Origin of the sequence: Marinobacter psychrophilus (assembly GCF_001043175.1) — a bacterium.
GTDB lineage: Bacteria > Pseudomonadota > Gammaproteobacteria > Pseudomonadales > Oleiphilaceae > Marinobacter > Marinobacter psychrophilus.
On record NZ_CP011494.1, the window covers coordinates 3,281,545 to 3,396,887 of the forward strand.

Sequence of the window (115,343 nt, forward strand, 5' to 3'; positions counted from 1 at the left end):
CCGGATCTTGAAGTGGCGGGCGAGGCCAGCAACGCGACGGACGGCGTGCGCATTGCCCTTGAACTGGAACCAGACCTGATCCTGATGGATCTGAATATGCCGGACGTGAGTGGTGTTGAAGCCTTGCGGCAGTTACGAGCCCACAACATCAGCTCACGCATTATTATGTTCACGGTGTCAGATCAGCAAGATGATGTGGTTGAAGCATTACGCGCTGGTGCCGACGGCTATCTGCTGAAGGATATGGAACCGGAGGATATGATTAAACAGCTGCACCAGGCAGCCGTAGGAAAGCTGGTCATCAGCGAACGCCTTACCTCCCTGCTGGCAGAAGCACTGCGCAGTAACAAATCGCAACAGCCTGCGCGACCAGACTTCGACAGCCTGACACCCAGGGAAAAAGACATTCTGAAGCTCATCGCCGAAGGTCTGTCTAACAAGATGATCGGCCGAAAACTGGACATCAGCGACGGCACTGTGAAAGTCCACGTAAAGCACCTGCTGAAAAAGCTCAACCTGCGCTCACGGGTAGAAGTCGCGGTGTGGGCTGTGGGAGAGGGTCTGCACAAAATCTGAGCTATATCAACGCGGCGTGGGCCGGCCCTGGTTAAGATAAGTGTTTCCAGACATACCCTCAGCGGCGTGTTTGATCAACAACGGAGACGCCCATGGCCCTGCACATGCCAACCTTTTTACCAAGGCCCACTCTACCCGCATTTCGTTCGCTGCCAGGCGTGTCACGCGCGCAAGCTTTGAGCCAAAAACTGGCTGCTAACCCGCTACTGACCGATTCACTGGCGTTGCTGACCGAGTATCTTCCCGCGCCGTCAACACTGCTGGCGGCTATTGACCAGCGCATACCGTTGGCATTAAAGCAGCTGGTCGTCGAAGCCCCGCTGAACCGATTGTTTGCCGAGGCCATTGCTGACGGTGAGTTTGATGATTTTGAAGGGCGCACAATTCGCCTGGAACTGAATGGCGGGCAGCCGGGTGTCACCTTTGGATTCTGGACCGGTCGGCTGCGCATTGTGGACGCCCCGGGTGAAACGACCATTCGGGGCTCTCTGAGCGCTTTCAAAACCCTGGCCGAACGGAATCACGACCCAGACCAGCTATTTTTCCAGCGCCGCCTGGTGATTGAGGGCGACACCGAACTGGGTTTGGCACTGAAAAACCTATTGGATAGCCTGGAGTGGCACATCCGCATCAGCGGCTAAGCCCGCTGATCCATCCCCGGTTGACCATACCAGTAGCCGTTGCACGGCGGCGCTTCCCTCACGGTTAACGGATCGCTGTAGGGTATTTCACCTCTACGTACCTGATCAAAACGCTGCACCACCTCGGCCATACCTTGGTGCTCCGGACTCAAACGCACGGTATCAACACCCATAGCGAGCATGTCCGGAAGCTCCCGCAATAAATCATAACGGGCGCCAGACAATGTCGAGGTGCCATTCAGGCGAAACAGCTCCTGGGCTTCACGGGACCGCAGTTCCAAACCATCCGGATGCTGCAGGCAGCGGAATTCACAGTTGTCTTTTGGCAGGTTGTAATGGCGTGCGGTAAAGCAGCGCGACGACCAGGCCAGCGGCAAAAAACCCCAAGCGAAGACTTCCGCAGGCAAATCCAGGCCTTCGGCTTTTAGCTCTGCAATCATCTCGATCAGGGTTTCACGGCCCAGCTCCACGGGCAGGCTCCACCCCTTCAAACCCAACTTTGCGAGCACCTTCAGCGTCGCGACGTTGTAAATGTTCAGGCCCGGCCCCGTTACGAAAGGCAGACTGTTGGTGCTGGCCAGCTGCAGCGCACTCTGGTCATTGGCTTCAATCAGGTAATCCTGTTGGCTGCAGATGCGGCGCAGCAGGCGCAGGTCGGCTTCGGATTCAATCAGGGTTTGGGTGGACAGCACTACCTGCTTGCCGGCGTCTTTCAATACGCCTGCGATTTCTAGCCAGTCGGCGAGTTTCAGTTCGCGACGGCGTGCGCACACGGTTTCGCCCAGGTACACCGTATCTACCGGCCAGTCCGCAGCGTTGGCGTAAAAATCCAACACGGTTTGCCGTGACCAAAACCAAAGCACAGGACCTAATGAGAGTTTGAGCATAGGATATTTCACCTTATTTCCATTTGCGATGATAGGCGCCAAGGGTGGTCAAGCCGCCTTCTGACAAACCTGCCAGAGTGGCATTCCAGGCTGGGTCTACAGCAAATTCATCGGCGCTATTTTCAAGCAGGTCGAGGGCCTGACGCCAGGTGCGGGCCACGTCGGCAATATAAGCAGGACTGCGCTGGCGGCCTTCTATTTTTACCGCGCTGATGCCCAGTTCCTGCAACTGCGGAAGCAGGTCTATGGTATTCAGGCTGACCGGTTCTTCAATCGCATGGTAAACGCTGCCTTCCACTTCAAAGCGGCCTTTGCACAAAGTTGGATAACCGGCGGATTCGCCCTTGCCGTAGCGGTCAATCAAGATGCCATTAAGCCGCGACTCCAAACCTTGGGGAGTTTCCTGCCAGCGCACGGCTTTGGCCGGCGAGCAGGCACCACGAGTGTTAGGAGATTCATCGGTGATATAGGAAGACAAGTAACAGCGGCCTTCGGCCATAATACACAGGCTACCAAAGGCGAACACTTCAAGCTCAACCGGGCTGTGCTTTGCCAGGCCACGAATCTGGTCTAGCGATAGCACCCGTGGCAAAACTGCACGACGAATGCCAAAGTTATCTTTATAAAAGCGTAACGCTTCGTAGCTGGTGGCGGATCCCTGTACAGATAAATGCCTGTCTATTTGGGGGTAGCGACTGGTGGCATAATCCAACAACCCCATGTCGGCCAGTATCATCGCGTCTATGCCCAGAGTTGCGGCTCGGTCTACCGCGGAGGTCCAGGTTTTCCAGCCCTGGGGCTGAGGAAATGTATTGATTGCACAGAACACCCGCGCGCCGTTTTTATGGGCGTACTCAATGCCCTCTGCCGCACGTTTGTCGTTAAAATTCAGACCTTTAAACTGACGAGCATTGGTGCTGTCTTTAAAGCCAAGGTAAACCGCGTTAGCGCCGTTATCCACCGCTGCTTTCAGCGCCGGCAAACTGCCAGCCGGACATACAAGTTCCATAAACGTTTTCCATACAGAGAGTTACGAAACCATACGCCGTGCAATCTGCAGTGCATTGACCTTCATCAGGGGTTCAGCCAATACTTCTAAATAGATACTCTGCATACTATTATGAAACTAGAGTGTTCCAGAAAGCTTTAACAGGAATCAAAACGGGCCTACCAGAGCAGCGTTGCCCTAATAGACATCAGATAATTCGCGAAAACCGCTGAGTAGCGCCTTCTTTCCGATAGACATCAAAAATCTGGCAAATAGCCCGAATCAGCAGCCGTCCAGCGGGCTGCACTTGCAGCACGCGGCCGTTATCTGCAATCAACTGGTCTGCCATCATCGGCTTCAGGCGTGACAGCTCATCGGCAAAATACTGGTCAAAATCTTCGTTCCATTCGGCCGTAAATTGCTGACGATCCAGACGGAACTGGCAAATCAGCTGGCCAATCACCCAACGCCGCAGGCGATCATCACGGGTCAGGTTCACGCCTTTTGTGATCGCCAGTTGTCCTGAATCTATCGCAGCCTCCCAGGATGGCAAATCGTGGTTGTTCTGGAAGTATGCGTCATCGGTCTGGCCAATGGCCGACACCCCCAGCGACACCAGATCGCAGTCCGAATGGGTGGTGTAACCCTGGAAATTGCGATGCAGGCGACCCGCGCGCTGAGCCACCGCCAGGCTGTCATCCGGTTTGGCAAAGTGGTCCATACCGATGTATTCGTAACCGGCATCCAGCAATCGATTAATGGTGTTATGCAAAATGGTCAGCTTTTGCTGCGGCGAGGGCATGGTATCGCCTTTAAGCCGTGTTTGCGGATAGAAACGCTCTGGCAAATGGGCGTAACTGAACACCGACAGCCGATCTGGTGACATGTCGATGACTTCTTCCAATGTTTCAGCAAAGCTGTCCGGGGTCTGGTACGGCAGGCCGTAAATTAGATCCAGATTAATGGAACCGAAGCCCAAACGGCGTGCTTCATTCAGCACGCCGCGGGTCATTTCTTTGGATTGCACCCGGTTGACCGCTTTTTGAACCTGAGGATTCACGTCCTGCACGCCCAGGCTGATGCGGTTAAAGCCCAGCTCCCACAGGGTAGACAATGTGTCTTGATCTACTTCACGCGGGTCGATTTCAATGCTGTAGTCTTGACTGCCATCGGTCTGCAGATTGAACAGTTCGCCGTAGCCGTGCATCAATTCACGCATGACATCGCGGGGCAAAAACGTTGGCGTTCCGCCGCCCAGGTGCAATTGCTTCACCGGCCGGTCAGCACCGAATAATTCGGCTTGCATGGCCGCTTCTTTCAGCAGGCGCTGCACATAAGGCTGAGCATTATTACGTTTTTTGGTGATTACTTTGTTGCACGCGCAGTAGTAGCACAGGTGCGCGCAAAACGGGATGTGGGTGTACAGCGACAGCGGTCGGCCGATGGCTTTGCTGCGTGCAGCCGCCTGTACCATATCGCCAATCGGATACGTCTGATTGAATTCCACCGCCGTAGGATATGAGGTATAGCGCGGGCCGCTCAGATCGTAACGGCGAATCAAGGCATCGTCCCAGGTAAACTCGGGCAGAATAATAGTATCAGAAGACTGAACTGCGATTTTGGAAGCCATAAATAGAAACTCTGGGCGCCTTGAATATGAAGCAGGCTGTAAACTGGCATCGTAACCGTGTTTCAGCACCGCCATCTTGATTCGAATCATCTGTGAACACGGCGACAGCATATCAAGTCAGAAATGACACAGATGTTGCGCTTGTTGAGTATGTTGCCTACCTCTTTTGGAACACACACTGTCTGGATAAAGCACTATGGCTAATCTGATTTTGATTCTCGCCGACCAGCTAACACAAAGCCTGAGCGCTCTGGAAGGCGCCGATCGCGATACCGACCGCATCGTTATGGCGGAAGTTCACAGCGAAGCCAGCTACACCAATCACCACAAGAAAAAACTGATACTGCTGTACAGCGCCATGCGTCATTTTGCCAGTCAGTTGAAAGCCGACGGCTACAGCGTGCATTACCAGCGTTATCATCCCGACAACGCTGCGCAAAGCCTGGAACAGGTGATGGCCGAGCAAATAGCTGCCCACCAACCCGAGCGCATTATTACCACCGAGTGCGGCGAATGGCGCCTGCACAACATTATCAGCCAGTGGCAGAAAGCCTTGGGGGTGACCACAGAAATTCGCGTGGACACCCGTTTTATTGCCACTAAACAAGAATTTGCCGACTGGGCCGAAGGCCGTAAACAGCTGCGCATGGAGTATTTCTACCGGGAAATGCGGCGTAAAACGGGGCTACTGATGACCCCAGAGCAAAAGCCCGAAGGTGGCGAGTGGAATTACGACGCTGAAAACCGCCGCAAATGGACGGGCAAACCGCCGGCGCCCGCGCCGTTTCGGATCGAGCCGGATGCCGTCACCCAAGACGTCATCAACATGGTTGAGCAACACTTCAGCGACCATTTTGGCGCCAGCGAAGACTTCCATTTTGCGGTAACGGCCGCCGATGCCGAGCGCGCTCTGGAACACTTCATAGACTACGCCTTGCCGTGCTTTGGTGACTACCAGGACGCGATATCTGACCACGAAGACTGGCTGTTTCACTCGATTCTGTCGCCTTACATAAACTGCGGTTTGCTGGACCCCCTTGCCGTGTGCGAACGCGCCGCGCAAGCCTGGTACGCCGGGCGGGCGCCCATCAACGCGGTGGAAGGGTTTATTCGTCAAATCGTCGGCTGGCGCGAATTTGTGCGCGGTATTTACTGGCTGCACATGCCCGAGTACGCCCGCAACAACCAGCTTGGCAATGACCGCGCCCTGCCCGGGTTCTACTGGAGCGGCGACACCCGCATGCGCTGTATGCACAAAGCCATTGATGCCACTCGCCGTAATGGCTACGCCCACCATATTCAGCGCTTAATGGTGACCGGCAACTTCGCCTTGCTGGCCGGCATTACGCCGGATGAAATTTGCGACTGGTATCTGGCGGTGTATGTCGATGCCTACGATTGGGTGGAACTGCCCAACGTGCTGGGCATGGTGATGCACGCCGACGGCGGTTATTTAGGATCAAAACCCTACGCCGCCAGCGGCAAATACATTCAGCGCCAGTCTGACCATTGCAGCAACTGCCACTACAAAGTGGCCAAAGCCACCGAAGACGACGCCTGCCCCTTCAACTCGCTGTATTGGCACTTTATCGACCGCCACCGCGACCAGTTCGCTAAAAATCCGCGCATGACGATGATGTATCGCAACTGGGAAAAACAAAAACCGGAGCGCCGCGAAGCTCTGCTGAAACGCGCTAATTATTTGCTGGACAACCTGGACAGCCTGTAAAATTCCCGGGCAAAGCCAACCATCAGGAAACCCGATGCGATGAAAATTGGTGAGGTATCCGGGCACGCATCCGTTCCCGTCGAAACGATTCGCTACTATGAAAAAATCGGTTTACTACTCAAACCGGATCGGGACGCCAGCGATTACCGTGTTTATGGCAATGCACACTTGAACCGTCTTTTGTTCATCAAGCGCTGCCGTAACCTTGATATGACCCAGGACGAAATCCGCGAGTTGATTCGGCTGTCCGAAAACCCCGAAGCAGACTGCCATGAAGTGGATGCACTTCTGGCCCGTCACCTGATCCACGTGCGCGACCGGTTGAGTGAGCTCGCAAATCTTGAAACGGCCCTGCAGCAATTGCAACAGGCCTGTTCAAAGACAGGCACCGTTGAGCAGTGCGGCATCATGGGGGCCTGAGTTCAGAGCTGGGCGGCCTGTCCGGCAAAGACACAGACCAGCGCAATCACGTGCCCGGAACTCACAAACCAGGTAGCCACTAAACCATGTGACTACTAAACCGAGCAACCACTAAAAAGTTTCCCAAACAGCTTGCCGGACATTGACCCTGTAGCAACTACAGGGTTTTTAATACACACCTACCAAATAAAAGGAGGTGTTTATGGCGTGCGGTTGCTCTGGTCCAGTACTAAAGTCCCCGGCTCCGGGTTTTCGCCGCGCACTGTGGATCGCCCTTTGGGTTAATCTGGCCATGTTTTTCGTGGAAGGTGCTGCCAGTTTGCAATCTGGTTCGGTTTCCCTGATGGCAGACGCCATCGACTTCTTTGGCGATAGCGCCAACTACATTCTGTCACTTTCCGTTCTGTCTCTCGGCATGCTCTGGCGCGGGCGCGCGGCCATGATTAAAGGCATTACCATGACGCTGTTCGGCATTGTGGTTTGGGCCCGTGCGCTTTGGGTGATAGAACAGGGCGTTACTCCCGAACCCTTTACCATGGGCACGATTGGTCTGCTGGCTCTGATTGCCAACGTGAGTGTTGCCTTTGTGCTATTTCGTTTTCGGGATGGCGACTCTGATATGCGCTCGGTCTGGCTGTGCACCCGGAATGACGCCATCGGCAACCTGGCCGTGATGGCAGCCGCTCTGGGCGTGTTCGGAACAGGAAGCGCCTGGCCGGACCTTAGCGTTGCCGCCATTATGGGCACCCTCGCAATATCGGCCGGCATCAGTGTTGTGCGCCATGCTCGAATGGATATTTCTGAAGCCAAAAGCCTGGTTAGCAACGAAGTAAAGACGGTGTTCCGCTAACCGAAAAACCCGCCAATCCTGCCGCATGCCTCTTTAGAGGTAACCCCCTTGCCTTCTGGCATGAACTGTCTTAACGGCTGATAATATTCATTACTGATACATCTTCTGGGCTCGATCGCGGGTTCGTCAGGTATTACACATCAACCAAGGGGCAGTCTAATGGCCGAACGCTTTACCAAAAGCATGGCCAGAAACATCTATCTGGGAGGAAGCACGTTCTTCATCCTGCTGTTTCTGGCTCTAACTTTTGACACTCAATCGCGGGCGATGCCCGAGCGGGATAACCGGGACCAGCTCATCGAGCAGGTTGTTAATGGCAAGCACCTTTGGGAAAACAACAACTGTATTGGCTGTCATTCGCTTATGGGTGAAGGCGCCTACTTTGCGCCGGAGCTGGGCAACGTATTCGACCGCCGCGGCGCCGGCAACAGCGACGTGTTCAAGGCGTACATGAATGCCTGGATGAACGCCATGCCGACCAAAGCACCCGGCCGCCGGCAAATGCCGCAATTCAACCTGACAGACCAGGAAATCGAAGATCTGGCATCGTTCCTCGAGTGGACGTCCAAGATTGACGATAACGGCTGGCCACCCAACATCGAAGGCTAAGGAAAAAATATGAAATACGAGTCTCAACGGGTCGCCATGCCCTACTTCATCTTTGCCTTGATTCTGTTTGCCGGCCAGATCCTGTTTGGTCTGATTTTAGGCCTGCAGTACGTGGTGGGTGATTTTCTGTTCCCGGAAATACCCTTCAACGTTGCCCGGATGGTTCACACCAATCTGCTGATCGTTTGGCTGTTGTTCGGCTTTATGGGTGCAACCTACTACCTGGTTCCGGAAGAAGCGCAAACCGAGCTTTACAGCCCATTGCTTGCGTGGATCCTGTTCTGGGTGTTTGCCGTTGCCGGCACGCTGACCATTCTGGGTTACCTGTTTGTGGATTACGCCACTCTGGCTGACGTCACCATGAACAAACTGTTGCCCACCATGGGCCGGGAGTTTCTGGAACAACCCACTATTACCAAAATAGGCTTGGCCCTGGTGTTCGTCGGGTTTCTGTTCAACATCTTGATGACCGCCCTCAAAGGCCGAAAAACCGTGGTCAATATTATATTGATCACCGGCCTGATTGGCCTGACCGTGCTCTGGATGTTCTCCTTCTACAACCCCGAAAACCTAACCACAGACAAGTACTATTGGTGGTTCGTAATACACATGTGGGTTGAAGGTGTATGGGAACTGATCATGGGCGCCATCTTGGCCTTCGTGCTGATCAAAATTACTGGCGTAGATCGGGAAGTCATCGAGAAGTGGCTATACATCATCATTGCCATGGCGCTGATTACCGGCATCATCGGCACCGGTCACCACTTCTTCTGGATCGGGCCATCCGAGTACTGGCTATGGCTGGGCTCTGTGTTCGGGGCACTGGAACCCCTGCCATTTTTCATGATGGTGTTATTTGCCTTCACTATGATCAACCGGCGCAAGCGCAACCACCCCAATAAGGCCGCGACTCTGTGGGCTATGGGCACCGCTGTGATGGCGTTTCTGGGCGCAGGCGTGTGGGGCTTTCTGCATACGCTGGCACCGGTAAACTACTACACCCACGGCAGTCAGATTACTGCGGCCCATGCCCATATGGCGTTTTACGGCGCCTATGTGATGATCGTGCTCACCATCATTTCCTACGCCATGCCGATCATGCGTGGCCGGCCTTACGGCAACAGCAACAAGGCCCAAGTGGTGGAAATGTGGGGATTCTGGTTGATGACCATCTCCATGGTGTTTATCACCCTGTTCCTGACGGGTGCGGGCATCCTGCAAATCTGGCTGCAACGTATGCCAGAAAGCGGTGAAGCACTGTCGTTTATGGTCACCCAGGACAAGATTGCGATGTTTTACTGGGCGCGCCTGACCGCTGGCTGCTTCTTTTCAGTCGGGTTGGTGGTGTACCTCTGCAGCTTCTTCATTAAAGGACAAGCGTCCTTTGACGACGAAGTTCGTGGCCCGGCACTTCAGGACGCGTAAGCCCGCCACCCTCACAATCACAGGACCGGAATCTGCTTCTGGCCCTGTGATTCGCATTCACCAGCTTGCCGGCAAACCCGACAAACAACGGGCGTAACAGGAGTTCAAGATGGAAGAGTGGGTCGGCTACAAGTGGCACGAATACATTACCCGCCAGGCTCTCGGGGAATTCCCCGAGCACGCCGTTTATCTAAAAGACGAAGCTCGCAGCCTTGGCATTGTGTTCCGCGCCTTCGGGGGTGATCCGGCACTCAGCCTGGTGACGGCAGAGCCCAGGCACTTTCGCCTGCGCCGACGGTTTTTGCACAAAATTGCCGGAACACACCGTAAATTTGAGCTGGCCTGGCGGGATGAGCAAAATCTGCGCCTGCCAGAAAAAGTGGCTAAATTCCCATCCAAACGCCTGAACCGGGAACTCTATATATGGCTGGCCGCACTCGCGGCTAACCCGGCTCCGGCTGATAGTGACTGGTTTACCGGCAATCAGGCACTGGTTCAGGATGTGATCGCCCGTTGGCCGGGGCTGGAGCGTGTTTACCAGCGCCTGGTGAAACAAGTTCTGCGCAGGCGTCCCGATCCAGAGGGCCTATCGGCCGAGGAAGCCGTCCGTGAACAGGCGATCCGCCAAGCGCTTATCCATCCGGGCAGCGTTGCTGCCCTGCCCGCGGCTGGAACCGATCCCTGGCCGGTCATTCTTTGGTTGTACCCGGCTCTGGAACAAGGAAAAGCTAACGGACCGGTAACCGGCGACGAGGACACTCAATCGAGCCCCGGGGGACTGACCAAGAAAAACAAGCGCCACCAGGCAGAGCGCGTAGAGGCCTTCGACCGCGATCAGGGGCTGATGATCTTTCGCCTGGAAAGTCTGTTTTCCTGGACCGAATTCATTCCGGTTGACCGTGCAGGCGACGACACTAAAGAAGAAGATGCCGAGGCGGTTGCGGACGATATGGACATGATCTCTGTGTCCAATGACCGCAAGGAGACGTCGTCGTCGATCAAGTTTGACCTGGATCTGCCCTCGGAAGAACACGACGACCTGCGCCTTGGCCCGGGTATTCATTTGCCGGAGTGGGACTGGCGCAGCCAGAGCTACCGGGAAGCCTTCTGCTGCGTGCAACCTATGCTGGCAAAAAACGCTGAGCCTGCGGAGCTTCCGGAAGCACTGCGCCGACCCGCCAAACGTCTGCAGCGCCAATTCAGCGCGCTCAAGCCCCTCAAACAGTGGCACAAACGACAGCTGGACGGCGACGAGCTGGACCTGGACGCCTGCCTGGAAAGGGAAGTTCAGAACCGGCGCGGTCAGGGCGCGATTGATCAGAAGCTGTTTCGCCGCTGCCAGCAGAGCCAGCGCGACCTCGCCTGTCTGGTGCTGGCGGATGTGTCGCTCTCAACCGAGACCTATATAAACAACCAGCAGCGAGTCATCGACATTGCCCGGGACGGCTTGCAACTGCTCAGCGAAGCCTTACAGGCCAGCCGCGACCCCTTCGCCCTGTTTGCGTTTTCATCACGACGGCGTGACTACGTGCGATTCCATCATCTAAAAGGTTTTGATGAAACTTATACCAGCACCATTCGGGGCCGAATTCAGGCGCTGGAACCGGGCTTCTATACCCGCATGGGCGCCGCGATCCGTCAGGCCACCAAGCTTTTAGGAGCGCGCCACGAACAACAGAAGGTCCTGTTGTTGCTGACCGATGGCAAGCCCAACGACTTGGATTTGTATGAAGGCCGCTACGGTATAGAAGACACACGCATGGCAGTGCAGGAAGCCATCAAAGCTGGCCTGACCCCGTTTTGTGTCACCATTGATGACGAGGCCAGCGAGTACCTGCCCTATGTCTTCGGCAGTCATAATTACGTGGTGATTCGCGACCCGGCGCAGCTGCCGTTGCAGCTCCCCAAACTCTACCTGAACCTGACTCAGTGATATGACAGGTCTAATTCTTGAGCCGGAGTTAGACCGCCATCAGCTTCCCGGAGACGTCGCTGTGTGGATATTCATTTTCGCCGAGCTAACGGTATTCGGAATCATGCTCATCGGTTTTGCCGTGGCCCGCAGCCTCGACCCAGCCACCTTCCACGCCGGCCGTGATCTTCTGCACACTTGGATAGGGCTGCTGAACACCGCTGCGCTAATCACCTCCAGCTATCTGGTCGCGACTGCTGTCCACCAGTCCCGTGACAAGCTCTCCGGCGCGCAGTGGCGCCTTTGGCTTGCGGTTGCTGTCTCCTGCATTTACACCGTTGGCAAACTTTATGAATACGTGAATCTGTACAGCCAGGGCTATAACCTCGGCACAGATACTTTCTTCATGTTTTATTTCTTCCTGACCTTCTTCCACCTTATGCACGTGACACTGGGGCAGATTGTTTTGATGGTGCTTGCCGTAAGAATAGGCAACAGAGACTGCGGGGGCTCCGACATGAACAGCATGGAATCTGGTGCCTCTTATTGGCACATGGTGGATCTGGTATGGCTGGCACTGTTTCCGGTGCTCTACGTACTCGCTTAAAAAGGGCTGACAATGTTGACGGTTTATTTTGCCCTGATGATTTGCACGGCTTTACCGGTCATTGCGCTTAAGTCCGGTATAAGCCCTGATTTTCTGGCCTGGCTGGTTTTTGGAATGGTGATCGTAAAATCTTTGCTGCTGGTGGATCACTTCATGGAGATGAAGAATGCACCCCCTGGGTGGCGGTTAGCGGCTCAACTATGGGCGCCGGTAGTGATTGTTGCGGTTGCGGGGTTTCATGCAATTACGTGAGGGTATCGTTTTCTGGTCACACTAAAATTCTGCGTTTGGCATCAGGGAAGGTGTCTTCAACTCCTCATTTAGAGCCACTTCGCGGGAAATAAAGGCCTCTTATCAGACATGGCTTGCGCCAAAGAAACCATTCCCCAGAGCACAAAGCCCGTGTGCAACGCGATGGCCCACACCAAGGCAAAGGTTCCGAAATGCCTTACATCGGCGAAGAACATCCAGCTGATGGCAACACCCGAACTGATCAAAGTGAAGCCAATGAGCGACATATAAAGGGCAGCTCGCGTGTGGGCACGGCGTAGTTCGTTGACCCCGGAACTTCCGACATACATCCAGAGCAAGATCACAAAGCCGATTACCGGCATTACCAATAGATTCAGCAGGTACCAGATAACCGGTAAAACCGCTCCGCTAACGGGTTTCGTCTGGGCGCCCGAATACTGCATATGCCACCTCCATCAATGAACTAACGGTCGCTTCGTCGTCTGACAGCGGCTCGATCATACCCGCGCGGCAAGCGACCGCTGCGGGCAAACCTGCGCCTATCAGCAGAGCTGTGTGAATCAGCAACCGCGTGGATGCGGCTTCTTCCAGATCGTGATCTTTCAGGTTGCGCAGCGCTGTCGCCAGGCTAACCAGTTGCTTTGCAAGGTCACGGTCGCAACCGGATTCTTCCAGCACGATGGTTTGCTCTATTTCCTCCGAGGGGTAATCAAACCGAAGCGATACAAATCTTTGGCGGGTGCTTGGTTTCATGCCTTTCAACAGACTCTGATAACCCGGGTTGTAGGAAACCACCAGCATAAAACCCGGTGCTGCCGTCAGCAGCTCACCAGTGCGCTCAATCGGCAGTTCGCGGCGGTCATCCGCCAGCGGATGCAGGACAACCGTGGTGTCTTTACGCGCTTCTACCACTTCATCCAGGTAACAAATGCCGCCTTCACGAACCGCGCGGGCCAAGGGCCCATCTTGCCAGTAGGTGCCTTGCGGGCCGATCAGGTGCCGCCCTACCAGGTCTGCTGCCGTCAGGTCGTCGTGGCAGGCGACGGTATAAACCGGCCGCTTCAGTTGTTCGGCCATGTAACGAACAAAGCGGGTTTTGCCGCAGCCTGTCGGGCCTTTGATCAGAACCGGCAGGCCGTTGTTCGCGGCGGCATGGAAGAGTTCAATTTCATTACCGACAGGCTGGTAAAACGTCATCTGTAGAAATCCTTTGCGACTAGCGCAATCTATAAAATTTATATTGAATATTGGTTTAAAAACCCGTTCTTCACAACCTTTTTTTGGTGATACCCCAGGTTAGGTAGGCTCTAAACTTGAAATAAAGGCAATGGAGGTCAACACTCTAGTGAAGAAAACAACACATCTGCGCCAGCGCTTGCAACAGAGCAATTTCGAGTAGCACCTATGAACGGCGTCAATGCCCTGCTGCCCTACGATTTTTCACCTTTGACCATCACCAGCTATATGCTGGTCATGGTGTTTTATGGCGTGGCGCTTCTACGCATGCCCGCTAGCGAGCGGCCCGGCCCCGGGCGCATTGTCACCTTCGTGGTGGGCGTGGTGATGTGTTACGCAGTGATGCAAACCGCCTTCGATTACTATTCCCAATACATGTTTTTTGTTCACCGAGGCCAGCACCTGGTCCTGCATCACGTGGGCCCGGTTTTGATCGCGTTGTCCAATCCTTTACCGATAATGCGTTTCTGGGGCCGTAAAATCCCCCAGGGTGCACGACCCTGGCTGGCGCCCGTGCAGCTGAGTTACCGCGTTTTACAAAATCCGGTAGTAGCGCCGGTGTTGTTCGTGGGCCTGGTTTATTTCTGGCTGTCGCCCGGCATCCACTTCGACGCCATGCTCAGCCGCCAGCTTTACTGGATAATGAACTGGAGCATGCTGTTAGACGGTCTGCTGTTCTGGTGGCTGATATTCGATCCCCGTTCCCCTTATATAACCAACGCTCTGGGCTACGGCAAACGGATGCTGCTGCTGGCGTTGGTGGCGGTTCCGCAAATGCTGCTAGGCGCCTGGATCGTGTTTTCACGGGGCATGGTGTACGACGTTTACGAGGTGTGCGGCCGCGCCTGGCCGCTGGCGCCAGAGACTGATCAGTTGCTTGGCGGCTTGCTGACCTGGATTCCACCGGCGATGATGAGCGTGCTGGGTATTTTGATTATTTTGCGCCGGGCCATGCACGAAGATGGCCGTTATCCAAAACAGCCCGCAGCGCTGATCAAATCGTCTGGACACATGAACACCTGAGAGGAGTACACCGTTATGCCGACTTTCGTTTCAGGCAAAAGAATCGCCGGTCTAATGGCGCTATTGCTGGCTGCCTTTGCGCTGGTGGGCTGTGATCAGAGTAACCGTGAATGGCACGGCAAAGACATCAGCGGGCTGATGCCGCCTTTGGAATTCGAACTTATAGACACCCAAGGCGAAGCGGTAAACGCCAGCGACTCTGAGGGCCAGGTGCGATTGGTGTTTTTTGGTTTCACCCACTGCCCGGACATTTGCCCCACCACGCTGGCACGGCTATCCCAAGCCGTAGGTAAACTACCCGACAACGAGCGTGAACGGGTGACCATTATGTTTGTCAGCGTGGACCCGAACCGGGACACACCTGAACAGATTGCTGCCTACACCCATTTTTACGGTGACCGAATTGCCGGCGTGACCGGCAGCGAGCCCCAGCTTCGACAGCTGGCAAAGCGCTACCGCACCACCTTCGGTTACGACGAGCCGGATGAGAACAACAACTATAATGTGTCTCACAGCGCCGGTGTGTATGTGTTTGATACTCTCGGCAAAGCGCGGCTGTTGCTAAGGCCTGACCTGACCGTGGCGCAAATTCGTGACGACATCAGCGCACTGGCACAGGAGCGCCGGTCCTGAAGCGGCTTTTAACACCGGCCCTGAAACAGGTGCTCAGCGGTTTTCTTCAGCCTCTTCATTGCCAGACGGGGCAATGGCCCCTGCGTTTTCCGCCACAGCAACAACCGGCATAACCAGCACAGCGCAGGGCGCATTCACGGTAACGTATTCTACCGTCGCCCGACGCAACGGCCAGAGCCCCCCCGGACCGCGAGACACCAGTAGCAACAAATCGACCTCAGCCTGTGCCGCCAGAGCCACCAGCTTTTCCGAGGGTGTACCGCACATCACGTGTAAATGCGCGGCCTGGTTCATCGGCAGGTATTTGCGCGCCAGCAGGTTCAGTTTGTCCCGCACCACCTTCTCGCGGTCTTGCGGAGTATCGTCACTCACGTGAGGAAAAAATCCTGCTCCGCCCGGGCTGAATACACTCGCCAGGTGCAGCTCGCCGCCCTCAGCCAGCAAGCGAACGCCTTCGGCCAGGGTGTGTTTGGCTTCGTCGTCGTCTTCGGTGTCAATCGCCAACAGTATTCTATGAAACATCGTGATGCTCCTGTTTAACGTCTTTGGTAGATGACACTGTGTCATAGGCACGGCCTTGAACTAATTCATCAACCGAATAACCTCGGCTGTCTGCGCGCAACGCCCTGAACAGCGACACCGCCATAAAAATCAGCAAAATACAGAACGGCAACCCCAGCGCCGTAATCACATTCTGCAACGCATCTAACCCGCCTGCCAGCAGTAGGCTTGCCGCCACCACGCCTTGGGCTGCAGCCCAGAATATGCGCTGGCGCACCAGCGATGGCTGATCGTCACGGCGAGTCAGCATGTCAATCACCAGCGACGCGGAATCTGACGAGGTGGTGAAAAAGATCACGATAATGATGAGGCTCAGCGATGATGAAAACTGCGCAAAGGGCAAGGCCTGCAAAAAAGCAAAAATGGCGACGGCAGGGTTTTGCTCAACCTGCGCGGCCAGCGCAACCTGACCGTTCATCTCTATGTGTATGGCCGACAGACCAAACACTCCAAACCACACCAGGGTGAACACCGTGGGCGCAAACAGCACGCCCGCAATAAATTCGCGGATGGTACGACCGCGGGAAATACGCGCAATAAAAATGCCCACATAGGGCGCCCAGGAAATGGTCCAGGCCCAGTAAAACAGAGTCCACTTGCGCTGCCAGTTGGTTTCACTGAAGGTTTGGGTCCAGAACGCTAACCATGGCAAAGCGTCTAAATAGTCACCTATGCCTTGCACCATACCTTCGGCGATAAACACCGTTGGGCCGACTAACGCTACAAACGCAACCAGAACACCCGCCAATATGATGTTCAACTGAGACAGGCGACGAACGCCCTTATCCAGCCCTAAGGCCACCGACACCGCGGCAATACTGGCAATCACCGCAATCAACATCACTTGCACAGAACCGGATACGGGCACGCCCAGCAAATAATTCAAGCCGCTATTGAGCTGCAGCGTGCCCAGGCCTAACGACGTCGCCACCCCGAACAAAGTGCCCAGCACCGCAATCACGTCCACCGCCCAGCCCAAAGGCCCGTTTATTCGATCACCTAAGACCGGATAGAACAGACTGCTGATGCGCATGGGTAGGTGATGGCGGTAGGCAAAATAGGCGATGGCAAGGCCGGGCATGGCGAAAATTGTCCAGGTGTGAAGCCCGAAATGGTACAAAGATATTGTCATCGCATCACGGGCGGCACGGGCACTGCCCGGGAGTACGTCCGAAAATGGTGGGTTGGCAAAATGTGACACCGGCTCGGCCACGCCCCAGAACATCAAGATGGTGCCGATGCCAGCGGCAAACAGCATGGTGAACCAGGTGAGGTTGGAGTAATCCGGCCGCGAATCGTCTGCACCCAGGCGAATCGAGCCGAAGCGGCTAAACGCCAAACCCAGCAGAAACACCAGCAAAAAACTGACGGTGACGATGTAAAACCAACCAAGATTGCGCGCAACCCAGGCCGTCAGGCCGCCAAAGAAACCGGCCACCGCCTCATCAAAGGGAATAGCCAAAGCCACAAACAACACGGCAATACCTGCCGAGGTAAAGAACACCCCCGGAATGGTCTGCAATCCCAGCAGACGCTGCAGCCGGTTTAACACGATATTTCTCCTTATGGCATGTGCGACGCTTTGTTAGCTACCTTACCATAGGCTTGTCGATGAAAAACTCAGGCGCTGTCCCAACGAAATTGACATAACGGGTGGCGGCGCCAGTAGCGTAAACGTTAGCGCCAGCGCTTAAAACGCCAGCGCCACCATTAAGGGAATGGTCACCAGTGCTAGTACCGTCGATAACAACACTGTGCCAGCGGCCTGTTTTACCGATGTGTCCAGCATGGTGGCAATCACCACCGTATTGGCTGCAATCGGGGTAATGGAAATCAGGAAAATAGCCTTGTACACGGCGTCTGAATAGACTCCCATATAGGTCGCATCCAGCCACCAGAATGCACTGGCCAGCAACGGCCAAGATACAAACTTGCCGAAAAAGGCCAGGGCCGTAAAACGTAGATTGCCTGCCAGCCCGCGAAAGCTGGATATGCTCATGCCAATAATCATCATGCCCAAAATACTGTAGGTGCCGCGTAAATTATCAAACAGCGGTTCGAACACCTGCGGGATGCCAACGCCCGACAGGTTCAGCGTTACTGCCAGCGCAAAAGCATACATAGACGGCAACCGCGCCACCCGTTTGAGCGCGTCGGGCACGCTGTAATTGCCGCGGGCCGCCAGATAAAAGCCAACTGAGCTTTCGTACAGCGATGTACCCAGCATGCACACAATATAGATTGCCAGCCCTTCCTCGCCGAATAACAGCAGTGCCACCGGCACGCCAAAATAGCCGGCGTTGGGGCTGCCCACACACAACGGTATAAGCGCGGCGCTGCTATCGCCAATCCAGCGCCGGGCCAATGCCTGGTGGGTAATACCCAGAAAACTGCAAAAACCGAACACCAGAAACGGCAACAAAATGATTTCAGTGGTCAAGGGTGCCGCCATCACGCCGGAAAACACGATAGAGGGCGTTACGATATACAACATGATGCCAGCAATGTGGCGACCACTGGCTTGTAAATAACGTCCAGCCAGCCAGCCTAGCACCACTGTGACGTAGAGCGGTGTCAATTTAAAGAGAAGCGCCAACGCCGCTGCCATGGAAGTTCTATCCCGATTCGTAAAGCGCGCAAGTCTAGCACTGCATGAACCTCAAGACAGCTCGGAAAAGCAATACATAGCTGAACTATTAGCGGAATTTTACGTATTTAAAACATCGACACTATTAGCAGAATGGGACCACGGAACGTTAATGATCGGAGTCATTTTGAGTACTCGTTATCTGTTAAACTGGATAACCAACTTTATCCATGAGGAGAAGGCAACGCCATGAACAGTATTTTTCGGCCTGATCTGTCCTCATCGTCTCATCTGTTGTCGGAGCAACATCCGGATATGGCTAAGTTGCCGCACGCGCCCCCTGAAACGCTTTTGCTTAACAGTTTGAGCCGAGTTTTTGGTATACGTTTGAGTGACAACAAGACGGCGCCAGAAAACCTGCTTCTGAGTGATTTGGCCCAGTTATTCAGCGTGCGAAAAATAGACGCTGAAACGGTTATGGAAAAACAAGACCAGCCCTGGGCCAATGTGTACCTGATTCAGCATGGCGTGATGCGTATGTTCCGCGAAACAGCGAGCGGTAAGGTGGCCATCCATCACTTTTTTTCGGAAGGCGATATTATTTGGCCGGTGTTCGGTCGCAGCCGTACCGTGCGGAATACTTTATGCCTGAACAGCAGTATGCCGGTCACCGCGTGGGTGGCAGATTTCACTGCATTTCGCTCGGAAGTGCAAAGCCACGGTGAGGGCCAGTGGCCCAAATTTGCGCTGGCACTGACAGAAGAACTGGCCGAATTAGCCAGTATGCGCGAGTTTCGAAAACACACCATGCCCGCAATCGAGCGCTATGCGCTGATGCAGGAAGAGTACCCAGAGCTCACAAAACGGGTGCCAGACAATCAATTGGCTGCCTGGCTCGGGGTTGTGCCCGCTACCTTTTCACGCCTGAAAAGTGCGGCATCAGGTCACTCTAAAAATAGCTAGAGACGGCGCCAGTGAACCCTTAAACCACCTGCCGCACAGGCTTCCCGGAACGAAACGCTGCCGCATTTTCTGCCACCTGACCCACGATTCTCTGCCGCGCCTCCTGGCTACCCCAGGCGGTGTGTGGTGTCACAATCAGCCGTGGAATATCCTGCGCCAGTAACACGTTGCCATCCACCGGAGGTTCTTGAACCAGCACATCCGTTGCCGCTCCACCCAAGTGACCCCGGCGCAGCGCGGCAGCCAAGGCTTGCTCGTCAATCAAACCGCCGCGAGCGGTGTTCACAATGAATGCGCGAGGCTTCATTTTCGCCAATTCTGCCTCGCCGATCAGGTGCCGGGTATTTTCATTCAACGGGCAATGCAGCGTAATGGCGTCGGCCTGCTGCAGTACCTCGTCCAAGCTTAGCCGTCCTGCTTTTGGCAAACGGCCCGGTAGATTGGCGGCAATCACCCGCATGCCCAAAGCTTCGCCCAGGCGCGCTACCGCGCTGCCAATCTCACCATTGCCGAGAACACCCAAGGTTTTTCCATCCAGCTCCACAATCGGAAAGTCCAGAAAGCAGAAGTGGGTAGACGCTTCCCAACGTCCCTCTCGAACCGCACTTTGATAGTCCGGCAGGCGTGTCGCCATCGCAAGTAGCAACATCAGGGTGTGCTGAGCAACAGTGGCGGTGCCATAACCCTGGCAATTACACACCGAAACGCCGGCTTCTTTTGCGGCTTGCAAGTCCACATTATTCAAACCCGTAGCCGACACCAGAATCAATTTCAAATCCGGGCAAGCCTTCAGCACATCGGCACTGAGCATCACTTTATTCACAATCGCTACTTGCGCGCCTTGCAAACGCGGAACAATCTCGGCGGAAGATGTGTGCTCGTAACAGTCTAGTTTTGAGAACACGTTGCGCAACGGTTCCAAGTCAAGATCGTTCTGGTTCAAAGATGTGACATCCAGAAAAACAGCGTTAAATGCAGACATGGTTGAACACCTGAAAAGTTAGAGCGTGAATTATCGGCCGCGGAGCTTGGGGCTGCAACATTACGCCTATCCTACTCACTGGTAGCAACCTGGCGGATATGTCGACTACAACGGCTCAATTTTAGTAACCTTAGCACTTGCGACCAAACACTTTGTGGATGTTCTAATGCCGACCTTTCGCCCCCAGGCTTTCTGGCTGTTTTTCCCCGCCGCAGCAATTCTGGCGGCCGTCGCGGTACCGCTGTCGGTATGGGCGGTGCTAGGCGGCGGAGGCTGGCCTTCGGGGCTTCTGAATACCGGTCATGGCCACGAAATGATTTTCGGCTTTGCCCTGGCATTGATTGCCGGCTATACCCTGGGGCGGCAATCGCCAGAGCGCCTGTACCTGCTATTTGCTTTGTGGCTGGCGGCAAGAATCAGCTGGTGGTTTATGCCCGACACGGTGTTGGCCAATGCGCTCAGCCCGGCGTTTGCTCTGGTTTTGGCAGCGGTGGTGTTGCCGCGATTTCATGCCGCCAAAAAATGGCGCAACAAAATGGTAGGGCCACTTATCGGCACGTTGGCAGTCATGGCGGTTGCATTCAGCCTGAGCCGCACCGCCATCTGGCAAAGTGACCTCGCGGAATTAGGCCCATTTCGCATCATGCACGCCGCGATTATTGGCCTGTTGTTGCTGATGACGTTTATGGGCGGGCGCATATTGGCGCCTTCGGTGGCCAACACGCTGGATAAAAAGGGCGTTGCCCTGAATGCTCGCCTGCAACCTCGGATGGAGGGTACGCTGATTGTTCTGTTGGCCGCAGCCTTGCCTTTTTCCCTGATACCTCCGCTGCGACACGCGTCCGGCGCCTTGTTGGTTGCAGCGGCCCTGGTCACCGCCGTAAGGCTTGCACGCTGGAAGCTCTGGCGCTGCCTGGAACGGCCCGATCTGATGGTGTTCGCAGTCGGTTACAGCTGGCTGGTGGTCGGCGGCCTGCTCTCCGGTATTGCGCTTTTGAGCGGGCGTTCGATGAGTGCCAGCCTGCACATGATTACCATTGGCGCACTGGGTACACTGGCCGGCAGCGTAATGCTGAAGCTGGCCTGGCAGCGTGCCTGCCGCCAATGGCCGCCAGCGAAACGCACAGTGCCATTGGCTATTGCCATCGGCGCGGCCACCTTACTTCGTTTTGCGGCGGGCACCGAACCCTTCAGTCATCCACAGATGCTGTGGTGTTCCGCTGCGTTGTGGGCCGGAGCGTGGCTGCTGATGGCACTAGAGCTGCTGCGACTGAGCAAAATGGCCCGGCAACGAGTGGCTACCTCTACTGCGTCAGCCTGACCCAGCAACTACCAAACACTAGGTATTACTTTTTTAAGACTATGATTTATATGTATAAAAATGCCCTCCTACAAGCTGGAACTGTCTTTTCAAAACACTCTTCAGAATACCGCTCCTCGTCCTTGATTTTGCTCAAATCTGATTGCCCACCGCTCTCTGCACAATGATGCCAAGTAGCCTGCTAGCGCTTTCGTGCGCCGTCAGGTCGGGTATCATAAGGAGCACAATTATGGGCAAACTCAACGGCGACATTGAACACTGGGATGTCGAAAACGAAACCTTCTGGGAACAGACTGGCAAGAGCGTTGCTTCGCGCAACCTGTGGATCTCTATCCCCAGCTTGATAATGGGTTTTGCGGTATGGCTGATGTGGGGCATGATCACCACCCAGATGAAAAATCTGGGTTTCCCCTTTACCATCGACCAGCTCTTTACCCTGTCGGCCATTGCTGGTCTGGCCGGCGCGACGCTGCGCATTCCCGCCTCGTTCATGATCAAGATTGCCGGTGGCCGAAACACCGTGTTTCTGACCACCGCGCTGCTGCTGATTCCGGCGGCCGGCACCGGGCTTGCACTGATGAACCCGGATACGCCGTTCATTGTGTTTCAGGCATTGGCGCTGCTATCCGGTATTGGCGGCGGTAACTTCGCCTGCTCGATGAGCAACATCAGTACCTTCTACCCCAAAAGCAAACAGGGCTACGGCCTGGGCATGAACGCCGGGCTGGGTAACTTTGGTGTAACCACCATGCAGGTGGTGATTCCGCTAGTCATGACTGTGGGCATTTTTGGCGCCTTGGCCGGCGACCCTTTGGCGCTGCAGAACCCCAGCGGCACGCTGATTGGCCGCATTGAGGCCGGCACCGATACCTGGATTCAGAACGCCGGCTTTATCTGGCTGGTGTTTCTGGTTCCGCTGGCGTTTTTGGGCTGGTTCGGCATGAACAACCTGAAGGTGGTTACCCCAAACCCGGGCTCGCCACTGTCTGCCTTTGGCAAAATTCTGGGCCTGTATGGCGTAGGTTTGGCCACCTCCGTGGCGGGCGTATGGGCGTTGAGCGTAATGAATATGTGGCTGGCACTGCCGCTGACTATTGTGCTTACCGTTGTGCTGCTGCGATTGATTCCAGGCGACATCAAACCCAACATCAAAAATCAGTTTGCGATTTTTAGTAACAAGCACACCTGGTCAATGACTGTTCTATACATTCTGACTTTCGGCACTTTTATCGGCTTTTCCGCTGCGCTGCCGCTGTCTATCAGCGTGATATTCGGCAATATGATGGATGTGGCTGCAGACGGCACCATTACCCGTATTGTGAATCCTGATGCACCAAGTGCCCTTACCTGGGCGTGGATTGGCCCACTGGTAGGCGCGTTAATTCGCCCACTGGGCGGCTGGATTTCCGATAAGGTTGGAGGTTCGATTGTTACCCAAGTCATCTCGGTGATTATGGTGATTGCATCCGTGGCCACCGGTTACGTGATGATGCTGGCCTACAACTCCACCGATCCCAACAGCCTGTTCGCAATTTTTATGATTCTGTTCGTGGTGATATTCGCCTCCAGCGGCATCGGCAACGGCTCTACCTTCCGCAGCATCGGCTACATTTTCGACCAGCAGCAGAAGGGCCCGGTACTGGGTTGGACCAGCGCGATCGCCGCCTACGGTGCCTTCATTGCGCCTAAACTATTGGGCCAGCAGATTCAGGCTGGCACCCCAGAGTACGCCATGTACGGCTTCGCGGTGTTCTATACTCTTTGCCTGGTGGTGAACTGGTGGTTCTACTTGCGCAAGGGTGCTTATATCAAGAACCCTTAAATGTGATTTTTAGCAAAAACGGATGCTGCCTCCACGGGTCGAAGCGCTTGTTTAACAATAAGGCGAACTTCCTGGACTGGGGGCAAACCTCTTTACTCTTCAGAGTTAAAACTCCGTCTTCGGGGGTATCGGCTGTTTTCACCAAGTCACTCACATTCAATTGTCCAGGAACCGGGCTAGCCGCTGACGCACGATTGACTCTGTTTCTGCCATGATGCGTTGAATCAGCTCATCACAGCTCGGAACATCGTGAATAAGCCCCGCAACCATACCGCAGCTCCATGCCGCCTCATCCATTTTGCCCTCCTGAAGAACCAAGCGACCTTTAGCTCCTGTCACCAAATGACGGATATCATCAATGGTTTCAGACTCGCCCTTTTCTTTTTCAATCCGCTCAATTTCCTGCACAGCGGCATTGTTCATGACCCTTTCCGTATTGCGCAGATTACGCATAATCAGGCGGGTTTGAAGCTCATCAGCTTCAACAATCGCTCGCTTGACGTTATCGTGGATTGGGGCTTCTTTGGTCGCCAAAAAGCGAGTACCCATATTCATGCCTTCCGCCCCCAGAGCCATCGCAGCTACCAGGCTGCGCCCGTCGGCCATGCCGCCCGAAGCGACAAACGGAATGGTCAGTTCGTCGGCTGCCCGGGGTAACAGGATAAAGTTCGGTATATCGTCCTCTCCAGGATGCCCACCGCATTCAAAACCATCGACACTGACAGCATCGCAGCCTATTTTTTCTGCTTTCAGTGAATGCCGCACAGAGGTACATTTGTGAATAACCTTAATCCCGGCAGCCTTTAGCTGAGGCATATACTGTTCTGGGCTCCGCCCCGCTGTTTCAACGGCGGTTACACCACCTTGAATAATAGCGTCGATATACTCCGAATAAGGAGGAGCGTTGAATGAGGGTAGAAAAGTCAGGTTTACGCCAAAAGGCATATCCGTCATCTGATGGCAGCGCGCAATCTCTCGCGCTAAATCTTCCGGCGTAGGCTGCGTCAATCCCGTAATGATACCCAGGCCACCAGCATTCGAGACAGCCGAGGCCAGCTCGGCATAGCCTACATGGTGCATACCACCCTGGATGATGGGGTAGCGAATACCAAACAATTCAGTGATTCGGGTCTTCATAGCGAGTTTCCTCTTTTGTCGTTAGAGTGGATGTAAACTCCGGCCCGATGTTCTCTCTAGCGGCCATTTTTTCGACCTATCTCGACCGGCAAAACACAGTTTCTGCTTTTTCCCATTATCCCGCTCAGGTGTCTAGAACTGATCTTCAAGAATCTCCAGCGCAGTGGTATCAACAGCTTTCAGCAGTTCTGCGGTGCTCAGTACACCGGATAGTTCGTAGCGGGCGAAGTACTCGCAGGTTTTGATTTTACCTTCGTAAAACGCAGCGGTTTGCTCACCTTGGCCAGCCAACCCTGCAATGGCTGCGAGCCCTTGTCGAAGCCAGAGCCAGCCAACCACAACTTGGCCAAAGGCATCGAGATACAGCGTGGCATTCGCCAGAGCCTTCTCTTTGTCACCCTTGATTTTCTCGCCGTTAATCGCCTCTGTAGCGTCCGTTATTGCTTTCATCGCCTGTTCAAGACGCTCAGCAGATTCTGCAAGCCGTGATTCCTGGCAGGCTGCCGCAATGGTTGCGTCGAGGCGCAGCATCAGTTCCTTATAAAACCGGCCGCCAGCCATGGAAACCTTTCTGCCCAACAGATCAATGCCCTGAATACCGTGAGTCCCTTCGTGGATTTGGTTCAGGCGGTTATCCCGGTAAAATTGTTCCACAGGGTATTCCCGGGTGTAGCCAAAACCACCGTGTACCTGAATCGCCAGGCTGTTGGCCTCCAGGCAATAGCGTGAAGGCCAGGACTTGATCACCGGAGTCAGTAAGTCGAGCAGACCTGCAGCCAAGTTACGCTGATCATCAGTGGCGGCTAATTTTTTCTCATCCACCAGCATCGCACCCTGCAGGCATAAGGCCAACCCGCCTTCCACGTAAGCTTTCTGGGCCAGCAGCATGCGGCGAATATCCGGGTGACGAATCAATGGCACCTGCTGAGCGCTCGGGTCTTTTTCACCAAGGGGCCTACCCTGACGACGCTCCCGAGCGTATTCCAACGCGTGCAGATAACCGGTGTAGCCGAGCATAACAGAGCCTAAGCCAACACCAATGCGGGCCTCATTCATCATATGGAACATAGCCGCCAGGCCTTTGTTAGCCTCGCCCACCAGGTAGCCGACTGCACCGTCCTTTTCACCAAAGTTGAGCATGGTGGAGGTGGTGCCCCGGTACCCCATCTTGTGAATCAGACCCGCCAGCGCAACATCATTCCGCTCACCGAGGCTGCCGTCTTCATTAACCAGAATCTTCGGCACCAAAAACAGGGAAATGCCCTTAACACCCAAGGGCGCGCCCGGCAAACGAGCGAGCACCATGTGAATGATGTTCTCGCTTAATTCGTGGTCACCACCGGAGATGTAGATCTTGTTGCCGAACAGGCGGTAGGTTCCGTCCAGCTGAGGCTCCGCACGGGTGCACAGGTCTCCGAGAGAAGAGCCCGCTTGAGGTTCTGTCAGGCACATAGTGCCAAAGAACCGACCGGCCATCATCGGCTCAGCGAAACGGGCCTGCTGTTCCGGCGAGCCCTGCACCATAATCAGATTAGCCGCAGCAATTGTCAGGCCGGCATAGCCTTGAGTACCAACATTAGCGCCTTTCAGCATACCCACACACATCTGAGCCACGGCCGCCGGCAGCTGCATGCCACCACGGTGATAATCCTGGCCAGCCGCCATCAACCCGGTGTCTTTTAACACGCCCAACGCTTTTTTCACTTCCGGGCGCATCTTCACCCGGCCGTTTTCAAAGCGCGGTTCTTCCTCGTCAACCAGCCGCGCATGGGGAGCAAACTCCTCTGCGGCAACTTTTAATGCCAGCTCAAGCGCGGCCTGAAGGGTTTCACGGCTGTGATCAGAATAGCGAGTAAAAACGAGAAACTGCTCTACGTTATGAAGTTCGTAGAGCTGAAACGCCAAGTCCTGTGGGTTGATGATCTTTTGCTGCACGTTTTGACACCCTCGTAATGCTTATTGTTTTGACGGTTGGTTAGCGGGCGCTGTTTGCCGTCAAACCACTTCAAACAAACCTGCAGCACCCTGGCCACCACCAATGCACATGGTCACCACAACGTATTTGGCGCCGCGACGTTTGCCTTCAATCAAGGCGTGACCGGCAAGGCGAGAACCAGTGACACCGTAAGGGTGACCGATAGAAATAGAGCCACCGTTAACATTCAGTTTTTCCATCGGAATGCCTAAACGATCACGGCAGTACACCACCTGAGACGCGAATGCTTCGTTCAGCTCCCAAAGGTCGATGTCATCCATGGTCAGGCCGTTACGCTCCAGCAGACGCGGAATGGCAAACACCGGGCCAATACCCATCTCGTCCGGCTCACACCCTGCGACTGCAAAACCACGGAAAATCCCCATAGGCTCGATATTGTTTTTCTCGGCATAGGTGCTGTTCATTACCGTGCACACAGACGCACCGTCAGACAACTGGCTGGCATTACCTGCCGTGATAAAATTGCCCTCACCACGCACCGCCTTCAAGCCCTGCAGCGCGTCAAGCGTCGTACTCGGGCGGTTGCACTCGTCGCGCGTGAGAGTGACGTCTTTATTACTCACTTCGCCAGTTTCCTTATCTTTCACCAGCATCGTGGCTTCAAACGGCACAATCTCATCGTCAAACCTGCCGGCTTCCTGCGCCGCAGCCGTACGCTGCTGGGAGATCAGGGCGTATTCGTCCTGAGATTCACGGCTGACGTTATAGCGCTGAGCGACAATGTCCGCTGTTTCAATCATCGCCATGTACAGCTCGGGCTTATGCTTCATCAGCCATTCGTTGGTCGCATGAAAGCTGTTGAACTTGTCGTTCTGAACCAAAGAAATAGACTCCACACCACCAGCCACCATTGCCGGCACCTTCTCCGAAACCACACGTTGCGCCGCAATAGCGATAGCCTGAAGGCCAGAGCTGCAGAAACGGTTGATCGACAACCCTGCAGTTGTCACCGGTAAGCCACCACGAATAGCCGCCAGGCGAGCCATATTTCTGCCCTGTGCGCCTTCTTGAAAACTTGCGCCGAGAATCACATCCTCAACGATAGCGGGGTCAATACCTGCACGCGCAACGGCGTGTTTGATCACATGCCCGGCAAGATCCACACTGTGAGTGTTGTTCAAAGCGCCCCGATAAGACTTCCCAAGACCGGTCCGTGCGGTAGATACAATAACGGCGTCTGACATAAAAATTGCCTCGAAATAAAGATGGAGTACTTACCTCTCACCGCAATAGGGCAAGAAGAAAATTCGGTCGCTATCGGGCCAGCCCCCTATACATCAGACAAAAGAGGCCAGCCAATAACGGCCTTATAAGTCGCCGAACTTCTTCCCATCAGCAACCAACTGTTTCAGCAAATCAGCGGGTTTCCACTGCTCTCCACCCACATCAGCGTGATACTTCTCTACAGCGGCCAGAATCACGTCCAGACCCACCTGATCCGCCCAGAACATAGGGCCACCACGATAAGCCGGGAAGCCGTAGCCATAAATCCAGACCACGTCGATATCCAGAGCCCGGTCAGCGATGCCCTCTTCCAGAATCTTGGCTGCCTCATTAACCATCACATACATGCAGCGTTCAAGAATTTCCTGGTCCGTAATCTCACGGGAGCTGATGTCCTGCTCCTTGCGGAAACCCTCAATGATCCGCTCCACCTCAGCATCCGGAACAGGATTGCGGCTGCCCTCCTCGTACTTGTAAACACCCGCCATGGTTTTCTGACCAAGGCGATTCTGCTCGGCAAGCTTATCCATCCAGCTCGGCGCTACCTGTTCACCAGCGTTGCGACGTTCTTCGCGGATCCGATAACCCACATCGATACCCGCCAGATCAGACATCGCAAACTGCCCCATGGGATAGCCCAGATCCGTCAGCACCTTGTCTACCTGTTGCGGTGTGGCGCCTTCATTGACCAGCGTCATGGCTTCAGCACCACGCCGGTGCAGCATGCGGTTGCCAACAAAGCCGTGGCAATTGCCAACCAGCACACCGACCTTCTTTATCTTCTTGGCGACCGCCATCACCGTGGCTTTCACCTCATCAGAGGTTTTACTGCCGCGAACGTTCTCCAGCAGTTTCATCACGTTAGCCGGACTGAAGAAATGCATACCCACAACGTCTTCCGGGCGACGAGTGGCCGAGCCAATTTCGTCGATATCCAGAGTAGAGGTGTTAGACGCCAGAATAGTGCCCGGCTTACAAATAGCGTCTAGCTTTGCGAAGATCTCTTTTTTGACCGCCATGTTTTCAAACACGGCCTCAATCACCAGATCCACGCTTTTGAAATCGTCGTAACTCAGGCTACCGGTGATCAGCGCTATCCGGTCTTCAACTTGCTGCTGGGTAAGGCGTCCCTTTTTCGCTGAGTTTTCGTAGTTCTTGCGGATAATGCCCAGCCCTTTATCCAGAGCTTCCTGCTTCATTTCCACAATAATGACGGGAATACCAACGTTGGCAAAGTTCATGGCAATACCACCGCCCATGGTACCCGCGCCAATAATACCGACACTGTTTACATCGCGTACCGGCGTATCTTTTGACAGCCCTTTAACTTTAGAGACTTCGCGCTCGGCGAAGAACGAATGAATCTGGCCAGCACGCTGGGGTGAGTCCATGCATTCCGTAAACAGCTCGCGCTCACGCTTCATACCCTCAGCAAACGGCAGGTTAAACGCCGCTTCAATCGCGTCTACACACTTGAATGGCGAAAACTGACCGCGAGCCTTCTTTTGCAGTACGGCGCGGAACTGATCAAATACATCGCTGCCCTTATCGGACGCGATCTTATCCTTTAGATCACGGACCCGACGCACAGGTTTGCCCTCATCCGCAATCTGCTGCGCATAAGCAAGGCCTGCGGCTTTAACATCCTCACCGTCATCAACGACATCCAAAATGCCCAGTGCCAGGGCGTCTTTAGCTCCGACAAACTCACCAGACGTAATTATTTCAAGCGCTTTCTGTGCACCGGTCAGGCGTGGTAGACGCTGAGTGCCGCCGGCTCCCGGCAACAAGCCGAGCTTGACCTCCGGTAGACCAATTTTTGCACTATTCAGTGCAACCCGATAATGGCAACCAAGAGCCATTTCTAGCCCGCCACCGAGCGCGGTGCCGTGAATAGCCGCAACCAGAGGCTTTTCACTGTTTTCATAGGTCTCGACGAGCTCGGCAAGGCCCGGCTTCTGCATAGGTTTGCCAAACTCACGGATATCCGCACCCGCGATAAAGGTTCGGCCTTCACACACCAGCAAAAGCACCTTGGCTTCGGAGTCTTCCTGGCCTTGCTCCAACGCGGCGATCAAGCCTGAGCGCACTGCATGGCTGAGGGCATTAACTGGCGGATAGTTCACTGTAATAACGCCAACATTGCCTTCACGACTGTAAGTTACGACCTCAGACATACACCCTCCATCAATTTATATGGAATTTAGTTTTAACAAGCGAAACACAACTCCGATTTAATACGCATTTTCTCCGGGTTTCAACCACCATTTAAAATTGGACAAAAAAAACCGCAGAACAAATCCTGCGGTTTCAATGAAATGCCAATGAAGCTGGCTATTGCAGCTCCTCGGAACGAGCCTAAACGCCCAGAGACTCAATATCGCTTGCCAGCATTGCCAGTTGGTGAGCAATGGATTCTCGAAGTCTTTCGGCGGGCACCAAATAAGAAGGCGCTGCACAGGTCAATGCCATGATCGTGCCATCCTGCAAGTGAACAGGCACACCAGCAGAGTTAATATTGCGATCCCATTCGCCGATGGAAAGGCAAAAGCCATACTTTTTATAATCCTCCATGGCACGGTCTAACCCTTCCTTTTTCTGGGGCCAGGAATCGTCGCCGTACTTTACTTCCATGGCATCTTCAACAACCTTGCGCCCTTTATCCGATATGGCGCAATAGTAAGCGCGACCAGCAGACGTTGTTGCCATCGGTAGCTTGAGGCCAATATCCATACGCAGTAAAGACGCTTCAGGAGGCAACCGGTTTTCGACATAAATCATGTGCAAACGATCACGGCAAGTAAGTCCGACCGACATATTAGTCTGACGCGCAAACTCGTCCAGATAAGGTCTGGCTAACTGACGGACCTTTAAATTGGATACATAAGCATAACCCAGCGCCAGAACACCGGAACTGAGCTGATATTTTTCCAGCTGAGTATTGTAGCTAAGGTATCCCAGTTGGGTCAGAGTGTAAGTCATGCGAGATATCGTTGGCTTAGGCAGGCCTGTAAGACGTGCAATATCCTGATTGCCAAGAATCACAGAGCCTTGGCTAAAAGCACGCAACACGTCCAGACCCCGAGACAACGCCTCGACGAACTTACGATCTTTCTCCGGCTTCACCGGTCCGTCGCCACCGGAGGCAGCTAAGAGCTCCGGTAACGCAGCTTTTTCTTTTGACATAATTTCGCGTCCTCCAACAGCGTCGCTCGCTGCAGTGTTTCGAGCTTTAAATTCTATATACAACGTGTACGATATTTTAAACGTTGATGAATACGAGTACCACATACTCAGATCAAAACTTGCATCAAAAATGAAACACTTGCCTGTCACGCAGTATTATAAACTCGGGGAATGGCCAGCTATGAAGAATAATGGGTATAGCGTTCTACCTGACAGAATAAGCAACGATCGAAAGCTTCGCTCACAGAATGGCTGGCAAAACGATAATCTCTAATGCCAGAAGCGCCAACAATAGGGGCACGACTATTAAGACAAAAACGCCATTCCAGCGAAATGCCACTACCCGACGCGGCACCTGACCAAAGCGCGACAGCAGCATGACAGCTGGCCCAAACGGCGAAAGCATCATCGCCAGGGAAAAGCCGATAACCAAAGCAACAGATATCAGTAGCGGATCCATGCCTTCCGCAATGAGCTGCGGCAGAAGACCCGCTTGAACGCTAAGCACTGTAATCGGGATAACCCCAATGGCTGATAGCAGCGGCAAGCTCAGCATACCGACAACAGCGAGTACCCACATTCCACCAGCGGAGGTTGCAAGACCACTTAAGGCATCCGCTGGAATAACGCTGGAAATGGACACACCCAGAATCGCCGATGCGGCAAAAATTGCCATTTCATTATTCATGGATGAAACCTGAGTCATGCTCTCCTTGAGCACCACCCCGACCGATCGTTCCCGCCACGTCATATAAAGAACAGTAACAGAGGGCACAGCCATCATGGCGGCGACCGACACTTTGAAGTCGGTCAAGGCGACGATAACAGCCATGACGGCAAATACGATTGAGATCAGCCCAAGCAACTGCAAAGAGCCCGACGGCCATTGTTCAAGAACGACACGTTCGCTGCTGACCTGCCGAAATCGATGCTGTTCCAGTATCCAGCCAACCACAACCAGAACCACAGACGCCGCAAGGCCGTAAGGCAGAAGCATAGACCAGCTTAACTGGGGCAGCTCCCGGGTCAGTATGGCCACGGCGACACTGGTGGGTGCCACCAGAGGAACAAGAGCGAAACCGCGAAGCGTACTGATCAGAACACTGCGCAGCCACTGCAGGCGGGACTCGCCGGAAATTCCACGTTCGCGCAGAGTTTCTGAAAGACTGCCACAGAGCAGGCTCATCATGCCGAAGCTCAGCACAGAGGCTATGCTACAGCTAACCAGGGCATACTTGGGATACAGCCAGATGGCACGACCACCCAACAGGACATCGTGAATCCGACGCAGCACCTCAAAACGCCTGACCAGGCACTGCATCATCCCGAGGCTTGCCAGGAATGCGGCGTAAAATGCAGCATCAGCAGAAGCTTTGATTAACCGGTCCGTGCCCAGTTCGCCGCGGATAGAAAACCACGCAACAACCGCCAGAGAAACCAGCAGCAAAGTGCGGGCGTACGTCTGAAGAGAATGGCCCACACACAGAAAGCAAAAAATAAATAACACGCCCGAGATTGCACTGAGCTGAGTGCTGGACATACAAATAGCAATCAGCTCAAGCAAAACCGCCAAAGGTAATAGCCAGCGACCTGCAGCACTCATACCTGCTTTGTCCTTGTTAGAGTCACGCTGGCAGAGACGGTCTCTGCTTGCATTTCACACACACCCCGATTAGTCTTTTCGAACCCAATACAAAACACAGTTTCGCTTGATGAAACTATATTAGCACAAATGACAAGATAGACCGGGGTCTTTTACACTCGAGTCCGCAAGCTGATTCGAGAGCCTCGGCATGTCCCAGAGGAAGAACAATGAGTGCATTTATCTACGATGGTCTCAGGACTGCTTTTGGCCGCCATGCGGGCTCTCTTTCCCGGGTTCGGCCCGATGACTTGCTGGCAAGCGTGATCAGGGCACTGGTTGAGCGCAATGCGTTCGCTCCGGAAGCCTATGAAGACGTTATTGCAGGCTGTACCAACCAAGCAGGCGAAGATGCGCGCAACGTGGCACGTCACGCTGGATTGCTGGCCGGCCTTCCAGTCGAGACAGGCGGGCTGACCGTTAACCGACTTTGTGGCTCCGGACTGGCGGCCATCATTGACGCTGCCAGGGCGGTTCGCTGCGGCGAAGGTGAGTTGTTTATAGCCGGCGGCACCGAGAGCATGAGCCGCGCCCCTTTCGTGATCGCCAAGGGAGAGACTCCTTTCAGCAGGGATTTCCGTGCCTTCGACAGCACCATTGGCGCACGTTTCCCGAACCCGCTTATCGAGAGCGTTTTCGGCGCGGACACCATGCCTGAAACAGCCAATAACATTGCCCGCGATCTCGGCCTGAGCCGCGAACTGACAGATCAGTTTGCGGCTCAGAGCCAGGCCCGTTATGAAGAGGCCCGCCGCATAGGTTTCTTTAAAGACGAGATCTTGAGTATTGATGTGCCTAATGGCCGCAAAAACCCCCCGATTACAGTCCGCGAAGACGAACACCCGCGCCCCCAGTCAACCGCCGAGTTGCTTGCAGGGCTTCGCCCCCTGGTTGAAGGCGGCGTAGTGACGGCAGGCAATGCTTCCGGCATTAACGACGGTGCAGCTGCCCTGATCATCGGCTCCCGAGAAGCCGGCGAACGCGCTGGAATAAAGCCCCGCGCGCGCATTGTGTCAGCCGCCATTGCAGGTGTTTCGCCACGAGTAATGGGCCTGGGCCCGGTTCTGGCCTGCGAAAAAGCCTTGGCTCGCGCTGGCCTTGGGCTTAACGATATGGATGTCATCGAGATTAATGAGGCGTTTGCAGCCCAGGTTCTCGGTTGTACTACTAAACTGGGTATAGACCCCACTGACTCCCGGCTGAACCCGAACGGAGGGGCCATTGCAATTGGCCACCCGCTTGGCGCATCCGGCGCAAGGATTGCACTTACCGCTACCCGTCAGCTGGAATGCAGCGGCGGGCGCTACGCCCTTATCAGCCTGTGCATTGGCGTTGGTCAAGGCATTGCAGCTGTGATTGAACGAGTTCGTAACTGATTTTCACTGAGGAGAAACAACATGGCTTCCGCACCGTGGGATGACTTGCTGCAATTTGACAAGCAACTGGATGAAACCGAACGGCAGGTTCGGGACAGCATCCGTAGTTTCTGTGACCAACGCCTGATGCCCGGAATTATTGAGGCCAACCGACACGAAAAATTCGATCGTTCCATATTCACCGATATGGGAGAGCTGGGCATGCTCGGTGCCACCTTGCCGGAAGAATACGGCGGTCCTGGCTTGAATCATGTTTGCTATGGTTTGATTGCCCGCGAAGTCGAGCGGGTAGACTCTGCCTACCGATCGGCTTTGAGTGTTCAGTCTTCGTTGGTTATGTACCCGATTTACTCGTTTGGCCAGGAAGCACTAAAAAAACGCGTGCTACCAAAACTCGCCTCCGGTGTGTTGGTTGGCTGTTTCGGTCTGACCGAGCCCAACCATGGTTCTGACCCCAGCGGTATGGAAACCCGCGCCAAGAAAGTCGACGGCGGCTATCTGGTCAGCGGCTCCAAGACCTGGATTACCAACTCCCCCATTGCGGATGTCTTCGTGATTTGGGCCAAACTTGACGGTAGGGTCACCGGTTTTGTACTGGAACGTGGCGCCAAGGGTCTGCACACCCCTAAAATTGAAGGTAAATTCTCTCTGCGCGCCTCCGAAACGGGTTCCATTTTTATGGACGAGGTGTTCTGCCCTGACGAGAACAAACTGGATGTAGACGGTCTGAAAGGGCCGTTCAGCTGCCTCAACAAAGCCCGCTATGGCATAAGTTGGGGCTCTCTCGGCGCGGCGGAATTCTGCTGGCATGCGGCCCGCAATTACACCCTGGAGCGCAAGCAGTTTGGTAAGCCACTAGCCGCGAACCAGCTTATTCAGAAAAAGCTGGTAGACATGCAGACCGACATTGCCCTTGGCCTGCAAGGTGCGCTGCAACTTGGCCGCCTGATGGACGCCGGTGAAGCGTCTCCGGATGCAATTTCCTTGATGAAGCGTAACAACTGCGGCAAGTCCCTGGACATAGCCCGAGTTGCCCGTGACATGCACGGCGGCAACGGTATTTCAGACGAATACCATGTCATTCGCCACGTAATGAACCTGGAAGCCGTTAATACCTATGAGGGCACTCACGATATCCACGCCCTGATCCTCGGCCGTGGACAGACCGGCATTCCCGCCTTCGGTTAACACCGACGTTTATGCTAAAAAAAAAAAGGCAGGCTGTATGGCCCTGCCTTTTTTTATATTCGCTGTCTATAGAAGCTTCCTTTACACCAACACTGTCTCAACCCGGTTAGACCACCACACCAGCGCAAGAGCTGGCAAAATCAGCATCGCGCTGATCATCGTCAACTCCAGATTGGTGAAGGGTACCGGGCCGCCTCCGGGAATCGCCAACAGCATCCCGCCGGCAATCAACGCCAGGCGGATGGGCCACTGGAGCACCCGATAAAGCGAAAGATTGCCAATGCCCAGCAGGTAACCCTGCATACCGCCTGCAATTAACGCCACACCCACAATGGCCTGAGGCAGCACGATCAGGATTTCATCCCAGGAGCCCTGGAGTATCAACGCCGGGTTCAACACGAACAGGAACGGAATAAAGTAAATCACGCTACCCAGTTTCATGGCCTGGAAGCCGGTTTCCATTGGCCGGGCACCCGCCACCGTGGCAGCAGCAAAGGCACCCAGTGCCACCGGTGGTGTGATGAAGCTCAGCATGCCCCAATACAAGATGAACAGGTGAACCGCCAACGGGTCCATACCACCGCCGTTAATCAACGCCGGAGCCAGGGCCACTGCCAGGAAAATATAGGCCGCCGTGACGGTCATTCCAATGCCCAGGATAAAACTGGTCGCTGCCCCCATAAATAGCAGTACAAGGGTATTGCCACCGGCCAGAAAAATCAGATCATTGGCGATGGTGCCAGACATGCCGGTTACCGACAGCGCCCCCACCAGCAAACCCACGCCCGCCAGAATGGCAATCAGTTCCGCAAATAGCTTTCCGGCGCTGGAGAAAAAGCCTTTCACATCCTCCCAGCCCCAACGTTGGTATGGCAACACCTGATTGATCACCAACAACAAAGCCGTAGCGTAGAAAGGCGCAATCGCCTCCCGTCGCAGGAAAAACAACAGCCAGATCAGCAGCACAAAGACAAAGATGAAGTACCAGCCTTCTTTTAAAGTCTGGCGTAGGGAAGGCAGCTCATTCGCTGGCAATCCTTTGAGTTCGTGGCGCGCAGCGTAAGCGTCAATTTGAATAAACAGACCCATGAAATACAGGAATGACGGAACCGCTGCCGCCAGCGCAATCGTACCGTAAGAAATATTCAGAAAGCTGGCCATAATAAACGCCGTCGCGCCCATCACCGGCGGCATCAGTACGCCACCCGTAGACGCACAGGCTTCGACACCGGCGGCGTAAGACCGCCCAAAACCCACCTTCCGCATAGCCGGGATAGACAGCACACCGGTGGTGAGCACGTTGGTAATCACGCTGCCGCTCATAGACCCCATCAGGCCGCTGGAGAATACCGCAACCTTGGCCGGGCCACCCCGGACATGACCGAGCAGGGCAAACGCCAGATTGATAAAGAACTTACCACCTCCGGTTTGTTGTAGCGCAACGCCGAACAACAAAAAGCCGATCACCAGGTTAGCGAACGCCTGTAGCGGAATACCCATGACGCTCTCACGGCTCATGGCATGGTAAATAGCAGTCTGGGAAGGTGATGACGGAAAGCCCTGAATCGGCCCCGGTACAACATCTGCGAAAATCGGATACAAACTTGCAACCGCGACAATGAGACCGATCGGCCAACCGCCGGCCCGTCGCGCCGCCTCGATCACCACGCCCCAAAAAAGGAAGCTCATTACAATGGCGTAGTCCGGCGCGTCGTACTCCCAGCCACTGTCGAGAATCTGTTCCGCGTTTAGCACGAAAAAGCCGCATACCGAGACCGCAAACAAGAACAGCACCACGTCGTACCAAGGTACTTTTGTGCGCGAAGCCTTACCAAAAGCGGGCCAAAGCACGAAAACCAACGGCAGCATCAATGCTACCACTGTATAAAAGAACTGGCTTTCCACCGACGTCACCGCAGTGAATAACCGAAGGTTAAACAGGTAATCAATGGCCAGCAGGGTCAGCGCCAGAGTCGCCACTCGGGGTACCCAAAGCCAGAACCCGGATAACTGGCGGATACCCGATATTTCGCCCGCATTAACGGGTTGTTTCTGAGGCAAGCTCATAAGATCAGAGGCTCCGATGCGATGATGATAAAACGGAAACCCCCGGCGTATCGTCGCCAAGACAGCGGCGATACGCCGGAGCAATGGGGCAGGTCCTAACGGAAAACCGCTTCCATACCTTCTGCTTCAAGTGCTTTAGCTCGTGCTTCCATCCAGCCGCTACGGAACGCGTCTTCGCCTTCCGGCGGGTTGGAACCCATGAAGCTTTCCCAGGTGGTTTTCAGGAGTCCCTGACGTTTAACCAACCCATCCTGATGCGCTTGCATGGCATCGGTCCAATGTCCAATTTCCTTGTAATACTCAACAACCGCATCGTGATAAGGAATCACCCACTGCATGTTCTGATTTTCTAGCGAGTAACCCGCATTGCCAGGAGCAGCGTCTTTGTACTTGTCATGGTCCTCGATCAGCACACGGACCAGATTTCTGGCGGTTTTATCGTCCAGGCTCTCATTGCCGACCAATATGGGATACGGGTAGGTGGCGCCGATCCACGGGCTGTCCTTGCCATAGTTCTCACCAGCAGCAGACGTTACTTTGTGGGGCTGAAAATACGGCGCCACGGTCTGAAGCCGCTGCCAGCCTTTTTTATTCTCTGGGTCCAGTTCCGGCCACACGATACCCCTTGGGCTGGCGGACAGTTGCTGAGCGGGCGGTGCCACGCTCATGGTAAACGCGGCGTCAACCTGGTTGGCCACAATGCCTTCAAAAGAACGGCCGTAGCCCGGGAATTCGACCCGTTCAACGTCATCCCAAGTCAGGCCCCCAAATGCCAAAAAGGCTTCAGTGCCAATATTCAGGGCGTCATCACCACGGATGTAAGCCACCCGCTTGCCTTTCAAATCCGCCGGCGTTTTCACATTAATGTCACCTGCAACCGCGACACCCAGACCGAAACTGGCGGTAGAGGTGCTAATCAGGCGAATGGACTGCGGCCCCCACTGCGGATCGGCAAACAGCAATACGCCTTCGGAGCCGTAGTAACTGGCAATGCCACAGGCACAGAGCGGCACCCGCCCCATACGTAGGGGTGTCATTCGGGACACATCATTTTCACCGGGCAGAATGCGCACCGAGGTGCCGTATTCATTTTTTAGCAGGTTACCGATGGATACCATCTGGGTATAACCTGCTGACCCGGTGCCGTAGGCCGTCATGGCCAATGTGGAGGGCAATTCAATATTCTCAGCACTGTGGGCGAAAAATGAGACTGTACTCAAAACACCAATGAGCAAACGTTTTGTGAAAATTGTTGTTTTTATCACTGAAAACCTCGCGTTATGATTGTTAATTAACGGCAACTTCTGTTTCGCACTGCGGTATTGATACTTTTTACATTTCGCATCGCAATATTAGTTTCCGTAGAATGAATATAGGCAATGTCACTCAATACAACAACCTTATAAAACTAAATTCTGCCAAACGTCGTAAAAACGAGTGATTTAACCGAATTACAAGGAATTGACAGAAAAGGATAGATCATTCACTCTTACTCAATTCTGCTATGCGGTATGCGCTTTCGCTAGAACGAACAGAGAGGTTGTTCCATGAACATAAACTACACGCCGGAGGAGCTCGCCTTCCGGGATGACGTCCGGGCTTTTCTGGACCAGGCGCTACCGGCAGACATTTCCGCCAAAGTGAAGGGTTTCCGCCACCTGACGAAAGAGGATCACCAGCGCTGGCAGCAAATCCTCTGCAAACAAGGCTGGTACGCCACGCACTGGCCAGAAGAGTACGGCGGTGTGAAATGGACACCGGTTCAAAAGCATATCTGGGATGAAGAATCCTGCCAGTACGGTGTGCCCCGCTCTGTTCCGTTCGGCGTGAACATGGTGGCGCCCGTTATCATCAAGTTTGGCAACGAAAAGCAGAAGCAGACTTACCTGCCGCGCATCCTTAGCGGAGAAGATTGGTGGTGCCAAGGCTATTCGGAGCCCGGCGCAGGTTCCGATCTCGCATCGCTGAAAGCCCGCGCTGTGCGCGAAGGCGACCACTACATTGTGAACGGCCAGAAAACCTGGACCACGCTTGGCCAGCACGCCAACATGATTTTTTGCCTGGTGCGCACCAATACCGAGGTGAAAGCACAGGAAGGCATTTCCTTCCTGCTGATCGACATGAACACGCCAGGTATCACCGTGCGCCCGATCATCACCCTTGACGGCGAGCACGAAGTGAACGAAGTCTTCTTTCAAGACGTCAAAGTGCCGGTTGAAAATCGGGTAGGAGAGGAAGACAAAGGCTGGACTTACGCCAAGTTCCTGCTGACTTATGAGCGCACCGGCCTGGCCGGCATCGGCTTGTCCAAAGCCGCGCTGTCTCACCTGAAGCAACTGGCATCTCGTTGCATCAAGAATGGCCGCCCGCTGATTGAAGATACGTCGTTCAGCCAGCGCATTGCCCGGGTTGAAATTGACCTGACTGCGGCGACCATCAGCAACTTGCGCATTATTGCTGCGGTTGAGGGCGGCGGCATGCCCGGGGCTGAAAGCTCCATGCTAAAGGTAAAGGGCACAGAAATTCGCCAAGCGATTAATGACCTTGCACGCAGAGCCATTGGGCCCTATGCCATTCCGTTTGCGGAAGAAGAACTGAACCTTGATTACGAAGGCGAGTTCCTATCAGACGAAAATGCTGCACCGCTTTCAGCTCAGTACTTCAACAATCGTAAGCTTTCAATTTTCGGCGGATCCAACGAGATCCAGAAAAACATCGTGTCGAAAATGATTCTCGGGCTTTAAGGAGGCAACCATGGATTTCGGACTCAATGAAGAGCAGCAGATGCTGCAGGACACCGTGGCCCGTCTGGTGCGCGGTGAATACAGTTTTGAAAAGCGCCTGGCATACAGTGAAACCGAAGCCGGTTTTAGCGTCGATTTCTGGAAACAGCTGAGCGAACTGGGACTAACATCGGTCCCATTTTCTGAGGAACTGGGTGGCTTCGGCGGTGGCGGTGTAGAAGTACAGTCGGTTATGACCGAACTGGGCCGTGGCCTGTGCCTTGAGCCGTACCTGCAATCGGTCGTTTTTGGCGGTGGCCTTATCAGCCAGGCCGGAAACGATAGTCAGAAGGACGTCTGGTTAAGCGGTATTGCCAGCGGCGAACTACGGGCAGCCGTCGCACTTCAGGAGCCTCAGAGCTTTTACGACCTGAACGATGTGCAAACCCACGCTGAGAAAAAAGACGGTGGTTTTGTACTTAATGGACGCAAGGCCGTTGTGATTGGTGGGCACTGTGCTGACCTCATTGTGGTATCCGCTCGCACCTCGGGCGGCACCCGCGACACTAACGGCATCAGCCTGTTTGTATTGAAGCCGGATACGGCGGGCATTGAGCGCCGCGTTTACCCGACCATTGACGGTTCCAAAGGCTGTGATATTACGCTGAACAATGTTCACGTGGGTGCTGACGCCCTGCTCGGCGAAGAGGGCAGCGCCAGCGAAGTAATCGACTACCAGGCCGGTCGTGCCATTGCGGCGCTATGCGCGGAAGCCGTCGGTGTTATGGAAGTCGCCAACGAGCTTACTCTCGACTACCTCAAACAGCGTAAACAGTTTGGCGTACCCATTGGTAAGTTTCAGGTGCTGCAGCACCGCATGGTCGACATGATGTCTGAACTTGAGCAAGCTCGCTCGATGGCTATTCTGGCCGCCAGCGTGGCAGACGAAGAACAAAGCGATGAGCGCCGTCGCGCGCTTTCCGCCGCGAAAAATGTCATCGGCCGCAGCGGACAGTTCATTTCAGAACAAGGCATACAATCCCACGGTGGCATTGGCATGACATGGGAATACAATTTTGCCCACTACGCCAAGCGTTTGATCATGATCAATCACCAACTGGGTGATGATGACTTCCACTTGGAACGCTATGCGTTTCTTTTACAGGCAAGCTAAACTCGGTAATGAGTGTGCCTGAGAGCTTATTTTGATCAGCCAGGGGGCTTTTTCGGGGGTGGATCGCCACCCCTTTGTTATACAAAGTCAGGAATAAGGTGAACAATATGACAACAAACACCTCGGATACCGATGCGAATACGCTGAAAGCGGAAGAATGGCAGGTTCGCAAAGAGTTAGCTGCGGCCTACCGCCTTGTCGCCCTGTTCGGGTGGGATGACCTGGTTTTTACCCACCTTTCCGCCCGAGTACCTGGCCCCGAGCATCACTTTCTTATTAATCCTTACGGCCTGCTGTTTCACGAGATCACGGCTTCTTCTCTGGTGAAAGTGGACAAAGACGGACAGGTTGTGGCATCCGGAGGCCTTAGCAGGGTGAATCCCGCCGGCTTTACCATACACAGTGCTGTGCACATGGGGCGCGACGATGCCGGTGCCGTCATGCACCTTCATGCCGCAGATGGTGTAGCGATTTCCGCCCACAGAGACGGCCTGCTGCCCTTGAGCCAGACAGCCATGCTCTGTTTAGCCCACCTGAGTTACCACGAGTATGAAGGTGTCGCTCTGAACCTGGATGAGCGTGAGCGCCTGATTCGGGACCTCGGGGATAAATCCATGATGATGCTGCGCAATCACGGTGTTCTGACCGCTGGCAAAGACGTACCGGAAACCTTTACGTACCTGTACTTCCTGATGAAAGCCTGCGAGATACAGGTCAAAGCACAGAGTTGCGGCCCAGTGCATATGCCCTCCGAGCAGGCTGTCCGAACGACCGCAGAACAGTCACAATCTCTCGGTAGCGCAGCGGCGCTCACCTGGCCAGCACTGCTGCGGCTTCTCGACAGCAAAAACCCCGGTTACGCGGTATAGAAGGGCTCAGTATGGTGGAAATACAACTCGATGAGCTGGCCAGTCATAAAGGAAGCCTGTGCTGCTTCAGCCCCTGGCTTACCATCACCCAGAACATGATCGGCGCGTTTGCCGATGCCACGGGTGACCACCAATGGATTCACGTGGATGTGGAGCGGGCGAAACGGGAGTCGCCTTGGAAGTGCCCGGTCGCCCATGGGTATTTAACCGTGTCCCTGATCTCCCGGCTCAACCCTCAAGCTCTGCGGGTTACGGGCACCAAGGCTACTATCAATTACGGGCTGAACAAACTTCGATTTCCAGCGGCAGTGCCGGTGGGTTCGGATATTCGCACAAAAGTCGAACTGGTGGATGTTACATCGGTGGACGACAAAAGGATTTTGGCGACTTACAAAACCACCGTAGAAATAAATGGCCAGGACAAACCGGCCTGCGTAGTAGAAAACCTCGCTATGTACGTGGCCTGAGCAGGACTGATGTATTCAGAGCCCGGCAAGCGGGCTCTGAATACTCTCTACAAACCTTCTAAACACTCTCTAAACACTATTCCCGCCCTTCCAGCGCTGCGCGCATTTTCAGAGTAACCAGCACCGTATTCAGGTGAGGCACAGCGACGCTATGGCGCTTGGCTAACGCCACCACGTTACCCAACACGGCCTCCCGTTCAATCGGACGGTCGTTCAGATAGTCCAGCGCCATACTGTTTTTGTAGGCAGGCATTTTACGGGTGTTGTCGATGTTCTGATCGATCAACGCCTCATCCATTGGATAGCCCTCTGCCGCAGCGACCTCTATCACCTCGCGCATCATAGCCCGCACCAGCTCTTCGCCGCCCGTAGTATCCAGCATCGTTAGAGTGTCCGCACCGTTGGCAACAACCGACAATGGGTTAAACGGGGTATTCCAGAGGCATTTGCGCCAGCGCTCACTCACAACACGCTCAGTCAGATCGCTCTTAATTCCACCTTCTATAAACAGTTGGGACAAAGCCCGGCAGCCCTCATCAATACCTTCCGGATAACGCCCCATCACTAACTTGCCGTAGGCTTTGTGCTCAACGACGCCGGATTCTGTGCGGCTTGCGGCAATGAAGGCCAGACAGCTTATAAGAGGGTTCTGCGGATAGGCATCGGCCAGCTCTTTTTCGATATCCAGGCCGTTTTCGATCAGAACCAGACGGGTTTTCTCACCCATCCAGGGCGCAACCAGTGCAACCCGATCCACGCCGGGCAGAACTTTCACGCACAGAATCAGAAAGTCTGGCGTTTCTTCCGGCAAGTCACCATCACGGTATACATGATCGGGCTCGTAGGAAAGGTCTCCGAGCGGGCTTGTGATTCGAATACCTTGGGCTCTGACCGCATTATAGTCTGAGCGCAATACAGCACTCACGGAACAGCCGGCCTTCTTTAGAATGGCACCGTAGAAGCTACCGATAGCGCCGGCACCCACAATTAAAATACTGGGTTTTTTATTCATGATCTGTCCCTGCCCATTCTTCCTCCTGAAGCGCCCGCCACATCAGCTTGCCCGTGGGGGATTTTGGCAATGCACTCACAAATTCAACAAGGGTGGGCACTTTATAGACCGCCATCTGTTCCTTGCACCAATCCGTAATGTCCTCAACGCTGGTACTGCCTTCTGCTTCAGGTATGAGCACGATGCAGGCCTTCACCGTTTCCCCACGTTTGGGATCCGGGGCCGAGATAATACACAGCTCATGAATGGCAGGGTGTCTGTACATCATGGCCTCAACTTCCGAAGGCCACACTTTGAATCCGGATGCGTTAATCATTCGCTTAAGGCGATCGACCATGAAGAAGTAACCCTCTTCGTCGTAATACGCGAGGTCGCCGGTACGGAAGAAGCGCTTGCCATCAATTTCGACGAACGCCGCATCGGTTTCGGCCGGCCGGTTCCAGTAGCCGATGGTCACCTGCGGACCACAGGAAACGATCTCACCGGTTTCACCCGGTCCTTTCTCTTCCAGGGTATCCACATCAATAATCCGGCTGTCCACATCAAACACCGGGATACCCAAACACTGTGCTTTGGGTTTCGCGTTGGGGTTGATGTGGGTTGCGGCCATGGTTTCTGACAAGCCATAGCCCTCAATGTAGTTGAGACCCGTCAGCCTTTTCAGTTTTTCTGCAACGGCGCCGGGCATGGCGGCACCTCCGCCACCAATCATTTGGAGACTGGAGAGGTCGTATTTTCCAATATCCGGACTGGAAAGAAAGTCCACCGCCATGGTAACGATGTTGGCCCAGGCGGTGACCTTGTAGCGTTCAATAAGCCTTAATGCAGTGGTGCGATCCCAGCGCGTCATAATCACCGCCGTCGAGCCGGCGAAAATCGGCCCGTTCATGGAGCCGGTCATGCCGGTTACATGGAAAAATGGCAGGGTGGCCAGCTGCATGCTGTCAGAAGTGCTCAGATTCCAGAACACACGGTGTACCGCCGTTGCCATCACCGAGCGATGGGTGTGCATACAGCCTTTTGGTGCACCCGTTGTACCAGAGCTATAGGGGATGACGGCCAGATCTTCCGGGCCTGCCGTATGTTGTTGAGGGCTAAGGCCCGCCGCCATAGCGCTTTCCCAGCTCACGACGCCCGGAGCATCGCCCGACCAGGCAGGGCTTGCGACTTCCGCCGGCAGATCCAGGTCGGTATCAGGCTTAATGTATGTGTTGTAGGAAGCCACCACAATCTGTTCCAGATCGGTTTTTCCCAGCAGCGGCGTAATGTATTCAGCCAGTTCCTGGCCTGCCAGGCATACCCGTGAGCCTGTATCCGCAATATAATGATCTAGCTCTGCGGCCCGGTTCATCGGGTTTATCGGAATCACCACGGCATCTGCCCGCAGAATCGCGTAGTAGGAGATCACATACTGCGGCGAATTCTGCATATACAGCAGCACCCGATCACCCTTTTTCACACCCTGCGCCTGCAGGTAACCTGCCATAAACTCCACTTCCGCCAGCAGCCGGCGGTATGTGATGAACGCATCGTAGAAAATGATGGCTGTTTGGTCAGGATAGCGCAGGGCCGATATTTCCAGATTGGTAAAAACACTGGTTTTCGGCAAGGTCATGGTCTTGGGCAGATCTGTAGGCCAAACCGCATAGTGACGTGTGAACATAATTATTGTTGTCTCCAGGTGTACATCAGCCTGCCAGCATCGCGGACAGATCAAATTCTTTGGTATCCCCGGGCAAGGGGCCTTCATGTCGCAGGGGCGTAATGGCGACTGCCTTGTCCCTCAGCACGGCCACATCGGAGTCTGGCGCTATGATGTGCCGGGAGTTACGATCAAACCCCAACCACCAATAAGGTAGGCTGCGGGAATCATGGCCCTCCTTTAGGCGAGCTTGCTGGATGGAACCACTGGACTGCTTACACCAGCGTGCAGAAACGATATCTCCGGCCTCGCAGGCAGGAAAGTTCACGTTCCAGGCCCGCTTTTCGCCCGGCTGCCATAGTTTGCGGATGACCGCCTCGCCAAATTGTTCGACGGGCGCCCAGTCGATACCCTCACGGGACAGAAAGGCCTGGCTTAAGGCAATAGCGGGAATGCTCATATGATGAGCGCTGAGCGCCGCGCCAACCGTACCCGAGTACTGCACCGAGTCACTGATGTTGGCTCCGCAATTGACACCTGATAACACAAGATCCGGAGGTATTTCACTGAACCACTGGGCAAGGGAATAAAGCACACAATCTGCCGGGGTACCGGAAACCGCGTAGCGTTTATTCCCGGTTTCGTAGACCCGCAACGGGTGGTGTATCGAGATGCTCTGGCCCGCGCCGCTGCGGTCGTGCTCCGGAGCTACAACCCAGACTTCTTCTGCCAGGTTACGGGCAATCTTTTCCAGCCGCGCCAGCCCTGGCGCGTTAATGCCATCGTCGTTGGTGATGAGGATGCGCCGAACGATGGGGAATGTCATGTCAGCGCTCCCGCACTGGCGATTTTCCAGCCGGTTTCGGCCAGCAAGCTGGCGCGTTTGCCTACGTCAAGAGCATCGGCATTGGCAGCATTACCGTCCAGCGCGCGTCTGTAGACGCCTTGGACGATAGAGGCTAATCGGAACAGCGAAAAGGCGAGGTAAACGTGCCAGTCTGCAATACTTTCGCGGCCTGTCTTGGCGCAGTAACGAGCGATAATTTCCTGCTCACCCGGTATGCCCAGTGCTTCTAAGTCTTCGCCCTTCAACCCGCGCATACCCGGTATATCCGATGGCAGGTGATAAGGCAGGCAGTAGTAGGCCAGATCCGCCAACGGGTGCCCAAGCGTAGAAAGCTCCCAATCCAGAACGGCGATCACCTCGGGTTTGTCCGGAGCAAGCATCAGGTTGCCGAAGCGATAGTCACCATGGGCAATAGCACACTCATCGGTTGAAGGCAGGTTTTTGGGCAGCCATGCCATAAGTTTATCCATTTCAGGCATTTCGTCGGTTTTGGCCGCCAGGTACTGTTTACTCCAGCGCGAAACCTGGCGTGCCACATAGCCTTCCGGACGACCGTAGTCTCCCAGGCCTACTGCGTACACATCCACAGAATGCAGTTCTGCCAAGGTGTCGATAGCGGAATGGTGGGCCAGCAATCTTTCTTTGCAATCCAGCACTCGCAAGGCTGAATGGCTAACGATGCGGCCTTCCAGAAAGTCCATCACGTAAAAAGGCGTGCCTATAATCTCGCTGTCCTCACACAACACCCGAGCTTTGGGTACCGGCAGCGATGTGTTCTCCGATAGCGCACGGATAACTTTGTACTCCCGCTCGACCATGTGAGCAGACGGCAACGTTTTTCCGGGTGGTTTTTTACGCAGGACGAAGCGACCACTGTCGGTATCCAGCAGGAATGTCGGGTTGGACTGGCCGCCCTGGAACTGCTTTACCTCAAGGCGGCTGCCAAAATCCGGCATAGCTTGCTGAAGCCAGGACAAGAGCCGGGTTTCATCGAATGTGTGAGCTGGGAGGACGTCCACCAGCTCTGGAGTTATGCTCATTTTTTGTGTTGCCTTCAATTTTGGGTAGCCGCCTCTATTGGTGGTAGCGGTCTGCAAATGGGGGCGCTTTTCTTTCGGGAAAACAACTCGCTGCGCTCAAACATCTTTTCCCTGCAGAAAAACACCCCCATCCGCAGCCCTTGGCACATTTCAGTAGTAGCTGCTTTAACAGATGGTTTCGCCGCCGTCGGCGACAATGGTCTGGCCGGTTATGTAGGCGCTGGCTTTGGTTGATAGAAATACAGCCAGGCCTGCGATATCTACCGGGTCGCCGATTCTTCTCAGTGGAGTTTTGTCTTCGGCTCGCTTAACGCGCACCGGATCTTCCCAGAGTGTACGGGCGAAGTCGGTTTTGATCAGGCCGGGGGCGATGCTGTTGATGCGGATGCCTTTCGGGCCCCACTCCACCGCCAGGTTTCGGGCCAGTGCAGCTTCTGCTGCTTTGGATACACCGTAGGTTCCGATGGTTGTGTTACCGCGAATTCCGGCGATGCTGGACAGCAACACAACGGCGCCCTCACCTTTCTCCGCCATCTGCGGTAGCACCATGTTGGTGAGCCAGAAGGTGCCTTTGACGTTGGTGTCCATGATTTTATCCCAGGCCTCGTCGGTCATTTCGGAGGTGGGGCCATAGACCGGGTTGGTGGCGGCGTTGCATACGAGCACGTCGATACTGCCCCAGGCTTCGTTGGTTTTGTTTACCAGATTTTGAAGGTCGTCTTTTTTACCAACATGGCAGGGTATCGCTATGGCGTCATAGCCTTTGCCTTTCAGTTCATTCGCCACCTGTTCACAGGCGTCGGCCTTACGACTGGAGATAACAACTTTCGCGCCCAGACGGGCCATCTCTTCGGCGATTGACAGACCAATGCCTTTAGTAGAGCCGGTGATCAGGGCTACCTTACCGGTCATATCAAAAAGTGGGTTGTTCATAACTCGGTCCTTATACTCAAAGATTGGGTGCTGGCCGGAAGTGCGCCCACCCGTGGCTTAGCCCTGATTAGCGATACTGACGCAGTTCAATCTTGGCAACAGAATCTAAGTGAACTTCATCGGGACCATCCGCCAGCCGCAATGTCCGTACCTTAGCCCAGGCTGAGGCAAGGAAGGTGTCCTGGCTCACGCCGGCCCCACCGTGCACCTGAATCGCACGATCGAGCACTTTCAGCGCCATGCTCGGAGCAATCACCTTGATCATGGCGATTTCCTGACGAGCTACCTTGTTACCCACGGTGTCCATCATGTATGCCGCCTTCAGAGTCAACAGTCGCGCCTGCTCAATCTCGATTCGGCTGCGGGCGATGTCCTTGCGGATAGAGTCAAAGCTGGAGAGCGGCTTGCCGAATGCCTCGCGTTCGTTGGCACGCTTACACATCAACTCCAGCGCACGTTCCGCGACGCCAATGATCCTCATACAGTGGTGGATACGGCCTGGCCCGAGACGGCCCTGGGCGATTTCAAAGCCACGCCCCTCACCTAGCAAAAGGTTGCCAACAGGAACCCGCACGTTTTCGTAATGAATCTCCGCGTGGCCGTGGGGTGCGTGGTCATAACCAAACACCGTCAGGGAGCGTACTAGTTTCACACCGGGCGCATCTAATGGCACCAGGATCATCGACTGCTGCTGGTGCTTAGGCGCGGCAGGATCGGTTTTACCCATCACAATGGCAATTTTACAGGTGGTGGTCATGGCACCCGAAGACCACCATTTTTTGCCGTTAATCACATATTCATCGCCCTCACGACGGATCTCACAGGCAATATTAGTTGCATCGGAAGACGCTACATCCGGTTCTGTCATGGAAAAGCAGGAACGGATCTCACCCGCCAGCAGAGGCTTCAGCCACTGCTCTTGCTGTTTATCATTACCGTACCGGGCGATTGTTTCCATATTGCCGGTATCCGGTGCAGAACAGTTGAACACCTCCGGGGCCATTTCAGAACGGCCCATGATTTCGCAAAGGTGGGCGTATTCAAAGTTGGTCAGGCCAGCACCCAGATCGCTTTCCGGCAGGAACAGGTTCCAGAGGCCTTCCGCTTTTGCCTTCGCTTTAAGCTCCTCTATGATCGGAACCGGTGCCCAACGGTTTTCTGCCTTTTTAATCTGTTCGTGGTGCGTGGACTCGTTGGGATAAATGTTCACGTCCATGAACTCGCTCAACTGCACCTGTAGATTTTTAGCTTTGTCAGACAACTCGAACATGTCGGCTTCCTCTTTATTATTGATTCGATGACCGGCCTTCGCAGCCAACCAGGTTTTTGTTCTATGCACTGAAAATCAGATAGGAACGCCTTCCGGCTTGTCGCTACCAGACCGCACCCGGAAGGTGCCTTCGGCGATGGCAAGCAGATTGCCTTTACCGTCATGCACTTCGCCGGTGCTGTTAAAAATCCGGGTGCCACCGGCTCGCTTGCGCCCGGTTACACGAATAGTGCCGCTGGAGCACTGGCCCGTAAACGTTGTGGTCAAAGACAAGGTAATGGCTTTACGCATTCGCCCCGGGAAGGGGCAGTATGTGCCAGCCTGGGCCATCGCGATATCAACCAGCGACGTCAGTACGCCGCCGTGAATGACACCACCAAGATTTAGATGCTTTGGCTCCAGTTCCAGCTCAATCACCGCTTCGTTTTCCTCCCAGGAAGCCTGGCGGTAACCGAGCAGGTTATGAAAGCCCGGCAGCTCTGTACCATCGACGTATGCGCTATCAACATAGGCGCTATCGACATAAGGAGATTCTTGCTTACTCATTACACTTTCATTCCTGGCAGGTTTAAAGAGGCGGTGTTGCCGCCATCCACAGGCAGCGCCTGACCGGTGATATAGCTGGCATCGTCACTGGCAAAAAACAGAATGGCTGCTGCGATCTCTTCCGGGTCGCCGTAGCGGCGCAATTCACAGCGAGCGCCCAACTTGTGAGCTTTTTCGTGGGTGCGGGCGTAGTCAAACACCGCTTTTGTCATACCGGTTTCAACCAGGCCCGGGCAGACAGCGTTCACCCGGATATTGTGAACGCCAAGGTCACACGCAGCGGTCATGGTGAGGTTGATCACTCCAGCCTTCGAGGCGCTATAAGCGTTGCCCCCTGCACCCGAGCGAATACCGGCAACCGACGCTGTATTGACAATGGAACCGCACATGCAGGCCTGCATGTGCGGTGCGACATGCTTTATGAGGAGCATGGTGCCAATCAGATTCACCGCCAACACCGTGTCCCACTCGTCTCGCTCGTTTTCGATTACCGGTGGATGGCCTTTCCCTGTGCTGGCAATGCCAGCGATGTTGCACAGGACGTCAATTTTTCCGAACGCGTCCATAGCGTCGCTGACAAGTTTTTTCACCTGCGCCTCATCGGCAACGTCGACGAGGCGAAAGAGGTACTCAGCCCCTTCCGGCATTAGATTCCCGGTCTCAACCAAGCCCAATTCGGAGGTATCCGCCATGATCACTTGGGCACCCTCACGGGCCAGCCGCAAGGCGGTTGCCCGACCTATGCCACTGCCTGCTCCGGTAACAATAGCCGCCCGACCATCAAAACGCCCCATGCCGCTGTTCCTTGTATCTTTGGTTTTATTATTACACTAGCGATTTTGCTTTCGCATTAATTTGTCATGTCTTCTACTTTTGAGTCAATATAATCGGAAGTAAATTTCACTAGTCAAAACACAATAGCAGCATAAGGCACAAAAATGAAAAATAACCTGAGCGAAATGCCTGTGTACGCACCCATGACCCCAAACGAACCCATGGACGCCATTGGCCACCGGATACAGAGGTTTACAATCAGCCGTGCAGACCACCCGGCGTTGATCAGTGAACAGGGCACGGTGAACTGGAGAGACCTGTTGGGCCAGATTAACCGGATCGCCAACCGCCTGCGCGATGCAGGGCTTGAGCCGGGCGACTCAGTTGCAGCTCTCTCGGAGAACAGCGCTGACTATGTCGCTCTGTATCTTGGTGTGCTCACCGCCGGGGGCTGCATGGTGCCACTTTCAGGTATGGCCAGCGCCGAAACACTGAGTCTTATGCTGTCCGATTGCCGTGCAACGTTCCTGTTTGTGTCGCAGAAAAATGGCAATCTCCTTCAGAGCTTTCAGCCTGGGCTGCAGGGGTTACCGGACGACCGTATTGTTGCCCTGGATGAAAACGGCGAAGGGATTGGACAGACCCTGAAAAGCTGGCTTGGCGATGCCTCAGCTGAGGCCCGCCCGGCGAACGTGTCGCTGGATGACGCCTTTAACATCATCTACAGCTCCGGCACCACCGGCACTCCGAAGGGCATTCTCCATGATTACCGATTCCGCCAGCGGCAGATGGAACGCATGAGCCTTTATGGACTGGATTGCGATGCCATTAACCTGGTCTCAACGCCGCTGTACTCCAACACCACACTGGTCTCGGTATTACCCACGCTGTTCCACGGCGGCACGCTGGTCATTATGGCAAAGTTCGACGCTCGGCGATTTCTGGAGCTGGCCGAAACACACCGTGTGACCCACGCCATGCTGGTACCAGTGCAGTACCAGAGGATTCTGGCTGACGCGGAATTTGACCGCTTTGACCTCTCTAGCTTCAAGTTGAAACTCTGCACCAGCGCGCCCCTAAGACCGGACGTGATAGCTGATGCAATGGCTCGCTGGCCCGGCAACATACGAGAGGTTTACGGCCTCACAGAGGGCGGCATCTCTACCAGCCTCGACTGTGCCGCGCACCCAGACAAATGGAGCTCAGTAGGCATACCAACGCAAGGTGCGGAAGTACGCGTGATCGACGAAGAGGATCATGAACTTCCGAGAGGCGAAACCGGCGAATTGGTGGGCCGCGCCATTTCGATGATGCGAGGCTACGTGAACCGGCCTGAACAGACCGAGGAAATGCTTTGGGAAAGCCCTGAGGGCGACGTGTTTTATCGCAGTGGGGATATGGGACGAATCGACGAAGACGGATTTATCCATATTCTCGATCGTCGCAAGGACATGATCATTTCTGGTGGGTTCAACATTTATCCGGTCGATCTAGAAAAGGCGCTGCTGGCACACCCTGCCGTGGACGATGCAGCGGTTATCGGCATTCCCAGCGAACATTGGGGTGAAACACCGCTGGCTCTGGTGGTTCTCAAATCCGGGCATCAGGATTCCAGCCTTACGATACTCGAATGGGCTAACGGCCAGCTCGGCAAAAGCCAGCGTATCTCCGCTATCGAGCTTCGCGGGGAACTCCCCCGCTCCACCATAGGTAAAGTTCTGAAGCGGGAGTTGCGCGAACCTTATTGGCAAAAGATCGCGCGTTGATCCCGATCAGCGTTGGGCCAGTTTGTCCAGAGCGGCCCGGCAATCTTCCGACCGAAGTCGCTCGGAAAACACCTCACGCTCCCGCTTTAGCGCCTGTTCTATCTGTTCACGCCAGGGAGCGCGAATCAGCCGCTTGCTGGCCCGCAGGGCTTCGCGGGGTTTGTTTGCCAAGTTCTTTGCCAGCGCCAACGCCTCGAACAACGCCTGCCCGTCATCCACAATCCGGCTTACCAGCCCACATTCCCTGGCATCGTTACCACTGATCACCTCACCCAGCAGCAACAGATCCGTGGCTTTGCGAGCACCCAAATGCAGAGGCATGGTGACCGTAGAAGCAGCCTCTGGCACCAGGCCGAGATCCACAAACGCCGTCTTGAATTTCGCACTTTCTGCAGCCACCACGACATCCACGTGTAACAACAGCGTTGTGCCAATGCCGATTGCCATACCTTCCACCGCGGCTATAACCGGCGTATCGCAGTTCATCAGCGCTTCAATAAACGCCAACCCGGCGGAAGGCTTCGGGTTTGCATCCGTGGCACGAGCCCGGAAATCATCCAGGTCATTGCCCGCCGTGAACACACCACCCGCGCCGGAGATAACGATGGCGCTCACAGCCTCATCTTCATTCGCACGGATTATGGCGTCACTCAGTTGCTGATACATTTCCCGGGTCAGCGCATTCTTCTTCTCGGGGCGGTTGATAACGAGCTGGAGTACGCCATGGGACTGCTGACTTTCAATCATTGAACTGTCCTTATTGAGAAAATTCTGGTGCCTCTGCATAAAACATCCTATTGCAAAAGCCCGATCTTGTGATAGATTCAGAAAATAAAAATTCACCCTGCAGTCGTTAGTTCTGCACAGTGAAACAACAAGAAGCATCACAACAACAACGAATAATGAGGCACAGTCATGAATATCCTCGCCAAAACACGCAAATCCCTGATCGTTTACGCGTCTGCCCTTACCCTCGGAATTTCAGCTGCCTTGAGCGCCGCGCCTGCCGCCGCCCAGGAAACGTTCACATGGAGAGTGCAATCGCACTGGCCAGGCGCCAGTAGCTCCTATACAGACAGCCTGGTAAGGCTGCAACGAGTTCTGGACGAGCGCACAGACGGGCGTTTGAAACTCAAGCTTTACGAAGCCGGCGCGCTGTTCAAGGCCCAAGACACGTTCAACGCTGTAAGCCGTGGCATTCTGGAAATGGGCACAATCTCTCCGTCTTATGCTCAAGACAAAGTTTCTCTTGCAGGCATTGCCTCCGGTTTGCCCTTTGCATTCCGTAACGTGTGGGAAGCTGAATACTTCCATCAGGGTATGGGTTTTGAGCAGATGCTTCGTGATGAAGCGGCAGAACACGACGTTTACTGGGCGACCGATAAGGTGTATCCCACTGAAATGGTGATCAAAGAGCCGATCAATAGCTGGGACGATTTTACCGGTCTGAAGATCCGCTCCTCAGGTGTTCTGCAAAAGTTCCTGACCGAAGCGGGTGCTGCAGCATCTTATATTCCAGGCAGCGAACTTTACTCCGCGCTTGACTCAGGCATTGTTGACGGTGCCCATTGGGGTGCCGCTCAGGGTGCCTCCAGCATGGCTCTGTATGAAGTGGCCAAGTACCACGTTCAACCAGCCCTGAACATCGCGGGCACTGATGTCATCATTGTCAGCATGAAGGCACTGAACAAATTGCCAGAGGACATGCAAAAGATCGTCAAAGATACACTCGATGAGCAATTCTGGGTTCGTACCAACGAATACCTTTATAAGGAGCGCATCACCCTGGCCAAGGTGATCGCCGAACAGGGCGTGCAGGTAAACGTTCTGCCGGATGACGTTCAGGACAAACTGACAAAAGCCGCACAGGCAATGTGGGACGAGGAAGGCGAGCGTAGCGACAACGCCAAGAAGGCGTTGGATATGCTGAAGGGCTATCTGACCGAACTCGGCTACCTCTAACCCACACGGTTAATGAAGTGACACAGGCCGGAGTCTTCGACGTCCGGCCTTTTTATCCCTGAAAATCCAACATCCTCCTGGAGAATGCAATGAGTGTGCTGACCGCATTCATAAGCGGGGTTACCCGTCTTAATGATTTTGTCGGACGCTGGGTAGCCCTACTCGTTTTCGCCATGTTCGCGTTCCTGCTGCTGGAAGTGGGCTTCCGTTATCTGCTTGACGCACCCACAGTCTGGACCAACGAGCTTACTCAAATGTTGTTCGGCGTTTATGCGGTAATGTCCGGAGGCTACATCATGGCTCATCGGGGCCACGTCAATGTCGATCTTCTGCACTCGCAACTATCGCCTCGCAAGCGGGCGTTTATGGACATCGTCACCTCATTGATATTTTTCATTTTTACTCTTGCTCTGCTGTGGTTTGGCATTGACATGGCCAGCGAATCCATCGCCAGTTGGGAGACCTCTTACTCTGCCTGGAACCCACCGATCTGGCCGGCCAAGCTTGCCATTCCTATCGGAACAGGACTGCTGGTACTGCAGGGCTTGGCAAAACTCCTTGAAGACATTGCCATTGCGTTCAACCTGGATTACTACCGCCCGGATCACAGCACTTCTAAAGGAGAGCAGTCGTGAGTATTGAAGTTCTGACCCTGCTGTTTTTTGGTTCGCTGTTATTCTTCCTGCTGCTGGGTTTGCCGCTGGCTTTTGTTCTCGGTGGCGTTTCGGTGATCTTCCTCTACTTCACTTGGGGATTTGACTCCTTCTATATGGTGGCCTCGCAGATCTGGGGCACCATGGGCAGCTTTACCCTGGTTGCGATTCCCCTGTTTGTTTTTATGGCCATGGTGCTGGAGCGCACCGGTGTCGCAAAGGACCTGTACCGGATGATGCATCTGTGGTTTGGCGGCCTGCGCGGCGGCCTGGCCATAGGAACCCTGCTTATCTGCGCCGTATTTGCGGCTATGGTGGGCATCAGTGGTGCAGCGGTGGTTGCCATGGGCACCATCGCATTGCCCTCTATGCTGGAGCGGGGCTATGACCGCAAAATGGCGCTGGGTGTCATCAATACAGGTGGCGGCTGGGGCATTCTGATACCGCCCAGCATTCTGATGATTCTCTACGCATTGATTACCGGGGTATCCGTAGGCCAGATGTTTGCTGCCGGCATCATGCCTGGCGTTCTGCTGATCGTAATGACCGTTACTTACATTCTCGTGCGCTCTACCCTTCAGCCGCACCTGGCACCGGCCCTGCCCCCAGGAGAGCGTGGCACCTGGCCCGAGAAGTTCCGTGCTTTAAGAGCCGTGCTGCTGCCCATCGGTGTTGTTTTCATGGTGTTAGGTTCCATCATCGGTGGCATTACCACGCCAACGGAAGCCGCCGCCATGGGCGTTCTGGGTTCGCTGATTTCGGCGGCCGTCTATCGCCAGTTTAAGTGGAGTATCCTGCAGGAAGCAGCTATCCGTACCTTCAAGCTTACGGGCATGATCATGTGGATACTGTTTGCCGCTCACGCGTTTAGCGCGGCGTACCAGAGCATGGGAGCTCAAGATCTGATAGAAGGCATGATGCAGCACATTCCCGGCGGTCCGTGGGGCATCATCATTGCAATGATGGTGATTATATTCTTCCTGGCCATGGTGCTCGACCCGGTTGGCATCATGCTGATCACTCTGCCGGTGTTCATGCCCATCGTAAAATCCCTTGGCTTCGATCCGATCTGGTTCGGCATATTGTTCGTGATCAACATGGAAATCGGCTATAAGACTCCGCCCTTCGGATTTAACCTGTTTTATCTAAAAGGTGTCGTACCGCCAAACATTACCATGAAGGACATCTACACCTCAGTCGTTCCGTTCGTCATCATCGAAATCATAGCCATTGGCATCATCATGGTCTTTCCAAAAATCGCTACCTGGCTTCCAGGCGTGTTTTTCTAACCCGCTCAATCATGAGCTCAACCTCACGTTCTGACGGTGTCGGGACGTGAGGTTCATAAACACCGACGTTATAAAAAATCTAAACGACTGAAAAACAACACCGCTTACTCATTATTTTGGAACCTCCTATGAATGCAATCAGCAAGCCTACGATGTCTCTGGTAGATGCCATTTTTCAGCGGCGCTCCGTCCGTGGTTTTTTGCCAAAAACGGTTCCTGAAGAAACCATGCGCGACGTGTTCGAACAGGCACAGCAAGCACCGTCAAACTGCAACACTCAACCTTGGTATACCGTGGTTGCTTCTGGCGATCTAAGAGACTCATTGCGAGATCAGTTTATCGGTCGGGCAATGGCGGGAACACCCTCTGAACCTGATTTTAGCTACGTCAGCAAATTTGAGGGCGTTTATCGCGGCCGGCAAGTTGACTGCGCCGCAGCACTGTACGGAGAAATGGAAATTGCCCGCGACGACAAAGCTGGACGTAGCCGAGCGGCGCTGCGCAACTTCGAGTTCTTTGATGCGCCACATGTAGCCTTTCTTTGCATGGATCGCTCTTTTGGCGCCACCATCGCAGTCGATGTCGGCATCTATGCCCAAACTCTGATGCTGGCAATGACGGCTCAAGGCATCAGTTCCTGTGCTATGGGTAGTTTGCGATCCCATCCTGACCTGGTTCGTACTGCCTTTGGACTGGAGGAAAACATCGGCGTGGTGTTTGGTATCTGTTTTGGTTACGACGACTCAGAGGTGAAGGCAAACAACACGCGCACTAGCCGCGTCTCTCTTGATGAGACGGTGGTATTCAAGGACCACTAATGTTGAACACCGAGCAGAGAAACGCTTGCTAGGCCCTCTCTGCTCGCTATTGTCAAACACCTCTTCCGGGTTACTATTCAGGGCATCCTTTACCACTTCTTTGTCTAACAAAAGGATCAGCCCCAGCGTGAGCGAGTTACTGGCCAACCTCGATATCCACCCTTTACGGGGTGATTTTTATGACGAGCTGCATTCTCGCCCGTTCCAGATACTTCCCTCGCCGGCACGAGTCAGCCACATTGCGGTGCTGACCAATCCTGAGCAACGCCAGAGCCAGTTCCAACATTTGCAAACTCTTCATACACTGCTTGGCCATGTTCCACCCCAGCAAGAAGTAGGCTGTTTTGAGCAAACCTTTGGTGACCTGCGGGTTAGGCGGGAAATGCATATGGAATTTGCCTCATACACGTTTGTGAATCTGGCCCCCAACCGGTCTGTACCTTTTTCCGAAAACGCCATTAACCTACTGCCAGAGGGCTGGCTTGCGGAATTAAGCGGCACCGTCATAGCCGCATTTCATCTGGATATCCAGAAAGGCAGTGCTGATAGGGCCCGCGAAAACCCTGACTACGTGCGTACACATTTCGAGGGTTTACGCCTTATAGGCAGCAGTCCGCAGGAGGGAGCCGCAAAGGTTTGGAGTACCTTCCAGCTGCACAGTGACGGCTTCGGGCGATTTATGGTGATAAATCACAAAATGTCGAACAGCCAGCTAGGGCGACTGACCCAGCGCCTGATGGAAATAGAAATTTATCGCTTGATGTCATTGCTGGCGCTGCCTGTCGCCCGCGAGATCACACCATCGTTAAATGATATGGATCAGCAGCTCGTACTGGTTACCCAAACGTTGGCAGACAATCAAGACGTAGACGAGCAGGCGCTGCTAACCCGGTTGACCTACATTGCCGCGCGCATTGAAGCCTTTCGCGCCCGCGCTACCTTTCGATTTTCAGCCACACGGGCCTATCACCAGCTGGTAATGACACGTCTGGACGAACTCAAAGAAGATGAACTGACTGGGCACCTTACCCTGACCGAGTTTTTGACACGGCGCCTGACACCGGCAGTAAAAACTTGCGAAGCCGTTGGCGAACGCCTCGAAGATCTGTCGAGGCGGGTAGACCGTGCCTCAGACATGATGCGAACGCGGGTAGAGCTGGCGATTCAAAGCCAGAATCAGCAGTTGCTGAGTTCTATGGATAGGCGTTCCAAAATTCAGCTAATGATGCAACACACCGTTGAAGGTTTTTCAGTGGTTGCGATTACCTACTATTTGATAGGGCTGCTTAAACTGGTGCTCGATTCCGTTTATGAAGCCGGTATTGTTTTCAACAAGTCTCTTGTTCTGGGCATCGCCATACCGGTCACTCTGGCGTTGGTGTACCTTAGCGTGCGTCTTGTTCACCACCACTTTATTCGAATGGCGAAAAATCAATGAAAATGGACGCTTACGCATCCTTGCTTGAAAAGCTTCTACCCATTGCGCACGACGCCGGCAACGCCATCATGAACATTTACGGCGGCAATATTGACGTGCGTACGAAGAGCGACGCATCGCCAGTTACAGAAGCCGACGAGCTGGCCGAAGCGCTCATTTTGCCGGCGCTGCAGGCACTGGACAGGGGAATTCCTATTGTCGCGGAGGAGCAGGCCGCCGCCGGCAATACACCAAAAACCGGCGACCGATTCTGGCTGGTAGACCCCCTGGACGGCACAAAAGAATTCATCAACCGCAACGGCGAGTTCACCGTTAACATTGCGCTGATTGAAAACGGCGTGCCGGTACTGGGCGTGGTTCTGGCACCGGCTCTGAAGCGACTGTTCGCTGGTGGCCTCGGGCTAGGTGCTTTTGTAGAGGAAAACGGCGAACGCAAGGCCATTCAGTGCCGCCCTGTGCCAGCGGCCGGGTTAACCGTTGTCGCCAGCCGCTCCCACGGCGACGAAGCCGCTCTGGCGCGATTTTTAGCCGGTGCCAAGGTCGCCAGCCAGACCAGTGCAGGCTCTTCACTAAAGCTTTGCCTGCTGGCCGCCGGTGAAGCGGATGTGTATCCGCGACTGGGGCCCACTATGGAATGGGACATTGCTGCCGGTGACGCTGTGCTGCGTGCAGCCGGTGGCCAACTGATTACCCTGGACAACAAGCCCATGGTGTACGGCAAGCCAAACTTTGCCAACCCGCACTTTTCAGCCTGGGGCTTACGGGCTGGGGACAGATTTTAAATCTGCCCCTTATCCTCAAAAAAAACCCGCTGAAATCACTCCCGGCGGGTTTTTTCTGTGCGCCAAACTGTCTTAGCCAAGGGACGCCGTGCGGATACGGTCCTCTTCCTCTATCTGCAAGTCTACTGACGACACTGCGTATTCATCGGCGAAACCCGATTCCGGCTCTTTCAGCCACATAAAGCACAGTAACCAACTTACAAACGCACCAACGGCAATAATGTAGAAAAACTGGGAGGGCGTCACAAAAGTGAAGATTGTCAAATAAACCACCGCACCTACGTTACCGTAAGCTCCGGCCATACCGGAAATCTGCCCGGTCAAACGGCGTTTTATGGACGGGATAATACCAAAGGTAGCGCCTTCAGCACCCTGCACAAAAAATGAGGTAAACACGGTCACGCCCACGGCCACAATCAGCGGCCAGCTGGAATTCAGCATACCCATGAGTGCAAAGCCCACCGCAATACCAAACATATAGCTGAGCATCACAAAGCGGCGGTTGCCCATGCGGTCCGACACCAGGCCACCCATAGGCCGGGCAACCAGGTTCACGAAGGCGAAAGAGGCAGCCACCATTCCGGCGGCGGCAGCGCCCAAGCTCCAGGTTTCCTCAAAGAACATCGGCAACATGGACACAACCGCCAGTTCCGCACCAAAGTTGGCAAAGTAGGTGCTGTTCAATGCGGCAACGCTGTTAAACGGGTACTTGTCGTCTTCCGGTACACCCTTTTTCAGGATAGGAACGTTAACCCGCAGAATCTGCACAATCTGGTAGCAAACAATGGAACAGATCACCACGTAGGCCACGACCGCACCCGTCACGCTTAGATAACCCATGTTCTGAATACGCCACACCAGAATGGCCAGTACGCCAATCAAAGGAATGGTCCATAGAATCAGCTTAACCATGTCGCCCCAGGTACTGACTTCCAACGCACTCGCTTTACGGGGCTTGCGATGCACGGTTCCAACGGGGCCATCGGTAACCGCAAACCAGTAGTACACGCCATACAGCGCCATCACGATGGCACTCTGGGCAATGGCCCAGCGCCAGCCATCATCACCGCCGTACATTTGCAGGGCAATGGTCGGCAACGTTAGCGCAGCAGCAGCCGAGCCGAAGTTGCCCCAACCGGCGTAGAAGCCCTCGGCAAAGCCGATATCGCGGGGCTTGAACCACATGGCGGTCATGTGAATACCCACCACGAAGCTGGCGCCAATGGAGCTGAGCACAAGGCGACTAACCAGCAGTTGGGTCATGGTATTACCGAAGGCGAAGGTCAGGGCCGGTATCGACATCAGCACCATCAAAATCGAAAACACCCGGCGCGGGCCGAAGCGGTCCAGTGCCATACCCACAATAATTCGTGCGGGTATGGTCAGCGCCACGTTACAAATGGCAAACAGGCGCAAATCATCAGCGGTTAGCCAGTTCACGCTTTTCAGCATGCTCGACGCCAGCGGCGCCATGTTAAACCACACGTAAAATGTGATGAAGAACGCAATCCAGGTCAGGTGCAGTGCTTTGATCTCTGGATTTTTAAAACCGAATATAGCTGCGACTTTCATTTAAGCCTCCGGGGGCTTCCAGTTCTTTCAGTTCTGTCGGTTACTACAGCGCCAGAGGCGATCAGCAGCTAGGCAGAATAAGCAGTGGGCATTGCACACGGCGCGCCAGAAACGAACTGACCTTACCGAATGTCATGTAGTCCAGCTCATCGACGAAATAAGTCAGTGAACGGGCAATAAAACCGCCGTCCGGCTCTTCACTGTGGCGGGCAATCACCAACATGTTTGGCTGCACTTTATTTTCAGCGGCGTAGAGCAACATCTTGCGTGCATCTCCCTCCAGTAACAGGGAGTTGGCGCTGATGCCTTCCCGGACGCACATGTCCAGAGCTTCTTGCAAGGCCTGTTTTAAACTGACCAGTTCTTCCTGAAACAAGTCCTCGTTGCTTGCGGTTATGTCACGCGGGTTCTCGGCTACGGCAACCAGGCTGAGGGTAGGTTTGAGCGAGTGGAACATGGTGATGGTTTGTGCCAACGCCTGTTTGGCATTGCGCGAGCCATCGTAGGCGATCATTATTTTCATAGAGGGATTCCCGGCGAATTCATCGGCACCGTTACAGACGTTGCGGTGGTCTATGAGTGTATTAGCCCACACTTAACAGCCACTTATAATTGATGCATATCAACGTCTATGGCGCCTACCCCACCAGAGAAATTAACACCCTATCCCCTTGCCCCTGTTGCTACGCAAAAACCTACCCCATCGCTCCCCAGCAGGAGGTACCCCTGATGCCCCGGCCCGAATATTCATGGTTTTGGTAACATCTGCAGTCGCCAAAAAAGCTCTATAAATGAGGCCGTAGTGTGCAAAAAAAACGTTTTCAATCGGATCATCAAGCGCAGGAAGTGCCGCTTGAGCCGGAGCTTGCACCAAAAACTTCGGCGTACCTTTTGGGTGCTTTGGCGCTGCTGCTTTGCGGGATCGGCGGATTAGTATTGGAAAACCGATTACACCTGCAGGCAAACACCCTCAGCCTGGTACTAGCGCTGATTGTTTTGGCAGGCTCTGGGTTACGTTTGGCGTTCGGAATAAACGCTGACCGGCGGGCAATGCCCGCGAATGTCATAGGCGCAAAAACGATCAGGCACGGGGCCGGAACACCTTGCATTAAGAAAAACCGTCTGATGTGGCGTTTTGCAGTGTTTTACAGCGGCGTGTCTGCCAGCTTTATTGTTCTTGCCCTGTGGCTGCCGCATTATCTGGCGGGGCTGTATCAGCTTGACGTTGGTCACGCAGCGCTTACCGGTTTACTTTGGGTAATACCTGCAGCGCTATTTCATGCCCCGGCCATAAAGCTGACATGGCGATTCGGCGCGCGGCGGATGATGTACCACAGTCTGACCGGCATATTAATCGTGACGTTTATGCTCAGCTACCCCCCAACCCATTATCAAATTCATGGCATCAACCGCGAGATTCCCTTTACCTTAAGCCTCGGCCTGCCACTTTTTTCAACGCTGATGATTGCATTGGGCTTATTTCTTGCTCTTGGCCAAGCGACATTATCTAGCCAAATTACACGGTACTATTCCCAGCACTATCCCCAGCACTATTCCCAGCACTATCCCCATAAAGTAAACACGGCGACCGCCATACTCATGATGGCCGGAGCCATTCTTGCCGCCCCGATGCTACTGGCATTCGCCGCCATCAGTAATATAACCGGCATCTGGCAAACTAACTTCATGCTGATATTTGCGCTGGCCTTGTTCACGTTGCTGCGCATGCACCTGGCCATTTGCAGTGCCGAACGCAAAGAGTGGGCCAACTCGGCAGAGTCCGCCGACCTTCCGGAGTTATTCAGCGGCCGTTAAAAAGCCGAACAGCGTTAGGAGAAGAGTATCGGTTTGGCCGTCGCCAAGTGGAATATCGCGGCTATCTGCAACAGGGCAAGCACCGCTGCCACGATGCGTGCGCGCTTATCAACACTGACTTTAAGGGCAAACAGACCGGCTACGATATAACCCACCAGCAGAATTATCTTGGCTGTTAACCAGCCGTGTACTAACGGCATCCACGGCGTTACAAACACCAGGCTGACAGCACTGACCAGCAGCACCGTGTCGTTAGCGTGGGGGATCCAGCGCAAAGGCGTTTGCCGCCAACCGGGGCGGCCCACGGCATCCATCAGCAGACGCAGTGCGAAAAGCGTCACTGTCAAATACGCGGTGAGCATGTGTATGCTTTTTAAAGTCATGTACACGGGCAAGGTTCCTTAATTTCGATGAAGTTGATTATAAACCGCGCAAAATAGCCTATCTCAGCCCAAATCAAAGGGCAAAAGCGCGGCGAAAAAACGCCATTGTACGCACACTACTCCTATGCGGGTATGTCATTTGAACTGGCCCTGCTTTAACATATACTTAAAATACCACTATTAACGGAGATCCTTCATGGCGATTCCGACACCCTCCGCTGACCGCGCCAGTATCGGTCAATTGTTCGGTTACCCTTTTCGCATTTTCTTTCTATCGATGGCCCTGCTGGTTGTTGTTGTGTTGCCAGTATGGGTACTCCAGGCAACAGGTATCTTACAACTGCCATTAGCTTTGCCCGGGGTGCTCTGGCACCAGCACGAGATGCTGTTCGGTTTCCTGACCGCCGCCATTGCGGGCTTTCTGCTAACGGCAGTCTGCACCTGGACCCAAACCGATCGCATTCATGGGCTGCGTTTGGTTCTACTTTGGGGTGTATGGATTGCTGGCCGGCTATTGCTGGCATTTGGCGGTGATCTTCCCGTTTGGCTGGTGCAGGGTGTGAACCTGGCCTTTCTGCCGTTGGTCATGATCGATGCCGGCTGGCGTGTCTGGCACGCGCGGCAGAAACGCCAACTGATGATATTAGTGGTACTGGGCCTTTTATGGCTGATGCAAATCGGCCTCGTTATCCGTCTTGATCCGGTTTATGGTTACGGTGCACTGCTGATGGGCCTGGCCCTGATCAGCATTGTTGGCGGGCGCATCACACCAGCCTTCACCAGCGGTTATCTGGGCCGGCAGGGGCTGAGCCCTTCACTGGTGAAAAATTCGGCCAAACTGGATATGGCCAGCGTATTTGCGATGATTGTGCTACTAGCAACGCTGGTGAGCGGCTGGCGCACCCTCGCTGGAGTGATGGCCATCGTTGCTGCTGGCATTATGCTGGTGCGGCTTTACCACTGGAAAGGCTGGCTGACACGAAAAGAACCGCTGTTGTGGATTTTACACCTGTCGATTCTATGGGTGCCGGTGGCGCTGACTCTTCTAGCCGGGCACTTGCTGGCCGGCTGGCCTTCAATCGCCTGGGCCCACGCTGCCGGCGCTGGCGCCATTGGCTGCCTGATATTTGGGGTTATAGCACGGGTAACCCTAGGTCACACCGGCCGACCCTTGGTACTGCCACGGGGCATGGCAACCGCCTTTGTATTGATTCATCTGGCAGCGGTGGCACGGGTGCTGACTGCCTTCAATATTCTAGGCTGGCACGCCGGCATTGGCGTCAGCACAATGCTATGGTTGATCGCCTTTGGTGTCTTTTTATGGCGCTACACCCACATACTCGCTAGCCCACGGCCAGACGGTAAAATCGGGTAAACATTGCGCAAACTTTGTAATTATCCACTAATGGTCAATAGCATCCGGCGAATTTCGAGCTAGAGTTGTGGAAAATCATCTTGTGAAAGAGACATCGGCACTATGGATTCCAACCCGTACCCCAACACGTTTAGCAAACAAGACCTGATCGACTGCGGTCACGGTGAATTGTTCAAGGGCGCTGGCATGCGCCTGCCCATTGATGAAATGCTGATGTTCGACCGCATCACCCACATTGGGAACGAAGGTGGGCTTTACGGCAAAGGCGGCCTGACCGCAGAGCTGGATATCAACCCGGACCTGTGGTTCTTCAAGGTGCACTTTGACAGCGATCCCGTTATGCCGGGTTGCCTGGGCCTTGACGCCATGTGGCAGCTGCTCGGTTTCTACCTGGCATGGACCGGTGGCAAGGGCAAAGGCCGCGCGCTGGGCTCGGGTCAAGTGAAATTCTTTGGCCAGGTTCTTCCTAATGCCAAAAAAGTCACTTACCATCTTGACTTCAAACGTCTTATAAAGCGTAAGTTAACCATGGCTATCGCTGATGGCCGCATGGAAGTGGACGGCAAGGAAATTTATACGGCCAAAGACCTACGTGTAGGCCTGTTCACTTCCACCGACAATTTTTAGGAGTGACTGACATGCGTCGCGTTGTAATCACTGGGATGGGCATTGTGTCCAGCCTTGGAACCGACATAAAGGCTGTAACCAAATCACTGCGGGAAGTAAAGTCCGGTATCGGCTTCAGTGAAGAAGCCCGTGATAATGGCCTACGGAGCCAGATTTGCGGTCAGATCAACCTGAACCTTCCAGAATTGATTGACCGCAAGCTGTGGCGCTTTATGTGCCCGGCCTCCGGCTACGCCCACCTGTCGACGGTAGAAGCTCTGGCCCAGTCCGGCCTGACCGACGAGCAGATCCGCGCCAACACCACCGGGGCTATTTTTGGCACCGGTGGCGCATCTACCGTGGAGCTGATGGACGCCATCGACACCCATCGTGCAAAAGGCATTCGCCGGGTGGGCCCTTACCGGGTGCCACGCACCATGGGCAGCTCTATCAATGCCAGCATTGCTACGGCGTTCGGCATCACCGGTGTTAACTACGGCGTTACGTCGGCCTGTGCTACCAGTACCCACGCGGTTGGCCACGCTGCAGACTTGATTGCTATGGGCCGCCAGGACGTCATGCTGGCGGGCGGTGGCGACGACATCCACTGGAGCCTGAGCATGTTGTTCGACGCCATGGGCGCGCTGTCCACCAAGTACAACGACACCCCGGAGAAAGCGTCGCGCACCTACGATGCTAACCGTGACGGTTTCGTGATTTCGGGCGGCGGCGGCACCCTGGTGCTGGAAGCTCTGGAGCACGCACAAGCCCGCGGCGCCAACATTCTGGCGGAAATCGTCGGTTTTGGCGCAACCTCTGATGGCGCTGATATGGTCGCTCCCAGCGGCGAGGGTGCAGTACGCTGCATGCAGCAGGCGATGAAAAACATCGACGGCGAAATCAGCTACATCAACACCCACGGCACCAGCACAACCGCCGGCGACATCACCGAGCTGAAAGCTATCAAGCAGGCCTTTGGAGACCGCATTCCGCCGCTGAGCTCTACCAAAGCACTGAGCGGTCACGCTCTGGGCGCGGCAGGCGTGCACGAAGCCATTTACAGCCTGATCATGCAGCGTGAAAACTTTATTTGCCCATCAGCCAACATCGAAAACCTGGACGAAGGCGCAGAAGGTTACCCGGTCGTGCGCGAAGTGCGCGAAAACCAGAACCTGGAATATGTGATGAGCAATAGTTTCGGCTTTGGCGGCACCAACGGTAGCCTGGTGTTCAAAAAGTTCTAATCTCGATTCAGGAAAACCTGACCGAGCGGTATTCAGCCGGCGACGAACCCATCCAACGTTTGAACGCCCGGCTGAATGCGCTCAGTTCTGAGAACCCAAGCTGTTCGGCAATCTCTACCAGCGGCTTGGTTTTGTCCTGCATGTAGGCCAACGCCTGCTTGCGGCGAACGTCCTCCAATATACGTGCAAAGGTCAGCCCTTCCGCTTTCAATTTTTTGTGCAAGGTATAGCGGCTCATGTGTAGCTGCGATGCCACCACCTCTACACCAACCTTTCCTCTGGCCAGCTGGCCGTCAATTAAAACACGCACGCGGATACTCAAAGATGCCCGCACAGCCTGCTGCTGCCCGTTTACAGCCATGAAGCCCCTCCTGACTCAGAATTTATTGTCATCTTTAAAAAAATTCGGTGGTGAAAGATAAACCATCAGAGCATTCAGCGTACAGATGTTAGCTGAAATTAATCCATAATACCCTTGAGCGAGGTCAACTGAAATTCCGATTGGCTCGGGCACAATGGCGCGCTCGCTACTCTTGATAAGCGCCCTATCCTCAACATACTCATCCTGGAGCCCGTTATGAACACCCCAGAATTGCTTGCGCCTGCCGGCACCCCTGAGCACCTTGAAACCGCCTTTGCCTATGGCGCCGATGCGGTTTATGCCGGCCAGCCACGCTATTCTTTGCGGGTTCGCAACAACAGTTTCAAGAACGCAGCCGCCCTGGGTGCCGGTATCGAGCGCGCTCACAGTTTGGGCAAGCAATTCTATGTGGTATCTAACATTGCACCCCACAACGACAAGGTTCGCTCCTATCTGAAAGATCTGGCGCCGGTACTGGAGCAACAACCCGATGCACTTATCATGTCCGACCCGGGTTTAATCATGCTGGTAAAGGAGCAGTGGCCAGACCAGCCCATACACCTGTCTGTTCAGGCCAACGCGGTAAACTGGGCAACGGTGGAGTTCTGGCGCCGCCAAGGCATCAACCGGGTCATTCTGTCACGGGAACTGGCACTGAACGAAATTCGCGAGATCCGCGAGCGGGTGCCGCAGATGGAATTGGAAGTGTTTGTACATGGCGCCCTGTGCATGGCCTACTCCGGCCGCTGCCTGTTGTCGGGCTACATGAACCACCGCGATGCCAACCAAGGCGCCTGCACTAACGCCTGTCGTTGGAACTACAAACCGGTGGCACACGGCCACGATCAAACCGGCGACTTGATCGCCCGCACTTCTGATTGCCCTGTGCAGGAGGTTGAACCCAGGGAAATTTTGCTGGAAGAACCCAACCGTCCTGGCAGCTTAATTCCCGCTTATGAAGACGAACACGGCACCTACATCATGAATTCTCGTGACCTGCGCGCGGTGCAGCACGTGGCCGCCCTGTCTGAAATGGGCGTGCACTCACTGAAAATTGAAGGCCGCACCAAAAGCACTTATTACGTCGCACGCACTACCCAGGCCTACCGCCGGGCCATCGACGAAGCGGTACAAGGCAAGCCTTTTGACATGAGCCTGATGGACGAGCTCGAAGCTCTATCGAACCGCGGTTACACCGAAGGGTTCCTGCGCCGCCACCTGCCCCAGGAATATCAGAGTTACGAGCAGGGTTCATCCTATCTCGGCAGTCAGCAGGTGGTGGGTGCCATCGCTGACGCCAACGACCAGTGGCTTACCATCACCGTGAAAAACAAATTCTCCATCGGTGACCTGCTGGAACTGGTCACCCCCAGCGGCAACCTGCGATTCAGCCTGCCTGCTATGGAAAATTTCAATGGGGGCGCCATGGATTGCGCCCCCGGCAGCGGCTACATTGTACGTATTCCCGTGCCTCAAAACGCTCCCGCGCAGCTTGTTAACAGCTACCTGACACGTATCCTACCGAATGGCATACAAAGCTAAACTGCACGTATAATAGTGCGCACTGACCGTAACCCAGACGCGCAAACCGCTTTAAAAATGGTTTGCGGCCTAAAAAGGGTTTTCCTCGATTTAATACCTGACTAAATTACTCTGGTATTGTACAATCACAGTCAGCAAGCAACAGATCAGCCCTGCAACCCTTGCGGTTGCTAGCAAATTAAAGGGCGTCACAGCCCACGATAAAAGAACACGGAGCGACGATTATGGCGACCACAGACAAAGAGGTAAGAGAACTCATCAAGCGGGATTACGAACACGGTTTCGTAACCGAGATTGAGTCAGATACCTTTGAGCCGGGCCTTAATGAAGACGTAATTCGCCGTCTTTCTGCACTTAAGCAAGAACCCGAATTCATGCTGGAGTGGCGCCTTAAAGCCTATCGTCGCTGGCTCGATATGGAAGAGCCTGACTGGGCACACGTTAATTACCCAAAGGTAAAATACAACGACATTTCCTATTATTCCGCGCCCAAGCGCCCGGAAGATATGCCTCAGAGCCTCGACGAAGTCGATCCCGAGCTGCTGCGCACCTATGAAAAATTGGGTATTCCGCTGCACGAACGGGCTAAATTAGCGGGCGTTGCTGTAGACGCAGTATTTGACTCTGTCTCTGTCGTGACCACCTTCAAAGAGCCCCTGGAAAAAGCCGGCGTTATCTTCTGCCCGATTTCAGAAGCGGTTCAGAAATACCCGGAACTGGTGAAAAAGTATCTGGGCAGCGTGGTTCCTGCCGCTGACAATTATTTTGCTGCGCTGAATTCGGCGGTATTCTCCGACGGCTCCTTTGTGTACATCCCCAAAGGTGTGCGTTGTCCGATGGAATTGTCGACCTACTTCCGCATCAATGCTGCCAACACCGGTCAGTTCGAGCGCACCTTGATCATTGCCGACGAAGGCAGTTACGTCAGCTATCTGGAAGGTTGCACTGCACCTATGCGCGACGAAAACCAGCTGCACGCTGCAGTCGTCGAACTGGTGCTGCTAAAAGACTCCCAGATCAAATACTCCACGGTACAGAACTGGTACCCAGGCGACGAAAACGGCAAAGGCGGCATCTTCAACTTCGTCACAAAACGCGCCGCCTGCATCGGTGACAACTCCAAAGTATCCTGGACCCAGGTCGAAACCGGTTCAGCGGTCACCTGGAAGTACCCCAGCTGCGTACTGCGCGGCGACAACAGCGTCGGTGAATTTTACTCAGTCGCGCTGACCCACAACTACCAGCAGGCCGACACCGGCACAAAAATGATTCATTTGGGTAAAAATACCCGCAGCACGGTAATTTCCAAGGGTATTTCTGCCGGTCGCAGCTCAAACACCTACCGCGGCCTGATCAAGTTCAATCCGGGAGCCGAAGGTGCACGAAACTTCACCCAGTGCGACTCCCTGCTGATTGGTGACCGCTGCGGCGCCCACACTTTCCCGTACATAGAAAGCAAGAATAAGTCGGCCATCGTGGAACACGAGGCGACCACGTCAAAAGTCAGCGACGAACAGATGTTCCTTTGCCGCCAGCGCGGTATCAACGCGGAACAGGCCGTATCCATGATCGTTAACGGTTTCTGTAAAGAAGTCTTTAAAGAGCTGCCCATGGAGTTTGCAGTAGAAGCCGGCAAACTGCTGGAAGTCAGCCTGGAAGGCTCGGTCGGTTAAGCTTTATAACAGCCCAAAATTTGATTGAAACGAATTCAAAAGCTTAAAAGAGAGAAATTACAAATGCTGAGCATCAAAAACCTGCACGCCTCCGTTGAAGGCAAACAGATTCTCAAAGGCATCAATCTGGAAATAAAAGCCGGCGAAGTCCACGCCATCATGGGCCCCAACGGATCCGGTAAAAGTACCCTGTCGCAGGTGCTGGCAGGCAATGACGCATTTGAAGTCACCGAAGGCGAAGTTACCCTCAATGGCGACAACCTGCTTGAACTACCCACCGAAGAGCGTGCCCGCGAAGGCGTTTTTCTGGCGTTCCAATATCCGGTTGAAATTCCCGGCGTCAGCAACCTGCAATTCCTGCGCACCGCCGTTAACGCGATGCGCAAGCACCAGGGTAAAGACGACATGAACGCCGCTGAATTCATGAAGCTGGCTAAAGAGGTCTCCAAACAGGTCGACCTGGACCCAGCGTTTCTCAAACGCGGCGTGAACGAAGGCTTCTCTGGTGGCGAAAAGAAGCGTAACGAAATCATGCAGGCGTTGCTGCTGCAGCCAAAACTCGCCATTCTTGACGAAACGGACTCCGGCCTCGATATAGACGCCCTGAAAGTGGTTTCTGACGGCGTAAACGCCTTACGTGCACCCGATCGCGCCATTCTGATGATTACCCATTATCAGCGCCTGCTGGACCACATAATTCCAGATTACGTACACGTACTGGCTGATGGTAAAATCATCAAATCAGGCGGCCGCGAACTGGCCTTGGAACTGGAAGCGAAAGGCTATGGTTGGCTCGGCGTCAAAGATAACACAGCTGCCAGCCACTGATCGGGAGGTCGCGACATGAAATCTGCATCTACGCTTTCCAGTGCCTTTTTGCAATCAGCGGGTCAGGCTCTGCCCGAGCCATTGCTAACACTACGCGCTAACAGAGCCAGCGCTCTGACGGGTTTGCTGCTGCCGACGCGCAAAACTGAAAACTGGAAGTACTCAGCCAAGCATCTGAAACTGACCGATGACATGGCCAGCTCTTTGCCACTGAACGCCAGTGCCGGCGCCGAAGCCGACATTCAGGGTTACACCGTGGTGCTGGTAAATGGCGTTGTGCGCCCCGAAGCCAGCAACTACCCAGCGCTGAAAGGCCTTAGCATACAGCGTTTCAGTGATTTGGACGGCGATGACGCCGAGCTTGCCGCCGACCTGCTTGGCAAATCCATCAGCGATCAGCCAGCAAAACACGGTTCGATAAACCTGACGTCGCTGAACGCTGCGCGCTTTGAAGACGGCCTGCTGATTCAGTTGCAGCCAGGCACCGTGCTCGACCAGCCGCTGTTTGTGATTCACCACACCAGCGCCAGCCACAGCGGGTCTGCCTTCCCTTGTATTTTGGTAGCCGCAGGCAGCAACAGCCAGCTCACCCTGGTGGAAGACTATGTTTCCAGCGGCGAAAGCCCGGTGATGGTCAACACCGCCACCGAGTTCAGCCTGGGCGATGGCGCTAACATCACCAGTGTGCGCCTGAATACCGAAGGTCAGAATGTGCAGCACATGGGCACCACCGGCGTGCGCCAGCAGCGCAACTCGCGTTTTGAAAGCCACAGCGTTGGCTTTGGTGGCACCTTGCGCCGTCACGACTTGCATGTGCGCCTTGAAGGCGAAGGTGGCGAGTGCAAGCTCAATGGCGTGGTGGTTACCCAGGGTACCCAGCATTACGACAACCACACCACCATCGAACACGTTGCGGCCCACTGCAACAGCGAAGAAAGTTATCGCAACATTGCGGCAGACAAATCCCACGCTATTTTTAACGGCCGTATACACATTCATCAGGATGCGCAAAAATCCAACGCCAACATGAGCAACAAAAACCTGCTGCTCACCAACGGTGCGGAAATTAACACCAAGCCAGAACTGGAAATTTACGCTGACGACGTAAAGTGCGCCCACGGCGCGACCATTGGCCAGCTTGATAACGAATCCATATTTTATCTTGTATCCCGTGGCCTTAGCCGCCGTGATGCAAAAGTTCTGCTGACCATGGCGTTTATCAATGAACTGGTGGCGCAGATTCCGGTGGAACTGGTGCGTAACACCGCCAACACCGGACTGAACCAGTTTTTCGACCAGGCATTCCAAGAGGTATAATCGGTTATGAGCACTTTGTCTGTGGCCAAAACCACCCAACCGCTGTTTGACGTATACGCGGTACGCCGGGATTTTCCTATACTGTCGCAACAGGTAAACGGCAAACCGCTGGTGTATCTGGACAACGGCGCTTCGTCACAACGCCCGGAAGCGGTGTTGCAAGCCATGGACAGCTATTACCGGGAAATGCACTCCAACGTTCACCGGGGTGCTCACACCTTGGCGGATCGCGCTACTACCGCCTTTGAAGGCGCGCGCAAGAAGGTCCAGCAGTTTTTAAATGCGCCCAGCGCACGGGAAATTATCTGGACTCGCGGCACCACCGAAGCTATCAACCTGGTGGCCAACGGCCTGGCTCCGCTGCTCAAGCCCGGTGACGAAATCCTGCTGAGTCAGATGGAGCACCACGCCAACATCGTGCCCTGGCAGATGCTGGCAGAGCGCACCGGCGCCAAGGTATTGCCGATTGATGTAACGCCGGAAGGCGAGCTGGACATGGATTCGTTTCACTCACTGTTGGGTGAGCGCACCCGCGTTCTGGCCATCACCCACGTATCCAACGCGTTGGGCACGGTGAATCCGGTGGCTGACATGGTGGCCAAAGCCAAAACACAGGGCGTGATCACGCTGGTCGATGGCGCGCAGGCCGTCGGCCACTTCCAGCCCGATGTGCAGGCGCTGGATTGCGATTTTTACGTGTTCTCGGCGCACAAGCTGTTTGGCCCCACCGGCATTGGTGTGCTCTATGGCAGAGCCGCGTTGCTGGAAGCTATGCCCCCCTGGCAAGGCGGCGGCGAAATGATTGAACGGGTAAGCTTTGCTGGCACCACCTACAACACCTTGCCTTACAAGTTTGAAGCCGGCACTCCGGCCATCGCTGAAGCCGTGGGCCTGGGCGCCGCTATTGATTATTTGGCCACCCTCGATCGCGATGCAATGGAAGCGGCCGAAAGCGGCCTACTCCAGCGCGCCAACGAGCTGGTCTCTAGCGTGCCGGGTATGACCATAATTGGCACTTCGCCCAACAAAGTGCCGCTGATATCCTTTAAGATTGATGGCCTGCACCCCAGTGACATTGGTACTTTGCTCGATCAGCAGGGTATTGCCATTCGCGCCGGTCACCACTGTGCCATGCCGCTGATGGAGTATTACGGGCTTCCCGGTGGTACAGCACGGGCGTCGTTCGCGTTCTACAATACCTTGGAAGAAGTAGAACAGCTGTTCGCTGCTCTGCAAAAAATACAGCGTTTATTTGCCTAATGGAGGTGAAATTATGACAGCCCAAGTATTCACCCCAACCATTGCAGTCACCATGACTCCCAGTGCGATTAAACACGTGCGCAAGCAGTTGGACAAAAGGCCCGAAGCGCTAGGCATTCGTCTTGCCATTAAAAAGAGCGGATGTTCCGGCTTTAAATACGAAACCCAGTGGGTGGAAGAGTCCGGCAGCGATGACCAAATATTTCATATCGACGGCGTAGACCTGTTTGTAAAAGACGAACACATGTCACTGGTGAACGGTATTGAAATTGATTTTGTTACCGAAGGCGTGAACTCCACCTTCGAGTTTCGCAACCCCAACGCCACCGCAGAATGTGGCTGCGGCGAAAGCTTTACAGTGGTATGACGGAGTAACAGATGCAAGAACGGGAAGTTGTACTGACCAAACGCGAAGTGGAAGCCCGCCTGGTTCCCTCCGGAACGGAAATCATGATTCCTTCGGATACCTTTGTCACCATTACCCAATCACTGGGCGGCACATTTACAGTGGCGGTTAATGGCAATTTAGCGCGCATTGAAGGCCACGACGCCGACGCTTTGGGCAAAAAGCCACTGGTCAGTAATTTTGATACTCCGGAAGATGGCACGGTAAACGAAAATCAGATGTGGGAAGCTCTGCGTAACTGTTATGACCCAGAGATTCCGGTCAACGTTGTAGAACTGGGGCTGATTTATAACTGCTCCATCAAGCAAGAACCAGAGCACGGCAATCACATTCACATCACCATGACGCTTACCGCCGCGGGTTGCGGCATGGGCCCGGTGATTGCCGAGGATGTGAAAACCAAATTGGAACATGTGCCCAACGTTGATAAGGTCACTGTAGACCTGACCTTTGACCCGCCCTGGAACAGCGATATGCTGACCGACGAAGCCAAACTGGAACTGGGGATGTTGTAATGACCAACAGCGCAACCGACTTCACGAAAAATCCGCTGGGTACCAGCACCACAATGGAAGACGTGTTTGAAGCCTTCGAGCTGCTGGACGACTGGGAAGATCGTTACGCGTTCATCATCGACCTAGGTAAACAGCTACCACCGTTTCCAGATTCCGAACGCAATGAAAAGAATTACGTGCACGGCTGCCAGAGCCAGGTGTGGCTGACTCACCACTACGAAGAAGCCAGCGGCAAGCTGTTCCTGCTGATCGATTCTGATGCCATTATTGTGCGTGGGCTGGCGGCGATCATTCTGGTGGCGCTGAACAATCACGAACCCCGTGAACTGCTGGCCATCGACATCGACGAGCTGTTTGAACGCCTGGATTTATTCCGCCACATTTCGCCAACCCGCGGCAACGGTCTGCGTTCGATGATCAGCAAAATCCGCGATGTCGCCTCTAAGGAAGCCGCATAACCGATAACTGTTTTGGCCCAGACACATCAGAAAAGGCCCGCATATGCGGGCCTTTTCTTTGGCAAACGATAATTCACGCAACGCACTACCACACCACGGCGATATCGTCCTGCTGGATATTGGTTTGGCCACCATGGGCCGACAACTTACCGGAAGCGAACTCGGGATGAACATTGTTGAGTGTGATGTTGACCCCGGTTTCCGTCAGCTCAGGTGTTGCGTCCAGAGCCTCAAAATGCTGTGCACTGCGGTACACCTGCAGCGTTGCTGACGGCCTTAATCCGGAGGTGGCTCCCGATTCAATAGTGGCAAGTTCACCGTCAACGCGATTGATTCGGGTCATAAACGGCTGGCAATTCAGCGCATCCGTCACTGACTTGGCCATGTCATCCATTACCTGCGCTACCGCTTTACCATAGTCGGTTTGTTCAAAACCGGCCGAAGCAAAACCCTTGGCACTGCCGAGGCCAGCGTTCCATTGCTCGCGGGCACTAAAGCGCTGCTGGTAAACCGGCGCCCCACTAAAACCATCGTAAATCACCATATCCGCAATAAAGCGCCGGCTCTGGTCTACCGCCCCCACGCTACGCTTCAATTTGCCGAGTACCGACGTATTCCAGGCCGAAGGGTCAGCCACATCCAGGTCTCGTATAACACCGCTAACTACAAACTGGGCGCCCAGTTCCCGAGCCAACTGGCGTACATTGGTCAGCCGATTGTCATCTTGCTGGGCAGTCGGTGCGTTCAGTAAATCGCCATACATCCGCAAATTGGTCGCCGCAAGAATCTGCACGCTACCGGCTTCACGCAAACGCATTTGTAACTGCTGCGGCAGCATTTCGCCGGCATCATCCAGCCGCCCAACGCGGGCGTGATCAGGGTACAACAATGGAAATCCGGTAATCGCCACGCGTTTTTTCAACGTCGACGCAGCACCGTGACCACAACTGCGTTGCTGGGAGGTCATGTCTGCGCGCAGAGTCAAGCGCAGCAACTGGCCGCTGCGAAACTCATCCACCACCTGCACATTGCGGGCGCCGACATTGCTGGTAACGCGCAAGCGCGAATTCGTCAGCACGCCGTTTTCAATTGTATCGCTGTTGCTGATACGGGCGTCGTATTGCAATGCCATGTCGCGCATAGCCGCCTGCCGTGCCTGGGCTCTGGCGCTTTCAATGTCACCATTCTGGATGCTGGCATGGCCGACCCCCTCAACAACCGCGGCCAACAGCGACTGGCTAGCAAGAACCAGTGCTAAAGCACAGGCAGCCGAGATTGTAATACGCTGTTTGAGCCTTCGGTAGAAAGCAGTCATCGCTTAATCCAGGTAGTAAAGAGAATCGGTGTTGCTGCTGCGAACATCGCCGGCACTGTCATTTTCACCGGGCAAGGATAATGAGCAATAACGGGCAACCTGAGTGTCGGGCACACTGGCAACGCACTGACGAAAGCGTGGCTCCAGTTTCAATTCGACAACCGTTTCCACGACGCCGTCACTATGTTCGTTCACAGATACAGTTTTCATACCGCGCAAATAGCTGTCAACGTAGGCGCGAAAGTCGTCGCTCTGCAGTACAAAGTCGTTCACCGTCGCACCGCCGTAAACCACCGTACCGTAAACCCGTTCCGCCAGGTTACGATAAGCATCGAGCTGTGAGGCCCTGCGCGCCATCAGGCGCTTGCGTGTGTCCAACCGATCTTTGGTGGCGTCTACATAGGTGCCATAGCCGCTAACCCGCAGGGTAATCGGCGCGAAGCGGTTAGCATCTGCGTTGCGGCCCTGCTGCCCCGTGGGAGCGCAAGCTGTCGTCATCAACAGCGCCAGTAACGCGGTTATAACGCGAAGTGTCATTACTAATCTCCGAAAATGCGGTTTGACCACTACATGAAAGAATCGGGCCAGGTTATACAAGTCGCTGACCGTGCTAATATTTTTACGAAGGCGCCTAAATATATCCAGCGTAGACGGCAAAAAACCGCCGCGCCGGCATAACCGGCAACAACTTGTGTAGCAGCGGCTTCTGACCTAATCTGCGCCACAACTTCTCGTTATTATGGACACCTTTATGAACATCTACCTGGTTGGCGGCGCAGTGCGCGATCAACTGCTGGGCCTGCCAGTGAAAGACCGCGACTGGGTGGTGGTGGGCGCCACACCCGAAGCCATGCTGGCACAAGGTTTTCGCCAGGTGGGCGCTGATTTCCCTGTGTTCCTGCATCCGCATACCCACGAAGAGTATGCGCTGGCCCGCACCGAGCGAAAGCAAGGCACTGGCTACCACGGGTTCACGGTGCACAGCGCACCCGACGTAACCCTCGAAGAAGACCTGAAGCGCCGCGATCTGACAGTTAATGCCATGGCGCAGGCCAAAGGCGGCGAGATTATCGATCCTTTCGGCGGCCAGCAGGATCTTCAAGACCGCCTGTTGCGTCACGTTTCCGAAGCCTTCGCTGAAGATCCTCTGCGCATTCTGCGCACCGCACGTTTTGCCGCCCGCTTCGCGCCTCAGGGTTTTACTATTCACCCCCACACCTTGCAATTGATGCAGGCCATGACTGACGCCGGCGAAGTGGGCCACCTGGTACCTGAACGGGTGTGGCAAGAGCTTCAGCGCGCCTTACACGAGGCTTCTCCAGTGACGTTTTTTGAGGTGCTACACCGTTGTGGCGCCCTGATTGAACTCCTGCCAGAATTTGCAGCACAGCCAGAACGCCAGCAGGCCCTTAACGCCCTGCAGCAATTGCACCAGAATTTACCCGGCGCCAACACAGCGCAGCGAATTGCAGCGTTGTTACTGCCGCTTTCCAGCGCACAAGCCAACAATCGAGCGACTTTATTAAAGGCGCCAAAAGTCTGCCAGGAGCTTGCCACCCTGGCCTGCACCCTGCGCTGTTCATCCTGCATGAACACCACCCATAGCCAAAACGAACTGGCGGAGCAGCTGCTGGAAACCCTTAACGCGGCAGACGCCTGGCGCCGGCCAGAACGCCTGCAAGAAGCGCTGCAGTTGTTGCGCGTCACATTGCCCCTTCAAAACGGCCTCGACCTGCCTTTACAACAGATCAGGCTGCAACAGCTGGCAGAATCGTTGCAGGCGGCTGCAGGGGTACAAGCCAAAACTTTACTGGCCCAGGGTTACCGGGGGCCAGAACTGGGCCAGGCTATGAACCAGAGCCGGCTGGAGGCCGTCCACAGCGTAATAAACAAGCGCTAAAACGGTCACAAAGTCAGCGGTTGGTGCTCGCCGGTCAAACGGCTACAATGTGGATAGTTTGACTCAGGCGCGGCAAACCTGTCGCCCGCATGCTAAAAAGGGAGAATGCTCATGCGTGATGTTGTCATTGTGGCCGCCAAGCGGACAGCGGTTGGCGGTTTTGGTGGGGGATTATCAACCCTGCGCGCTGACCAGCTTGGAACGGCTGTCATCAAAGCGCTGATGGAAGAAACCGGCATTGCCGGTGATCAGGTCAGCGAAGTTGTTATGGGCCAGGTACTCACCGCGGGCTGCGGCCAGAATCCGGCGCGCCAGGCCTCTATTAACGCCGGGCTGCCGGTGACTGTGCCGGCTATGACCATCAATAAGGTTTGCGGTTCTGGCCTGAAAGCCGTGCACATGGCAGTGCAGTCTATCCGCAACGGCGACGCAGAAATCGTCATTGCCGGTGGCCAAGAAAGCATGAGCCAGGCGCCCCACGTTCTCCCCAACAGCCGTAATGGTCAGCGTATGGGCAATTGGGCATTGGTAGACACCATGGTTAATGACGGTCTGTGGGACGCTTTCAACGACTATCACATGGGCATAACCACCGAAAATATCGTTGAAAAATACGGCATCAGCCGTGAAGAGCAAGATCAATTCGCAGCTGCGTCGCAGCAAAAAGCCGTAGCAGCGCAAAAAGCCGGTCGCTTTGACAACGAAATCGTGCCGGTTTCGATTCCTCAGCGTAAGGGCGACCCGATTGTTGTCGCCAAAGACGAAGGCCCACGCGATGGCACTACAGCCGAAGGCCTGTCTAAGTTGCGCCCTGCGTTCAAAAAGGACGGCACAGTAACGGCCGCTAACTCCTCGACCCTCAACGATGGCGCAGCCGCCGTTATGGTGTGCAGCGCTGAAAAAGCCAAAGAACTGGGCTTGACCGTACTTGCCACCATCAAAGCCCAGTCCAGTGCTGGCGTAGACCCCAGTGTTATGGGCACCGGCCCAATTCCTGCCAGCAAACGCTGCCTGAAACTGGCGGGTTGGGACGTTAGCGATCTGGACCTGATTGAAGCCAACGAAGCCTTCGCGGCACAGGCTATTTCGGTCAACCGCGATATGGGCTGGGACCTAGCCAAGGTTAACGTCAACGGTGGCGCTATTGCCATGGGCCACCCGATCGGTGCTTCCGGCTGCCGTATTCTGGTCAGCCTGCTGCACGAAATGGTGCGTCAAGATGCCAAAAAAGGCTTGGCAACACTGTGCATCGGTGGCGGCATGGGTGTGGCGTTGGCGGTTGAGCGCTAGCTCAACATGCTAAATAGAACGCTAGCTCAACATGTTAAACGGAGCGCTATCTCAAGATGTTAAACGGGACGCTAATTTAATATGCTGAATATCGTGCTGTACGAGCCGGAAATTCCTCCAAATACCGGGAACATTATCCGGCTCTGCGCCAACACCGGTTGTAAGCTGCACCTGATTGAACCACTGGGGTTTACTCTGGAAGACAAACAGATGCGGCGTGCCGGGCTGGATTACAGCGAATACGCCAGTGTAAAAGTACACAAAAGCTACCCGGCGTTTTTACAATCCGAGCAGCCGCAACGGCTGTTTGGGCTGACTACGAAAGGCAGTCACTACTATCATGAGGTCAGTTACCATGACGGTGACTATCTGATGTTCGGGCCGGAAACCCGCGGCTTGCCCGCACCGGTTCGCGATTCCCTAGCCGATGGCCACTGCCTGAGAGTGCCCATGTGCGCTCACAGCCGCAGCCTGAATCTGTCGAATACTGCGGCTCTGGTGGTTTACGAAGCTTGGCGGCAATTGGCATTTTGCGGCTCTGAATAAAAAACCCGGCTCTCAAGCTGGGTTTTTTGCTCGTTCAGAAAGTCAGTGAGTTTTGGCGTCACTGGTGGCTTCTGCAGCCGTCACTTCTTCTTGCTTGCGCTGAAGTGCCTGGGCATAAATCGCGTCGAAGTTAACCGGCGCCAGCATCAGTGCCGGAAAGCTACCACGGCCTACCAAATTATCAATGGCTTCGCGGGCGTAAGGGAACAGGATAGTCGGGCAGTAGGCACCCAACATGTGGTCCAGTTGCTGAGGTTCCACGCCGTTTACCAGAAAAACGCCGGCCTGTTGGATTTCAACAATGTAGGCCACTTTCTCTTCAATTTTTGCCGTTACCGTGAGTGACAGCACAACTTCGTACTGATTATCGCTGACTTTGCTATGCCCTGTGTTCAGATCAAGATTGACCTGCGGCTTCCACTGATCCTGAAACACCGTCGGAGCATTGGGGGATTCGAAAGAAAGATCTTTTACATAAATGCGCTGCATGGCGAACTGTGGTTGATTCTTGTTTTCATTGCCTGCTGCAGCTTGCGAATTCTCAGCCATGTTCAATCCTCTATTATCAATCTGGGCTTGATTGCCCCGTGGATTAAGCGACGTTCTGCGGCGCTAGGCGGCAACACGACCCTTCGTTATTTCTTTACCAGCGGCAAATTGCTGGCTCTCCAGTCAGCAATTCCACCGCTCAGGCGTACCACATTGGCAAAACCGTCAGTATTAAGCTGTTTGACCGCCATAGCAGAATGCTGCCCCATCTTGTCGACCACAATCAGCTGCTTTTCTTTGTGCTTGGACAGCTCACTGCTGCGGCTTTTCAAAGCGCTCAATGGAATATTCATCGAGCCCGTGATGCGCCCTTCGTTGAATTCTTTGCGGTCACGGATATCCACCACCACCGCTTCGTCCCGGTTAATGAGGCTTACAGCGCCTTGGGCGGAAATTTTGGCACCACCGCGGCGAGTTTCCAAGGCCAGCAGCGCCAGAAGCAAGGCCACGAATACCGACACCAGAATGTAATGGTTAACAACAAATTCAAACAAGCGATCCATGAAAACACCCTGCAAAATAATTTGGCAAGATTATACACACCCGCAGCCCTGCGCAGAAGGTAACCGGCGTGGCATGAGCAAATGAAAGCGGTTAGAATCTTGAATCCCACTCATATCGACAACAACATACTGCCATTAACTGGAGCACGTCATGACAGCGATTCGCACGCCAACAGCACTCATTATTCTTGACGGCTGGGGCCACCGCGACCCGGCCGAAGACAACGCTATCAGCAACGCCAATACACCGTTCTGGGATGGTTTGTGGCAAAACAACCCGAAAACGCTGATTAACACCTCCGGAATGTTTGTAGGCTTGCCCAGCGGACAAATGGGCAATTCCGAAGTAGGCCACATGAATCTTGGCGCCGGTCGCGTTGTATACCAGAATCTGACCCGCATCGACAAAGACCTGAAAGACGGTGGTTTCCAGAAAAACCCGGCCCTGTGCAAAGCTATAGATGCCGCTGTAAGCCAGGGTAAAGCCGTTCACCTGATTGGTCTGCTGTCGCCAGGCGGCGTTCACAGCCATGAAAGCCACATTCTTGCCGCCGCAGAATTGGCTGCAGCACGCGGCGCTAAAGCCGTTTACCTGCACGCCATTCTAGATGGCCGCGACATGCCCCCGCGCAGCGCCAAAGCGTCGCTGGAAAAAGCCTCGGCCAGCCTTGCCGCACTTGGCGTTGCCCGCATTGCGAGCGTTACCGGGCGCTACTTTGCCATGGACCGCGACAACCGCTGGGACCGCGTAGAATCTGCTTACAACGTCATGACACTAGGTCAAGCTGAATACGCTTGCGAAAGCGCGGCAACTGCTCTGGAGCAGGCTTACGAACGCGATGAAAATGATGAATTTGTAAAACCAACCCGCATTCAGGCCGAAGGTGATACCACCGCCACTATTAACGATGGCGACGCCGTGTTGTTTATGAACTTCCGCGCAGACCGCGCCCGCGAACTGACACGCACCTTTGTTGACGCCGATTTTGACAGTTTCAAACGCAAAAAAGTGCCCCAGTTGGCCGACTTTGTAATGCTGACGGAATACGCCGCCGATATTAAAGCAAGCTGCGCTTATCCGTCGGCGCAGTTGGTGAATGGCCTGGGCGAATATCTGGCCAACGCGGGCAAAACCCAACTGAGGATTTCAGAAACCGAAAAATACGCCCACGTTACCTTCTTTTTCAACGGCGGCCGCGAAGAGCCATTTACCGGAGAAGACCGCATTCTGGTACCGTCCCCAGACGTTGCGACCTATGACATGAAGCCGGAGATGAGCGCCCCGGAGGTGACAGACAAACTGGTTGAAGCCATTAAAAGCGGCAAATACGACTTGATCATCTGCAACTATGCCAACGGCGACATGGTGGGCCACACGGGCAAGCTGGACGCTGCCATCAAAGCGGCCGAATGCCTGGACGCCTGCGTAAAGCGTGTTGTAGAAGCGCTTGCAGAAGTGGATGGCGAAGGCCTGATCACTGCTGACCACGGCAACTGCGAGCAAATGCAAGACCCGGTGTCCGGCCAGGTACACACTGCCCACACCACTGGCCCTGTGCCCCTGGTATACACCGGCCCAAAACAGATAACGCTGAACGACGGTGGCGCCCTGAGCGATGTGGCGCCTACGCTGCTAGCGCTGATGGGCGTGGCTCAACCCACCGAAATGACAGGCCACAGCCTGGCTGAGATCGGTTGACTGTAAACGGACCGGTTGCCATGTTACGCACGCTACTGGTGCTACCCTTGCTACTGGCGCTGGCCTTTGCCAGCGCAGCCCCGGTAGCCGCGCAAACAGCGGCTGCACAGCAGGCAACTTCTCAACAGGTAACTCCGGCCCAGATTGAAAAGCTGAAAAAGCAGATTGGCGCCATTAATCAGTGGCTAACCAAGGCGGAAAAAGACCGCTCGCAACTGCAACAACAGCTAACCGGCCTGGAGCGCAGCATCAGCGACCTGACCCGAGAAGCCCGCAACCTAAAGCAGCAGGCCGCCAACCAGCAAACACAGCTGGCAGAATTGGACACCCGGCAACAGCAGTTGACCCTCGTCCTCAACAGCCAGCGCGAACAGCTCAAGAAGCTGCTGCGCCAGGCATGGATGGAAGGTGACGCCAGCGCCCTGAAAGTGCTGTTCAACGAAACCGACCCCAACAATATTGCCCGCACCCTCACCTATTACGAATATCTGGGCAATTACACAGTCGACCAGGTACAGGCTTTTCAGGCCAGCCTGGCAGAGCTGAACCAAACCCGCACGCAAATGCAGAATACCCGCGCCAGACTGGCCACCACCGAAGCTGATGTAGAGCAACGCCAACAAGAACTTGCGCAAACCCGCAAGCAGCGCGAACAGACTCTAGCAAGCCTGAACGCAGACATCGGCCAGCGTCGCAGTGAGCGCGACGGACTGGCCGCCGATCAAAAACGCCTGGAGGCCCTGTTAAAGGAAGTGCAACAGGTCATCACCAGCATACCTGCGCCAAATCCTAACCAGCCATTTGCGACACTGCGCAAAAAAATGCCCTGGCCCGCTGCTGGAACGGTCGTCAGCAGCTTTGGCGAAACCTATGCCGACGGCAAACTACGCCGCAACGGCTTACTAATGCACACCGACACAAGCGCAGAAGTGCGGGCTATTCATTACGGCCGTGTTGTATTCGCCAATTTCCTGCGGGGCTTTGGACTGCTAACCATTATTGACCACGGCGACGGTTATATGACCCTGTACGGCCATGCCAGCAGCCTTTACACCACAACCGGAGACTGGGTGGATGCCGGCGAGGCCATTGCTCAGGCAGGCCAGACCGGCGGCACCGACAAAACCGCGCTGTATTTTGAAATACGCCACAACGGCAAACCCGATAATCCGTCACGCTGGCTGGCCGGGCAACCCGCGAAACCCGGCAAGAGCTGACAAACGCCAGCGCTCCCGCCATACTGTGGCGAATTAGCGAAAACCTGCCAACCAGCGGAATAAATACAGGATAAGTGAATGAAACTTGCCCAACGCACTCGTCATGCTTTACCGATGCAGGCCCTCGTCATGGCCTCCTGTTTTGCCGCTTCCGGTTGGGCTTTCGCGCAGCAGACGCCGACCAGCACAATAGCCGATGCTCACGCAGGCATCGACATGCCTGCCGAGCGCGAGCTGCTGCCGCTGGACGACCTGCGTAAATTTACCGCTGTGTTCAGTCGCATCAAAGACGCTTACGTGGAGGAAGTGACAGACAGCCAGCTGCTTGAAAGCGCCATAAAAGGCATGCTGTCAGAGCTCGACCCGCATTCCACTTATCTGGCTCCAAAAGATTACGAAGACCTGGAAGAAAGCACCAGCGGTGCCTTCGGTGGTTTGGGCATCGAAGTGGGCATGGAAAACGGCTTTGTTAAGGTTATTACCCCCATAGATGATACCCCTGCGCAAAAGGCCGGCGTGCGGTCTGGCGACGTCATCATAAAACTGGGTGAGCAACCGGTAAAAGGCATGTCGCTGCAAGACGCGGTAGAACTGATGCGCGGCGAACCCGGCAGCATTCTGCAACTGACGATTATCCGCGACGGCGAAACAGGGCCGCTGGTCATTCCGGTAGAGCGTGCCATCATCAAGGTCACCAGCGTGAAATCCCGTATGCTGGATGACGGTTACGGCTATGTCCGCATCACCCAATTCCAGGCCCAAACCGGCAGCCAGTTCCGCGACGCCCTGACGGCCCTGAAAAAAGACGCCGGTGGTGCGCTTAAAGGTGTCGTTCTGGACGTACGCAATAACCCGGGCGGCGTACTACAGGCCGCAGTAGACACTGTTGACGCTGTGCTCAACGAAGGCCTGGTGGTCTATACCGAAGGCCGCATTCAGAGCTCACGTATGCGCTTCAGCGCCACAGAAGGCGACATATTGGCAGACACGCCCATGGTAGTTCTGATCAACGGCGGTTCCGCGTCTGCATCCGAAATCGTCGCTGGCGCCTTGCAGGACCATCGCCGCGCCGTGGTAATGGGCACCCAGTCATTTGGCAAAGGCAGCGTGCAAACTGTGATTCCGCTGGATGAAACCCACGCCATAAAAATGACCACAGCCCGCTACTACACCCCAGACGGCCGCTCCATTCAGGCCACCGGCATAAAACCGGATATCGAAGTAAAACCGGCAGAGCTGAAAGAACTGGAGGTCCAGCCGATGTTTACTGAAGCTGATTTAAGCGGTCATCTGGAAGGCAAGAACGAAGCAGAAAACCGTAAAAACCAAGCTCAGGATGTACGCGATAGCGCCAAGAAATCCGCTGAAGCGGTTCTGGATCGTGACTACCAGTTGCGCTCAGCACTGAACCTGCTGAAGGGGCTGAACATCATCAGCCGCGCCGGCACGTCCAGCACTCAGCAATAAGTTGCTTTGCGTGAGGCACTTTTCAAGAAGCGCTTTCCATGGGGCACGCCCCAAGAAGCACTTTGTGACACCGCGGCTATCGAATACTCCGATTCGCATATTGCTGGCCATGCTTCTGGGCATGGTCAGCAATATAGTGCTGGCCGGGCCACCACCCACTATCGCCATCATCATTGATGACATGGGCCACGACCGGCTGGAAGGGGAGCGCCTGGCGCGTCTGGAACAGCCCATCACACTGTCGTTTCTGCCTTACCGCCGCCATACCGTAGAGCTGGCCAAACTGTCACACAGCCTGAATAAGGAAATTATGCTGCACGCGCCCATGGCCAATACCCAGCATTTCGGCTTGGGGCCAGGCGGCTTGTCTGAAAATATGAATCAAGCCCAAATTACCCGCACATTGCGGCGGGCTTTGCAGTCGGTGCCTCACGTTCAGGGTGTCAATAACCACATGGGCAGCTTGCTAACGCAGCGACTGCAACCCATGGACTGGGTGATGACAGAACTGGACCAGTACCCGCTGTACTTCGTTGATAGCCGCACCATCGCAAGCTCGATAGCCGGTGATGTAGCCCGTGCCCACGGCATCCCCAGCTTGACCCGCGATGTGTTTCTGGACCACGAACAAACCGAAGAATTTGTTGACCGGCAATTCAAACTGTTGATTCAACGTGCGCGGCAACAGGGCACGGCCATCGCCATCGGCCACCCTCACAAGATCACCGTAGATTATCTGGAAAAGCACCTACCCCTGCTGGATGAGCAAGGTATTGCAATAGCAACTGTCAGCGGCATTTGGGCCATTCGCAATGACAACAGAACCATGTTTGCAAACGAAAAAAAGCAGGCCATAGTGCCTGCTTACGCGAGAAAACCGGAATCGAACAACAGCGCTGCCCAATTGTAATTGCTTGGCAGGCTAATCCCGCACTTCAATCCCCTGAGCTTTCATAAATGCTTTTGCCTCTGGAATGGTGTGCTCGCCGAAGTGGAATATCGACGCCGCCAGAACCGCATCTGCGCCACCAATGGTTACGCCATCGGCCAGATGCTGTAACTCGCCGACCCCACCAGACGCAATCACCGGTACCGTTACGGCATCGCTGATGGCGCGGGTAAGGCCCAGATCAAAGCCGATTTTGGTGCCGTCGCGGTCCATACTGGTTAGGAGCAATTCGCCCGCACCCAGCGCTACCATTCTCTGCGCCCATTCCACCGCATCCAAACCTGTTGGCTTGCGGCCACCGTGGGTAAAAATCTCCCACTTTGGCTCTTCGCCCTCGACACTCACCCGCTTCGCATCAATCGCCACCACAATGCACTGACTGCCAAAACGCTCGGCCGCGGTTCTTACAAATTCAGGATCAAACACCGCCGCGGTATTGATGGCCACCTTATCGGCACCCGCATTCAGCAGTTTGCGAATGTCTTCCACCGTGCGCACACCGCCGCCGACGGTCAAGGGAATAAACACTTCTGACGCCATTCGCTCTACCGTTTCATAGGTGGTGTCACGGCTTTCGTGGCTGGCGGTAATATCCAGAAAGGTAATTTCATCGGCACCCTGCTCGTTGTAACGGCGGGCCACTTCCACCGGGTCGCCAGCGTCGCGGATATCGACAAAATTCACGCCTTTCACTACCCTGCCCTTGTCTACATCCAGACAGGGAATAATGCGCTTGGCCAATGCCATGGAAATGCTCCGTACAGTCAAGGTCTTGAAGGTGATGAATCAGAAGGTCAGGCGTTCAGGCGTTCAGGCTGTCACAATAAGCCTGCGCTTCGGCTACATCCAGAGTGCCTTCATAAATCGCACGGCCGGTGATGGCGCCCAGGATACCCTGATCGGCCACAGCGCCCAGGCGTTTTAAATCGTCCATATTGGTCACGCCGCCAGAAGCGATCACCGGTATACCGCAAGCCTTGGCCAGCGCTGCGGTGGCTTCTACGTTTACGCCCTGCATCATGCCGTCGCGGGCAATGTCGGTGTACACAATAGAGTCTACGCCGTCGTTCGCAAAACGCTGGGCCAGATCGGTTGCCATAACCTCAGATACTTCGGCCCAGCCATCGGTGGCCACGCGGCCGTCTTTGGCGTCCAGGCCCACAATAATATGGCCGCGGAAACGTTTGCACATTTCGGTCACAAATTCGGGTTCCTTCACCGCTTTGGTGCCAATAATCACCCACTGCACACCGGCCTGCAGGTAGCTTTCAATAATCTCTGCGGAGCGGATACCACCCCCAATCTGAATCGGTAAATCAGGATACTTGCGCGCGATCGCCTTCACAATTTCACCGTTAACCGGCTCACCGGCAAACGCACCGTTCAAATCCACTAGGTGAAGGCGCCGCGCACCAGCCTCTACCCAGCGGGTTGCCATATCAACCGGATCGCCGCCGAACACGGTGGAATCGTCCATCCGGCCCTGGCGCAGGCGTACACATTTGCCGTCTTTCAGATCGATAGCGGGGATAATCAGCATAGCGTTTGTTTGTCCTGATTTTCAGTAATGACGTCGTTGTTGTGCCGTAGTTCGGTGTTGCGGTCTTTGCCCCGAACTCTCGTTCATGAACACGCCGTGAAGGAGGCTACGGGGCAAAGCCAGACTGAATTGGGCGTTTCCAGCCTAACTAACTTCCGTTCCAGCTCACAAAGTTCTTCAACAGCTGCAGGCCTGCATCAGCACTCTTTTCCGGGTGGAACTGCACCGCAAAAATATTGCCTTTGGCGACCGCCGCCGCAAGGTCAACACCGTAACGGGTGCGGCCGGCAATGTCGGCGTTACCTTCAGCTTCGGCGTAATAACTGTGCACAAAATAAAAGCGCTCATCATCAGCGATTTTGTGCCACATGGGGTGATCTTGTACCTGTTGCACCTGGTTCCAGCCCATGTGCGGCACTTTCAGTCGTTTGCCGTTTTCGGTCAGCTTATGGCCGAAAAAGCGAACGTGGGCGGGGAATACGTCAATGCAGTCAACTCCGCCGTTCTCTTCGCTGTCGGACATCAGCGCCTGCATGCCTACGCACACACCCAGCAGTGGGCGATCACGGGATACTTCTTTCACCAGTTCATCCACGCCCAGCCGACGAATTTCCGCCATGCAATCGCGAATTGCGCCAACGCCGGGAAATATCACCCGGTCGGCGCTGCGAATAAGGTCGGCGTTGTCGGTCACCAGCACCCGGGTATCCGGGGCTACGTGTTCTACGGCTTTGCTCACGGAATGCAGGTTGCCCATGCCGTAATCAATGATGGCAACGGTCTTCATAAATTCATCAGTCCAACAGTTGGAAACAGTTGCGGGCGCCTCGGATCAGAGCGTGCCTTTGGTGGAAGGCATAATACCAGCCATGCGGTCATCCAGCTCAATGGCCATGCGCAAAGCGCGGCCAAATGCTTTAAACACCGTTTCAATTTGGTGGTGGGTATTTTTGCCCTTCAGGTTGTCAATATGCAGGGTAATCAGCGCATGGTTCACAAAGCCCTGGAAAAACTCGGCGAACAGGTCAACGTCAAAGCCACCAACGGTTGCCCGGATGAAAGGAACATCCATGTGCAGGCCGGGGCGACCGGACAGGTCCAGCACTACCCGAGACAAAGCTTCGTCCAGCGGCACGTAGGCGTGGCCGTAGCGGCGGATGCCTTTTTTGTCGCCCACAGCTTTAGCGAACGCCTGGCCCATGGTAATGCCCACATCTTCTACGGTGTGGTGATCGTCAATATGCAAGTCGCCATCACACACGACATCCAGGTCCACCATGCCGTGGCGGGCAATCTGATCCATCATGTGGTCCAGAAACGGCACGCCGGTCTGGAAGTTGGTTTTACCGGTGCCATCAAGATTTACTTCAACACTGATCTGGGTTTCAAGGGTATTGCGTTCTACCCGAGCCTTGCGTTCGGCCATGTGAACTCCGTAACTAACTGTTTAAAATCGATTTTAAAAGTTTCCGGCATCATCAACGCCAATTAATAATCAACTTGAGTATACCGCTTATTCATACCGGAGTCCTGCCGGTGGATTCATCGCAACCATTGCTCTGCGCTATGCAAACACTTTCTTCAGATTGCGCATGTACTGGTCTACCAGCGAGTTAAACTCGTGCTTGATGACCGGACTAATGGCCAGCTTAAGCAGGCTGGGCAGTGGCAACGTCAATTTCGCATTGGTCTTGAACTTCAGAGTGGACATCGTATCGCCCTTGGCGGTTATAACCCAAGACCCGCTCACTACGCCATTGCCCTGGCCCGCAACAGGCTCCCAGCGAATGGTGCCGGCATCGCGGTCAGACACATAATGGCAGGCGTATGCCGTTTGGATCGAGTACTTGTCGACACCTACCTTCTCCATTTCCCAGAGGTAGCTATTATTGCCCAAGTCAGTCAACTTATGCACTTTCGGAAAGTGGCCGACCGACCGGGGCACATCCGCCAGCAGGTCAAACACCTCATCGTAACTGCCGTCAATTTCCAGTTCGCGGCTGAGCTCTATTGATACGTTTATCGCCATTGCCAACTCCTTGTTGTGATTATTAGAGACTCTTCTTGTCGTTTTTAAAGATTACGATCGCCAAAGAAATACCGTGGTATTTTGGCCTAACGCCGCGGCATTGTCATACACTCACGCTGTTAATTTACCAATCCTGCGTTATCCTTCACACCATCGCACATTGATCTGAACGAACAGGACGCACCCAATGAAAGCACTACGTTACCTGCTCATTACTATTGTGGCACTGATTTTACTGGCCGTAGCGGCAGTAGCCATCGCCATGCTGGTGATCGATCCCAATACTTACAAGCCGCAAATTGAGCAGGCCGTAGAAAAGCAAACCAATCTCGACCTAACTCTAGACGGCGACATCAGCTGGTCGTTCATTCCCATCGGCCTGGAGCTGAATAACGTTGAAGCCAAACTTGACGGCGAACGCTTTATTGCGCTCGAACGCTTGGTCGCAGAAATCGATTTCTGGTCATTGTTAGCCATGTCGCCCCAAGTGAACAACTTTGTGCTGGACGGGCTGGATGCACATCTGAGCGTTAACAAAAAAGGCGAGGCTAACTGGACCCGCATAATACCGGAGAAAGACGCACAGCAAGCTGCCTCCAGCGAGCCGGCTCCGGACGCGACTGCTTCAGAAACAGCGAGTGAGAGCTCGTCAGAACCGCTGAATTTCAACGTCAGCAACGTCGAAATCGCCAATGCCCGGGTGCACTACACCGACGCCACCACCGGCCAGGAAATTACTCTGGAAGATTTCACTCTAGGCGCCAGCAACATCACTTTGGGTTCCGAGTTTCCATTAGACATCAGCTTCCGGGTAGAAACCACCGAGCCGCAAATGAGCGTAAAAGGCAGCATTGCAGCCCGCCTGTTGGCCAACCAGGCCTTAGATGCATTTAGCGCATCGGGCCTGGACGCAAGCTTCGACATAAAAGGCGATGCATTCGCCGGTAAAACCGTCACCGCTAAAATCAGCGGATCACTGGCCGCCAACCTGGCTAACGAAACCGCGAATCTCAAAGACATCAGCTTCAGCTTTGCCAACCTAAGCGCCAACACCAATCTGACTGTAGAAGGCTTTGGCGACAAGCCAAAATTGGCCGGTAACATCGCCATCAACGAATTTTCTCTGAAAAAACTGCTGGAGAATCTGGGCCAACCCGCTATTGAAACCAGTGACGGCAACGTGCTCACCGCCCTGGCCTTCAGTACTAACATTGGCGGAGCAGCTGGCAAGCCAGAGCTAACCAATTTAGCCCTGAAACTGGATGACACCACGTTCGATGGTTCAGGCAGTTATAACCTGGCCAGCTCCGCCCTTGTTTTTCGCTTGACCGGTGACGCACTGAACGCCGATCGCTACCTGCCGCCACCATCGGACACCCCGGCGACTGCAAGCAGCACTGGCTCTAATTCTGGCACTGGCACTAGCACTGCGTCAGCCCAGGCAGACCCGGACTCGCAATTGCTGCCTTTGGACACTCTGCGCGCGCTGTTATTAGACATAGATTTGGGGTTGAACAAGCTAACCGTCAGTAATCTCCAGATCAATGAGATAAAAGCCAGCGCCCTGGCCAAAAACGGCGTGCTGGAAATCGACGAATTCAGCGGCAAACTCTACTACGGCAGCTTTAATACCACTGCCACCATTGACGCCCGCTCTAACACTCCGAAATGGAGCATAAACACCAACGTGGCAGACGTACAAACACTGCCACTACTGAATGACCTGGCGGAAGTAGACATGCTCTCTGGCGGAGCAAACCTCAAAATAAACGCCAAATCCACCGGCAACACCATGTCCGCTTTGCGCGGTAACGCCGATGGCAAAATTACCTTTAACCTGGCAGAAGGCGAGTTCCGCCGCATGAACTTGACCCGCCTGGCATGTCAGGGCATTGCGCTGGTCAATCAGGAAACCCTGGGCACGACCGACTGGGGCACCGCTACACCGTTTAATGACATGCGCGGTACCCTGGACATTAACGGTAACACGCTGAACAACACCGAACTGCTGGCATCGCTTGCCGGCATGCAGCTGGAAGGCCAAGGCAACGTGGACATGCAGCAAACCCTTGTGGACTACGAACTCGGTCTGCGTATTGTGGGTGAAATCCACCGTGACCCAGCCTGCCGGGTAACCGACATTGTACGGAACGTGGTTATACCCCTCGAGTGCCGCGGCAACCTGAGCGATGACCCAGCAGGGCTTTGCTCCTTCGACGGTTCGCGCTTCCGCGACAGCCTGCAAGACATCGCCAAAAATGCAGCCAAGGCCAAAGCAGAAGAAAAAATAAAAGAGAAACTGCAGGAAAAACTGGGTGAAGCCGCCGGTGACAAAGTAAAAGACGCGCTCAAAGGGTTCTTTAACTGATGACTGATAGCTTTGCCCCAGCCCTGTTGAACTGGTTTGATGAACACGGCAGGCACAACCTGCCGTGGCACCACAACCGCACCGCATACCGGGTGTGGGTGTCAGAAATTATGCTGCAACAAACCCAGGTCGCCACGGTTATACCTTACTACCAGGCGTTTATGCATCGCTTTCCAGACGTTCACTCACTGGCGTTAGCACCGACAGACGACGTGCTCAGCCACTGGTCCGGCCTGGGTTATTACGCCCGCGCCCGCAACCTGCAAAAAGCCGCGCAAGCCGTGGTGAAAGAACACAACGGCGAATTCCCCCGCGACCAGCAGCAATTGGAAGCCCTGAGCGGCATCGGCCGTTCAACCGCCGCCGCCATTCTGGCGCAATCCTACGATATAAAAGCCGCCATACTAGACGGCAACGTCAAGCGGGTACTGGCGCGCTATCACGCTATAACAGGCTGGCCAGGACAAACTGCTGTATTACAGAAACTTTGGCAATTCGCCGAACAGCATACGCCCAACGACCGTATTCGCGATTATACCCAAGCCATTATGGACCTGGGCGCCCTAGTATGTACCCGCAGCCGCCCAAGCTGTGAACGCTGCCCGGTGCAGCAAACCTGCCTGGCCTACGCCAATAATGAAACCACACTGTATCCCGGCTCGAAACCGAAAAAAACCAAGCCCGAAAAAACCACCTGGATGCTAATACTGGAAGACAGCGAAGGCCGCATACTGCTTCAGCGCCGGCCACCCAGTGGCATCTGGGGCGGCCTATGGAGCCTGCCAGAGCTTGACCCAGCATTGGGCGAAGACGAACTACAGCAGGCCTGCGAACAACAGCTAGGCCTAAGCTGTGGTGATCCACAACGCATCAGCGGTTTTCGTCACACCTTTAGCCATTACCACCTGCATATACAGCCAGCGCGAATGAGCGCCGAACCCAAGAACCGCGTTGCCGACGACAATCACCGCTGGCTGCACCGTGATCAAGCATTGAGCCTGGGCTTGCCAGCACCCATACGCACACTGCTGACAGACCCCGAACAGACCACGCTGCTGTAGCAACCCAGCAACCTTATTGCTGATACAATGCGTGAAATCTGAGTTGCCTCTTCATATCCCAAAATACCCACAGGAGCCCCCATGAGCCGTAACATTTTCTGCCGCAAGCACCAAAAAGAAATGGAAGGTCTAAACAACCCGCCCATGCCCGGCGCCCGTGGCCAAGACATCTACGACAACATCTCCAAAGCCGCCTGGGACGAATGGCAAAGCCAGCAGACCATGCTGATTAATGAAAAGCACCTGAGCCTGATGGACCCGAGCACCCGCAAATACTTACAGGCGCAGATGGCACACTTCTTTAACAACGAACCCTTCGACAAAGCCGAAGGCTACGTACCACCTGAGAAGTAACCCCTAAACGCGGCGTAACGGGCAGCACTGAAAACTTTAACAAATTTTCAAAAGCCCTCTTGACTCAGTGCAGCCAAACCGGTTTAATAGCGCCCCGTTGCAGAGCAGTATTGCAGCATGCCCGGATAGCTCAGTCGGTAGAGCAGAGGATTGAAAATCCTCGTGTCGGTGGTTCGATTCCGCCTCCGGGCACCATTAGATTCAACGACTTAGCCCGCTTAATTGCGGGCTTTTTCGTTTCTGGGTTTCAAATGTAAATGACGCTCTGTAACAGTGAGGCTTTTGCCCGCCTGCGCCGAGTCAGATTGTGCCGTGCCTAGCCGATCAGGGCCGTTATATCTGCTCTGAAAGCAGCTTTTACCGGGTGCTGCGTGCTGCCCATCAGCAATACCGTCGGGGCCGCAGTTTACCGCATCATCGGCATCCGATGCCGACCACCCATGTCACCCGCAAGCCCAATCAGGTCCGGTCTTGGGGCATCATCTACTTGCCCTTGCCAGTGCGTGGCCAACATTACTATCCGTACCTGATCAAGGATATTTACAGTCGCAAAGCCGTTGGATGGGAAGTTCACCTCGCCGAGTCTGGCGACGAGGCGGCGACCTTGCTGGCCAAGATGTATGACTTGGGCATCACGCCACCGTGGTCTGGACGCCGGGATCCTGGGATGGCGTCATTCGCCGTGTCAGCGGGGTCGATCTTACGGACCAAGTACCCGCTTTGTTCAAGGTGGCGACGCAAATCATTGATGAATTGCTTTTTGATTTGTAGTTAGTCGGCGAGTTCAGTAGGGCGCTGTCCATCGAGTGTGGGATGCCGGCAAAGATTTGCTCGCATACCCATTGCCAGATGACGCTGTTGGCTGAAGTTCGGTGCCGGGAAAAAAGGGAACGCATTTATTGAATTGGCACCGGGGTCTGCTTGTGGCTAAAGATTGCCTTAACCCCTGGCGTTAAGAGTGATTGCTTTTGCAATACTTGCCACATAACGCCCAGCTTAATTGGGTTGTTGCAAAGTGCTTGACCACTCCATTTTTAATTTCCTGTGCCTGATATCGGTGAAGTGTCGATCAGAAGCGTTATTTCTGAGACATTTTGCACCAGCTTCAGCCAAGCGCACCACATTGACGCATAATAGCCGCATGCCTTCACCCTTCTTTTTACCGAACTCGGGTAAATTTCATTTATTTCAGCACTATAGAATCATCGGCATGGAGATTGCTTTGGTTTGAGCATGCTGCGAGAAGCGGGTTACAAACACCAATTATCAACGCGAAAAAATCTGACAAAGAGGTCAACTAGGGTTCCGATCTGTTGTTAACAGCACAGGTGACTGGTCCGAGAGTTGACGGCCTTTTCCAAGGCTACACGGCGGGACAAAAGCCCGGGAGAATCGTTCAGTGACTGACGCCTCTCGTTTTTTTTCCAACCAAGCTAAGAGAAAATGGCCATGCTCGAAACAGCAACCCCTCTCTACGACGATCTAATTCCCGGCGGATCCCACTGGTCCTTCATTGTGCGCCGCGGCCATGTACTGCGCCTGATTGACGAAACCGGCGGTGCCAGCGTCGGCATGTTGATGTACAACCCCGAGAACCCTCTCGAACGGTACAACATGCCGGACACCCTGAAGAACCAGCACACCTTTCTGCTTACCCAGGGCCATGTCCTGTTCTCTGATATGGGCCGCGTCTTTGCTTCCATTATTCGCGACGATCTGGGCTGGCACGACACGGTCAGCGGCACCTGCAATGCCGATATGGTTGAGCAGCGCTGGGGCAAAAAGACCTATCAGGAAGCCCATAACCATCATCATCGCAACGGTTTTAGCAGCTTTCTGAACGAACTGGCCAAATACGGTCTCGGCAAAAAAGACCTGACCGCCAATCTGAACTGGTTCAGTAAAGTGAAGACCGATGATGGCGGCAATATGGCCTATGTCAGCGATCACTCCTACGCTGGCGCCACCGTGGACCTGAGGTTTGAGATGGACACCATCGTGGTGTTGCACACCTGCCCGCATCCGCTCGATACCGCGCCCGAGTACCCGAGCCACCCTCTGCGCTATCAGCTTTTCAAAGCGGCACCCGTCACCGATGCCGATCCTTGCAAGAACTCGTCGCCGGAGGCCACCCGCGCCTTCGCCAATACCGCCCTGTATCACATGATGCAGTCCTGATCGCGAGGAGGCCGACCATGATTAAAAAGAGCGCACTGAACCCAGAGAACGCCATTTTTCGCGAGACAGTACCCGCGGGCGAGTATTTCCTGAAAGTTGTGAAGGCAGGTGAAACCGTTCAAATTCTGGACCTAGAAGGCAATCAGGCTGCAGATACACTGTTTTACAACGCCCACAACCCGACCGAGCGCTACAGCGCGGTGGACACCATCCGTGAGCAGGGCAATGTGTATCTAACCGCCGGTTCCAAATTGATGTCCTCCGAAAACAACGTGATGCTGGAGATTACCGCTGATACCTGTGGACGCCACGACACCCTGGGCGGTGCCTGCTCAGCGGAAAGCAACACCACCCGCTACGCCCTGGAAAAGAAATGTATGCACGCCTGCCGCGACAGTTGGCTGGTGGCGGTTACCGAGCACGAAGAGCTGGGCATGACCAAGCGGGATATTACCCACAACATCAACTTTTTCATGAACGTGCCGGTCACCGCTGAAGGTGGCCTCACGTTTGAAGACGGCATTTCCGACGCCGGCAAGTACGTCGAACTAAAGGCCGAGATGGATGTGCTGGTGATGATTTCCAACTGCCCTCAGCTGAACAATCCCTGTAACGCCTACAACCCGACGCCCATTGAGGTGCTGGTATGGAGCTGAACGAGGCGTTAGACAAGGTTCTGATCGCTAACAGGGGCGCCATTGCCTGCCGAATCATCCGCACCCTGCGGGCCATGGGTATCACCTCGGTGGCGGTGTATGCCGAGGCTGACGCTGACTCGCTGCACGTACGCCAGGCCGACGAGTCGTATTCGTTAGGTGAAGGCTCGGCTGCGGCCACCTATCTGGATCAGAACAAACTGTTCGAAGTGATTGGCAAGAGCGGCGCCGGGGCCATCCATCCGGGCTACGGCTTTCTCAGTGAGAACGCCGACTTTGCCCGCCGCTGCGAAGCGAAAGGCGTGGTGTTCCTCGGGCCTACGCCGGGGCAGATGGAGGAATTCGGCCTCAAGCACACCGCTCGCGCCCTGGCCGAGGCCGCCGGCGTGCCACTGTTACCCGGCACAGGGCTGCTCGCCAGCCTGGACGATGCCTTGGCGGCAGCCGATACCATCGGTTACCCGGTGATGCTCAAAAGCACGGCCGGCGGCGGCGGCATCGGTATGTCACGCTGCTACAGCGCGGAAGATCTGAGCAAAAGCTTCGAGTCGGTTCAGCGTCTAAGCCAGAACAACTTCAGTAACAGCAGCGTGTTTCTGGAAAAATTCGTAGAATACGCCCGCCACATTGAAGTGCAGTTGTTCGGTGACGGACAAGGGAAGGTAATCACTCTTGGCGAACGGGACTGCTCGGCCCAGCGCCGTAACCAGAAAGTGATTGAAGAGGCGCCAGCACCAGGCCTGACCGAGGACGTGCGTACCCGCATGCACGCCACTGCCCGCCAGCTTGGCGAAAGCATCGGCTATCGAAGCGCCGGCACGGTGGAGTTTATCTACGACCCGGACACCAACGAGTTCTACTTTCTGGAGGTAAATACCCGCTTACAGGTAGAACACGGCGTCACCGAGCAGGTTTACGGCGTGGACCTGGTGCGCTGGATGGTGGAACTGGGCGCTGGTTCCCTGCCGGATCTTGCAGAACTGGGCGCTAATCTCAAGGCTTCCGGCCATGCCATTCAGGCCCGGATTTATGCGGAGGATCCCAACAAGGACTTTCAGCCCGGTGCCGGCCTGCTGACCAACGTGGCCTGGCCCGAAGAGGATGGCCTGCGAATCGACACCTGGATCCAGCCGGGCACCGAGGTGTCTCCGCTGTTCGACCCCATGCTGGCCAAGGTCATCGTGCACGAAAGGGATCGTGAATCGGCCCGCAAACGGCTGATACAGGCTCTTGATCAGAGTCAGTTGTATGGCATTGAAACCAACATGAAGTATGTTGGACAGGTGCTGGACGACCCGCGATTTGTGGAGGGCCGTCTGTTTACCCGCACCCTGAGCGAATTCGATTACCGGCCATCCACTGTGGATGTTCTCAGCGGCGGCACCATGACCACAATTCAGGATTACCCGGGCCGTATCGGCTACTGGGAAATCGGCGTTCCACCGTCCGGTCCGTTCGACAGCTATTCCTTCCGTCTGGGGAATCGACTGCTGGGCAACCTGGAGGGAGCACCGGGACTGGAAGTCACCCTCAAGGGGCCTGTACTCACCTTCAACCGCGCCACCCAGATTGCCCTGACCGGTGCAGCGCTCGAGGCCAGGCTCAATGACGAGCCGGTCAATTTCTGGCAAATCATTGATGTACCCGCCGGCGCCACTCTGAAACTCGGCGCCACCACCGCCGATGGCGCTCGGGCCTATGTGCTGTTCCGGGGAGGCCTGAACTGCCCCGAATACCTCACTTCCTGCAGCACCTTTACTCTTGGACAATTTGGCGGCCACTGCGGCCGCGCCCTTCGAGCCGGCGACGTACTTGCCTTAGGCCAAGCGGAGCCTGTAGGTCCCGCTACCCTGCCAACGGACCTGAAGCCGTCTATTGGCAAGACCTGGAAACTCCACGTCACCTATGGCCCCCACGGCGCACCGGACTACTTCACTGGCCAGGACATCGACACGTTCTTTGCCAGCGAATGGGAGATTCACTACAACTCCAGCCGCACAGGCGTGAGGCTGATCGGCCCGAAACCGGAGTGGGCACGCAGCGATGGCGGCGAGGCCGGCATGCACCCCTCCAACATCCACGATAACGCCTATGCGGTGGGTACCGTGGACTTCACCGGTGACATGCCGGTTATTCTAGGCCCTGACGGCCCCAGCCTGGGTGGTTTCGTGTGCCCGGCAACCGTGATCAGCGCCGATCTCTGGAAACTGGGGCAACTCAAGGCGGGTGACAAGGTGCAGTTTGTACCCGTCAGCCAGGATCAGGCGGTGGCCCTGCGGGAAGCGCTGGACGAGTCAGTGGCCACACTGACGGCGGTAACTACCCATATCACGCCCATCAAACCAGACACTCCGATCCTCGATTCACTGAGCACCAGCGACCATGAAGCCGGTGTGGTTTACCGGGCCGCCGGCGACAACTATGTGCTGGTGGAATACGGGCCCATGGAGCTGGATATCCGGCTACGGTTCCGGGCCCACGCGCTTATGCTCTGGCTGCGGGAGCAGAATCACCCGGCCATTCTGGAGTTGACCCCCGGCATCCGCTCCCTGCAGGTGCACTACAACAGCCAGAAACTGAACCAGCGAACGCTGTTAGACCTGCTGATCCGTGCGGAGCAGGAACTTGAAAAACAACCGGAATGGGATGTCCCCGCCCGCATCGTGCACCTGCCCCTGTCCTGGGATGACAAGGCCTGCCAGACCGCCATCGCAAAATACATGCAGTCGGTACGCAAGGACGCACCCTGGTGCCCGAGCAACCTGGAATTCATTCGCCGCATTAACGGGCTGGAGAGCATCGACGAGGTTAAAAAGACCCTCTTTGAGGCCACTTACCTGGTGATGGGACTGGGCGATGTCTACCTGGGCGCCCCGGTAGCCACACCGCTGGATCCGCGCCATAGGCTGGTGACGACCAAATACAATCCGGCCCGCACCTGGACGGCAGAAAACTCCGTGGGCATCGGCGGTGCCTACCTGTGCATTTACGGCATGGAAGGCCCTGGCGGCTACCAGTTTGTGGGTCGCACCTTACAGATGTGGAACCGCTATCGCACCACCGAGTTCTTTGAGGAGGGTAAGCCCTGGCTGCTGCGGTTCTTCGACCAGGTGCGTTTCTATGAGGTCAGTGCGGAAGAGTTGCAACAGATCCGGCGGGACTTCCCAAATGGTGACTACCCGATCCGGGTCGAGGAAACCCGCTTCAATCTGGGGGATTACGAGAACTTCCTGGCGGATAACGACGACGAAATCCGTGAGTTCACTGGCAAGCGTCAGCAGGCCTTTGATGAGGAGCTACAACGCTGGATCGAATCTGGCCAGATTAACTTCAGTTCCGAGGCACCGGAAGAAGACACCGGCGAAGACAACATCGCAAATCTGCCCCACGGCCAGCACGCCGTGGAAAGCCACATAGCAGGCAACCTCTGGGAGTGCCTGGTTAAGCCCGGCGACATCATTGAGGCACAACGCCCGGTGGCGATTATCGAATCCATGAAAATGGAAATCGAATTGCTAAGCCCGGTCAGCGGTCGCGTAGTCGATGTGCGCCGGGAAGCGGGTCAGGCGGTTTCACCGGGCACACCGGTGGTGATCGTGGAAGAAACAACTGAGTGATGCCATCAACTCAAGCACTGCGTGACAACAGACTTAGAACACAAACCCTGAAAACACGGGCAAGGCCCGAGGAGATACACCATGAAAAAACGTGATTTCAGCAAGCGTCTTGCGGCCGGTCTGTTAACAGCCGGTTTGTCTATGGGCGCCCTCGCCCAGGAGAAAGACTCCTTCAGTATCGCCTGGACCATCTACGCCGGCTGGGTGCCCTGGCAGTATGCCGAAGACAGCGGCATCATGAAAAAGTGGGCAGACAAGTACAACATCGACGTCGATATCGTACAAATCAACGACTACATCGAATCCATCAACCAGTTCACTGCCGGACAGTTTGACGGCGTGGTCGCCACCAGTATGGACGGCCTGTCCATTCCGGCCGCCTCCGGTGTCGATACCACCGCACTGATTGTGGGTGACTACTCCAATGGCAACGACGGCCTGGTGTCCAAGGACGCCAAGACCATCGGCGAGCTGCAAGGCGAAACCGTGCACCTGGTGGAACTGTCTGTATCCCATTACCTGCTGGTTCGCGCCCTGAACACTGTCGGGCTGGAAGAGCGTGACATCAGCGTAGTCAACATTTCCGACGCGGACCTGCTCTCTGCGTTCCAGACCGACGACGTTCGCCACGTGGCAACCTGGAACCCGCTTTTGGCGGAAGTGGAAGCCTTTCCGGGGACCACCAAACTGTTCGACTCCAGTGCGATTCCGGGCCATATCAAGGATCTGACTCTGGTGAACACCGAGACTCTGGCCGACAATCCGAAGCTGGGCAAGGCACTGGTTGGCGCCTGGTATGAAACCATGAGCATTCTGGCGTCCGACAGCGAGGAAGGTCAGGAAGCCCGCGCGATGTTGGGCGAGCTGTCCGGTACCGATCAGGTAGGCTATGAAGCCCAGCTGGCCGGTATGAAGATGTTCTGGGTGCCGCAGATGTCGGTGGACTTCATTAACAGCAAGGAAGCCCACGAGGCGATGGACAGTGTTCGTCAGTTCTCTTTTGAAAAGGGGCTGCTGGGCCAGGGTGCCATGAGCCCGGACTTTGTGGGTATCGAGTTTCCGGACGGTTCGGTGATGGGCGATGAAGGCAATGTGAAGCTACGCTTTGACGATAGCTACATGCAGATGGCGGCAGACGGCGAGCTTTAAGCAAGTTCGGGCTTGCCTGATTGAAAACCGAAGGGCACGATGTTCGTGCCCTTTTTTGTTGGCTTGGAAATAGGTTTGTGTACAGTTAACCGGAGAGAATTAATACCCATGCGCCGTACCAAGGAAGATGCCGAAAAAACCCGCCAGACGGTTCTCGAAGCCGCGTTAACGCTCTTTAGCCGCGATGGTTACTCGCTTACTACGCTCAGCCGTATCGCCAAAGAAGCCGGCTGCAGTCGCGGGCCGATTTACTGGCATTTTCAAACCAAAGATGACCTATACGAGGCGGTGCTGACTTATTCCCAAGAGCCGCTTGAGGGACTGGTTGCTGAGTGCACTGGCATGCGGGAAACACCGGTAGAGGCTATGGATCATTTTGTTGAGCGGTGGCTAGGGTTGCTGGCAAATAACAGGAAATACCGCCAGTCGTTCGAGATTCTGTTGAACAAAACGGAGCTGACGGATGCGATGAGTCGCACACTGAAGCGGGAGCGAGCGCTGACGGACTCTATTATTTCACTGTTTCAGGATCTCGTTGCGCAAGCTGTGGAACGTGGTTCAATTGCAGCAGACGAAGACCCGAAAGGCCTCGGACTGCTGAGTTATACCTACCTGATGGGCATTACCCAGACTTGGCTGTTTTCACCAAAGCTGTTTTCTTTAAAGGAAGAAACGCCGTTTTTTCAACGGCGATTCTGGGCATTGCTGGGCAGGAAATAACGATCAGAACATCTTCAGGTAGCGGTCTACTTCCCAGGACGACACATGGTTCTGGTAACTCTCCCACTCCCCTTTCTTGTACTCGATAAAGCTGTTGAACATGGCTTCGCCGAAGACTTCTTTCGCCAGCGGATCTGCTGCGAATGCCTCCACGGCCTCTCCCAGATTCCTTGGCAGATACTCGATGCCCTGCGCTGCAATTTCTGCGTCGCTGTAGTTGTACATGTTCTCGTGGTGAGGATCGCCGGCATCGAGGCCCTCGCGGATACCTTCCAGGCCCGCCGCCAGGATGAGGGCACTTCCGAGGTAGGGGTTGCAGGCGATATCCGCTGCACGGCACTCAATGCGGCCACCCATGCTGGGAATACGGATCATGTTGGTACGGTTGTTGGGGCCGTAGCACATGAACACCGGTGCCCAGGTCGAGCCCGACATGCTTCCCTGGCGCACCAGGCGCTTGTAGCTGTTGACCGTGGGGGCGATGACGGCGGTGATTGCGGCGCCGTGCTTCAGCACGCCGGCGATAAAGTGGTAGGCGATTTTGCTGATACCACAGTTATGCAGGTCGTCATTCTTGGGTTCGAACAGGTTCTCGCCGGTTTTGATGTCGGCCAGCGACATATTGTAGTGAGCACCGCTGCCAGTCCGGTCGGCGAAGGGTTTGGGCATGAAGCTCGCGAAGGCGCCGTGTTTGCGGGCGATTTCGTTGGCCATCATGCGGAAGAACACCAGGCGATCGGCCATGGTCAGGCCATCAGCGTACTTGAAGTCGGTTTCGAACTGGCCGTTGGCGTCTTCATGGTCGAACGAATACACATCCCAGCCCAACTCGTTCATGGCGTCCACCAGCTCGTCCAGAATGGGCAGGTTATCCATCAGAGTGCGCGGGTCGTAGCAGGGCTTGCCAAGGTTGTCGCGATCACTCAACGGAGCAAAGCCGCCGCCCTCGGTGTCCCGGAACAGGAAAAACTCGGTTTCGATACCCAGATTGAAGCGGTAGCCCATATCTTCGGCGACACTTAACTGGCGCCGGAAAATATTGCGCGAGCAGGCTTCAAACGGCTCGCCATTGAGGTAAAGATTTCCGGGAAACCAGGCCAGCTTCCGGTTCCAGGGGCAAATGGCGAGGCCCTCTGCATCCGGCATGGCGGCCACTTCGTCGTCAGAGATGTCCTGGGGAACACCATCCAGAGCGGCACCGGTATAAAGCTCGGAGCCTTTCATCATTTGGCCAAGATGGGCCACAGGCACAAACTTGCCCTTGGTAATGCCATGGATGTCCACGTAACTGGCAATGGCGTATTTGACGCCCGCATCCGCCAGCTTCTTCTTAAGGGCCTGGGTATTGATCAGGTCATTCATGGTATTTCCTCTCTTCAGCCCGGCAAGGCGAGCCGTCGGTTTATGTTCTGGCATGTTTCTTTCTTGATTTTAACCATTCAATATACATGCCATAGTGTATGTAAAAAAAGAAATCCAAGTTGAACAGGCCGCAAAACGCCCCGAGGGAGAGAACTAAAATGACTGTAAAGCAATGGCTTACAGAGGATTTTGAGGCGGGCGACTTACCCCTTTACTGTGGTGAAACGCTGCGCTCGGCACGCCTCCACTATCACCAGATTGGGGAGCTGAATGCACCAAAAGACAACCTGATACTGCTGCCCACGTACTACGGTGGTGCAGCCACCGGCAACCATCCCTGGGTTGGCCGCAACAGCCCCCTTGATCCGGATGAATACTGCATAGTGATTCCTTCACTGCTTGGCGCCGGTGAGTCTTCGTCTCCGTCAAACACACCCGGAGAACAGGCAGGCCCGGGCTTTCCGACAGTCAGTCTCTACGACAATGTGATGTTGCAGAAACGGCTGGTGGACGAGGTATTTGGCGGCGCCAGTATTGCCTTGGTGATGGGCTGGTCTATGGGCGGAATGCAGGCGCTTCAGTGGGGTTGCCTGTTTCCGCAGCAGGTACGCTCCGTGCTGGCCACCTGTTGTACCGCACGCTGTTACCCCCACAATCAGGTCTTTCTGGAGGGCGTCAAAGCCGCCCTGACCTGTGACCAAAACTTTCAGGGTGGCCACTACCAGAATCCACCTGAGCACGGGCTCAAGGCCTTTGGCCGAGTGTACGCTGGCTGGGCCTATTCCCAGGCCTTCTTCCGCCATGAACTCTGGCGAAGCCTCGGGTTCAATTCCATTGAAGCTCTGCTGCAATTCTGGGAACAGGACCACCTGACTCAGGACGCCAACAATCTGCTGACTGTTCTGGACACCTGGCAACGGGGCAATATCAGTGACAATCCGGTGTTTAAGGGCAATTACAACTCAGCCCTTAACGCGATCACCATGCCCACGCGGGTGATGCCGAGTACCACAGATCTCTATTTCACCGCCGAGGATGCCAGGCAGGATGCCCATCAAATGCCGGGGGCCGCGTTTGACGCACTAACTTCTGACTGGGGACATATTGCCGGTGGTGCCGGGCGAGAACCACAGAGCCACCAGAAAATTCTGGCGGCGGCCCAATCTCTGTTGCCGGAAATAGAGCCATGACAGTGCAGCTGAACGCACAATGCACAAAAATAGAGCAAGCCTCTATCCATCATTTACACCAGGCCGCACCGAATATACCGTTTTCACGAAGCTGGCACGCCATCTGCAACAATTCGGGTAGATGGTTTTGATAAACCTGATCCGTTGACAGCATCGTTCACAGCGCCCTTCACGAAAGGGCAAGCCACGCTTCGAAACAGACGGATACAATGGGTGACTAGGGTTCCGGTCCGGGCGAATCTGCAACAGCAGCCCGGATGGCTGGTCCGAGAGTTACCGACCTCTGGGAGGTTACACGGCGGGACAAAAGCCCGGGAGACTGAATCGCAAGTGATGCTGTTACCCGCGATGATTGTGCCGTGTTGTCTAACCAGAGGAGAAAACGTATGCGACTGATCAACCGCCACCCGGGGCGGGTTTCGGCCACCCTGTTAGGCCTGCTGCCCTTCCTGTTGATCATGCTGATCTACAGCCTGGCCTCCCAGGAGCGCCTGGCGGACAACCCCAACGACAAACTGCTGCCCGGCTCTGAACAAATGATGGCCGCGGTTGATCGCATGGCGTTTCAGGAAGACCGTCGCAGTGGTGATTACCTGATGTGGCAAGACACCGCCGCAAGCCTCCAGCGTTTGGGCTTAGGTGTCGGTATTGCCGCGTCGCTGGCGCTGGTGGTGGGGTTGATCAACGGGGTTCTGCCCCTGATAAGAGCAAGCCTTGCGCCTCTGGTGTCGACACTCTCGATGGTGCCACCGCTCGCGATATTGCCCATCCTGTTTATCGTGTTTGGTCTTGGCGAACTCTCCAAAGTCATGCTTATCGTCATTGGCACCGCGCCCATCATGATGCGGGATGTGGCTCAGCGAGTCCGGGAACTCCCCGGTGAGCAACTGATCAAAATTCAAACCCTGGGCGCCAACTCCTGGCAAGTCATTACCCGCATGGTGTTGCCTCAGATTCTACCCCGCCTGATCGATGCGGTTCGGCTCAGCCTGGGCCCGGCCTGGCTATTCCTGATTGCGGCGGAGGCCATAGCGTCCACCGAAGGACTGGGCTACCGCATCTTCCTGGTAAGACGCTACCTGGCGATGGATGTCATATTGCCCTACGTCATCTGGATTACCATTCTCGCCATCGTTATCGACCAGTGTCTGGGCTTAGCCAACCGCAAACTGTTCCCTTGGTACAATGCGGGAGGCCACTGATGAGTTTCATTACCGTCAAAAATCTTTGGAAACAGTACGGCGATCAAATCGTGCTGGAAAACCTCAACTTGAGTGTAAGTCAGGGCGAGTTCTGCACGTTGGTAGGTGCATCCGGCTGCGGCAAGTCCACCTTCTTGAAAATGCTTCTGGGCCAGGAAACATCAAGCCAGGGCAAGCTGTTGCTTGAGGGCAACACCTTTCCCAGAGAACCGGACCGTAACCGCGGCGTCGTGTTCCAACGCTATTCGGTGTTTCCGCACCTGACTGTGCGCCAGAACGTGCTGCTGGGGCTGGAGCTGGAGCAGCGACCCTTCCTGGGCAAACTGTTCGGGTCAGCACGCCGGGAAGCATTAAAAGAAGTCGACGCCATGCTGGAGTCTGTGGGGCTGGCCCATGCCGCCAACAAATGGCCCCACGAACTGTCCGGTGGCATGCAGCAACGCCTGGCCATTGCCCAATCCTTTGTCATGAAACCCCGAATTCTGCTGCTGGATGAGCCCTTCGGTGCGCTGGATCCAGGCATCCGTGGCGACATGCATGAACTGATTCTCAAACTCTGGCGCGATACCGGCACCACCATCTTCATGGTGACCCACGACCTTTACGAAGGTTTTCATCTTGGCACTCGCCTGCTGGTGTTCGACAAGGTCCGTAACGATCCGCAACAACCGGAAGCCTTCGGCGCCACCATCACTTACGACCTGCCGATCGGTCAGAACGACCGGAAGATCTATAAATCCATTGAAACCTCCGTGTCGAAGACGGCCCGGAGCCTGTCAGCATGAGAACCCCATGAAGACCACAATCAATCTTGACATTCCGTCATTGTTACAGGCCTACCGCAGCGGCAACCTCACACCCGCCACAGTGGTGTCCCACTTGCTGCAACGGGCGGCGGAGTTCAGCGACCATAACGCCTGGATATTCCTGGCCAGCGAAGAGGACTTGGCCCCCTACCTCGAACGCCTGCAGCAGACCAGCCCGGATGAGCTGCCTCTGTATGGCATACCGTTTGCCGTGAAAGACAACATTGACGTGGCTGGCATGCCCACCACCGCAGCCTGTGAGGCCTATCGCTATCACCCGGAACGGCACGCTGCCGTAGTCGAGGCCCTGGTTAGCGCCGGTGCTATTCCATTAGGCAAGACCAACCTCGATCAGTTTGCCACCGGGTTGGTGGGTACACGCTCACCGGAACCCTGGGGAGCCTGCCATAACAGTTTCAATACCGACTATATTTCCGGCGGGTCGTCTTCCGGTTCCGCCGTTGCCACCGCCCTGGGGCTAGTCAGCTTTGCCTTAGGCACGGATACCGCCGGTTCCGGCCGGGTACCCGCAGCATTCAATAACCTGATCGGGCTAAAACCCACACTGGGAAGACTAAGCGTGCGCGGCGTAGTGCCCGCCTGTCAGAGCCTGGACTGTGTCGCCATCTTCGCCCGTACCGCCGGCCAGGCCCAAAGCGTACTGTCTGTCGCTTCCGAAACCGACCTCGACGACCCTTGGCAGCGCGAACCCCCCACCGGGAACCGCCCTCTGCCGGAACATTTTCGCTTTGGTATACCGGCAGATGAGCAGCTGGATTTTGATGGCGATAAGGGCGCCCGGGCGCTGTTTGCCGAGTCCATTCGCCAACTGGAATCCCTGGGTGGCGAAAGGGTCACGGTGGATTTCCAACCCTTCCTGGATGCCGCCAGACTGCTGTACGAAGGCCCTTGGGTGGCGGAACGCTACCTCGCCACCAGCCCGCTGATCCAGGAACAACCAAACGCCCTGCTTGCGGTAACCCGTGGCGTTATCAGTCAAGGCGCTGATGGCTCCGCTACCGATGCATTTCAAGCCCAGTACCGACTGAAGGCATTGAAACATAGGGCGGACAGGGTATGGGAGCAGGTCGACGTTATGCTAACTCCGACTACCCCGACCATCTACACCATCGATCAGTTGAAACAAGAACCGGTGGCCCACAACAGTCGCTTGGGCACTTACACCAACTTCATGAACCTGCTGGACTACAGCGCCATCTCGGTGCCGTCCGGGTTCCTCGATACCGGGCTGCCGCTGGGCTGCACATTGTTCATGCCAGCCTTCCAAGACGAGGCCCTGTTGGCTCTGGCCAGCCGCCTACACCCCCTGACAAGCGACACCGTTGGCGCGCTCGAAGATACCCTGGTCAGTCCGGCACTGACGGCCACAGTCGGCACAATAGAGGTACTGGTGTGCGGCGCCCACCTCACCGGGCTGCCCCTGAACCATCAGCTCACCAGCCGCAACGCGGTGTTGTCGGAAACCACCGAAACAGCCAGTTGCTACCGCATGTACCTGCTGGCAGGTGGGCCGCCATTGCGCCCTGGCATGTTCCGTGATGAAACTAGCGGCATCAGTCTGCCAGTGGAAATCTGGCGGGTACCGGAGGATCAGTTCGGCAGTTTTGTGGCGGGCATTCCAGCGCCCCTTGGTATCGGCAAAGTAGAACTGGCGAATGGTCGATGGGTGTCAGGCTTTATCTGCGAGCCCATAGGGCTGGAAGGCGCCGACGAAATCACACACTTGGGTGGTTGGCGAGGTTTTCTTGAATCCTGCTAGTTAGTGGCATCGCCGAAAAATGACGTGCCAATAGACTTTCTCCAAAGGCCGATGCCAGCAGGAGAGTGCCCCGGAAGGTGAAGCACCTCAAACGCTGAGTTGCTGAGCAAGTTTGGTCATCACGCCTGTCAGGCTGGCTGCGGCAAGCGGAGGTCGGTGGTGAAGTTCCGGCTCAGGAACCAGTAAACGATGGTCTGGTTGTCCGACTCGCCGTTAGCGAAACTGAGAAACATTAACGACAGGTAGTGACTGTAACGCACTGTGCCCAGTAGATGCGGGAGTTGTTGCTGACATTTCGATAACCTCACATTGCCAAAAGGTCATCTGGTCGTCCAAACAGAAAGACAGCTGAAAAGCCGTCCGGGTTTTCCCGGAAGTACAAGTAAGAGTGCAAGCCCAACAGTTGGAGCTCCACTGATTTCTCAAGTTAGGGTGAAATCTGTGCCAAAACTCAGATTAATTTGAATAACCGTATTATATACAACTAGTTGCGAAGTTAAGCTTGGCTGTTGCCCGGCGAAAAATCAACCGGATTCATGGGTCGTGATCGTTAAAATAGAGCGTGCGCATCCTATTGATGTTTCATTCTGGTGCAAGCGAGTTGCAGGGCATTCAGTGTAAGACGAAGCAGCCACCAGTTTCCTCGCTCAATCTTTTCCACTCGGTGTGCGTCGTGATAGTGGCTTCGGTCAGGAAATTCTTCGGCTCACTGCCCCATCGCGCCGAGTGCTAGGATGAACGTGCCTGCAGAGCACACCAGCATACTGACTACGATGGGCAGCAGAGCGTCGCCGCCGTAGATCGAGGACAGACCACTATAGATAAAAGATGAGTGGGTAATGAACCGCAGCACTTTGAGATGACGAGGTGAAAATGGGGGACCGTTGCCGATATCCTCATTCGCTTTGCCGACCGAAGTGAAGGAAATCACGGGGTATCGACAGCTAGTTCAGGCACCAAGATGCCAAATTTCAGCGCTATTGACTGTAAGCCAAAGCCGGCGGCAGATTGCAGATACGGTGGGCTGTCACAACACGACGATTAACGAGTGCAGGTCTTGGAAAAATTCTGAACTACACCAGGATTGAGCAGCGCCCAGCAAAGATTGAGACCCAGCTTACGATCGACTACTAAGAAAGGAAACAATATGATTCCAGACCATAAGTAACGACGGCACTGCAACCTTGGTTGAGAGCTGCAGTAGCCAACTCCTAGCGGGTCAGCTACCGGAGGTGAATGCCACATCAATGCGATAGCCCTCTCAGTCAACGAACGAACATCAATGTCCGCCTTCCTCCCGCATCATGCCTAGAATCTGCTTCTCCATCGCTGCATATTCAGGGTGACCACGCATATCCTCACGGGTGTTGATCTCCTTGCAGGCCTTAAAGGGTGGGTACAGAATGGTTTTCACGCGTCCCGGATGACGTGACAGGAAGACGATTTGGTCGCCCAGCAGCAACGCTTCCTCGACATCGTGGGTAACCATCACCACCGTCATACGTTCTTTGCGGATCACGTCGAGCAGCAGCTCCTGCATTTGCCAACGCGTCTCCGCGTCCAGTGCGCCGAAAGGCTCGTCCATCAGCAACACTTTGGGGCTATTGGCCAGGGCGCGTGCCAGGGCGACGCGTTGGCGCATGCCACCGGATAATTGGTGAGGATAGGCACCGGCAAAAGCACTCAGGCCGACACGCTCGAGAAAATAATCGACCGTGCCCTCCCTTGACGCAATGACGTCCCCGTTGATTCGCAGACCGTACGCCACGTTCTCACGGACCTTGAGCCAGGGAAATGAGGTATAGCCTTGAAACACCATGCCCCTATCCCTGTTCGGCCCGCGCACCAATTCACCATTGAGGCTGACGTTGCCGCTGGACGGACGTTCAAGCCCGGCCATCATGCGTAAAACGGTGGACTTGCCGCAGCCCGAAGGGCCAAGCAGGACGCACACCTGCCGTGGGTCGACGTCAAAACTGACGCCTTCCACGGCAACGACTTGTTTGCCGTTGTCGGCAAACACCTTGCCAACCTGATTAATCTGCAAACCTTGAAAGCCGGCATCCAGATTGACTGCTTGCGCACTCATTTTGCTTTCAGCGCCGCCTTGAGCGGGCTCAGTTCAACACCGGTAGTCCAATCGTGCATGGCGTCGGCCATACCGAACTTTTGCCACCAGGTATTGGTGGTGTTCCAGTGCTGAACAATCTGGCCATTGGTCATACCTAACGGCAGCTCGCCCTCGGCCACACCCATAAAGCGCCCGGCTTCCTCCAAATCGAACACCATGATGCCGCCCTTGTAGATCTCACCATCAGTACCGATGACCATCTCCACATCGCTGACATTGAACTGAATCGCTTCAGCAATAATACGATTGCCTTCTTCCGGATTGGCCTTCCAGTAATCGACTGCCTTGAAATAGGCTTCCACCGCCAGATTGGCTGCTTCCGGGCGCTCAGTCAGAAAGGCTTCGCTCATATACATGCCGTCGCCCAGCAACGCGGTACTGATCCAGTCATCTTCGCTCGAATCCGCAACCACCCGGGCGCCAGGCATATTTTTCAGCAGCTGGCTGCCAAAGGGCTCCCAAAGCTCGACCGCACTGACACTGCCGCCCAGCATGGCGCCCACGGCCTCATCCATGATCACGTTGACGAACTCAACTTGATCGATGGAAACACCATTTTGTTCCAGCCAGATACCCATGAAGATCTGCGTCAGGCCTCCTTCCATCACTGCGATTTTCTTGCCAATCAGGTCCTTTGCAGATTCGATGCCCGGTGCCAAGATGATTTTGTCGGTACCGAACGAAGGGTTGGTATAGGTCACCAACTTGACTGGCACACCCTTATCAACCGCAATCGGGCCGTACTCGACTGTGCTAGAGGTAATATCCAACTGACCGGCTGTCATCAGGCCAAAGCTTTCATACGGATCCTCAATAATAATGATATTCAGGTCCAGTTTGGGCACCAGGTTTTTTTCCTTAGCGATGAACCAGAAGCCATAACCAGGCCACGAGAACAACGACACATTAACCTTCTCCGTCGCCTGAGCGATCCCTGTAGCGCACGTGAATGCTGCGCCCAGTAAACACCCTTTGGCTGCCTTGCTCCAGTTACTCGATCGCATAGTCAATCTCCTAAATGAATGAATCTTTGAACCCTTTCCGCGACGGCCGCGGCGCGAAAGGCTTACCTCTCCCGCTGCCGTAAATACGGAAACGCCAACCAGTGCACCCCTCGAAAAGCCAAATCACACAACAATCCCAGCGCGCCGATCACCACAATCCCGGCCATGATGTCATCCACGTAAACAAAACGTCTGGCCCGCATCATCATTGCTCCGATGCCGTCTGTGGCAGCGACGATCTCCGCAATCACCAGGTAAGTCCAACTCACCGCGAGCATCTGACGGCAAGTATCAACAATTCCAGGCAATGCCGCGGGTACCACTACCGTCCAAAGAATCACTCGGCGTGAGCCGCCCAGAGTCTTTGATGTCTCAATAAAATCTGCAGGCACTTGCCGCACCACATCACTGACAAGTGTGATCAGAAACCACACCACGCCGAGGACCAGCAGCGCAATCTTCTGTTCATTCCCCGTACCTAGCCACATCAACAAGAGTGGAATAAAAGCGGGCGCAGGCAAGTAGCGAAAGGCCGAAACCAGGGGATTGAAAAACGCCGCCACCAGCGGGAACGCTCCCATCAGCACCCCCAGCGGAACAGCAACCGCCACCGCCAGTGCAAAACTAACACCAATGCGCTTGAGACTACTCAGCACGTCAACGCTGAACTCGCGCTCCAGAAACAGTTCACGCAGCGCCTCAAACACCTGTAGCGGCCCCGGAAAAAGCGGGCTTAGTGTTCCCGTAGCTGTTGCAGCGAAATGCCACGTTAGTACAAAAACCAACCACGCTGTCACGCCTAACATCAGTTTGACACCCGGTGCTACGGGCTGCTTGAAGTCAAGACTATCCCAGACTGCTGCCATGAATCCCGACATCAGTGCACTCCACCCAAAGCCTGCTCAGCAAGAAAAAAAAGCATCAGAATGCAGTGAGGAACGACAATGCATTAACCCCCACTGCCTTGCCGTCACGTACCGTTTCGCGCACATCCGCCGTGCCGTATTCTTCAGCCAGCACCCGACTAACCCGGTGTTGATGAAAACTCTTCACCTGCCCCCACATACTCAGCTGCTGCGGGCAGTTATCACCGTATAGACTGTCGTGAAACGTGGGCAATCGATACCAGGCAGTGTTGGGTTTGGTGTGGTGAGCGTTGTGGTAGGGAAAATTTAACGCCAGCAGATTCAACCAAGGCCACCGCGCCGAAATCAAATTGCTATAGGTATTGTGCTCTTCGTATTCACGGTTCCCTTTGTAAGGCGGTTTGATATCGGCTGTGTCCAACGTGTAGAAAATTTCGTAATTGTGTTGAAAGGAATCCATGAACCGCAAAACCGTCAAAAACAGGCAGTAAGCAACGGAATACCCCAGCGCCACCGGGGGCGCAAGCCACACAAGTAGTGCAAAGAAACTGAAGCGCAGCAAAGTCACCCGCACCACACGGCCACGCTGGGCTTTTTTGCTTTCATAGACAAAGGGCGCTGCGATCAACATGCCGTGCATGACCAGCTCCACCGCCGGGATGTAACACCATTCCAGACCGCAGACGATCTTGTACAGCACCGGCCGCTCTTGCAACCAGACCCGGTAGTCGAAGGCTAACGGCTCGCAGTTGTCGACGTGATGGCGCATATGTTTGTAACGCATGTCTTCATAGGTGCCGTAATGGGAACCGGTGATCACGTTCATCCAGCGCCCGACTCGGGTGTTGTGTTCAACTTTCTTGCACAACGCGTTGTGCCCGCAGTCATGCAACAGATACGCCGCAATTGTCATACCGTGGGCCACCGCGATTACCCCCAGCACTAGGCTCCACCAGGTACCCACAAATAACAGGGCCCAGCCACCAAAATAGGTCAACAGCACATATCCGATAGCTAGGGTGTTGGGCAGCATGCCCTCGTCACGCCAGATGTTCTTGTAAACCTGCATTGCATGCGACTCCTGTAATGACCTGCAAAACGTCAGATTCTGTTGACCGGCAGACTGTTATTGTTGCGCAGCCTGCCAAAGTACAAACTGATCACGCTCACGCTCTCCAATCCAGCGATTCATCTGCCAGAGATCCGCAACGGGCATGCCAGTGAAAGGTTGTGTATGCAAATAACCGTCGGGGCCGAATTCCGGGGTCATGCTGCTGGCGGCATAACCGCGACGTACCTGGCTAGCCCAAATGGCTTGCCAACAACGCTCGTGCGAAGCCAGCGCCTCAGCATATTCCGGCGCTGCAGGGTGAGGAACCTGTGGGCCTTGGTCGTAGCCAACACGGCTGTGCACATGATGGGCCTTCTCCGCCACTTCCAAAATGGTGTCCCACTCGGTATCCATCTGCCTCTCACAGACCACCACCCAGTGACTGAAATCACAGGTTATGAGCAGATCAGGCAAAGCGCGCAAAACATCGCGCGTTATCCAGGGATTAAAGAACGAGCGACTGCGGTGGGTTTCGAAGCTACAAAGCACGCCATAGCGCTCAGCCATGTCCTGGGCGCGGCGGAAGAAATCGATTTGCACGTCCAGAGGCCATGCGTCGCAGCCACCCATCACATTGCAAAAACGCGGATTCAACATCAGGCTGCGCTTGATCTTTGTTTCAAGCGAGGCCAAGTGCTCATCTGGCGTGGCATGACGATCAGGCACATAGCTGCCCGTCGTGCATATCTCGGCAATGTAACTCAAACCATGGTCGGCGAATGTTTGCGCCATACGCTCCCGATCACCTTCATCAGCAGGGGCCGGGGCTTCAATTCCGGTAAAACCAGCATCAACAGCCAGCACCGCGCCCTGCTCAACCGTACCCTCATGGCCCCACAAGGTCTTGTAGATATCCAGTTGCATGCGACGTGCTCCAGCTCGATAGATTGACTAACAAAGCATTAGCAAACGGCATGCCATATAGAAGCGACTTTGCATAGGCTTCTGTTTTACATGCTAATAGGCATGTAAGTAGGCTCGGCAGCCTATTAATACACTGCACACCATTAGAGCAACAGGCGGATCCACGCACCAGATTGCCGCGCTAACCAGCGCCTTTGACAACAAAACCAGCCAGACACCTATGATGAGTTATCGTGCACCGAACGCCTGGAACTGTTGCTCGACCGAGAGTTCCAGGCACGGGAGCATCAAAAACAGGCTCGCTTTAAGCTCTGCGCCTCGGTTCAGGACATCGATTACCAACACCGGCGCAATCTCAAAAAAGCACAGGTGCGCAAATGGCCCAAATCGATTGGCTGGAGCGGGGAAAAAAACTGCTGACAACCGGTCTCTGTGGCAGCGACTTCAGGAAATTGACTGGACGTGAACACCGAGGCACAAACCTCGGTAGGTGATGTGTTAGGAAAAAGGGTGTTCACGTTCAGCCAGAATGAGTGTTCACGTTCGCCGGAATACGCAAGAGATTCAAAACTAGACAATAAAGGGGGTATGTCGCTGCCTAAGTACATGAACTACGGTTGGTTTGATATCCCACAACGCTCTCAAAAAGCCCCCCTAGTTTACTAAAGCCTTCCAGAAACGCTTGACGTTAATGTTTGAGATTCGGCCGGCTGAAAAAGAACGAGGCTGATGTGCACCAAATCGTTACTTTTGCGCTTTCGTAGTGCGCAACATGGAGAGTTTTCAGGATTTTTAAACTGATATGTGGCAACTGTGGACTGTTTTAATGGGCTTTTACTCAAAGGTGCTTTCTGGTGCAGTTTTTGCGCCGCGCTCTTGATGTCGGACGAGATGAATCATACGCGCTGACAGACCAGTTGAGTGAGCAGGAGCCGGTTGAGATGGTCTGAAGTAGATGCCGAACGAGTGGTTCTGCGAGCTGTGTAAACCGGATATTTCGCAAGAGTCGAAGCTCGGCAGGAAGCCGGATGATCACCATCATGCTCAACAACGAAGACGTTTTGATTGGACGCTTCAAGGTTCGTCGACT

General features: G+C 54.9%; 104 protein-coding genes, 1 tRNA gene, 2 pseudogenes and 2 riboswitches (2 of these 109 only partly in view). Of the genes and pseudogenes, 62 read left to right on the forward strand and 45 right to left on the reverse strand.

Annotated elements, in window-relative coordinates; translation table 11 throughout:
• On the forward strand, positions 1 to 576 hold the 3' portion of the coding sequence (gene narL / locus ABA45_RS14895) for a two-component system response regulator NarL (RefSeq protein ID WP_048387392.1). It extends 84 nt beyond the left edge of the window; 576 of the gene's 660 nt are visible here — the last part of the coding sequence; the start codon falls outside the window, past its left edge; it ends in the stop codon at positions 574 to 576.
• A gap of 92 nt (positions 577 to 668) precedes the next feature.
• Entirely contained in the window at positions 669 to 1,217 is a 549-nt protein-coding gene (gene ubiT, locus ABA45_RS14900) for a ubiquinone anaerobic biosynthesis accessory factor UbiT (RefSeq protein ID WP_048387394.1), read from the forward strand.
• Here the strand turns inward: ubiT and ABA45_RS14905 are convergent.
• From ABA45_RS14905 to hemN, 3 genes are all read right to left on the reverse strand, one after another.
• Positions 1,214 to 2,104: a U32 family peptidase gene (locus tag ABA45_RS14905; protein WP_048387397.1), complete on the reverse strand. Its 891-nt coding sequence runs from the start codon at positions 2,102 to 2,104 to the stop codon at positions 1,214 to 1,216. The genes ubiT and ABA45_RS14905 overlap by 4 nt on opposite strands.
• Positions 2,105 to 2,117: 13 nt before the next feature.
• Positions 2,118 to 3,113 carry a ubiquinone anaerobic biosynthesis protein UbiU gene (gene ubiU, locus ABA45_RS14910; RefSeq protein WP_048387399.1) on the reverse strand — a complete coding sequence of 332 codons (996 nt, stop codon included), beginning with the start codon at positions 3,111 to 3,113 and terminating at the stop codon, positions 2,118 to 2,120.
• Positions 3,114 to 3,300: 187 nt separating this feature from the next.
• Positions 3,301 to 4,683, reverse strand: coding sequence for an oxygen-independent coproporphyrinogen III oxidase (gene hemN, locus ABA45_RS14915; RefSeq protein ID WP_406564666.1), 1,383 nt, complete (start codon positions 4,681 to 4,683; stop codon positions 3,301 to 3,303).
• A 235-nt stretch (positions 4,684 to 4,918) separates the two neighbouring features.
• Between hemN and ABA45_RS14920 the strand changes: the two genes are divergently transcribed.
• The 8 genes from ABA45_RS14920 (at position 4,919) to ABA45_RS14955 (ending at position 12,526) form a co-directional block, all read left to right on the forward strand.
• Positions 4,919 to 6,451, forward strand: a complete 1,533-nt coding sequence (locus tag ABA45_RS14920) for a cryptochrome/photolyase family protein (RefSeq protein ID WP_048387402.1) — start codon at positions 4,919 to 4,921, stop codon at positions 6,449 to 6,451.
• A 39-nt stretch (positions 6,452 to 6,490) separates the two neighbouring features.
• Positions 6,491 to 6,871 (forward strand): Cd(II)/Pb(II)-responsive transcriptional regulator, encoded by a 381-nt coding sequence (locus tag ABA45_RS14925; protein WP_227506051.1) that lies wholly within the window; start codon positions 6,491 to 6,493, stop codon positions 6,869 to 6,871.
• 202 nt (positions 6,872 to 7,073) lie between these two features.
• Complete coding sequence (locus ABA45_RS14930) at positions 7,074 to 7,721, forward strand: cation diffusion facilitator family transporter (protein WP_048387404.1); 648 nt, start codon at positions 7,074 to 7,076, stop codon at positions 7,719 to 7,721.
• Positions 7,722 to 7,880: 159 nt separating this feature from the next.
• A complete protein-coding gene (locus tag ABA45_RS14935) occupies positions 7,881 to 8,330 on the forward strand; it encodes a c-type cytochrome (protein WP_048387406.1) in 450 nt (149 codons plus the stop codon).
• A gap of 9 nt (positions 8,331 to 8,339) precedes the next feature.
• On the forward strand, positions 8,340 to 9,755 hold the full coding sequence (locus tag ABA45_RS14940; RefSeq protein WP_014872431.1) for a cbb3-type cytochrome c oxidase subunit I: 1,416 nt from the start codon (positions 8,340 to 8,342) through the stop codon (positions 9,753 to 9,755).
• Positions 9,756 to 9,864: 109 nt separating this feature from the next.
• Positions 9,865 to 11,688 carry a nitric oxide reductase activation protein NorD gene (locus tag ABA45_RS14945; protein ID WP_048387410.1) on the forward strand — a complete coding sequence of 608 codons (1,824 nt, stop codon included), beginning with the start codon at positions 9,865 to 9,867 and terminating at the stop codon, positions 11,686 to 11,688.
• 1 nt (position 11,689) lies between these two features.
• A complete protein-coding gene (locus ABA45_RS14950) occupies positions 11,690 to 12,274 on the forward strand; it encodes a cytochrome c oxidase subunit 3 (protein ID WP_048387413.1) in 585 nt (194 codons plus the stop codon).
• 12 nt (positions 12,275 to 12,286) lie between these two features.
• Positions 12,287 to 12,526, forward strand: a complete 240-nt coding sequence (locus tag ABA45_RS14955; RefSeq protein ID WP_048387415.1) for a cytochrome C oxidase subunit IV family protein — start codon at positions 12,287 to 12,289, stop codon at positions 12,524 to 12,526.
• A 68-nt stretch (positions 12,527 to 12,594) separates the two neighbouring features.
• Here ABA45_RS14955 and ABA45_RS14960 read toward each other — a convergent pair whose 3' ends face one another.
• Positions 12,595 to 12,969 (reverse strand): hypothetical protein, encoded by a 375-nt coding sequence (locus ABA45_RS14960; protein ID WP_048387417.1) that lies wholly within the window; start codon positions 12,967 to 12,969, stop codon positions 12,595 to 12,597.
• A complete protein-coding gene (locus ABA45_RS14965; RefSeq protein ID WP_048387420.1) occupies positions 12,935 to 13,723 on the reverse strand; it encodes a CbbQ/NirQ/NorQ/GpvN family protein in 789 nt (262 codons plus the stop codon). Before ABA45_RS14965 ends, ABA45_RS14960 begins: the two co-directional genes overlap by 35 nt.
• A 207-nt stretch (positions 13,724 to 13,930) precedes the next feature.
• On the opposite strand from ABA45_RS14965, the gene ABA45_RS14970 reads away from it, so the two are divergent.
• On the forward strand, positions 13,931 to 14,785 hold the full coding sequence (locus ABA45_RS14970; RefSeq protein ID WP_048387422.1) for a cytochrome c oxidase assembly protein: 855 nt from the start codon (positions 13,931 to 13,933) through the stop codon (positions 14,783 to 14,785).
• Positions 14,786 to 14,800: 15 nt separating this feature from the next.
• Positions 14,801 to 15,418: an SCO family protein gene (locus tag ABA45_RS14975; protein WP_048387424.1), complete on the forward strand. Its 618-nt coding sequence runs from the start codon at positions 14,801 to 14,803 to the stop codon at positions 15,416 to 15,418.
• A 33-nt stretch (positions 15,419 to 15,451) separates the two neighbouring features.
• Here ABA45_RS14975 and ABA45_RS14980 read toward each other — a convergent pair whose 3' ends face one another.
• The 3 genes from ABA45_RS14980 to ABA45_RS14990 form a co-directional block, all read right to left on the reverse strand.
• Positions 15,452 to 15,940 carry a universal stress protein gene (locus ABA45_RS14980; protein WP_048387427.1) on the reverse strand — a complete coding sequence of 163 codons (489 nt, stop codon included), beginning with the start codon at positions 15,938 to 15,940 and terminating at the stop codon, positions 15,452 to 15,454.
• Positions 15,930 to 17,531, reverse strand: coding sequence for a BCCT family transporter (locus ABA45_RS14985; protein WP_048387429.1), 1,602 nt, complete (start codon positions 17,529 to 17,531; stop codon positions 15,930 to 15,932). Before ABA45_RS14985 ends, ABA45_RS14980 begins: the two co-directional genes overlap by 11 nt.
• A gap of 138 nt (positions 17,532 to 17,669) precedes the next feature.
• Positions 17,670 to 18,587: an AEC family transporter gene (locus ABA45_RS14990; RefSeq protein ID WP_048387430.1), complete on the reverse strand. Its 918-nt coding sequence runs from the start codon at positions 18,585 to 18,587 to the stop codon at positions 17,670 to 17,672.
• A gap of 228 nt (positions 18,588 to 18,815) precedes the next feature.
• On the opposite strand from ABA45_RS14990, the gene ABA45_RS15000 reads away from it, so the two are divergent.
• Positions 18,816 to 19,529, forward strand: coding sequence for a Crp/Fnr family transcriptional regulator (locus ABA45_RS15000; protein WP_048387436.1), 714 nt, complete (start codon positions 18,816 to 18,818; stop codon positions 19,527 to 19,529).
• 19 nt (positions 19,530 to 19,548) lie between these two features.
• Here the strand turns inward: ABA45_RS15000 and ABA45_RS15005 are convergent, their stop codons facing one another.
• The gene (locus ABA45_RS15005) at positions 19,549 to 20,511 is read right to left on the reverse strand and encodes a 2-hydroxyacid dehydrogenase (protein WP_048387438.1); all 963 of its coding nucleotides are present in this window, start codon (positions 20,509 to 20,511) and stop codon (positions 19,549 to 19,551) included.
• Positions 20,512 to 20,677: 166 nt separating this feature from the next.
• Here ABA45_RS15005 and ABA45_RS15010 point away from each other — a divergent pair, with 166 nt between their 5' ends.
• Both ABA45_RS15010 and ABA45_RS15015 read left to right on the forward strand, forming a co-directional pair.
• Positions 20,678 to 21,832: an NnrS family protein gene (locus tag ABA45_RS15010; RefSeq protein ID WP_048387441.1), complete on the forward strand. Its 1,155-nt coding sequence runs from the start codon at positions 20,678 to 20,680 to the stop codon at positions 21,830 to 21,832.
• Positions 21,833 to 22,061: 229 nt separating this feature from the next.
• Positions 22,062 to 23,654, forward strand: a complete 1,593-nt coding sequence (locus tag ABA45_RS15015) for an MFS transporter (RefSeq protein WP_048387444.1) — start codon at positions 22,062 to 22,064, stop codon at positions 23,652 to 23,654.
• A 156-nt stretch (positions 23,655 to 23,810) separates the two neighbouring features.
• Here the strand turns inward: ABA45_RS15015 and ABA45_RS15020 are convergent, their stop codons facing one another.
• From ABA45_RS15020 to ABA45_RS15045, 6 genes are all read right to left on the reverse strand, one after another.
• Positions 23,811 to 24,791 carry an NAD(P)H-dependent flavin oxidoreductase gene (locus ABA45_RS15020; RefSeq protein WP_048387447.1) on the reverse strand — a complete coding sequence of 327 codons (981 nt, stop codon included), beginning with the start codon at positions 24,789 to 24,791 and terminating at the stop codon, positions 23,811 to 23,813.
• A 132-nt stretch (positions 24,792 to 24,923) separates the two neighbouring features.
• Positions 24,924 to 26,726 carry an acyl-CoA dehydrogenase gene (locus tag ABA45_RS15025; RefSeq protein WP_048387450.1) on the reverse strand — a complete coding sequence of 601 codons (1,803 nt, stop codon included), beginning with the start codon at positions 26,724 to 26,726 and terminating at the stop codon, positions 24,924 to 24,926.
• A gap of 60 nt (positions 26,727 to 26,786) precedes the next feature.
• Positions 26,787 to 27,971 carry an acetyl-CoA C-acyltransferase gene (locus ABA45_RS15030; protein ID WP_048387453.1) on the reverse strand — a complete coding sequence of 395 codons (1,185 nt, stop codon included), beginning with the start codon at positions 27,969 to 27,971 and terminating at the stop codon, positions 26,787 to 26,789.
• Between the two features lie 123 nt (positions 27,972 to 28,094).
• Positions 28,095 to 30,188, reverse strand: a complete 2,094-nt coding sequence (locus ABA45_RS15035) for a 3-hydroxyacyl-CoA dehydrogenase NAD-binding domain-containing protein (protein ID WP_048387455.1) — start codon at positions 30,186 to 30,188, stop codon at positions 28,095 to 28,097.
• A 181-nt stretch (positions 30,189 to 30,369) separates the two neighbouring features.
• On the reverse strand, positions 30,370 to 31,197 hold the full coding sequence (locus ABA45_RS15040) for an IclR family transcriptional regulator (RefSeq protein WP_048387457.1): 828 nt from the start codon (positions 31,195 to 31,197) through the stop codon (positions 30,370 to 30,372).
• 241 nt (positions 31,198 to 31,438) lie between these two features.
• Positions 31,439 to 32,800, reverse strand: coding sequence for a hypothetical protein (locus ABA45_RS15045; protein WP_048387463.1), 1,362 nt, complete (start codon positions 32,798 to 32,800; stop codon positions 31,439 to 31,441).
• Between the two features lie 209 nt (positions 32,801 to 33,009).
• Here ABA45_RS15045 and ABA45_RS15050 point away from each other — a divergent pair, with 209 nt between their 5' ends.
• Complete coding sequence (locus ABA45_RS15050; RefSeq protein ID WP_048387464.1) at positions 33,010 to 34,215, forward strand: 3-oxoadipyl-CoA thiolase; 1,206 nt, start codon at positions 33,010 to 33,012, stop codon at positions 34,213 to 34,215.
• Positions 34,216 to 34,236: 21 nt separating this feature from the next.
• Positions 34,237 to 35,403 carry an acyl-CoA dehydrogenase gene (locus ABA45_RS15055; protein ID WP_048387465.1) on the forward strand — a complete coding sequence of 389 codons (1,167 nt, stop codon included), beginning with the start codon at positions 34,237 to 34,239 and terminating at the stop codon, positions 35,401 to 35,403.
• Positions 35,404 to 35,484: 81 nt separating this feature from the next.
• Here ABA45_RS15055 and ABA45_RS15060 read toward each other — a convergent pair whose 3' ends face one another.
• Both ABA45_RS15060 and ABA45_RS15065 read right to left on the reverse strand, forming a co-directional pair.
• Complete coding sequence (locus ABA45_RS15060; protein WP_048387467.1) at positions 35,485 to 37,470, reverse strand: TRAP transporter permease; 1,986 nt, start codon at positions 37,468 to 37,470, stop codon at positions 35,485 to 35,487.
• 95 nt (positions 37,471 to 37,565) lie between these two features.
• Entirely contained in the window at positions 37,566 to 38,735 is a 1,170-nt protein-coding gene (locus ABA45_RS15065) for a TAXI family TRAP transporter solute-binding subunit (RefSeq protein ID WP_048387469.1), read from the reverse strand.
• 282 nt (positions 38,736 to 39,017) lie between these two features.
• Here ABA45_RS15065 and ABA45_RS15070 point away from each other — a divergent pair, with 282 nt between their 5' ends.
• The 4 genes from ABA45_RS15070 (at position 39,018) to ABA45_RS15085 (ending at position 42,703) form a co-directional block, all read left to right on the forward strand.
• Complete coding sequence (locus ABA45_RS15070) at positions 39,018 to 40,214, forward strand: acyl-CoA dehydrogenase family protein (RefSeq protein ID WP_048387471.1); 1,197 nt, start codon at positions 39,018 to 39,020, stop codon at positions 40,212 to 40,214.
• 10 nt (positions 40,215 to 40,224) lie between these two features.
• The gene (locus ABA45_RS15075; protein WP_048387475.1) at positions 40,225 to 41,367 is read left to right on the forward strand and encodes an acyl-CoA dehydrogenase family protein; all 1,143 of its coding nucleotides are present in this window, start codon (positions 40,225 to 40,227) and stop codon (positions 41,365 to 41,367) included.
• A 107-nt stretch (positions 41,368 to 41,474) separates the two neighbouring features.
• Positions 41,475 to 42,236 carry a class II aldolase/adducin family protein gene (locus ABA45_RS15080; RefSeq protein ID WP_048387477.1) on the forward strand — a complete coding sequence of 254 codons (762 nt, stop codon included), beginning with the start codon at positions 41,475 to 41,477 and terminating at the stop codon, positions 42,234 to 42,236.
• A gap of 11 nt (positions 42,237 to 42,247) precedes the next feature.
• Complete coding sequence (locus ABA45_RS15085) at positions 42,248 to 42,703, forward strand: MaoC family dehydratase (protein WP_048387479.1); 456 nt, start codon at positions 42,248 to 42,250, stop codon at positions 42,701 to 42,703.
• A gap of 76 nt (positions 42,704 to 42,779) precedes the next feature.
• Here ABA45_RS15085 and ABA45_RS15090 read toward each other — a convergent pair whose 3' ends face one another.
• The 8 genes from ABA45_RS15090 to ABA45_RS15125 all read right to left on the reverse strand — a co-directional run bounded on the left by ABA45_RS15090 (position 42,780) and on the right by ABA45_RS15125 (position 50,787).
• Positions 42,780 to 43,715 carry a ketopantoate reductase family protein gene (locus ABA45_RS15090; RefSeq protein WP_048387481.1) on the reverse strand — a complete coding sequence of 312 codons (936 nt, stop codon included), beginning with the start codon at positions 43,713 to 43,715 and terminating at the stop codon, positions 42,780 to 42,782.
• Positions 43,708 to 45,378 carry a long-chain fatty acid--CoA ligase gene (locus ABA45_RS15095; protein ID WP_048387484.1) on the reverse strand — a complete coding sequence of 557 codons (1,671 nt, stop codon included), beginning with the start codon at positions 45,376 to 45,378 and terminating at the stop codon, positions 43,708 to 43,710. The genes ABA45_RS15090 and ABA45_RS15095 overlap by 8 nt, the downstream gene beginning before the upstream one ends.
• Before the next feature lie 25 nt (positions 45,379 to 45,403).
• Positions 45,404 to 46,183 carry a 5'/3'-nucleotidase SurE gene (gene surE / locus ABA45_RS15100; RefSeq protein ID WP_048387486.1) on the reverse strand — a complete coding sequence of 260 codons (780 nt, stop codon included), beginning with the start codon at positions 46,181 to 46,183 and terminating at the stop codon, positions 45,404 to 45,406.
• Positions 46,180 to 47,244 (reverse strand): phosphotransferase, encoded by a 1,065-nt coding sequence (locus ABA45_RS15105; RefSeq protein ID WP_048387489.1) that lies wholly within the window; start codon positions 47,242 to 47,244, stop codon positions 46,180 to 46,182. The genes surE and ABA45_RS15105 overlap by 4 nt, the downstream gene beginning before the upstream one ends.
• 165 nt (positions 47,245 to 47,409) lie before the next feature.
• The gene (locus ABA45_RS15110; protein ID WP_014872465.1) at positions 47,410 to 48,177 is read right to left on the reverse strand and encodes an SDR family NAD(P)-dependent oxidoreductase; all 768 of its coding nucleotides are present in this window, start codon (positions 48,175 to 48,177) and stop codon (positions 47,410 to 47,412) included.
• A gap of 67 nt (positions 48,178 to 48,244) precedes the next feature.
• Positions 48,245 to 49,447: an acyl-CoA dehydrogenase family protein gene (locus ABA45_RS15115; RefSeq protein WP_048387491.1), complete on the reverse strand. Its 1,203-nt coding sequence runs from the start codon at positions 49,445 to 49,447 to the stop codon at positions 48,245 to 48,247.
• Between the two features lie 75 nt (positions 49,448 to 49,522).
• The gene (locus ABA45_RS15120) at positions 49,523 to 49,993 is read right to left on the reverse strand and encodes a PaaI family thioesterase (protein WP_048387493.1); all 471 of its coding nucleotides are present in this window, start codon (positions 49,991 to 49,993) and stop codon (positions 49,523 to 49,525) included.
• Complete coding sequence (locus tag ABA45_RS15125; RefSeq protein ID WP_048387495.1) at positions 49,993 to 50,787, reverse strand: SDR family NAD(P)-dependent oxidoreductase; 795 nt, start codon at positions 50,785 to 50,787, stop codon at positions 49,993 to 49,995. Before ABA45_RS15125 ends, ABA45_RS15120 begins: the two co-directional genes overlap by 1 nt.
• A 144-nt stretch (positions 50,788 to 50,931) precedes the next feature.
• Here ABA45_RS15125 and ABA45_RS15130 point away from each other — a divergent pair, with 144 nt between their 5' ends.
• Positions 50,932 to 52,533: a class I adenylate-forming enzyme family protein gene (locus ABA45_RS15130; RefSeq protein ID WP_048387498.1), complete on the forward strand. Its 1,602-nt coding sequence runs from the start codon at positions 50,932 to 50,934 to the stop codon at positions 52,531 to 52,533.
• 6 nt (positions 52,534 to 52,539) lie between these two features.
• Here ABA45_RS15130 and ABA45_RS15135 read toward each other — a convergent pair whose 3' ends face one another.
• Positions 52,540 to 53,280, reverse strand: a complete 741-nt coding sequence (locus ABA45_RS15135; RefSeq protein ID WP_048387500.1) for an enoyl-CoA hydratase/isomerase family protein — start codon at positions 53,278 to 53,280, stop codon at positions 52,540 to 52,542.
• Between the two features lie 168 nt (positions 53,281 to 53,448).
• Between ABA45_RS15135 and dctP the strand changes: the two genes are divergently transcribed.
• The 6 genes from dctP to cysQ all read left to right on the forward strand — a co-directional run bounded on the left by dctP (position 53,449) and on the right by cysQ (position 59,475).
• Entirely contained in the window at positions 53,449 to 54,495 is a 1,047-nt protein-coding gene (dctP, locus tag ABA45_RS15140) for a TRAP transporter substrate-binding protein DctP (protein WP_048387501.1), read from the forward strand.
• Between the two features lie 89 nt (positions 54,496 to 54,584).
• Positions 54,585 to 55,130, forward strand: coding sequence for a TRAP transporter small permease subunit (locus tag ABA45_RS15145; protein ID WP_048387503.1), 546 nt, complete (start codon positions 54,585 to 54,587; stop codon positions 55,128 to 55,130).
• Complete coding sequence (locus tag ABA45_RS15150; RefSeq protein WP_048387505.1) at positions 55,127 to 56,437, forward strand: TRAP transporter large permease; 1,311 nt, start codon at positions 55,127 to 55,129, stop codon at positions 56,435 to 56,437. Before ABA45_RS15145 ends, ABA45_RS15150 begins: the two co-directional genes overlap by 4 nt.
• Before the next feature lie 128 nt (positions 56,438 to 56,565).
• Positions 56,566 to 57,255, forward strand: a complete 690-nt coding sequence (locus tag ABA45_RS15155) for a nitroreductase (protein WP_048387507.1) — start codon at positions 56,566 to 56,568, stop codon at positions 57,253 to 57,255.
• Positions 57,256 to 57,382: 127 nt separating this feature from the next.
• The gene (locus tag ABA45_RS15160; RefSeq protein WP_048387508.1) at positions 57,383 to 58,693 is read left to right on the forward strand and encodes a DUF3422 domain-containing protein; all 1,311 of its coding nucleotides are present in this window, start codon (positions 57,383 to 57,385) and stop codon (positions 58,691 to 58,693) included.
• Positions 58,690 to 59,475 (forward strand): 3'(2'),5'-bisphosphate nucleotidase CysQ, encoded by a 786-nt coding sequence (gene cysQ, locus ABA45_RS15165; RefSeq protein WP_048387514.1) that lies wholly within the window; start codon positions 58,690 to 58,692, stop codon positions 59,473 to 59,475. The genes ABA45_RS15160 and cysQ overlap by 4 nt, the downstream gene beginning before the upstream one ends.
• Positions 59,476 to 59,547: 72 nt before the next feature.
• Here cysQ and ABA45_RS15170 read toward each other — a convergent pair whose 3' ends face one another.
• Together ABA45_RS15170 and ABA45_RS15175 are read right to left on the reverse strand one after the other, a co-directional pair.
• Positions 59,548 to 61,047 (reverse strand): MFS transporter, encoded by a 1,500-nt coding sequence (locus ABA45_RS15170; protein WP_048387517.1) that lies wholly within the window; start codon positions 61,045 to 61,047, stop codon positions 59,548 to 59,550.
• A gap of 61 nt (positions 61,048 to 61,108) precedes the next feature.
• Entirely contained in the window at positions 61,109 to 61,570 is a 462-nt protein-coding gene (locus ABA45_RS15175) for a universal stress protein (protein WP_048387518.1), read from the reverse strand.
• A 281-nt stretch (positions 61,571 to 61,851) separates the two neighbouring features.
• Between ABA45_RS15175 and ABA45_RS15180 the strand changes: the two genes are divergently transcribed.
• Complete coding sequence (locus tag ABA45_RS15180) at positions 61,852 to 62,862, forward strand: MFS transporter (protein WP_048387520.1); 1,011 nt, start codon at positions 61,852 to 61,854, stop codon at positions 62,860 to 62,862.
• A 14-nt stretch (positions 62,863 to 62,876) separates the two neighbouring features.
• On the opposite strand, the gene ABA45_RS15185 is transcribed toward ABA45_RS15180, so the two are convergent.
• A complete protein-coding gene (locus ABA45_RS15185; protein WP_187290812.1) occupies positions 62,877 to 63,245 on the reverse strand; it encodes a SirB2 family protein in 369 nt (122 codons plus the stop codon).
• 196 nt (positions 63,246 to 63,441) lie between these two features.
• On the opposite strand from ABA45_RS15185, the gene ABA45_RS15190 reads away from it, so the two are divergent.
• From ABA45_RS15190 to ABA45_RS15200, 3 genes are all read left to right on the forward strand, one after another.
• A complete protein-coding gene (locus ABA45_RS15190) occupies positions 63,442 to 64,620 on the forward strand; it encodes an NnrS family protein (RefSeq protein ID WP_048387522.1) in 1,179 nt (392 codons plus the stop codon).
• Between the two features lie 102 nt (positions 64,621 to 64,722).
• The gene (fabA, locus tag ABA45_RS15195) at positions 64,723 to 65,247 is read left to right on the forward strand and encodes a bifunctional 3-hydroxydecanoyl-ACP dehydratase/trans-2-decenoyl-ACP isomerase (RefSeq protein WP_014872483.1); all 525 of its coding nucleotides are present in this window, start codon (positions 64,723 to 64,725) and stop codon (positions 65,245 to 65,247) included.
• A gap of 11 nt (positions 65,248 to 65,258) precedes the next feature.
• Entirely contained in the window at positions 65,259 to 66,470 is a 1,212-nt protein-coding gene (locus tag ABA45_RS15200) for a beta-ketoacyl synthase N-terminal-like domain-containing protein (RefSeq protein WP_048387523.1), read from the forward strand.
• 7 nt (positions 66,471 to 66,477) lie between these two features.
• Here the strand turns inward: ABA45_RS15200 and ABA45_RS15205 are convergent, their stop codons facing one another.
• Positions 66,478 to 66,831 (reverse strand): helix-turn-helix transcriptional regulator, encoded by a 354-nt coding sequence (locus tag ABA45_RS15205; protein ID WP_048387525.1) that lies wholly within the window; start codon positions 66,829 to 66,831, stop codon positions 66,478 to 66,480.
• Positions 66,832 to 67,047: 216 nt separating this feature from the next.
• On the opposite strand from ABA45_RS15205, the gene trhP reads away from it, so the two are divergent.
• From trhP to ABA45_RS15245, 8 genes are all read left to right on the forward strand, one after another.
• Positions 67,048 to 68,373 carry a prephenate-dependent tRNA uridine(34) hydroxylase TrhP gene (gene trhP, locus ABA45_RS15210; protein WP_048387527.1) on the forward strand — a complete coding sequence of 442 codons (1,326 nt, stop codon included), beginning with the start codon at positions 67,048 to 67,050 and terminating at the stop codon, positions 68,371 to 68,373.
• Between the two features lie 224 nt (positions 68,374 to 68,597).
• Positions 68,598 to 70,046, forward strand: coding sequence for a Fe-S cluster assembly protein SufB (gene sufB / locus ABA45_RS15215; protein WP_048387529.1), 1,449 nt, complete (start codon positions 68,598 to 68,600; stop codon positions 70,044 to 70,046).
• Between the two features lie 63 nt (positions 70,047 to 70,109).
• Positions 70,110 to 70,874 (forward strand): Fe-S cluster assembly ATPase SufC, encoded by a 765-nt coding sequence (gene sufC / locus ABA45_RS15220; RefSeq protein ID WP_014872488.1) that lies wholly within the window; start codon positions 70,110 to 70,112, stop codon positions 70,872 to 70,874.
• A gap of 15 nt (positions 70,875 to 70,889) precedes the next feature.
• On the forward strand, positions 70,890 to 72,191 hold the full coding sequence (gene sufD, locus ABA45_RS15225; RefSeq protein WP_048387531.1) for a Fe-S cluster assembly protein SufD: 1,302 nt from the start codon (positions 70,890 to 70,892) through the stop codon (positions 72,189 to 72,191).
• Positions 72,192 to 72,197: 6 nt separating this feature from the next.
• Complete coding sequence (locus ABA45_RS15230) at positions 72,198 to 73,451, forward strand: aminotransferase class V-fold PLP-dependent enzyme (RefSeq protein WP_048387533.1); 1,254 nt, start codon at positions 72,198 to 72,200, stop codon at positions 73,449 to 73,451.
• Positions 73,452 to 73,464: 13 nt separating this feature from the next.
• Positions 73,465 to 73,818, forward strand: a complete 354-nt coding sequence (locus tag ABA45_RS15235; RefSeq protein ID WP_048387535.1) for a HesB/IscA family protein — start codon at positions 73,465 to 73,467, stop codon at positions 73,816 to 73,818.
• 11 nt (positions 73,819 to 73,829) lie between these two features.
• Positions 73,830 to 74,372: a putative Fe-S cluster assembly protein SufT gene (gene sufT / locus ABA45_RS15240; protein ID WP_048387537.1), complete on the forward strand. Its 543-nt coding sequence runs from the start codon at positions 73,830 to 73,832 to the stop codon at positions 74,370 to 74,372.
• On the forward strand, positions 74,372 to 74,830 hold the full coding sequence (locus ABA45_RS15245) for a SufE family protein (protein WP_014872493.1): 459 nt from the start codon (positions 74,372 to 74,374) through the stop codon (positions 74,828 to 74,830). Before sufT ends, ABA45_RS15245 begins: the two co-directional genes overlap by 1 nt.
• Before the next feature lie 85 nt (positions 74,831 to 74,915).
• On the opposite strand, the gene ABA45_RS15250 is transcribed toward ABA45_RS15245, so the two are convergent.
• Both ABA45_RS15250 and ABA45_RS15255 read right to left on the reverse strand, forming a co-directional pair.
• The gene (locus tag ABA45_RS15250) at positions 74,916 to 76,145 is read right to left on the reverse strand and encodes a flagellar assembly protein FlgT (RefSeq protein ID WP_048387540.1); all 1,230 of its coding nucleotides are present in this window, start codon (positions 76,143 to 76,145) and stop codon (positions 74,916 to 74,918) included.
• 3 nt (positions 76,146 to 76,148) lie between these two features.
• Positions 76,149 to 76,682, reverse strand: a complete 534-nt coding sequence (locus tag ABA45_RS15255; protein ID WP_048387542.1) for an LPP20 family lipoprotein — start codon at positions 76,680 to 76,682, stop codon at positions 76,149 to 76,151.
• A 214-nt stretch (positions 76,683 to 76,896) separates the two neighbouring features.
• Between ABA45_RS15255 and ABA45_RS15260 the strand changes: the two genes are divergently transcribed.
• The 3 genes from ABA45_RS15260 (at position 76,897) to trmL (ending at position 79,881) form a co-directional block, all read left to right on the forward strand.
• Positions 76,897 to 78,045 carry a multifunctional CCA tRNA nucleotidyl transferase/2'3'-cyclic phosphodiesterase/2'nucleotidase/phosphatase gene (locus tag ABA45_RS15260; RefSeq protein ID WP_198146997.1) on the forward strand — a complete coding sequence of 383 codons (1,149 nt, stop codon included), beginning with the start codon at positions 76,897 to 76,899 and terminating at the stop codon, positions 78,043 to 78,045.
• 111 nt (positions 78,046 to 78,156) lie between these two features.
• Positions 78,157 to 79,335: an acetyl-CoA C-acetyltransferase gene (locus tag ABA45_RS15265; RefSeq protein ID WP_048387545.1), complete on the forward strand. Its 1,179-nt coding sequence runs from the start codon at positions 78,157 to 78,159 to the stop codon at positions 79,333 to 79,335.
• A gap of 81 nt (positions 79,336 to 79,416) precedes the next feature.
• Complete coding sequence (gene trmL, locus ABA45_RS15270; RefSeq protein WP_048387547.1) at positions 79,417 to 79,881, forward strand: tRNA (uridine(34)/cytosine(34)/5-carboxymethylaminomethyluridine(34)-2'-O)-methyltransferase TrmL; 465 nt, start codon at positions 79,417 to 79,419, stop codon at positions 79,879 to 79,881.
• Between the two features lie 42 nt (positions 79,882 to 79,923).
• On the opposite strand, the gene secB is transcribed toward trmL, so the two are convergent.
• Both secB and ABA45_RS15280 read right to left on the reverse strand, forming a co-directional pair.
• On the reverse strand, positions 79,924 to 80,430 hold the full coding sequence (gene secB, locus ABA45_RS15275; protein ID WP_048387549.1) for a protein-export chaperone SecB: 507 nt from the start codon (positions 80,428 to 80,430) through the stop codon (positions 79,924 to 79,926).
• 86 nt (positions 80,431 to 80,516) lie between these two features.
• Positions 80,517 to 80,933 (reverse strand): rhodanese-like domain-containing protein, encoded by a 417-nt coding sequence (locus ABA45_RS15280; protein ID WP_048387550.1) that lies wholly within the window; start codon positions 80,931 to 80,933, stop codon positions 80,517 to 80,519.
• Between the two features lie 151 nt (positions 80,934 to 81,084).
• Between ABA45_RS15280 and gpmM the strand changes: the two genes are divergently transcribed.
• The 4 genes from gpmM to ABA45_RS15300 all read left to right on the forward strand — a co-directional run bounded on the left by gpmM (position 81,085) and on the right by ABA45_RS15300 (position 86,226).
• Entirely contained in the window at positions 81,085 to 82,632 is a 1,548-nt protein-coding gene (gene gpmM, locus ABA45_RS15285; RefSeq protein ID WP_048387552.1) for a 2,3-bisphosphoglycerate-independent phosphoglycerate mutase, read from the forward strand.
• Between the two features lie 20 nt (positions 82,633 to 82,652).
• Positions 82,653 to 83,849, forward strand: coding sequence for a murein hydrolase activator EnvC family protein (locus ABA45_RS15290; protein WP_084708365.1), 1,197 nt, complete (start codon positions 82,653 to 82,655; stop codon positions 83,847 to 83,849).
• A gap of 78 nt (positions 83,850 to 83,927) precedes the next feature.
• Entirely contained in the window at positions 83,928 to 85,316 is a 1,389-nt protein-coding gene (locus ABA45_RS15295) for a S41 family peptidase (protein ID WP_048387557.1), read from the forward strand.
• 64 nt (positions 85,317 to 85,380) lie between these two features.
• Entirely contained in the window at positions 85,381 to 86,226 is an 846-nt protein-coding gene (locus tag ABA45_RS15300) for a divergent polysaccharide deacetylase family protein (protein WP_157035561.1), read from the forward strand.
• Positions 86,227 to 86,238: 12 nt separating this feature from the next.
• Here ABA45_RS15300 and hisF read toward each other — a convergent pair whose 3' ends face one another.
• From hisF to ABA45_RS15325, 5 genes are all read right to left on the reverse strand, one after another.
• Positions 86,239 to 87,012 carry an imidazole glycerol phosphate synthase subunit HisF gene (gene hisF / locus ABA45_RS15305; RefSeq protein WP_048387558.1) on the reverse strand — a complete coding sequence of 258 codons (774 nt, stop codon included), beginning with the start codon at positions 87,010 to 87,012 and terminating at the stop codon, positions 86,239 to 86,241.
• Between the two features lie 55 nt (positions 87,013 to 87,067).
• Complete coding sequence (gene hisA, locus ABA45_RS15310) at positions 87,068 to 87,805, reverse strand: 1-(5-phosphoribosyl)-5-[(5-phosphoribosylamino)methylideneamino]imidazole-4-carboxamide isomerase (RefSeq protein WP_048387559.1); 738 nt, start codon at positions 87,803 to 87,805, stop codon at positions 87,068 to 87,070.
• Positions 87,806 to 87,953: 148 nt separating this feature from the next.
• Positions 87,954 to 88,592, reverse strand: coding sequence for an imidazole glycerol phosphate synthase subunit HisH (gene hisH / locus ABA45_RS15315; protein ID WP_014872507.1), 639 nt, complete (start codon positions 88,590 to 88,592; stop codon positions 87,954 to 87,956).
• A gap of 45 nt (positions 88,593 to 88,637) precedes the next feature.
• Complete coding sequence (gene hisB / locus ABA45_RS15320; RefSeq protein ID WP_014872508.1) at positions 88,638 to 89,231, reverse strand: imidazoleglycerol-phosphate dehydratase HisB; 594 nt, start codon at positions 89,229 to 89,231, stop codon at positions 88,638 to 88,640.
• A gap of 138 nt (positions 89,232 to 89,369) precedes the next feature.
• Positions 89,370 to 89,834: an SRPBCC family protein gene (locus ABA45_RS15325; RefSeq protein ID WP_048387561.1), complete on the reverse strand. Its 465-nt coding sequence runs from the start codon at positions 89,832 to 89,834 to the stop codon at positions 89,370 to 89,372.
• 187 nt (positions 89,835 to 90,021) lie between these two features.
• On the opposite strand from ABA45_RS15325, the gene ABA45_RS15330 reads away from it, so the two are divergent.
• The 10 genes and pseudogenes from ABA45_RS15330 (at position 90,022) to ABA45_RS15370 (ending at position 101,937) form a co-directional block, all read left to right on the forward strand.
• Complete coding sequence (locus ABA45_RS15330; RefSeq protein WP_048387563.1) at positions 90,022 to 92,202, forward strand: AsmA family protein; 2,181 nt, start codon at positions 90,022 to 90,024, stop codon at positions 92,200 to 92,202.
• A complete protein-coding gene (mutY, locus tag ABA45_RS15335; protein WP_048387570.1) occupies positions 92,202 to 93,263 on the forward strand; it encodes an A/G-specific adenine glycosylase in 1,062 nt (353 codons plus the stop codon). The genes ABA45_RS15330 and mutY overlap by 1 nt, the downstream gene beginning before the upstream one ends.
• 81 nt (positions 93,264 to 93,344) lie before the next feature.
• A complete protein-coding gene (locus ABA45_RS15340; RefSeq protein WP_048387575.1) occupies positions 93,345 to 93,617 on the forward strand; it encodes an oxidative damage protection protein in 273 nt (90 codons plus the stop codon).
• Between the two features lie 119 nt (positions 93,618 to 93,736).
• Positions 93,737 to 93,812: transfer RNA gene (locus ABA45_RS15345), tRNA-Phe, on the forward strand.
• A gap of 62 nt (positions 93,813 to 93,874) precedes the next feature.
• Positions 93,875 to 94,350, forward strand: a pseudogene (locus tag ABA45_RS19505) (IS3 family transposase); the annotation flags it as partial.
• A gap of 553 nt (positions 94,351 to 94,903) precedes the next feature.
• Positions 94,904 to 95,009: riboswitch (guanidine-I (ykkC/yxkD leader) on the forward strand.
• A gap of 51 nt (positions 95,010 to 95,060) precedes the next feature.
• Positions 95,061 to 95,795: an urea amidolyase associated protein UAAP1 gene (locus ABA45_RS15350; RefSeq protein ID WP_084708366.1), complete on the forward strand. Its 735-nt coding sequence runs from the start codon at positions 95,061 to 95,063 to the stop codon at positions 95,793 to 95,795.
• 17 nt (positions 95,796 to 95,812) lie between these two features.
• On the forward strand, positions 95,813 to 96,451 hold the full coding sequence (locus ABA45_RS15355) for an urea amidolyase associated protein UAAP2 (protein ID WP_048387577.1): 639 nt from the start codon (positions 95,813 to 95,815) through the stop codon (positions 96,449 to 96,451).
• Entirely contained in the window at positions 96,442 to 100,068 is a 3,627-nt protein-coding gene (uca, locus tag ABA45_RS15360) for an urea carboxylase (RefSeq protein ID WP_048387579.1), read from the forward strand. The genes ABA45_RS15355 and uca overlap by 10 nt, the downstream gene beginning before the upstream one ends.
• Positions 100,069 to 100,149: 81 nt before the next feature.
• On the forward strand, positions 100,150 to 101,217 hold the full coding sequence (locus tag ABA45_RS15365; protein ID WP_048387581.1) for a putative urea ABC transporter substrate-binding protein: 1,068 nt from the start codon (positions 100,150 to 100,152) through the stop codon (positions 101,215 to 101,217).
• A 108-nt stretch (positions 101,218 to 101,325) separates the two neighbouring features.
• Complete coding sequence (locus ABA45_RS15370) at positions 101,326 to 101,937, forward strand: TetR family transcriptional regulator (RefSeq protein ID WP_048387583.1); 612 nt, start codon at positions 101,326 to 101,328, stop codon at positions 101,935 to 101,937.
• Positions 101,938 to 101,940: 3 nt separating this feature from the next.
• Here the strand turns inward: ABA45_RS15370 and glnT are convergent, their stop codons facing one another.
• Complete coding sequence (gene glnT, locus ABA45_RS15375) at positions 101,941 to 103,299, reverse strand: type III glutamate--ammonia ligase (protein WP_048387586.1); 1,359 nt, start codon at positions 103,297 to 103,299, stop codon at positions 101,941 to 101,943.
• Between the two features lie 158 nt (positions 103,300 to 103,457).
• On the opposite strand from glnT, the gene ABA45_RS15380 reads away from it, so the two are divergent.
• The 4 genes from ABA45_RS15380 (at position 103,458) to atzF (ending at position 108,277) form a co-directional block, all read left to right on the forward strand.
• A complete protein-coding gene (locus tag ABA45_RS15380; protein WP_048387590.1) occupies positions 103,458 to 104,489 on the forward strand; it encodes an alpha/beta fold hydrolase in 1,032 nt (343 codons plus the stop codon).
• A 206-nt stretch (positions 104,490 to 104,695) separates the two neighbouring features.
• Positions 104,696 to 104,809: riboswitch (guanidine-I (ykkC/yxkD leader) on the forward strand.
• A 66-nt stretch (positions 104,810 to 104,875) separates the two neighbouring features.
• Positions 104,876 to 105,691: an ABC transporter permease gene (locus ABA45_RS15385; protein ID WP_048387592.1), complete on the forward strand. Its 816-nt coding sequence runs from the start codon at positions 104,876 to 104,878 to the stop codon at positions 105,689 to 105,691.
• Entirely contained in the window at positions 105,691 to 106,476 is a 786-nt protein-coding gene (locus tag ABA45_RS15390) for an ABC transporter ATP-binding protein (RefSeq protein ID WP_048387594.1), read from the forward strand. Before ABA45_RS15385 ends, ABA45_RS15390 begins: the two co-directional genes overlap by 1 nt.
• 7 nt (positions 106,477 to 106,483) lie before the next feature.
• Positions 106,484 to 108,277 carry an allophanate hydrolase gene (gene atzF / locus ABA45_RS15395; protein ID WP_048387596.1) on the forward strand — a complete coding sequence of 598 codons (1,794 nt, stop codon included), beginning with the start codon at positions 106,484 to 106,486 and terminating at the stop codon, positions 108,275 to 108,277.
• 1,279 nt (positions 108,278 to 109,556) lie between these two features.
• Here the strand turns inward: atzF and ABA45_RS15400 are convergent.
• The 5 genes from ABA45_RS15400 to ABA45_RS15420 form a co-directional block, all read right to left on the reverse strand.
• The gene (locus ABA45_RS15400; protein ID WP_048387600.1) at positions 109,557 to 110,366 is read right to left on the reverse strand and encodes an ABC transporter ATP-binding protein; all 810 of its coding nucleotides are present in this window, start codon (positions 110,364 to 110,366) and stop codon (positions 109,557 to 109,559) included.
• Positions 110,363 to 111,412, reverse strand: coding sequence for an ABC transporter substrate-binding protein (locus ABA45_RS15405; protein ID WP_083847072.1), 1,050 nt, complete (start codon positions 111,410 to 111,412; stop codon positions 110,363 to 110,365). Before ABA45_RS15405 ends, ABA45_RS15400 begins: the two co-directional genes overlap by 4 nt.
• A gap of 62 nt (positions 111,413 to 111,474) precedes the next feature.
• Complete coding sequence (locus tag ABA45_RS15410) at positions 111,475 to 112,290, reverse strand: ABC transporter permease (RefSeq protein ID WP_227506052.1); 816 nt, start codon at positions 112,288 to 112,290, stop codon at positions 111,475 to 111,477.
• Positions 112,291 to 112,333: 43 nt separating this feature from the next.
• Complete coding sequence (locus ABA45_RS15415) at positions 112,334 to 113,347, reverse strand: fatty acid desaturase (RefSeq protein WP_048387602.1); 1,014 nt, start codon at positions 113,345 to 113,347, stop codon at positions 112,334 to 112,336.
• Between the two features lie 57 nt (positions 113,348 to 113,404).
• Complete coding sequence (locus ABA45_RS15420; RefSeq protein ID WP_048387604.1) at positions 113,405 to 114,253, reverse strand: sugar phosphate isomerase/epimerase family protein; 849 nt, start codon at positions 114,251 to 114,253, stop codon at positions 113,405 to 113,407.
• Positions 114,254 to 115,122: 869 nt separating this feature from the next.
• Between ABA45_RS15420 and ABA45_RS19825 the strand changes: the two are divergent.
• Positions 115,123 to 115,343: pseudogene (locus ABA45_RS19825) on the forward strand (IS3 family transposase) (its annotated part continues 124 nt past the right edge of the window); the annotation flags it as partial.

Excerpts from the sequence above, each read along its gene's own strand:
- ABA45_RS14905 (WP_048387397.1), bottom strand. The coding sequence starts at position 2,104 with ATGCTCAAACTCTCATTAGGTCCTGTGCTTTGGTTTTGGTCACGGCAA.
- ABA45_RS15325 (WP_048387561.1), bottom strand. The coding sequence starts at position 89,834 with ATGGCGATAAACGTATCAATAGAGCTCAGCCGCGAACTGGAAATTGAC.
- ABA45_RS15170 (WP_048387517.1), bottom strand. The coding sequence starts at position 61,047 with ATGAAAGTCGCAGCTATATTCGGTTTTAAAAATCCAGAGATCAAAGCA.
- ABA45_RS15340 (WP_048387575.1), top strand. The coding sequence starts at position 93,345 with ATGAGCCGTAACATTTTCTGCCGCAAGCACCAAAAAGAAATGGAAGGT.
- ABA45_RS14920 (WP_048387402.1), top strand. The coding sequence starts at position 4,919 with ATGGCTAATCTGATTTTGATTCTCGCCGACCAGCTAACACAAAGCCTG.
- ABA45_RS14960 (WP_048387417.1), bottom strand. The coding sequence starts at position 12,969 with ATGCAGTATTCGGGCGCCCAGACGAAACCCGTTAGCGGAGCGGTTTTA.
- ABA45_RS15235 (WP_048387535.1), top strand. The coding sequence starts at position 73,465 with ATGACAGCCCAAGTATTCACCCCAACCATTGCAGTCACCATGACTCCC.
- trhP (WP_048387527.1), top strand. The coding sequence starts at position 67,048 with ATGAACACCCCAGAATTGCTTGCGCCTGCCGGCACCCCTGAGCACCTT.
- sufT (WP_048387537.1), top strand. The coding sequence starts at position 73,830 with ATGCAAGAACGGGAAGTTGTACTGACCAAACGCGAAGTGGAAGCCCGC.
- gpmM (WP_048387552.1), top strand. The coding sequence starts at position 81,085 with ATGACAGCGATTCGCACGCCAACAGCACTCATTATTCTTGACGGCTGG.
- ABA45_RS15175 (WP_048387518.1), bottom strand. The coding sequence starts at position 61,570 with ATGAAAATAATGATCGCCTACGATGGCTCGCGCAATGCCAAACAGGCG.
- ABA45_RS15280 (WP_048387550.1), bottom strand. The coding sequence starts at position 80,933 with ATGGATCGCTTGTTTGAATTTGTTGTTAACCATTACATTCTGGTGTCG.
- ABA45_RS15410 (WP_227506052.1), bottom strand. The coding sequence starts at position 112,290 with ATGTCGGGATTCATGGCAGCAGTCTGGGATAGTCTTGACTTCAAGCAG.
- ABA45_RS15145 (WP_048387503.1), top strand. The coding sequence starts at position 54,585 with ATGAGTGTGCTGACCGCATTCATAAGCGGGGTTACCCGTCTTAATGAT.
- ABA45_RS14930 (WP_048387404.1), top strand. The coding sequence starts at position 7,074 with ATGGCGTGCGGTTGCTCTGGTCCAGTACTAAAGTCCCCGGCTCCGGGT.
- ABA45_RS15390 (WP_048387594.1), top strand. The coding sequence starts at position 105,691 with ATGAGTTTCATTACCGTCAAAAATCTTTGGAAACAGTACGGCGATCAA.
- ABA45_RS15355 (WP_048387577.1), top strand. The coding sequence starts at position 95,813 with ATGATTAAAAAGAGCGCACTGAACCCAGAGAACGCCATTTTTCGCGAG.
- surE (WP_048387486.1), bottom strand. The coding sequence starts at position 46,183 with ATGACATTCCCCATCGTTCGGCGCATCCTCATCACCAACGACGATGGC.
- ABA45_RS14990 (WP_048387430.1), bottom strand. The coding sequence starts at position 18,587 with ATGGCAGCGGCGTTGGCGCTTCTCTTTAAATTGACACCGCTCTACGTC.
- uca (WP_048387579.1), top strand. The coding sequence starts at position 96,442 with ATGGAGCTGAACGAGGCGTTAGACAAGGTTCTGATCGCTAACAGGGGC.
- ABA45_RS15135 (WP_048387500.1), bottom strand. The coding sequence starts at position 53,280 with ATGATTGAAAGTCAGCAGTCCCATGGCGTACTCCAGCTCGTTATCAAC.
- ABA45_RS15055 (WP_048387465.1), top strand. The coding sequence starts at position 34,237 with ATGGCTTCCGCACCGTGGGATGACTTGCTGCAATTTGACAAGCAACTG.
- ABA45_RS15005 (WP_048387438.1), bottom strand. The coding sequence starts at position 20,511 with ATGTCTGCATTTAACGCTGTTTTTCTGGATGTCACATCTTTGAACCAG.
- sufB (WP_048387529.1), top strand. The coding sequence starts at position 68,598 with ATGGCGACCACAGACAAAGAGGTAAGAGAACTCATCAAGCGGGATTAC.
- ABA45_RS15370 (WP_048387583.1), top strand. The coding sequence starts at position 101,326 with ATGCGCCGTACCAAGGAAGATGCCGAAAAAACCCGCCAGACGGTTCTC.
- ABA45_RS15385 (WP_048387592.1), top strand. The coding sequence starts at position 104,876 with ATGCGACTGATCAACCGCCACCCGGGGCGGGTTTCGGCCACCCTGTTA.
- fabA (WP_014872483.1), top strand. The coding sequence starts at position 64,723 with ATGGATTCCAACCCGTACCCCAACACGTTTAGCAAACAAGACCTGATC.
- ubiT (WP_048387394.1), top strand. The coding sequence starts at position 669 with ATGGCCCTGCACATGCCAACCTTTTTACCAAGGCCCACTCTACCCGCA.
- ABA45_RS15120 (WP_048387493.1), bottom strand. The coding sequence starts at position 49,993 with ATGAGTAAGCAAGAATCTCCTTATGTCGATAGCGCCTATGTTGATAGC.
- ABA45_RS15075 (WP_048387475.1), top strand. The coding sequence starts at position 40,225 with ATGGATTTCGGACTCAATGAAGAGCAGCAGATGCTGCAGGACACCGTG.
- ABA45_RS14945 (WP_048387410.1), top strand. The coding sequence starts at position 9,865 with ATGGAAGAGTGGGTCGGCTACAAGTGGCACGAATACATTACCCGCCAG.
- ABA45_RS14975 (WP_048387424.1), top strand. The coding sequence starts at position 14,801 with ATGCCGACTTTCGTTTCAGGCAAAAGAATCGCCGGTCTAATGGCGCTA.
- ABA45_RS15035 (WP_048387455.1), bottom strand. The coding sequence starts at position 30,188 with ATGTCTGAGGTCGTAACTTACAGTCGTGAAGGCAATGTTGGCGTTATT.
- ABA45_RS15185 (WP_187290812.1), bottom strand. The coding sequence starts at position 63,245 with ATGACTTTAAAAAGCATACACATGCTCACCGCGTATTTGACAGTGACG.
- ABA45_RS15350 (WP_084708366.1), top strand. The coding sequence starts at position 95,061 with ATGGCCATGCTCGAAACAGCAACCCCTCTCTACGACGATCTAATTCCC.
- mutY (WP_048387570.1), top strand. The coding sequence starts at position 92,202 with ATGACTGATAGCTTTGCCCCAGCCCTGTTGAACTGGTTTGATGAACAC.
- ABA45_RS14980 (WP_048387427.1), bottom strand. The coding sequence starts at position 15,940 with ATGTTTCATAGAATACTGTTGGCGATTGACACCGAAGACGACGACGAA.
- ABA45_RS15380 (WP_048387590.1), top strand. The coding sequence starts at position 103,458 with ATGACTGTAAAGCAATGGCTTACAGAGGATTTTGAGGCGGGCGACTTA.
- trmL (WP_048387547.1), top strand. The coding sequence starts at position 79,417 with ATGCTGAATATCGTGCTGTACGAGCCGGAAATTCCTCCAAATACCGGG.
- ABA45_RS14955 (WP_048387415.1), top strand. The coding sequence starts at position 12,287 with ATGTTGACGGTTTATTTTGCCCTGATGATTTGCACGGCTTTACCGGTC.
- ABA45_RS14940 (WP_014872431.1), top strand. The coding sequence starts at position 8,340 with ATGAAATACGAGTCTCAACGGGTCGCCATGCCCTACTTCATCTTTGCC.
- ABA45_RS15125 (WP_048387495.1), bottom strand. The coding sequence starts at position 50,787 with ATGGGGCGTTTTGATGGTCGGGCGGCTATTGTTACCGGAGCAGGCAGT.
- ABA45_RS15105 (WP_048387489.1), bottom strand. The coding sequence starts at position 47,244 with ATGAGCATAACTCCAGAGCTGGTGGACGTCCTCCCAGCTCACACATTC.
- ABA45_RS15405 (WP_083847072.1), bottom strand. The coding sequence starts at position 111,412 with ATGCGATCGAGTAACTGGAGCAAGGCAGCCAAAGGGTGTTTACTGGGC.
- ABA45_RS15130 (WP_048387498.1), top strand. The coding sequence starts at position 50,932 with ATGAAAAATAACCTGAGCGAAATGCCTGTGTACGCACCCATGACCCCA.
- ABA45_RS15115 (WP_048387491.1), bottom strand. The coding sequence starts at position 49,447 with ATGTTCGAGTTGTCTGACAAAGCTAAAAATCTACAGGTGCAGTTGAGC.
- ABA45_RS15400 (WP_048387600.1), bottom strand. The coding sequence starts at position 110,366 with ATGAGTGCGCAAGCAGTCAATCTGGATGCCGGCTTTCAAGGTTTGCAG.
- ABA45_RS15020 (WP_048387447.1), bottom strand. The coding sequence starts at position 24,791 with ATGAAGACCCGAATCACTGAATTGTTTGGTATTCGCTACCCCATCATC.
- dctP (WP_048387501.1), top strand. The coding sequence starts at position 53,449 with ATGAATATCCTCGCCAAAACACGCAAATCCCTGATCGTTTACGCGTCT.
- ABA45_RS15265 (WP_048387545.1), top strand. The coding sequence starts at position 78,157 with ATGCGTGATGTTGTCATTGTGGCCGCCAAGCGGACAGCGGTTGGCGGT.
- ABA45_RS15040 (WP_048387457.1), bottom strand. The coding sequence starts at position 31,197 with ATGTCAAAAGAAAAAGCTGCGTTACCGGAGCTCTTAGCTGCCTCCGGT.
- ABA45_RS14935 (WP_048387406.1), top strand. The coding sequence starts at position 7,881 with ATGGCCGAACGCTTTACCAAAAGCATGGCCAGAAACATCTATCTGGGA.
- ABA45_RS15030 (WP_048387453.1), bottom strand. The coding sequence starts at position 27,971 with ATGTCAGACGCCGTTATTGTATCTACCGCACGGACCGGTCTTGGGAAG.
- ABA45_RS15085 (WP_048387479.1), top strand. The coding sequence starts at position 42,248 with ATGGTGGAAATACAACTCGATGAGCTGGCCAGTCATAAAGGAAGCCTG.
- ABA45_RS15250 (WP_048387540.1), bottom strand. The coding sequence starts at position 76,145 with ATGACTGCTTTCTACCGAAGGCTCAAACAGCGTATTACAATCTCGGCT.
- ABA45_RS15190 (WP_048387522.1), top strand. The coding sequence starts at position 63,442 with ATGGCGATTCCGACACCCTCCGCTGACCGCGCCAGTATCGGTCAATTG.
- sufC (WP_014872488.1), top strand. The coding sequence starts at position 70,110 with ATGCTGAGCATCAAAAACCTGCACGCCTCCGTTGAAGGCAAACAGATT.
- hisB (WP_014872508.1), bottom strand. The coding sequence starts at position 89,231 with ATGGCCGAACGCAAGGCTCGGGTAGAACGCAATACCCTTGAAACCCAG.
- ABA45_RS15420 (WP_048387604.1), bottom strand. The coding sequence starts at position 114,253 with ATGCAACTGGATATCTACAAGACCTTGTGGGGCCATGAGGGTACGGTT.
- ABA45_RS15050 (WP_048387464.1), top strand. The coding sequence starts at position 33,010 with ATGAGTGCATTTATCTACGATGGTCTCAGGACTGCTTTTGGCCGCCAT.
- secB (WP_048387549.1), bottom strand. The coding sequence starts at position 80,430 with ATGGCTGAGAATTCGCAAGCTGCAGCAGGCAATGAAAACAAGAATCAA.
- ubiU (WP_048387399.1), bottom strand. The coding sequence starts at position 3,113 with ATGGAACTTGTATGTCCGGCTGGCAGTTTGCCGGCGCTGAAAGCAGCG.
- ABA45_RS15110 (WP_014872465.1), bottom strand. The coding sequence starts at position 48,177 with ATGAACAACCCACTTTTTGATATGACCGGTAAGGTAGCCCTGATCACC.
- ABA45_RS15230 (WP_048387533.1), top strand. The coding sequence starts at position 72,198 with ATGAGCACTTTGTCTGTGGCCAAAACCACCCAACCGCTGTTTGACGTA.
- ABA45_RS15045 (WP_048387463.1), bottom strand. The coding sequence starts at position 32,800 with ATGAGTGCTGCAGGTCGCTGGCTATTACCTTTGGCGGTTTTGCTTGAG.
- ABA45_RS15090 (WP_048387481.1), bottom strand. The coding sequence starts at position 43,715 with ATGAATAAAAAACCCAGTATTTTAATTGTGGGTGCCGGCGCTATCGGT.
- ABA45_RS15295 (WP_048387557.1), top strand. The coding sequence starts at position 83,928 with ATGAAACTTGCCCAACGCACTCGTCATGCTTTACCGATGCAGGCCCTC.
- ABA45_RS15000 (WP_048387436.1), top strand. The coding sequence starts at position 18,816 with ATGAACAGTATTTTTCGGCCTGATCTGTCCTCATCGTCTCATCTGTTG.
- ABA45_RS15155 (WP_048387507.1), top strand. The coding sequence starts at position 56,566 with ATGAATGCAATCAGCAAGCCTACGATGTCTCTGGTAGATGCCATTTTT.
- ABA45_RS15015 (WP_048387444.1), top strand. The coding sequence starts at position 22,062 with ATGGGCAAACTCAACGGCGACATTGAACACTGGGATGTCGAAAACGAA.
- ABA45_RS14925 (WP_227506051.1), top strand. The coding sequence starts at position 6,491 with ATGAAAATTGGTGAGGTATCCGGGCACGCATCCGTTCCCGTCGAAACG.
- glnT (WP_048387586.1), bottom strand. The coding sequence starts at position 103,299 with ATGAATGACCTGATCAATACCCAGGCCCTTAAGAAGAAGCTGGCGGAT.
- ABA45_RS14965 (WP_048387420.1), bottom strand. The coding sequence starts at position 13,723 with ATGACGTTTTACCAGCCTGTCGGTAATGAAATTGAACTCTTCCATGCC.
- ABA45_RS14970 (WP_048387422.1), top strand. The coding sequence starts at position 13,931 with ATGAACGGCGTCAATGCCCTGCTGCCCTACGATTTTTCACCTTTGACC.
- ABA45_RS15010 (WP_048387441.1), top strand. The coding sequence starts at position 20,678 with ATGCCGACCTTTCGCCCCCAGGCTTTCTGGCTGTTTTTCCCCGCCGCA.
- ABA45_RS15245 (WP_014872493.1), top strand. The coding sequence starts at position 74,372 with ATGACCAACAGCGCAACCGACTTCACGAAAAATCCGCTGGGTACCAGC.
- ABA45_RS15080 (WP_048387477.1), top strand. The coding sequence starts at position 41,475 with ATGACAACAAACACCTCGGATACCGATGCGAATACGCTGAAAGCGGAA.
- ABA45_RS15095 (WP_048387484.1), bottom strand. The coding sequence starts at position 45,378 with ATGTTCACACGTCACTATGCGGTTTGGCCTACAGATCTGCCCAAGACC.
- ABA45_RS15255 (WP_048387542.1), bottom strand. The coding sequence starts at position 76,682 with ATGACACTTCGCGTTATAACCGCGTTACTGGCGCTGTTGATGACGACA.
- ABA45_RS15365 (WP_048387581.1), top strand. The coding sequence starts at position 100,150 with ATGAAAAAACGTGATTTCAGCAAGCGTCTTGCGGCCGGTCTGTTAACA.
- ABA45_RS15415 (WP_048387602.1), bottom strand. The coding sequence starts at position 113,347 with ATGCAGGTTTACAAGAACATCTGGCGTGACGAGGGCATGCTGCCCAAC.
- ABA45_RS15260 (WP_198146997.1), top strand. The coding sequence starts at position 76,897 with ATGAACATCTACCTGGTTGGCGGCGCAGTGCGCGATCAACTGCTGGGC.
- ABA45_RS15205 (WP_048387525.1), bottom strand. The coding sequence starts at position 66,831 with ATGGCTGTAAACGGGCAGCAGCAGGCTGTGCGGGCATCTTTGAGTATC.
- ABA45_RS15060 (WP_048387467.1), bottom strand. The coding sequence starts at position 37,470 with ATGAGCTTGCCTCAGAAACAACCCGTTAATGCGGGCGAAATATCGGGT.
- ABA45_RS15290 (WP_084708365.1), top strand. The coding sequence starts at position 82,653 with ATGTTACGCACGCTACTGGTGCTACCCTTGCTACTGGCGCTGGCCTTT.
- ABA45_RS15070 (WP_048387471.1), top strand. The coding sequence starts at position 39,018 with ATGAACATAAACTACACGCCGGAGGAGCTCGCCTTCCGGGATGACGTC.
- ABA45_RS14950 (WP_048387413.1), top strand. The coding sequence starts at position 11,690 with ATGACAGGTCTAATTCTTGAGCCGGAGTTAGACCGCCATCAGCTTCCC.
- cysQ (WP_048387514.1), top strand. The coding sequence starts at position 58,690 with ATGAAAATGGACGCTTACGCATCCTTGCTTGAAAAGCTTCTACCCATT.
- ABA45_RS15200 (WP_048387523.1), top strand. The coding sequence starts at position 65,259 with ATGCGTCGCGTTGTAATCACTGGGATGGGCATTGTGTCCAGCCTTGGA.
- hisF (WP_048387558.1), bottom strand. The coding sequence starts at position 87,012 with ATGGCATTGGCCAAGCGCATTATTCCCTGTCTGGATGTAGACAAGGGC.
- ABA45_RS15330 (WP_048387563.1), top strand. The coding sequence starts at position 90,022 with ATGAAAGCACTACGTTACCTGCTCATTACTATTGTGGCACTGATTTTA.
- atzF (WP_048387596.1), top strand. The coding sequence starts at position 106,484 with ATGAAGACCACAATCAATCTTGACATTCCGTCATTGTTACAGGCCTAC.
- sufD (WP_048387531.1), top strand. The coding sequence starts at position 70,890 with ATGAAATCTGCATCTACGCTTTCCAGTGCCTTTTTGCAATCAGCGGGT.
- hisA (WP_048387559.1), bottom strand. The coding sequence starts at position 87,805 with ATGCTGATTATCCCCGCTATCGATCTGAAAGACGGCAAATGTGTACGC.
- hisH (WP_014872507.1), bottom strand. The coding sequence starts at position 88,592 with ATGAAGACCGTTGCCATCATTGATTACGGCATGGGCAACCTGCATTCC.